General features: G+C 54.2%; 103 protein-coding genes (2 of these 103 cut by a window edge). 55 read left to right on the top strand and 48 right to left on the bottom strand.

Going from position 1 to position 115,343, the window contains the following annotated elements; all coding sequences use genetic code 11:
• The 3 genes from OGV77_RS07680 to OGV77_RS07670 form a co-directional block, all read left to right on the top strand.
• On the top strand, window positions 1-1,100 hold the 3' portion of the coding sequence (locus OGV77_RS07680; RefSeq protein WP_075145516.1) for a methyl-accepting chemotaxis protein. It extends 838 nt beyond the left edge of the window; the window shows 1,100 of its 1,938 coding nt (coding positions 839-1,938); its start codon lies beyond the left edge, outside the window; the stop codon is at window positions 1,098-1,100.
• Between the two features lie 51 nt (window positions 1,101-1,151).
• Window positions 1,152-2,000, top strand: coding sequence for an EAL domain-containing protein (locus OGV77_RS07675; RefSeq protein WP_087050778.1), 849 nt, complete (start codon window positions 1,152-1,154; stop codon window positions 1,998-2,000).
• Between the two features lie 360 nt (window positions 2,001-2,360).
• Window positions 2,361-2,963, top strand: coding sequence for a helix-turn-helix transcriptional regulator (locus tag OGV77_RS07670; protein ID WP_043018650.1), 603 nt, complete (start codon window positions 2,361-2,363; stop codon window positions 2,961-2,963).
• Between the two features lie 18 nt (window positions 2,964-2,981).
• On the opposite strand, the gene OGV77_RS07665 is transcribed toward OGV77_RS07670, so the two are convergent.
• Window positions 2,982-3,332 (bottom strand): glycoside hydrolase family protein, encoded by a 351-nt coding sequence (locus tag OGV77_RS07665; RefSeq protein WP_043018649.1) that lies wholly within the window; start codon window positions 3,330-3,332, stop codon window positions 2,982-2,984.
• 353 nt (window positions 3,333-3,685) lie between these two features.
• Between OGV77_RS07665 and OGV77_RS07660 the strand changes: the two genes are divergently transcribed.
• A complete protein-coding gene (locus OGV77_RS07660; protein ID WP_087050779.1) occupies window positions 3,686-5,275 on the top strand; it encodes an STY4199 family HEPN domain-containing protein in 1,590 nt (529 codons plus the stop codon).
• Window positions 5,276-5,302: 27 nt separating this feature from the next.
• On the opposite strand, the gene OGV77_RS07655 is transcribed toward OGV77_RS07660, so the two are convergent.
• Window positions 5,303-6,952 carry an alpha,alpha-trehalase gene (locus OGV77_RS07655; RefSeq protein ID WP_043018647.1) on the bottom strand — a complete coding sequence of 550 codons (1,650 nt, stop codon included), beginning with the start codon at window positions 6,950-6,952 and terminating at the stop codon, window positions 5,303-5,305.
• Between the two features lie 425 nt (window positions 6,953-7,377).
• Here OGV77_RS07655 and OGV77_RS07650 point away from each other — a divergent pair, with 425 nt between their 5' ends.
• Window positions 7,378-8,772, top strand: a complete 1,395-nt coding sequence (locus OGV77_RS07650) for a cytochrome-c peroxidase (RefSeq protein ID WP_087050780.1) — start codon at window positions 7,378-7,380, stop codon at window positions 8,770-8,772.
• 41 nt (window positions 8,773-8,813) lie between these two features.
• Here the strand turns inward: OGV77_RS07650 and gorA are convergent, their stop codons facing one another.
• Both gorA and OGV77_RS07640 read right to left on the bottom strand, forming a co-directional pair.
• A complete protein-coding gene (gorA, locus tag OGV77_RS07645) occupies window positions 8,814-10,166 on the bottom strand; it encodes a glutathione-disulfide reductase (protein ID WP_043018645.1) in 1,353 nt (450 codons plus the stop codon).
• Window positions 10,167-10,270: 104 nt separating this feature from the next.
• The gene (locus OGV77_RS07640) at window positions 10,271-11,113 is read right to left on the bottom strand and encodes a 23S rRNA (adenine(2030)-N(6))-methyltransferase RlmJ (RefSeq protein ID WP_286502641.1); all 843 of its coding nucleotides are present in this window, start codon (window positions 11,111-11,113) and stop codon (window positions 10,271-10,273) included.
• A gap of 214 nt (window positions 11,114-11,327) precedes the next feature.
• On the opposite strand from OGV77_RS07640, the gene prlC reads away from it, so the two are divergent.
• Both prlC and rsmJ read left to right on the top strand, forming a co-directional pair.
• Window positions 11,328-13,370: an oligopeptidase A gene (gene prlC, locus OGV77_RS07635; RefSeq protein WP_286502640.1), complete on the top strand. Its 2,043-nt coding sequence runs from the start codon at window positions 11,328-11,330 to the stop codon at window positions 13,368-13,370.
• Window positions 13,371-13,378: 8 nt separating this feature from the next.
• Window positions 13,379-14,128 carry a 16S rRNA (guanine(1516)-N(2))-methyltransferase RsmJ gene (rsmJ, locus tag OGV77_RS07630; protein WP_047408053.1) on the top strand — a complete coding sequence of 250 codons (750 nt, stop codon included), beginning with the start codon at window positions 13,379-13,381 and terminating at the stop codon, window positions 14,126-14,128.
• Between the two features lie 43 nt (window positions 14,129-14,171).
• Here rsmJ and OGV77_RS07625 read toward each other — a convergent pair whose 3' ends face one another.
• On the bottom strand, window positions 14,172-15,371 hold the full coding sequence (locus tag OGV77_RS07625; protein ID WP_087050782.1) for an NAD(P)/FAD-dependent oxidoreductase: 1,200 nt from the start codon (window positions 15,369-15,371) through the stop codon (window positions 14,172-14,174).
• Between the two features lie 231 nt (window positions 15,372-15,602).
• On the opposite strand from OGV77_RS07625, the gene OGV77_RS07620 reads away from it, so the two are divergent.
• Window positions 15,603-16,106 (top strand): RrF2 family transcriptional regulator, encoded by a 504-nt coding sequence (locus tag OGV77_RS07620; RefSeq protein WP_003023361.1) that lies wholly within the window; start codon window positions 15,603-15,605, stop codon window positions 16,104-16,106.
• A gap of 42 nt (window positions 16,107-16,148) precedes the next feature.
• Here OGV77_RS07620 and nadS read toward each other — a convergent pair whose 3' ends face one another.
• From nadS to uspA, 4 genes are all read right to left on the bottom strand, one after another.
• Window positions 16,149-16,436, bottom strand: coding sequence for a NadS family protein (nadS, locus tag OGV77_RS07615; RefSeq protein ID WP_087050783.1), 288 nt, complete (start codon window positions 16,434-16,436; stop codon window positions 16,149-16,151).
• Window positions 16,433-16,774 carry a type II toxin-antitoxin system RelE/ParE family toxin gene (locus OGV77_RS07610; RefSeq protein WP_331251211.1) on the bottom strand — a complete coding sequence of 114 codons (342 nt, stop codon included), beginning with the start codon at window positions 16,772-16,774 and terminating at the stop codon, window positions 16,433-16,435. The genes nadS and OGV77_RS07610 overlap by 4 nt, the downstream gene beginning before the upstream one ends.
• Before the next feature lie 109 nt (window positions 16,775-16,883).
• Window positions 16,884-18,356 carry a dipeptide/tripeptide permease DtpB gene (dtpB, locus tag OGV77_RS07605; protein WP_087050785.1) on the bottom strand — a complete coding sequence of 491 codons (1,473 nt, stop codon included), beginning with the start codon at window positions 18,354-18,356 and terminating at the stop codon, window positions 16,884-16,886.
• A gap of 281 nt (window positions 18,357-18,637) precedes the next feature.
• Complete coding sequence (gene uspA / locus OGV77_RS07600) at window positions 18,638-19,075, bottom strand: universal stress protein UspA (RefSeq protein ID WP_003023368.1); 438 nt, start codon at window positions 19,073-19,075, stop codon at window positions 18,638-18,640.
• Window positions 19,076-19,467: 392 nt separating this feature from the next.
• On the opposite strand from uspA, the gene uspB reads away from it, so the two are divergent.
• Entirely contained in the window at window positions 19,468-19,803 is a 336-nt protein-coding gene (gene uspB / locus OGV77_RS07595) for a universal stress protein UspB (protein ID WP_003023371.1), read from the top strand.
• Between the two features lie 64 nt (window positions 19,804-19,867).
• Here the strand turns inward: uspB and pitA are convergent, their stop codons facing one another.
• Window positions 19,868-21,367 carry an inorganic phosphate transporter PitA gene (gene pitA / locus OGV77_RS07590; RefSeq protein ID WP_043018638.1) on the bottom strand — a complete coding sequence of 500 codons (1,500 nt, stop codon included), beginning with the start codon at window positions 21,365-21,367 and terminating at the stop codon, window positions 19,868-19,870.
• A gap of 229 nt (window positions 21,368-21,596) precedes the next feature.
• Here pitA and OGV77_RS07585 point away from each other — a divergent pair, with 229 nt between their 5' ends.
• Window positions 21,597-22,802 (top strand): BaiN/RdsA family NAD(P)/FAD-dependent oxidoreductase, encoded by a 1,206-nt coding sequence (locus tag OGV77_RS07585; protein WP_043018637.1) that lies wholly within the window; start codon window positions 21,597-21,599, stop codon window positions 22,800-22,802.
• 143 nt (window positions 22,803-22,945) lie between these two features.
• Here OGV77_RS07585 and OGV77_RS07580 read toward each other — a convergent pair whose 3' ends face one another.
• The 11 genes from OGV77_RS07580 to OGV77_RS07530 form a co-directional block, all read right to left on the bottom strand.
• Window positions 22,946-23,458 (bottom strand): 4-hydroxyphenylacetate 3-monooxygenase reductase subunit, encoded by a 513-nt coding sequence (locus OGV77_RS07580; RefSeq protein WP_043018636.1) that lies wholly within the window; start codon window positions 23,456-23,458, stop codon window positions 22,946-22,948.
• Between the two features lie 19 nt (window positions 23,459-23,477).
• Window positions 23,478-25,040, bottom strand: a complete 1,563-nt coding sequence (gene hpaB, locus OGV77_RS07575) for a 4-hydroxyphenylacetate 3-monooxygenase, oxygenase component (protein WP_087050786.1) — start codon at window positions 25,038-25,040, stop codon at window positions 23,478-23,480.
• Between the two features lie 179 nt (window positions 25,041-25,219).
• Window positions 25,220-26,110 carry a 4-hydroxyphenylacetate catabolism regulatory protein HpaA gene (gene hpaA, locus OGV77_RS07570; RefSeq protein WP_043018634.1) on the bottom strand — a complete coding sequence of 297 codons (891 nt, stop codon included), beginning with the start codon at window positions 26,108-26,110 and terminating at the stop codon, window positions 25,220-25,222.
• A 9-nt stretch (window positions 26,111-26,119) separates the two neighbouring features.
• On the bottom strand, window positions 26,120-27,496 hold the full coding sequence (hpaX, locus tag OGV77_RS07565; protein ID WP_043018633.1) for a 4-hydroxyphenylacetate permease: 1,377 nt from the start codon (window positions 27,494-27,496) through the stop codon (window positions 26,120-26,122).
• A gap of 71 nt (window positions 27,497-27,567) precedes the next feature.
• Window positions 27,568-28,359 carry a 4-hydroxy-2-oxoheptanedioate aldolase gene (hpaI, locus tag OGV77_RS07560; RefSeq protein WP_087050787.1) on the bottom strand — a complete coding sequence of 264 codons (792 nt, stop codon included), beginning with the start codon at window positions 28,357-28,359 and terminating at the stop codon, window positions 27,568-27,570.
• A gap of 10 nt (window positions 28,360-28,369) precedes the next feature.
• Complete coding sequence (hpaH, locus tag OGV77_RS07555; RefSeq protein ID WP_043018631.1) at window positions 28,370-29,173, bottom strand: 2-oxo-hept-4-ene-1,7-dioate hydratase; 804 nt, start codon at window positions 29,171-29,173, stop codon at window positions 28,370-28,372.
• Between the two features lie 107 nt (window positions 29,174-29,280).
• Complete coding sequence (locus OGV77_RS07550) at window positions 29,281-29,661, bottom strand: 5-carboxymethyl-2-hydroxymuconate Delta-isomerase (protein ID WP_087050788.1); 381 nt, start codon at window positions 29,659-29,661, stop codon at window positions 29,281-29,283.
• Window positions 29,662-29,671: 10 nt separating this feature from the next.
• Entirely contained in the window at window positions 29,672-30,529 is an 858-nt protein-coding gene (gene hpaD / locus OGV77_RS07545) for a 3,4-dihydroxyphenylacetate 2,3-dioxygenase (RefSeq protein WP_087050789.1), read from the bottom strand.
• Window position 30,530: 1 nt separating this feature from the next.
• Window positions 30,531-31,997 (bottom strand): 5-carboxymethyl-2-hydroxymuconate semialdehyde dehydrogenase, encoded by a 1,467-nt coding sequence (gene hpaE, locus OGV77_RS07540; RefSeq protein ID WP_286502639.1) that lies wholly within the window; start codon window positions 31,995-31,997, stop codon window positions 30,531-30,533.
• The gene (locus OGV77_RS07535; RefSeq protein WP_087050791.1) at window positions 31,994-32,758 is read right to left on the bottom strand and encodes a fumarylacetoacetate hydrolase family protein; all 765 of its coding nucleotides are present in this window, start codon (window positions 32,756-32,758) and stop codon (window positions 31,994-31,996) included. The genes hpaE and OGV77_RS07535 overlap by 4 nt, the downstream gene beginning before the upstream one ends.
• On the bottom strand, window positions 32,755-33,387 hold the full coding sequence (locus tag OGV77_RS07530; RefSeq protein WP_043018626.1) for a fumarylacetoacetate hydrolase family protein: 633 nt from the start codon (window positions 33,385-33,387) through the stop codon (window positions 32,755-32,757). The genes OGV77_RS07535 and OGV77_RS07530 overlap by 4 nt, the downstream gene beginning before the upstream one ends.
• A 282-nt stretch (window positions 33,388-33,669) precedes the next feature.
• Here OGV77_RS07530 and hpaR point away from each other — a divergent pair, with 282 nt between their 5' ends.
• The 6 genes from hpaR (at window position 33,670) to OGV77_RS07500 (ending at window position 40,197) form a co-directional block, all read left to right on the top strand.
• Complete coding sequence (gene hpaR / locus OGV77_RS07525) at window positions 33,670-34,110, top strand: homoprotocatechuate degradation operon regulator HpaR (protein WP_043018625.1); 441 nt, start codon at window positions 33,670-33,672, stop codon at window positions 34,108-34,110.
• 442 nt (window positions 34,111-34,552) lie between these two features.
• Window positions 34,553-35,620 (top strand): HlyD family secretion protein, encoded by a 1,068-nt coding sequence (locus OGV77_RS07520; RefSeq protein WP_043018624.1) that lies wholly within the window; start codon window positions 34,553-34,555, stop codon window positions 35,618-35,620.
• Window positions 35,617-38,364: a ribosome-associated ATPase/putative transporter RbbA gene (rbbA, locus tag OGV77_RS07515; RefSeq protein ID WP_087050792.1), complete on the top strand. Its 2,748-nt coding sequence runs from the start codon at window positions 35,617-35,619 to the stop codon at window positions 38,362-38,364. The genes OGV77_RS07520 and rbbA overlap by 4 nt, the downstream gene beginning before the upstream one ends.
• Window positions 38,364-39,488 (top strand): ABC transporter permease, encoded by a 1,125-nt coding sequence (locus OGV77_RS07510; RefSeq protein WP_075145524.1) that lies wholly within the window; start codon window positions 38,364-38,366, stop codon window positions 39,486-39,488. Before rbbA ends, OGV77_RS07510 begins: the two co-directional genes overlap by 1 nt.
• A 77-nt stretch (window positions 39,489-39,565) precedes the next feature.
• Window positions 39,566-39,841 (top strand): type II toxin-antitoxin system HicA family toxin, encoded by a 276-nt coding sequence (locus tag OGV77_RS07505; protein WP_003837806.1) that lies wholly within the window; start codon window positions 39,566-39,568, stop codon window positions 39,839-39,841.
• On the top strand, window positions 39,838-40,197 hold the full coding sequence (locus OGV77_RS07500) for a type II toxin-antitoxin system HicB family antitoxin (protein WP_003837808.1): 360 nt from the start codon (window positions 39,838-39,840) through the stop codon (window positions 40,195-40,197). Before OGV77_RS07505 ends, OGV77_RS07500 begins: the two co-directional genes overlap by 4 nt.
• A gap of 113 nt (window positions 40,198-40,310) precedes the next feature.
• Here OGV77_RS07500 and nikR read toward each other — a convergent pair whose 3' ends face one another.
• The 3 genes from nikR to OGV77_RS07485 all read right to left on the bottom strand — a co-directional run bounded on the left by nikR (window position 40,311) and on the right by OGV77_RS07485 (window position 42,452).
• A complete protein-coding gene (nikR, locus tag OGV77_RS07495) occupies window positions 40,311-40,712 on the bottom strand; it encodes a nickel-responsive transcriptional regulator NikR (RefSeq protein WP_043018621.1) in 402 nt (133 codons plus the stop codon).
• A gap of 49 nt (window positions 40,713-40,761) precedes the next feature.
• On the bottom strand, window positions 40,762-41,340 hold the full coding sequence (gene acpT, locus OGV77_RS07490; RefSeq protein WP_043018620.1) for a 4'-phosphopantetheinyl transferase AcpT: 579 nt from the start codon (window positions 41,338-41,340) through the stop codon (window positions 40,762-40,764).
• A gap of 62 nt (window positions 41,341-41,402) precedes the next feature.
• A complete protein-coding gene (locus OGV77_RS07485; RefSeq protein WP_043018840.1) occupies window positions 41,403-42,452 on the bottom strand; it encodes an AI-2E family transporter in 1,050 nt (349 codons plus the stop codon).
• A 133-nt stretch (window positions 42,453-42,585) separates the two neighbouring features.
• On the opposite strand from OGV77_RS07485, the gene OGV77_RS07480 reads away from it, so the two are divergent.
• Window positions 42,586-43,803: an MFS transporter gene (locus OGV77_RS07480; RefSeq protein WP_087050793.1), complete on the top strand. Its 1,218-nt coding sequence runs from the start codon at window positions 42,586-42,588 to the stop codon at window positions 43,801-43,803.
• 3 nt (window positions 43,804-43,806) lie between these two features.
• Here the strand turns inward: OGV77_RS07480 and OGV77_RS07475 are convergent, their stop codons facing one another.
• Both OGV77_RS07475 and OGV77_RS07470 read right to left on the bottom strand, forming a co-directional pair.
• The gene (locus OGV77_RS07475; RefSeq protein ID WP_016154847.1) at window positions 43,807-44,364 is read right to left on the bottom strand and encodes a DcrB family lipoprotein; all 558 of its coding nucleotides are present in this window, start codon (window positions 44,362-44,364) and stop codon (window positions 43,807-43,809) included.
• A 72-nt stretch (window positions 44,365-44,436) separates the two neighbouring features.
• Window positions 44,437-45,102, bottom strand: a complete 666-nt coding sequence (locus OGV77_RS07470) for a 7-cyano-7-deazaguanine/7-aminomethyl-7-deazaguanine transporter (RefSeq protein WP_019078120.1) — start codon at window positions 45,100-45,102, stop codon at window positions 44,437-44,439.
• Between the two features lie 168 nt (window positions 45,103-45,270).
• Here OGV77_RS07470 and tusA point away from each other — a divergent pair, with 168 nt between their 5' ends.
• Window positions 45,271-45,516, top strand: a complete 246-nt coding sequence (gene tusA / locus OGV77_RS07465; RefSeq protein WP_003827551.1) for a sulfurtransferase TusA — start codon at window positions 45,271-45,273, stop codon at window positions 45,514-45,516.
• 94 nt (window positions 45,517-45,610) lie between these two features.
• Here the strand turns inward: tusA and zntA are convergent, their stop codons facing one another.
• Together zntA and OGV77_RS07455 are read right to left on the bottom strand one after the other, a co-directional pair.
• Window positions 45,611-47,809, bottom strand: a complete 2,199-nt coding sequence (gene zntA / locus OGV77_RS07460; RefSeq protein ID WP_087050794.1) for a Zn(II)/Cd(II)/Pb(II) translocating P-type ATPase ZntA — start codon at window positions 47,807-47,809, stop codon at window positions 45,611-45,613.
• Window positions 47,810-47,883: 74 nt separating this feature from the next.
• Complete coding sequence (locus OGV77_RS07455; protein WP_043018617.1) at window positions 47,884-48,510, bottom strand: lysoplasmalogenase; 627 nt, start codon at window positions 48,508-48,510, stop codon at window positions 47,884-47,886.
• A 141-nt stretch (window positions 48,511-48,651) separates the two neighbouring features.
• Here OGV77_RS07455 and OGV77_RS07450 point away from each other — a divergent pair, with 141 nt between their 5' ends.
• Window positions 48,652-49,011: a DUF2500 domain-containing protein gene (locus OGV77_RS07450; protein WP_286502637.1), complete on the top strand. Its 360-nt coding sequence runs from the start codon at window positions 48,652-48,654 to the stop codon at window positions 49,009-49,011.
• Window positions 49,012-49,111: 100 nt separating this feature from the next.
• On the opposite strand, the gene OGV77_RS07445 is transcribed toward OGV77_RS07450, so the two are convergent.
• Together OGV77_RS07445 and rsmD are read right to left on the bottom strand one after the other, a co-directional pair.
• Window positions 49,112-49,387: a DUF1145 family protein gene (locus OGV77_RS07445; protein WP_043018615.1), complete on the bottom strand. Its 276-nt coding sequence runs from the start codon at window positions 49,385-49,387 to the stop codon at window positions 49,112-49,114.
• A complete protein-coding gene (gene rsmD, locus OGV77_RS07440; protein WP_043018614.1) occupies window positions 49,377-49,973 on the bottom strand; it encodes a 16S rRNA (guanine(966)-N(2))-methyltransferase in 597 nt (198 codons plus the stop codon). The genes OGV77_RS07445 and rsmD overlap by 11 nt, the downstream gene beginning before the upstream one ends.
• Before the next feature lie 151 nt (window positions 49,974-50,124).
• Here rsmD and ftsY point away from each other — a divergent pair, with 151 nt between their 5' ends.
• The 5 genes from ftsY (at window position 50,125) to livJ (ending at window position 55,910) form a co-directional block, all read left to right on the top strand.
• The gene (gene ftsY / locus OGV77_RS07435; protein WP_087050795.1) at window positions 50,125-51,639 is read left to right on the top strand and encodes a signal recognition particle-docking protein FtsY; all 1,515 of its coding nucleotides are present in this window, start codon (window positions 50,125-50,127) and stop codon (window positions 51,637-51,639) included.
• A gap of 2 nt (window positions 51,640-51,641) precedes the next feature.
• Complete coding sequence (ftsE, locus tag OGV77_RS07430; RefSeq protein ID WP_003023420.1) at window positions 51,642-52,310, top strand: cell division ATP-binding protein FtsE; 669 nt, start codon at window positions 51,642-51,644, stop codon at window positions 52,308-52,310.
• A complete protein-coding gene (gene ftsX / locus OGV77_RS07425) occupies window positions 52,303-53,361 on the top strand; it encodes a permease-like cell division protein FtsX (RefSeq protein WP_087050796.1) in 1,059 nt (352 codons plus the stop codon). Before ftsE ends, ftsX begins: the two co-directional genes overlap by 8 nt.
• Window positions 53,362-53,631: 270 nt before the next feature.
• On the top strand, window positions 53,632-54,486 hold the full coding sequence (rpoH, locus tag OGV77_RS07420) for an RNA polymerase sigma factor RpoH (protein WP_003023425.1): 855 nt from the start codon (window positions 53,632-53,634) through the stop codon (window positions 54,484-54,486).
• A 320-nt stretch (window positions 54,487-54,806) separates the two neighbouring features.
• Window positions 54,807-55,910 carry a branched chain amino acid ABC transporter substrate-binding protein LivJ gene (gene livJ / locus OGV77_RS07415; protein ID WP_140389828.1) on the top strand — a complete coding sequence of 368 codons (1,104 nt, stop codon included), beginning with the start codon at window positions 54,807-54,809 and terminating at the stop codon, window positions 55,908-55,910.
• 104 nt (window positions 55,911-56,014) lie between these two features.
• Here livJ and panM read toward each other — a convergent pair whose 3' ends face one another.
• Window positions 56,015-56,398 (bottom strand): aspartate 1-decarboxylase autocleavage activator PanM, encoded by a 384-nt coding sequence (gene panM / locus OGV77_RS07410; RefSeq protein ID WP_003827573.1) that lies wholly within the window; start codon window positions 56,396-56,398, stop codon window positions 56,015-56,017.
• 422 nt (window positions 56,399-56,820) lie between these two features.
• On the opposite strand from panM, the gene livK reads away from it, so the two are divergent.
• From livK to ugpQ, 11 genes are all read left to right on the top strand, one after another.
• Entirely contained in the window at window positions 56,821-57,930 is a 1,110-nt protein-coding gene (gene livK, locus OGV77_RS07405; protein ID WP_043018611.1) for a high-affinity branched-chain amino acid ABC transporter substrate-binding protein LivK, read from the top strand.
• Window positions 57,931-57,991: 61 nt separating this feature from the next.
• A complete protein-coding gene (gene livH, locus OGV77_RS07400; RefSeq protein WP_043018610.1) occupies window positions 57,992-58,918 on the top strand; it encodes a high-affinity branched-chain amino acid ABC transporter permease LivH in 927 nt (308 codons plus the stop codon).
• On the top strand, window positions 58,915-60,192 hold the full coding sequence (livM, locus tag OGV77_RS07395; protein WP_043018609.1) for a branched chain amino acid ABC transporter permease LivM: 1,278 nt from the start codon (window positions 58,915-58,917) through the stop codon (window positions 60,190-60,192). The genes livH and livM overlap by 4 nt, the downstream gene beginning before the upstream one ends.
• Window positions 60,189-60,956: a high-affinity branched-chain amino acid ABC transporter ATP-binding protein LivG gene (gene livG / locus OGV77_RS07390; RefSeq protein ID WP_047408088.1), complete on the top strand. Its 768-nt coding sequence runs from the start codon at window positions 60,189-60,191 to the stop codon at window positions 60,954-60,956. The genes livM and livG overlap by 4 nt, the downstream gene beginning before the upstream one ends.
• Window positions 60,957-60,973: 17 nt before the next feature.
• Window positions 60,974-61,687, top strand: a complete 714-nt coding sequence (livF, locus tag OGV77_RS07385; RefSeq protein WP_087050797.1) for a high-affinity branched-chain amino acid ABC transporter ATP-binding protein LivF — start codon at window positions 60,974-60,976, stop codon at window positions 61,685-61,687.
• Between the two features lie 101 nt (window positions 61,688-61,788).
• Window positions 61,789-62,070 (top strand): hypothetical protein, encoded by a 282-nt coding sequence (locus OGV77_RS07380; RefSeq protein WP_075145532.1) that lies wholly within the window; start codon window positions 61,789-61,791, stop codon window positions 62,068-62,070.
• A 248-nt stretch (window positions 62,071-62,318) separates the two neighbouring features.
• Window positions 62,319-63,635, top strand: a complete 1,317-nt coding sequence (gene ugpB / locus OGV77_RS07375) for a sn-glycerol-3-phosphate ABC transporter substrate-binding protein UgpB (protein WP_043018605.1) — start codon at window positions 62,319-62,321, stop codon at window positions 63,633-63,635.
• A gap of 102 nt (window positions 63,636-63,737) precedes the next feature.
• Window positions 63,738-64,625, top strand: a complete 888-nt coding sequence (ugpA, locus tag OGV77_RS07370) for a sn-glycerol-3-phosphate ABC transporter permease UgpA (RefSeq protein WP_043018604.1) — start codon at window positions 63,738-63,740, stop codon at window positions 64,623-64,625.
• Window positions 64,622-65,467 (top strand): sn-glycerol-3-phosphate ABC transporter permease UgpE, encoded by an 846-nt coding sequence (gene ugpE, locus OGV77_RS07365; protein WP_003023450.1) that lies wholly within the window; start codon window positions 64,622-64,624, stop codon window positions 65,465-65,467. The genes ugpA and ugpE overlap by 4 nt, the downstream gene beginning before the upstream one ends.
• A 1-nt stretch (window position 65,468) precedes the next feature.
• Complete coding sequence (locus OGV77_RS07360; RefSeq protein ID WP_087050798.1) at window positions 65,469-66,539, top strand: sn-glycerol-3-phosphate import ATP-binding protein UgpC; 1,071 nt, start codon at window positions 65,469-65,471, stop codon at window positions 66,537-66,539.
• Window positions 66,536-67,279: a glycerophosphodiester phosphodiesterase gene (gene ugpQ / locus OGV77_RS07355; protein WP_087050799.1), complete on the top strand. Its 744-nt coding sequence runs from the start codon at window positions 66,536-66,538 to the stop codon at window positions 67,277-67,279. Before OGV77_RS07360 ends, ugpQ begins: the two co-directional genes overlap by 4 nt.
• Here the strand turns inward: ugpQ and OGV77_RS07350 are convergent.
• Window positions 67,276-67,716: a DUF2756 family protein gene (locus OGV77_RS07350; protein ID WP_043018601.1), complete on the bottom strand. Its 441-nt coding sequence runs from the start codon at window positions 67,714-67,716 to the stop codon at window positions 67,276-67,278. The genes ugpQ and OGV77_RS07350 overlap by 4 nt on opposite strands.
• 118 nt (window positions 67,717-67,834) lie before the next feature.
• Between OGV77_RS07350 and ggt the strand changes: the two genes are divergently transcribed.
• Window positions 67,835-69,580, top strand: a complete 1,746-nt coding sequence (gene ggt, locus OGV77_RS07345) for a gamma-glutamyltransferase (protein ID WP_286502636.1) — start codon at window positions 67,835-67,837, stop codon at window positions 69,578-69,580.
• A gap of 47 nt (window positions 69,581-69,627) precedes the next feature.
• Here ggt and OGV77_RS07340 read toward each other — a convergent pair whose 3' ends face one another.
• A complete protein-coding gene (locus OGV77_RS07340; protein WP_286502635.1) occupies window positions 69,628-70,512 on the bottom strand; it encodes a hypothetical protein in 885 nt (294 codons plus the stop codon).
• Between the two features lie 46 nt (window positions 70,513-70,558).
• Window positions 70,559-71,047, bottom strand: coding sequence for an N-acetyltransferase (yhhY, locus tag OGV77_RS07335; protein WP_019078130.1), 489 nt, complete (start codon window positions 71,045-71,047; stop codon window positions 70,559-70,561).
• A 416-nt stretch (window positions 71,048-71,463) separates the two neighbouring features.
• On the opposite strand from yhhY, the gene OGV77_RS07330 reads away from it, so the two are divergent.
• From OGV77_RS07330 to gntU, 5 genes are all read left to right on the top strand, one after another.
• Window positions 71,464-72,501, top strand: coding sequence for an oxidoreductase (locus OGV77_RS07330; protein ID WP_043018598.1), 1,038 nt, complete (start codon window positions 71,464-71,466; stop codon window positions 72,499-72,501).
• A 123-nt stretch (window positions 72,502-72,624) separates the two neighbouring features.
• Window positions 72,625-73,320 carry a quercetin 2,3-dioxygenase gene (gene yhhW, locus OGV77_RS07325; RefSeq protein ID WP_003023472.1) on the top strand — a complete coding sequence of 232 codons (696 nt, stop codon included), beginning with the start codon at window positions 72,625-72,627 and terminating at the stop codon, window positions 73,318-73,320.
• A 223-nt stretch (window positions 73,321-73,543) separates the two neighbouring features.
• The gene (gntR, locus tag OGV77_RS07320; RefSeq protein ID WP_016157654.1) at window positions 73,544-74,539 is read left to right on the top strand and encodes a gluconate operon transcriptional repressor GntR; all 996 of its coding nucleotides are present in this window, start codon (window positions 73,544-73,546) and stop codon (window positions 74,537-74,539) included.
• Window positions 74,540-74,680: 141 nt separating this feature from the next.
• Window positions 74,681-75,211: a gluconokinase gene (gene gntK / locus OGV77_RS07315; RefSeq protein ID WP_003023475.1), complete on the top strand. Its 531-nt coding sequence runs from the start codon at window positions 74,681-74,683 to the stop codon at window positions 75,209-75,211.
• On the top strand, window positions 75,211-76,551 hold the full coding sequence (gene gntU, locus OGV77_RS07310; RefSeq protein ID WP_047408130.1) for a gluconate transporter: 1,341 nt from the start codon (window positions 75,211-75,213) through the stop codon (window positions 76,549-76,551). Before gntK ends, gntU begins: the two co-directional genes overlap by 1 nt.
• A 94-nt stretch (window positions 76,552-76,645) precedes the next feature.
• Here gntU and OGV77_RS07305 read toward each other — a convergent pair whose 3' ends face one another.
• Together OGV77_RS07305 and yhgN are read right to left on the bottom strand one after the other, a co-directional pair.
• Complete coding sequence (locus OGV77_RS07305; RefSeq protein ID WP_087050801.1) at window positions 76,646-77,092, bottom strand: hypothetical protein; 447 nt, start codon at window positions 77,090-77,092, stop codon at window positions 76,646-76,648.
• 456 nt (window positions 77,093-77,548) lie between these two features.
• A complete protein-coding gene (gene yhgN, locus OGV77_RS07300; protein WP_003023480.1) occupies window positions 77,549-78,142 on the bottom strand; it encodes an NAAT family transporter YhgN in 594 nt (197 codons plus the stop codon).
• A gap of 190 nt (window positions 78,143-78,332) precedes the next feature.
• On the opposite strand from yhgN, the gene asd reads away from it, so the two are divergent.
• From asd to glgP, 6 genes are all read left to right on the top strand, one after another.
• Complete coding sequence (asd, locus tag OGV77_RS07295) at window positions 78,333-79,439, top strand: aspartate-semialdehyde dehydrogenase (RefSeq protein WP_043018595.1); 1,107 nt, start codon at window positions 78,333-78,335, stop codon at window positions 79,437-79,439.
• Window positions 79,440-79,712: 273 nt separating this feature from the next.
• The gene (gene glgB / locus OGV77_RS07290; protein WP_043018594.1) at window positions 79,713-81,896 is read left to right on the top strand and encodes a 1,4-alpha-glucan branching enzyme; all 2,184 of its coding nucleotides are present in this window, start codon (window positions 79,713-79,715) and stop codon (window positions 81,894-81,896) included.
• On the top strand, window positions 81,896-83,872 hold the full coding sequence (glgX, locus tag OGV77_RS07285) for a glycogen debranching protein GlgX (RefSeq protein ID WP_087050802.1): 1,977 nt from the start codon (window positions 81,896-81,898) through the stop codon (window positions 83,870-83,872). Before glgB ends, glgX begins: the two co-directional genes overlap by 1 nt.
• Before the next feature lie 13 nt (window positions 83,873-83,885).
• Window positions 83,886-85,181: a glucose-1-phosphate adenylyltransferase gene (gene glgC / locus OGV77_RS07280; RefSeq protein WP_043018592.1), complete on the top strand. Its 1,296-nt coding sequence runs from the start codon at window positions 83,886-83,888 to the stop codon at window positions 85,179-85,181.
• Window positions 85,181-86,614, top strand: a complete 1,434-nt coding sequence (gene glgA, locus OGV77_RS07275) for a glycogen synthase GlgA (protein WP_047408145.1) — start codon at window positions 85,181-85,183, stop codon at window positions 86,612-86,614. The genes glgC and glgA overlap by 1 nt, the downstream gene beginning before the upstream one ends.
• A 19-nt stretch (window positions 86,615-86,633) precedes the next feature.
• The gene (gene glgP, locus OGV77_RS07270) at window positions 86,634-89,081 is read left to right on the top strand and encodes a glycogen phosphorylase (protein ID WP_075145537.1); all 2,448 of its coding nucleotides are present in this window, start codon (window positions 86,634-86,636) and stop codon (window positions 89,079-89,081) included.
• A gap of 142 nt (window positions 89,082-89,223) precedes the next feature.
• On the opposite strand, the gene glpD is transcribed toward glgP, so the two are convergent.
• Window positions 89,224-90,732, bottom strand: a complete 1,509-nt coding sequence (gene glpD / locus OGV77_RS07265; RefSeq protein ID WP_087050803.1) for a glycerol-3-phosphate dehydrogenase — start codon at window positions 90,730-90,732, stop codon at window positions 89,224-89,226.
• 198 nt (window positions 90,733-90,930) lie between these two features.
• Here glpD and glpE point away from each other — a divergent pair, with 198 nt between their 5' ends.
• The 3 genes from glpE to OGV77_RS07250 all read left to right on the top strand — a co-directional run bounded on the left by glpE (window position 90,931) and on the right by OGV77_RS07250 (window position 93,032).
• Entirely contained in the window at window positions 90,931-91,257 is a 327-nt protein-coding gene (gene glpE / locus OGV77_RS07260) for a thiosulfate sulfurtransferase GlpE (protein WP_003827629.1), read from the top strand.
• 170 nt (window positions 91,258-91,427) lie between these two features.
• Window positions 91,428-92,258: a rhomboid family intramembrane serine protease GlpG gene (glpG, locus tag OGV77_RS07255; RefSeq protein ID WP_043018837.1), complete on the top strand. Its 831-nt coding sequence runs from the start codon at window positions 91,428-91,430 to the stop codon at window positions 92,256-92,258.
• 15 nt (window positions 92,259-92,273) lie between these two features.
• The gene (locus tag OGV77_RS07250) at window positions 92,274-93,032 is read left to right on the top strand and encodes a DeoR/GlpR family transcriptional regulator (protein WP_003023499.1); all 759 of its coding nucleotides are present in this window, start codon (window positions 92,274-92,276) and stop codon (window positions 93,030-93,032) included.
• A 37-nt stretch (window positions 93,033-93,069) separates the two neighbouring features.
• Here OGV77_RS07250 and malT read toward each other — a convergent pair whose 3' ends face one another.
• Window positions 93,070-95,775, bottom strand: coding sequence for an HTH-type transcriptional regulator MalT (gene malT, locus OGV77_RS07245; protein ID WP_043018588.1), 2,706 nt, complete (start codon window positions 95,773-95,775; stop codon window positions 93,070-93,072).
• 618 nt (window positions 95,776-96,393) lie between these two features.
• Between malT and malP the strand changes: the two genes are divergently transcribed.
• Both malP and malQ read left to right on the top strand, forming a co-directional pair.
• Window positions 96,394-98,787, top strand: coding sequence for a maltodextrin phosphorylase (gene malP, locus OGV77_RS07240; RefSeq protein ID WP_087050804.1), 2,394 nt, complete (start codon window positions 96,394-96,396; stop codon window positions 98,785-98,787).
• A 9-nt stretch (window positions 98,788-98,796) separates the two neighbouring features.
• The gene (malQ, locus tag OGV77_RS07235; RefSeq protein ID WP_047408156.1) at window positions 98,797-100,884 is read left to right on the top strand and encodes a 4-alpha-glucanotransferase; all 2,088 of its coding nucleotides are present in this window, start codon (window positions 98,797-98,799) and stop codon (window positions 100,882-100,884) included.
• Between the two features lie 89 nt (window positions 100,885-100,973).
• On the opposite strand, the gene gntT is transcribed toward malQ, so the two are convergent.
• The 3 genes from gntT to gntX form a co-directional block, all read right to left on the bottom strand.
• Window positions 100,974-102,290 carry a gluconate transporter gene (gntT, locus tag OGV77_RS07230; RefSeq protein WP_003023507.1) on the bottom strand — a complete coding sequence of 439 codons (1,317 nt, stop codon included), beginning with the start codon at window positions 102,288-102,290 and terminating at the stop codon, window positions 100,974-100,976.
• A gap of 368 nt (window positions 102,291-102,658) precedes the next feature.
• Window positions 102,659-103,234, bottom strand: coding sequence for a Fe-S biogenesis protein NfuA (nfuA, locus tag OGV77_RS07225; RefSeq protein ID WP_087050805.1), 576 nt, complete (start codon window positions 103,232-103,234; stop codon window positions 102,659-102,661).
• A 58-nt stretch (window positions 103,235-103,292) separates the two neighbouring features.
• Window positions 103,293-103,976: a DNA utilization protein GntX gene (gene gntX / locus OGV77_RS07220; RefSeq protein WP_087050806.1), complete on the bottom strand. Its 684-nt coding sequence runs from the start codon at window positions 103,974-103,976 to the stop codon at window positions 103,293-103,295.
• 37 nt (window positions 103,977-104,013) lie between these two features.
• Between gntX and bioH the strand changes: the two genes are divergently transcribed.
• Window positions 104,014-104,784: a pimeloyl-ACP methyl ester esterase BioH gene (gene bioH / locus OGV77_RS07215; protein ID WP_087050807.1), complete on the top strand. Its 771-nt coding sequence runs from the start codon at window positions 104,014-104,016 to the stop codon at window positions 104,782-104,784.
• A gap of 44 nt (window positions 104,785-104,828) precedes the next feature.
• On the opposite strand, the gene OGV77_RS07210 is transcribed toward bioH, so the two are convergent.
• From OGV77_RS07210 to greB, 6 genes are all read right to left on the bottom strand, one after another.
• Window positions 104,829-105,791, bottom strand: a complete 963-nt coding sequence (locus OGV77_RS07210) for an Rpn family recombination-promoting nuclease/putative transposase (RefSeq protein WP_087050808.1) — start codon at window positions 105,789-105,791, stop codon at window positions 104,829-104,831.
• Window positions 105,792-106,030: 239 nt separating this feature from the next.
• The gene (feoC, locus tag OGV77_RS07205) at window positions 106,031-106,267 is read right to left on the bottom strand and encodes a [Fe-S]-dependent transcriptional repressor FeoC (protein WP_043018582.1); all 237 of its coding nucleotides are present in this window, start codon (window positions 106,265-106,267) and stop codon (window positions 106,031-106,033) included.
• A gap of 11 nt (window positions 106,268-106,278) precedes the next feature.
• Window positions 106,279-108,597, bottom strand: coding sequence for a Fe(2+) transporter permease subunit FeoB (gene feoB, locus OGV77_RS07200; protein WP_043018581.1), 2,319 nt, complete (start codon window positions 108,595-108,597; stop codon window positions 106,279-106,281).
• An 18-nt stretch (window positions 108,598-108,615) separates the two neighbouring features.
• Window positions 108,616-108,843 carry a ferrous iron transporter A gene (gene feoA, locus OGV77_RS07195; RefSeq protein ID WP_003023519.1) on the bottom strand — a complete coding sequence of 76 codons (228 nt, stop codon included), beginning with the start codon at window positions 108,841-108,843 and terminating at the stop codon, window positions 108,616-108,618.
• A 432-nt stretch (window positions 108,844-109,275) separates the two neighbouring features.
• Complete coding sequence (locus OGV77_RS07190) at window positions 109,276-111,609, bottom strand: Tex family protein (protein ID WP_080626009.1); 2,334 nt, start codon at window positions 111,607-111,609, stop codon at window positions 109,276-109,278.
• Between the two features lie 98 nt (window positions 111,610-111,707).
• The gene (gene greB, locus OGV77_RS07185; protein WP_016154802.1) at window positions 111,708-112,181 is read right to left on the bottom strand and encodes a transcription elongation factor GreB; all 474 of its coding nucleotides are present in this window, start codon (window positions 112,179-112,181) and stop codon (window positions 111,708-111,710) included.
• A gap of 225 nt (window positions 112,182-112,406) precedes the next feature.
• Between greB and ompR the strand changes: the two genes are divergently transcribed.
• On the top strand, window positions 112,407-113,126 hold the full coding sequence (ompR, locus tag OGV77_RS07180) for an osmolarity response regulator transcription factor OmpR (RefSeq protein ID WP_001157751.1): 720 nt from the start codon (window positions 112,407-112,409) through the stop codon (window positions 113,124-113,126).
• Window positions 113,123-114,475 (top strand): two-component system sensor histidine kinase EnvZ, encoded by a 1,353-nt coding sequence (envZ, locus tag OGV77_RS07175; protein ID WP_043018579.1) that lies wholly within the window; start codon window positions 113,123-113,125, stop codon window positions 114,473-114,475. The genes ompR and envZ overlap by 4 nt, the downstream gene beginning before the upstream one ends.
• Before the next feature lie 74 nt (window positions 114,476-114,549).
• Here the strand turns inward: envZ and pckA are convergent, their stop codons facing one another.
• Window positions 114,550-115,343, bottom strand: partial view of a phosphoenolpyruvate carboxykinase (ATP) gene (pckA, locus tag OGV77_RS07170; protein WP_043018578.1) — the final stretch only. The gene runs 829 nt beyond the window's last position; the window shows 794 of its 1,623 coding nt (coding positions 830-1,623); the start codon falls outside the window, past its right edge; it ends in the stop codon at window positions 114,550-114,552.

Raw genomic sequence — 115,343 nt, 5'->3', positions numbered from 1 at the left:
AGAGCGTCCAACTGCAGATGGGCATAGTCGCCGTTATTGGTATCGCGCTGGGCGTCCTGCTGGCAATGGGGATTACCTTATCCGTTACTCGTCCGCTGAACGAAACCCTGCGCGTGGCGGAGCTTATCGCCAGGGGGGATTTAACCAGCACCCTGACCAGTACGCGTCGTGATGAGCCGGGCCTGCTCATGCAGGCGGTTTCCACCATGAACAGCAACCTGAAAAACATCATTAACGATGTGCGTGACGGCGTGGATAGTGTTGCCAGGTCGTCCTCAGAAATTGCGGCGGGGAATATGGATTTATCGGCCCGCACTGAGCAACAGTCTGCCGCGGTAGTGGAAACTGCCGCCAGTATGGAAGAGCTCACCTCGACCGTCGCGCTGAACGCTGAAAATGCTAACCATGCGCGACTGCTGGCGGATGAAGCCTCACAGAACGCGACGGAAGGAAGCACGATCTCACTGCAGGTGATTGAGACCATGAAGAGCGTGCGCGACAGTTCGCACCGTATTTCTGAAATCACCACCGTCATTAACAGTATTGCTTTCCAGACTAACATTCTGGCGCTCAATGCCGCGGTAGAAGCTGCCCGTGCGGGCGACCAGGGGAAAGGTTTCGCCGTGGTTGCGGCTGAAGTGCGTACGCTTGCCCAACGCAGCGCTCAGTCAGCAAAAGAGATTGAAAACCTGATTAATGAGTCCGTGGTGTATGTGGATAACGGTTTTCACCTGGTGGAGAGCGCGGGCGTTGCGATGACCAGGATTGAGACTTCCGTGTCTCAGGTGCGCGATATCATGAATGAAATTGCCGCCGCGACCGATGAACAAAGCCGCGGGATTTCGCAAATTGCGCAGGCCATGGCGGAGATGGATACCACCACCCAACAAAACGCCGCTCTGGTTGAAGAGTCTTCAGCAGCGGCCAGCTCGTTGGAGGAACAAGCCGTACAACTTGAAAAAGTGGTGTCGATCTTCCGCGTGTCGAACGATCAAAGCGCCATTGCGCGAAACCACAAGGTAAAGGGTGGGAACACCGTCAGGCAGACCTCGATGGTACGTCCTTCCTCTAACGACCAGGACGACTGGGTCAAGTTCTGATGATTGCCGTGCGGCTGTTCTGGACCGGCTGCCGCACGCTTGAGGCTCGTGATGATTACCATAACCAGGCAACTCCCGACATTATTCTCTGACGCCAGTGGCTTGCTGGCCCGTTTCCTTACCTGTGCGCCGGTAAAAGCGTTGAAGACAGCCATTGCTCATCGCCAGTTCAGACCGGTGTATCAGCCCATTTTTAACAGCCAGACGGGTAAAATAGCAGGTATTGAGGTGCTCGCCCGATGGACGCATCCCCAGTATGGCACTATTCCCCCTGATGTATTTATTCCCCTGGCGGAGGAGCAGGGCCTGATTGCCTCGCTGACGCATCAACTTATCCAGCAGGTCATTGCCGATCTGCAGCCACGACTCCCTCTTTTCCCCAATGGACTTTACCTTAACCTGAATCTGAGCCCCGAAAACTGCCTCGATCCGCGCTTTGAATCGGACGCCGTGGCGCTCATGCAAAAACTTGCCCCGGGTCAGGTTCAACTGGTTATCGAAATTACCGAAAGACGCCCTCTGCACTTTACCCCTCAGTTAAGCGAGTGGTTTGCCTCGTTGAGAAAATCCAATATCGCCGTGGCGTTAGATGACTTTGGGACGGGATACTCGAATCTGTGTTACCTCCACGCGCTGGAACCGGAGTTCATCAAGATAGACAAACTGTTTGTCGGCCAGATTGGCGAGGGAGGTGATACCAGGATTATCGATACGCTTATTGAGCTGGCGCAAAAGATGAATCTGCGCATGATTGCCGAAGGCGTTGAGACTCGGGCTCAGGCTGACTATCTGCGCGTAAAACGCTGTGATTTTTTACAAGGGTATTATTTATGCAGACCCGTTCCGCCTGAAGAGCTGATTGGAGTAATGCAATCACCCGCAATCTTTAGCGTCGATTGATACGGCAATGCTGCCCGGGTAAACCACAGGTGATGATCATTTGATGCGACATTTCGTTTTGTAACATATTTGTCTGTTATTGTGAGTTCCTTATTTTTAGCTAAGAATATAGACTCTGAAAATTAATATTAACGTTCCGATTTTGAACGTCCGGCATTAAGGATTTTCTTAAAATTGGACCCCGTTTTTGATCCTTTGTGTGATTCTTTGGTTTGAGCTGTAACTATTCATAACTTCTCCTTTTTTCTTTTCCGTCTATCGGTAAAATGGCCTCCGCCAAATGGTGACTTCTTATTTTACCCCTCGGGTAATACCCTTCCGCGTGTTAAGGCTAATATCTTATTCAGACGGAGATAAATAATGCAGGTAATAATGTTTGACAGGCAGTCAATATTTATTCATGGAATGAATGTAAGTTTGCAAGAGCATATTCCAGGAGTGGATGTTCAGGGTGTCAGTCAGGCAGATGACCTTTGGCAGATGCTGGAAGACAGCCCTGATGCGTTGGTTATGCTGGATGGCGACCTTGATGCAGAGTTCTGCCGTAGCTTGCTGCAACAGATAGCAGAACGCTTTGCGACGGTAAAAGTGCTGGTAACCGCAACGGATTGCCGTAAAAAGTGGCTGCAGGAGGTCACGCAATTAAATGTGCTGGCCATTGTTCCGCGTGATTCGGACGCGGAAACCTTCACGCTGGCTCTCAATAGCGTCGCGATGGGGATGATGTTTATCCCCAGAGATTGCATAACTGCTACCGAAAGCGGTGGGCAAAATATCAGATTGCTCAGCGCGCGTCAGCGGGAGATTCTGACGATGCTGGCCGCCGGAGAATCTAATAAACAAATTGGTCGATTGTTAAATATCAGCACCGGAACGGTAAAAGCCCATCTTGAATCGCTGTATCAGCGCCTGGAGGTAAAAAACCGTACCCAGGCGGCAATGATGTTAAACGACGCCATGTAGTGGGCACATATTTCACAGTCAGAATGTTTCTGGCTGTGAAATAGCCACCGGCCAGATTTCTTTAGCGCAAAATCGGGCAATCCCCACGCTGAATATCCATATAATTAATGCTTCCAGCTGAAACCTGTCTTTTATTTGCGGCATTTCCTTATGGATGAATGCCTCGCAGATACGCATATCCGCGAGCAGTAATGTTTCTGCCTGCATCGCTGTTATTGGGGTAGCAAAGGTTTCGTTTGCGGTGATTTCATGCCCGTGGCCAATAACCCAAATTCCCTTTTTGTCCTGATACTTTTCCAGCGACAGGCCCTGCCATTGCTTAATAAATGTGACACAGGCGGGCGTGAAAGGCGTCGAACGCAGCGGCATAATAATCTCTGTGCAAAGAGACCTATTCTAAGTAATGCTCACCGTTACGCCAGTTGCCACCCAGCCAGTTTTTACAGCAATATGCCTTATGGCGCGGGCGGCTGATATTCATGTTTTAACAGGCCAAAAATCCAGTCATCATCTTGCAGCGGTTGACTGATGAGACGCGAGGTGTGCAGTACAGGCACTGGCTTATCCCCTGAATAATTTGCAATGATTGTGCGGAAGTCACTGTAAAACACTTTTATTTACTATATGAATATGTTTTGGTCGGCGTCACAGCGCTGCGTTTATAAAAAGATAACTACATACCATTGTGAGACCGTACTTTTTGGGGCCTTTTAGGGAAGATAATGACCAATAGCGCATTACAGGCGACATGTACACCATTTGAACATTGTTTGGGGATAATCCGCCAGGCGTCGGTAGAAATATTGCTGATGCTGGGTGTGCACGTAGCAGAGGGGAAAGATCCACGCTGGTTTCTCGAGCAGCTTGACCAGGCACGACTGAATCTGGGCGGTTGGGGAGTTGTCGCCAGACGGTTGCAGATGAATGATGCGCAATTGAGCCAGTTCACTTTGCGCCTGCGTCATCTTCAGCAGAGCGTACCCCAATATGAAAATGGTCAGGACGTCAGTGAAAACCAACTGATTTCTGCGCTGCGTTTTGTCGCCTCTCTGGAACAGTTGCGCCAGCAACAGCCCATCCTGAAGTATTCAACCGATATTGAACGTGCAGAACCGGATGCACAGATGCGGGCGCAGCGTCAGCTTCGCGCAATAGAATTAACCCTCAAATCCCTGATTGCGCGGGTATGGCCGGATCAACATCCGCTCAACAGCTTCCTGAAACAGCACTTTGGCGGTGAACGCTTGCGTCGCTGGTTAAAGCTGGGGGAAAGCCGGGATGCGCTGGACGGCATGATGTTTAGCGAACTGGCGCTGATGGTCGTCGATAAGAAATTATTCGTACGCCACTTTACCCAGATTTTTAACGATACCTCAGTGCTCATGTCGTTTGTTGAGCCACGTATCACGCTGCGGATGTTCCTGGATGATTGCCGCCTCGCCCGTAACTGTGTTATCGCGCAGCAACCTCTAACCTCAGTACAACTGCTGCTGCTGGATTACCAGTACCGTCAGATTACTCACTCTGTGCAGCGAGCATTTGAAGAACGGCGTACGCGCATTAATCCTGCGTCGTATCTGGAGTCAGATGAGGCGACGGTTCGCCAGTTTTGGGAAGCCGCAAAGCAAAAAGACGAGCAGGCGGGTGGTGATAAACAAGAAATCGCAGACAGTATCGATCCGCCGGAGAAGCGGACCAAACGCACGGCGGAAGAACGTGAGCAGCTAATTTCCGGCATGTTGTGGGTCGCGGTAGGCGTGATGGTGCTGGCGATTTCGCTGGGTGCGTTCTGGTTATTCACTGCGCCAGCGCCACAGGCGCCATCCGGGCAATCCGTTGAAATTGTGCAGGAAGAACCGCGACGTGACGCCCCCAGCGCGCGGGAGGCGGTAACCCGAATGGGGATCACCTGGGATGCCTTTAACATGCGCGCGGCTATCGATCGCAATGACACCCGCGTGACGTCTCTGTTCCTGCAGGGCGGAATGGACTGGAAGCTGGCATGGACGGAGCAGGCGTTCTCGGCGGGCAATACCGAGGTGTTGAGGCTGCTGCTGCGTTACCCTTCGCAAATGGACGAAAGCAAACCATGCCGACAGTTTATGACCACGCTCAGCCATGCGATGTCGAATGGGGCGTCGCTCACTTCGCTGCACAAAAGTTATCTGCAAAGTTTTTGCTCAGTGCCTGCGGTCGTCGCACGTCAGCAGTATGATCTTGAACAGGCCGAGCTGCGCGTTCGCGCCCAGCCAAGCCCGGAAAACAAGAAATGGCAGAAAATTCACGCCGAACTGTATGATGCGATTAACTGACAGCCTGATGATTCAGACCGTCAGCCGCTAGGGCTCGCCATACAGACCGATGAGTCTGCGCACCACGCCATTGGTCCAGCCAAAGCCGTCCTGCAACGGATATTCCCCGCCGCCGCCTTCGCGCGGCGCGGCATCCGCTATGTGGTATTTTTCGATAATCTTATGGTGTTCCTGATAAAAGAGATTCACCGTTTTCAACCAGTTACGTGCGATTTCATCTCCGAGATGATCGTCTCCGTACAGTTTGAAACCCTGGATCGCCATCCACTGCAGCGGCGCCCAGCCGTTGGGCTTATCCCACTGCTCACCGGTTTCATGCTCCGTGGCTAAAATCCCGCCAGGCGTTAGCAGGCGGCTACGCACCGCATTGGCAAGTCGGTCGGCTTGTTCATGGGTTGCCATGCCGACATACAGCGGCACAATACTGGCGGCAGAGAACAGGGCCATTTGCTCGCGTCGCCAGTCGTAATCACGATAGCAGCCGTTTTCATCGTCCCAGAGATAGCGGTTCACCGCATCGCGGCGGTCACTGGCTTTCTGGCGAAACTGCGCTTCAGTTTCTTTGTCGCCTTTCAGTGCCGAAATATTGGCGATAGTGCTTTCCAGCTTGTAGAGGAATGCGTTCAGGTCAATCGGGATGAACTGAGTGGTGCGTATGCTGGCAAGGCGGCCTGCGTCGCGTAGCCAGCGCGAGGAGTAATCCCAGCCGGAGGCCGCGCCCGCGCGTAAATCCCGATACACCTCATTGGGTGGGCGACCCGAATGCTTAGCGGTCTCGACGTCTTCAAGCCACGACTCATCGCGTGGCGTGTCGCGATCGTCCCAATAGCGGTTGAGTAGAGAGCCGTCAGACATTCTGATCACGTGACGGTAGGCCTGGTTAAGCACCAGGGAGTCAGCGCCATCCATCCAGAACGCGTACTCCATTTTTAAATGATCAAGGTAACGACGCGCGCCGCGTACGCCATCCTCTTCAAACAGTTCCACCATCAGCGCAAAAACTGGCGGCTGCGAGCGACTCAGGTAATAAGTACGGTTACCGTTCGGGATGTGACCATAGTTTTCAATCATCCAGGCAAAGTTATCCGCCATACATTTCAGCAGGTCTTCGCGACCGCTCTCGGCCAGGCCCAGCATAGTGAAATAGGAGTCCCAGTAGTAGGTTTCGCTAAAACGTCCGCCGGGCACAATGTATGACTGCGGTAATGCCAGCAGGGAGGACCAGGGGATGTGATCCTGTGGCTCGCGCGTCAGTACTGGCCACAGTTGATCAATATGCTCTTTCAGCGAATTTTCCGGGTCAGAAACGTATTCACTGGAGGGCGTTTCCGGGAGCCAGAAGTGGTTCTCGACAAAGCGTCGCAGATCAAAGTCGCGGTGGCGTTTAACCTTGCGATAGCGGATTAAAATGTCCAGCGGGTCCATTTTGGGCGCGCAATCGGGAAAGGTTTTGCTATCTGCAAACAGTTTTGACGACTGAACGTGTTCGAACAGTTCGAGGTAACGATCGGCGGGGGTTAACGCATCTGAGGCGGGTAACCCTGCAATCATCTCCGGTTCAGGCTCCGCCTCAATCATTTCATCCAGCTTTAACTCGCACGGATCCATTTCATAAAGCAGATCGATGTCGATCGTCATTTCTTCAGAAGGGGCGTGGGGTAGTTTCTGGTTGAGCATAATGAGAAAGACCTCCGATGGACGTTGAAAGATTAAGGCTATTGCCCGCTCGTCAGTTAAGCGTAGACATTCGCTTCGGTGTCTGGTGAGTAAAGCGTGCGGTCGATCACGTTTTAATGCTGGGCAATATTTAAAAAATAAAACTATCCCAATGAAAATAATGAATAATTCAGAATTCTGCGCGACCTGAAGATATTCCATTTTCAGAACATTCGATTGCAACGAGGTGTGAACAAAACAGGTAACGTCTTATCTCTATAATAGGCACAGGCTATTCTATCGATAGTTCTCCCCCATGTAATTGCTTGATACTTATCAAAATAGTAATCCCCTCATTTCCTATGATGGTCAGGTCCGACAAAGACTGTGTGTTAATTAGTCTATTTTCTGGGTCACAATAACTCACAACGGTGAGGGTAAAAATAATGAAAATCATTACCCGTCTTACCGCGATTGCTATAGCTGGCATCGCGATTTGTTATTTTGGATTATCCGGTTATGTGTGGTATCACGATAATCAACGTAGCAAACAGGCTGATGTTCAGGCCTCTACGCTGGAAGAAAATAATAAAGTATTAGGGTTCTTACGCGAAAAAGGATGCGATTATTGTCACACCCCTTCAGCCGAATTACCTTTCTATTCTTCTTTTCCTGTCGCTAAACAGTTGATGAATTACGACATTCAACTGGGATACAAATCATTCAATCTTGAGGCCGTTCGTGCGGCGCTGGTCGGGGATAAACCCGTATCGCAAAGCGACCTGAATAAAATTGAATGGGTGATGCAGTACGACACCATGCCACCGACGCGTTATACCGCATTGCACTGGGCTGGCAAGGTAATCGATACGGAGCGAGACGAGATCCTGGGCTGGATTGCGAAACAGCGTGAGCAGTACTACGCCAGTAACGATACCGCCGCACAGCATCGTAACGAACCTGTGCAGCCGATACCGGAAAGTATCCCGACCGATGCCCGCAAGGTGGCGCTGGGCTTTACGCTTTACCACGACCCGCGTATTTCCGGCGATAGCACGATTTCTTGCGCCCACTGCCACGCCCTGAATGCGGGCGGCGTGGATGGCCGGAAAACATCAATCGGCGTAGGCGGCGCGGTTGGGCCTATTAATGCGCCAACGGTATTTAACTCGGTCTTTAACGTAGAACAATTCTGGGATGGCCGTGCGCCAACACTGCAGGCGCAGGCGGGTGGTCCGCCGCTCAATCCAATTGAAATGGCGTCTAAATCCTGGGATGAAATCATCCAGAAACTGGATAAAGACCCGACCCTGAAGCAAGAGTTTATCGCTGTTTATCCGCAGGGATTCAGCGGGGATAATATTACCGATGCGATTGCCGAGTTTGAGAAAACGCTGATCACGCCAAATTCGCCGTTTGATAAATGGCTGCGTGGTGATGAAGGCGCGTTAACGGCCCAGCAAAAACATGGCTATCAGTTATTCAAAGATAATAAGTGCGCGACCTGTCATGGCGGTATTATTTTAGGCGGACGTTCATTTGAACCACTGGGTTTGAAAAAGGACTTTAATTTCGGCGAGGTCACTGCCGCAGATATTGGCCGCATGAACGTCACCAATGAATTACGTGACAAGCTGCGTCAAAAAGTCCCTGGCTTGCGTAACGTTGCGCTGACCGCGCCTTATTTCCATCGCGGTGATGTGCCAACGCTCGACGGTGCGGTAAAACTGATGCTGCGTTATCAGGTGGGTAAAGAACTGCCGCAGGAAGATATCGACGATATCGTGGCGTTTCTTGAGAGTCTGAACGGTGTGTATACGCCGTATATGCAGGGTAAATAAGAGAAAACCGGATGGCAAAGCGCCATCCGGTTTTTAATTGCTTAACGCATGGTAACGAACTCTTCTGCTGCCGTTGGGTGAATCGCAACGGTGTTATCAAAGTCTTTCTTGGTTGCGCCCATTTTCAGAGCCACCGCGAAGCCTTGCAGCATTTCATCCATCCCAAAACCGATGCCGTGAATACCGACAATCTTCTCTTCCGGACCGACGCAAACCAGCTTCATGCGGCACGGCTGACGGTGCGTGGTGACAGCGGTATACATCGCGGTAAACGATGATTTATACACTTTCACCTGGTCATCGCCGTGCTGTTCGCGAGCCTGCTGCTCGGTTAAGCCCACGGTGCCAATTGGCGGGTGGCTGAAGACCACGGTCGGGATGTTGCTGTAGTCTAAATGCTCGTCCGGTTTGTTGTTAAATAGACGCTCGGACAGGCGACGGCCCGCGGCAACAGCAACCGGCGTCAGCTCAACGGCACCGGTGTTATCGCCGACGGCATAAATTCCCGGCACGCTGGTGTTCTGATATTTATCAACGACGATGTAGCCTTTTTCGTTGGTTTTCACGCCAGTCGCCGCCAGGTTGAAGTTGTCGGTAGCAGGTTCACGACCAATTGCCCAAATCAGGCAATCTACCGTTTCGCTACGGCCATCTTCCAGTTGCAGGGTCAGACTGCCGTCAGCATTTTTAACGACTGCTTTCGGAATTGCATGAGTATGCAGAGTCGGGCCTTCGGCGTTCATCACCTCAACCAGCGTGTCGACGATCATTGGATCGAAGCTGCGCAGCGGCGCGTGTTTACGTACGAACAGATGCGTTTGGGCACCCAGGCCGTTTATCACGCCCGCCAGCTCAACGGCGATATAGCCTGCGCCAACAACAGCCACGCGTTTTGGCAGCGCTGGCAGTTCAAAGAAGCCATCGGAGTCGATACCGTATTCCACACCCGGAATGCTCGGATGGCTCGGGCGACCACCGGTAGCAATCAAAATATGATCGGCAGTAATGGTTTCACCATTCACTTCAATGGTTTTGGCATCTACAAAGCGGGCAAAGCCTTTAATCACATCGACATTATTTTTGCCCAGCACGTTGTCGTACGAGGTATGAATGCGGTCGATATAAGCGGTACGCGTGGCGATCAGTTTATCCCAGTCGAACTTATTGATGGTGGTGTCGAAACCGTAATCCGGACCGTACATGTGGATCGCTTCGCGGACCTGTGCGGCATGCCACATCACTTTCTTCGGTACGCAGCCAACGTTAACGCAGGTGCCGCCTAACTCTTTGGCTTCAATCAGTGCGCATTTCTGGCCGTACATTGCTGCACGGTTAATGGAGGCAATACCGCCGCTGCCGCCGCCAATAGCGATGTAATCATAGTGCTTGGTCATGACCGCTCCTTCATGTTCATTGTAGGGCGGAGAAGCGTTACGCCATCCGCCAAAATATTCGCGATTGTATACCTGATATTAAAAGGTTCCACCGATGGCTGCGATTACTCCGGCACGATCCAGCTTACCGAGGTATGACCGGTTCCTGCCGGTACCAGTTTGCTGTGCAACCACGGCAGAACGTTGTTCATCTGCTGCTCCAGCTTCCACGGCGGGTTAATCACAATCATGCCGGACGCCGTCAAGCCGCGCTGATCGCTGTCCGGGCGTACCGCTAGCTCAATTTGCAGAATTTTGCGGATGCCGGTGTCTTCGAGATCGTGGACCATGCGCTTGATTTGCTGGCGCAAAACTACCGGATACCACAGCGCATAGGTGCCGGTCGCGAAACGCTTGTAGCCTTCGTTAATACCAGTCACCACCGCCTGGTAGTCACTTTTGATTTCATATGGTGGATCGATAAGGATCAGCCCGCGACGGGAAACTGGCGGTAATTTTGCTTTTAGCTGCTGATAACCATCGGCTTTGGCCACGCGAGCGCGCTCATCCTTCTGGAATTCGCCGCGCAGCAGAGGAAAGTCGCTCGGGTGCAGTTCAGTTAATTGCAGACTGTCCTGTTCGCGCAGCAGCTGGCGAGCAATTAACGGAGAGCCCGGGTAGTAGCGCAACTGACCGCTACGGTTGAAGTGCTGCACCACGCCAATGTAGGGTTCCAGCTCGGCAGGCAAATCGTCCTGCTGCCAGATACGTGCGATCCCTTCAAGATATTCACCGGTACGTTCGGCATGCTCACTGCTCAGCTGATAACGGCCTGCGCCAGCATGGGTGTCCAGATAGAGAAACGGTTTTTCTTTCTCTTTGAGCGATTCAATGATCAGGCTCTGAACGGTGTGTTTAAGGACGTCGGCGTGGTTGCCAGCGTGATAACTGTGGCGATAACTGAGCATGGGTAAACGTGTTCCAGGTTATAAACGTAGGCCCGAAAACAGCGCGATATCGGGCGAAAATAAAGCGTATCGCCACAGTATACAGAAAACTCGTCACTGCCGCGAAAGCGCAACGCCTGGCATTGAAATCCTCTACACTTAACCCCATTGTACAAATTAATATGCACAGCGCCGGATACGCGCTTCATTCACTCTTTTCAACAGGACCGCGCTAATGACCAATCCATTGCTGACTCCCTTCGAACTGCCGCCGTTTTCTAAAATTCAGCCTGAGCACGTTGTGCCTGCCGTCACTAAGGCGCTGAATGATTGCCGCGAAAACGTTGAGCGAGTGGTTGCGCAGGGCGCGCCGTACACCTGGGAAAATCTCTGCCAGCCGTTGGCAGAAGTTGACGATGTGCTGGGGCGTATTTTCTCTCCTGTTAGTCACCTGAACTCGGTGAAAAATAGCCCGGAACTGCGCGAAGCCTACGAGCAAACGCTGCCGCTGCTGTCTGAATACAGCACCTGGGTTGGGCAACATGAAGGTTTGTATCAGGCGTACCGCGATCTGCGTGATGGCGATCATTACGCCACTCTGAACACCGCACAGAAAAAAGCGGTCGATAACGCACTGCGCGATTTTGAACTTTCTGGTATTGGTCTGCCGAAGGAAAAACAGCAGCGCTATGGCGAGATCGCTACCCGCCTGTCTGAACTGGGTAACCTGTACAGCAACAATGTGCTGGATGCCACCATGGGCTGGACTAAGCTGGTGACTGATGAAGCGGAACTCTCCGGCATGCCGGAGAGCGCGCTGGCCGCCGCAAAAGCCCAGGCTGAAGCTAAAGAGCAGGAAGGCTATCTGTTAACGCTGGATATCCCAAGCTACCTGCCGGTCATGACCTACTGCGACAACCAGGGACTGCGTGAGGAGATGTATCGCGCTTATTCCACTCGCGCGTCTGACCAGGGACCAAACGCTGGCAAATGGGACAACAGCCCGATAATGGAAGAGATCCTCGCGCTGCGCCACGAACTGGCACAGCTGTTGGGTTTCGAAAGCTACGCTTTTAAATCGCTGTCCACCAAAATGGCGGAGAACCCGCAGCAGGTGCTCGACTTCCTGACCGATCTGGCGAAACGCGCCCGTCCGCAGGGTGAGAAAGAGTTAGCCCAGCTGCGCGCCTTCGCAAAAGCGGAATTTGGCGTTGATGAGCTGCAGCCGTGGGATATCGCTTACTACAGCGAGAAACAAAAACAGCACCTCTACAGCATCAGCGACGAGCAGTTGCGCCCATATTTCCCGGAAAACAAAGCCGTTAACGGCCTGTTTGAAGTGGTTAAACGTATTTATGGCATCACCGCCAAAGAGCGCACCGATGTTGACGTCTGGCACCCGGAAGTCCGTTTCTTCGAGCTGTATGACGAAAACAACGAACTGCGCGGCAGCTTCTATCTTGACCTGTATGCCCGTGAGCATAAACGTGGTGGGGCGTGGATGGACGACTGTGTCGGGCAGATGCGTAAAGCCGACGGTACGCTACAAAAGCCTGTTGCCTACCTGACCTGTAACTTTAACCGTCCGGTGAACGGCAAACCCGCCCTGTTTACCCACGATGAAGTGATTACCCTGTTCCACGAGTTCGGCCATGGTCTGCACCATATGCTGACTCGTATCGAAACCGCGGGGGTTTCCGGCATCAACGGCGTGCCGTGGGATGCGGTCGAACTGCCGAGCCAGTTTATGGAAAACTGGTGCTGGGAGCCAGAAGCGCTGGCATTTATCTCCGGTCACTTTGAGACCGGTGAGCCGCTGCCGAAGGAGCTGCTGGATAAAATGCTGGCGGCGAAAAACTATCAGGCGGCGCTGTTTATTCTCCGTCAACTGGAGTTCGGCCTGTTTGATTTCCGTCTGCACGCGGAGTTTAACCCGCAGCAAGGGGCGAAAATCCTCGACACACTGGCGGAAATTAAAAAGCAGGTTGCCGTGGTGCCGGGCCCAACGTGGGGCCGCTTCCCACATGCCTTCAGCCACATTTTTGCTGGTGGCTATGCGGCAGGTTACTACAGCTATCTGTGGGCCGACGTGCTGGCGGCAGACGCATTCTCCCGCTTCGAAGAAGAAGGCATCTTCAACCGCGAAACCGGTCAGTCATTCCTCGATAGCATCCTGACCCGTGGCGGTTCGGAAGAGCCGATGACGCTGTTCAAACGCTTCCGCGGCCGCGAGCCGCAGCTGGATGCAATGCTGGAGCATTACGGGATCAAGGGCTGATTGTTCGCGTGAAAATTTGTTTACTGGATGAAACGGGCGCCGGAGACGGCGCCTTATCTGTTCTGGCCGCCCGCTGGGGACTGGAACACGATGAAGATAACCTGATGGCGCTGGTGATGACGCCGGAACATCTGGAACTGCGCAAACGTGACGAACCTAAACTTGGCGGTATCTTCGTTGATTTCGTGGGCGGTGCAATGGCCCATCGGCGCAAGTTTGGCGGTGGCCGCGGTGAAGCGGTGGCGAAAGCGGTTGGCATTAAAGGCGATTACCTTCCGGATGTAGTCGATGCGACAGCCGGGCTGGGGCGCGATGCGTTTGTACTGGCCTCGGTAGGCTGCCGCGTCCGAATGCTGGAACGTAACCCGGTAGTGGCGGCGCTGCTTGATGATGGTCTGGCGCGCGGCTATGCCGACCCGGAAATCGGCCCGTGGCTGCAGGAACGTTTACAACTGATCCATGCCTCCAGCCTGACGGCGTTAACCGATATCACCCCGCGCCCGCAGGTGGTATATCTCGACCCGATGTTCCCGCATAAGCAGAAAAGCGCGCTGGTGAAAAAAGAGATGCGGGTGTTTCAGTCGTTGGTAGGACCGGATCTGGATGCGGACGGCCTGCTGGAGCCTGCGCGTCAGTTGGCCACCAAACGTGTAGTGGTGAAACGCCCGGACTACGCGCCGCCGCTGGCGGATGTCGCCACGCCGAATGCGGTAGTCACGAAAGGGCATCGGTTCGATATCTACTCAGGGACAGCATAGTTTGTAGGCCGGATAAGGCGGTAGCCGCATCCGGCATTACGGCTTAAACAAACGGTGCCAGCGGATCGGCAATCTCAAACGCTACCGCGCGGTCTGCTTTCGGTGGGTAAATCAGCTCGCTGACAATCGACACCTTCAGCTTCTTCGCTTCTGCGCGCGTCAGTTTCACCTGTTGGTCCCAACCTTCGGTATATACCGCGCCCCAGGCTCCCAGATCCAGACAAGTGACGTACATCTCCTGGCGGTACGGCAGCGGCGCCATGTCCAGCACGCTTGCTGCGGCGTTGTTTCCGGCGAACTTGCCCAATAAAATTGCGTGCTGGCAGGTCATTAACGCATGGTTGCCTTTGTCGTCGGTGGCGGCATAGGCCACATCGCCGGTGGCGTAGATATCATCGTGACCCACAACCTGCAGATGGGTATTTACATGCAGACGGCCCTGGCGATCGCGCGGAGCGTTAATCTGTGCTGTCAGGCTATTCGCTTGTACGCCGACCGTCCAGATAACCGTCTGCGAAGCAATCACCTGACCATCTTTCAGCGTGACGCCGGAGGCATCCACGCACTCTACTTCCGCATTGACCAGCCATTCGACGCCCAGTTCAGCGGAGGCTTCGATAATGACGTCACGTAATTCCTGGCTCCAGCGCCCGCCTGGCTGAGCGCCGCGTTCAACTACGACAACTCTGGTCTTAGCATCAGCGCCCAATATTTCGCGCAAACGCCCCGGCAATTCCAGCGCCATCTCAATCCCGGTAAAGCCGCCACCACAGACCACGACCGTATTGCGGGCCTCACTTTCCGGTTGTAATGCGAGATCCTTAATGTGCTGCTCCAGTACGGCGGCGCTCTCGAGCTGGTCGAGGTCAAACGCGTGCTCAGCGGCGCCGGCGACGATGTCGCGGTTTACGTGGCTGCCGCTGGCGAGCACCAGGCGGTCATAGCGGCGCAGATGAATTTCACCGTTGGCATCTTTCCAGCTTATCTCTTTAGAGTCTGGGAGGATCTGCTCGACGTGGCCTTGCAGGAAGTTGACGCCAGTAACGTCAAACAACGGCTGCAGCGGGGCGACCAGGGTTTGTACGGCGCTTTCATAAAAGCGTGGACGGACACGCAGCTCTGGTTGTGGCGCAATTACGGTAATATCAATGGCCTGCTGATGTTTATCCGCCAGTCGTGCGGCGCTTAATGCTGCCCACATACCGGCAAAGCCGGCGCCCACGATCAGAATTTGTTTACGCATTAGGGTTTTCTCACTGGTGACTACGAATTATTTACTCGGATTTTATTTGTCGTAGTTAAGAATTGCAATGCGATCAAACTCCTTTTTACCGAAAAGGGTGGGGTTATTTAATATCTATTTGATAAATATGTATTTAAAATTATATTTTAAAGTGGCTTCACTTTGCTGTCTGGAATGAATGAGACGAAAAAGCTACAATAAACTCAGATTCATTTTGGCTGAGATAAGAGAATGGCATTCTACAGTTCCGGGGTTGAGTACGGCATTCATAGCCTGATGTGTATGGTCGACAGCAAGGGCGACGCGCGGGATATGAGCGTGCGTGAAATTGCCGAGCTGCAAAGCGTGCCGTATGACTATCTGGCGAAAATTTTTACCCGTTTATCGAAAGCGGGCCTGGTACGCAGTATTGAGGGCAAGGGCGGCGGTTTCCAGTTGGCTAAACCCGCTGAACATATCACGGTGTTGGACGTGGTGAATGCCATCGATGGCGACAAGCGCATCTTCGAATGTCGCGAAATTCGCCAGCGGCTGGCGGTATTTGAGGAGCATCCGCCAGAGTGGGCCTGTGAAGGCATTTGTGGTGTGCGCTCGGTAATGGATATGGCCCAGCAGCGAATGGAAGAAGCGCTCGGCCAGCATACGATCCTCGATTTGGCGCGCAAAATGTATCGCAAAGCGCCGGACACTTTTGTCGTTGAAGTTCAGGAGTGGATTGACGCACGCAAAGGGTAGCGATTGAAAATGCCCGATGGCGCCAGGCTACCGGGCGATATCTCAGGCAATTTTGAAGAGATTGACCATCTCCGGGTTGCGTTCTATAACACGGAGAACCTTTAAATAGGTTCCTGTAGGAATACGCCTTTTTTGTTCCCAGGCCTGGATCAAAGAGGATGAAACACCTATCGCCTGTGCAAATTCATCCTGCTTCATTTTAGCTTGTTTACGAATGGCTTTGACGTCCGGAAGTTCATACCGGGTGACCTGGGCGGCAGCTTTACGGCCCTGGCTAATTTCAACGGCCTCGCTTGCCGACTCCATCAGTTCTTTAAAGAAATCATTCATAACGAGTTCTCTTTCAATTGGTGAATGATGGCCTTGAGTGCGTTTTTTTCTTCGCCGCTCAGGCTGTCTTTCCTGCTTTTAGGATAAGCCATGAAAAGCCAGATACGCCCTTCGCCATTTTGAAAATAGTAAATACTACGGATCCCACCACTTTTGCCTTTGTTGTTGCTTTCAGGTGCGAAGCGGACCTTCCTGCAACCGCCTGTACCCTGAATTAAATCTCCCTCCAATGGATTTATAATGAGCATTTCCTGAAATGCCCGGTACTCATCCTCGGTGAGCAGCGCTTTCCGTTGGCGTGAGAAGACTGAAGTCTCAATAAACTCAATATAGTTCATGGTCATGTCCGTCCATGATGACCTGGTTGTACAAACTATACTCTTACAGAGTAGGACCTAAAAGGCAAAAAAACCGCGATGTGACTCGCGGTTAATGTTAAAAATAAGCTTACTTACTGCTATCTGGCGTATTAATCATGCGGTTCAGCCATGGCACCATAATCGCCATCACGACCGTTACTGCCAGAGTGACCAGGCCAATCTTACTGAAGACGTTGGTGTAGATAGGCAGCGTTTGCAGCGGGTCGGTGATGTTCTCTGGTACGGCGGTGAAGGTGGCGACATAACCCCCCATCAGGAAGGCCGCAGCCTGGGTCAGGAACCACATCCCGAGAATAAAGCCCATCAGGTGCTGTGGCACGAGAGCGGCGACCATCGCCAGTCCCAGGGCGCTAATCAGCAGTTCACCCAGACTCTGGAACAGGTAGACCAGCACGATAAACCACGGTGACGTCAGCCCCTGCGCATCGGCAAACCACATCCCGGCAGCGGCGGCCGTCAGGAAGCCCAGCGAGCACAGGAACATACCGAGCGTAAATTTCATCGGCATGGTCAGGTCTTTGCCTTTGTTTCCCAGACGGGTATAGACAGCGGCCAGCACCGGACTTGCCAGTACCACCCAGAACGGGTTCAGCGCCTGGAAGCTCACCGGGTTGATGGCAAAACCGAGAATTTCATGGTGCACGTTATTGATAGCAAAGAAGTTCAGCGATGTCGGCATCTGCGCGTACAGAACGTAAAACACCACCGCTTCCAGCATCAGGATAAAGGCCACGAACATCTTGTTACGCCCGGTTTTATCCAGTTTGAATGCCTGACGGAAGAAGATGATCGTCACGGCAATCGACAGGACAATCAGCACCAGGTTGGCAACCTGCACGTTGTGCATCAGCCAGGCGCAGATAAATACCATCACTACCGTACCGGCCAGCACGCAGAATAGATTACGGAAACTCAGCGGCTTATGGTCTGGCTCAGAGCCGATATCCTTCACCATGCCACGACAGGCAAAGTAGACCAGCAGCGCGACGATAAGCCCGGCACCGCACAGGTTGTAGGTCACTGCGTAGCCAAACTTATCGGCGATCACTGGTGCCAGCGACAGCGACAGCAACGAACCGATGTTAATCGACATATAAAACAGGGTGAAAGCACCGTCCAGACGGGCGTCTTTCGGTGGATAGCATTTTGACAACAGGCTTGCCGGGTTGGCTTTAAACAACCCGTTACCAACGGCAATGGTACCCAAAGCAATAAAGATCAGATCGGGCTTAAGCAGCGACATCCCGGTCATGAAGTAGCCGATGGCCAGTACAATGGCACCGAGTACCAGTGTGCGCTTGGTGCCTAGCAGGTGGTCGCCGACGTAGCCGCCGATCGAAATCAGGCCGTAAACCAGCGCGGCAAAGGCACCAAAGGTGACGAATGCCTGTTCTTGTGAAAATCCGAGCTGCTTAACAAAAAATACCGCCAGGATGCCCTGAACGCCGTAATAGCCAAATCGTTCCCACAATTCTACGAAGAAGATCATGAAGAACGGACGAGGTTGCTGCAGCAAGCCCGTAGGTGCAGTTTTATTCATATTCCATCGCCTTTCAAAGCCATCCCGAAAAGTATGAACGCGTATGCTTAAACGCGCCGAAAAAGTCTTATTTTGTTATAGACTGCGGTTATTGGCCGCGAGGGTAGAGTATTATAGAGATGGTTTTCGATCCAATTAGTTGATCACACTAATTATGATTTGTTTGTTGGATTGATGTACTAATTGTGTCCGAATGATAAAAACAAAAACGCCCGCACAGGCGGGCGTTTACAGGCTAAGCGACTTGCTGCGGGCCGGGTTATGTTCCGGCGGTAAGCATTTTATGCTTCTTCGTCGTCACGCAGCGGAACAATCAACATGTCGACGTGGACAGTGTTGATCAGTTGGCGCGCGGAGGACATCAGTTTGCTCCAGAAATCCTGGTGGTGACCACAAACGACCAGATCCATGTCGTATTTTTTGATGGCATCAACCAGAACCTGACCCAGATCGCCGCTACCGCTCAGGGTTTCGGTGATAGGGTAGCCTGCATTGGTGGACAGCTCGGTTAACGCGTGGTGGGTTTCTTCAGAAATGCGTTTCTGCATGTCGCCGAGATTCACGTCGATAAGCCCGGTGTACAGGTCGGAATAGTTTACGTCAACGTGGATAAGGGAGACTTTAGCATTGTAAGGCCGCGCCATAGAGACCGCTTTTTCAACCAGAACTTTGCTTTCCGGAGAAAGATCAACCGCGATAAGAATGTGTTTATAAGCCATAGTGTTACTCCTTCCATAAGTTGTCGATGACTAGCCTGCTGGCGTTATCTGCCGCCGCGTCATCCGCGTCCTGCGAACCTTGCGCGCGGGGCTAGCCCAGTCGTAAAAACGTACCATATAAGGACTATCCTTACATTATAGCGACCAGGATAATCCGTCAATCCGCCTTGCTTGCCAAGCAGTTAAACAAATTTTTTAGTTAATTGCATTGATAGCGATTAACCTTCTGGCAAAAAAATTAACTAATCTCCTACACTATCTAGAGGGGCGTTCGGATGCGTGATACTAATACGAACGGTTTCGGCTGTACTCTTCACTGAATGGTTTGGCAGGGTATCGGGGAGCGGTAGTCCCGGAAAGGAGTTCCGTGGGCGGGTCGCCGGGGAGGAGGTATGATAAGCACCATTGCATTGTTCTGGGCTTTATGTGTCGTTTGCATTGTTAATATGGCGCGCTATTTTTCTTCGCTACGCGCACTGTTAGTGGTACTTCGTGGTTGCGATCCATTGCTTTACCAGTATGTAGATGGAGGAGGCTTTTTTACCTCGCATGGGCAACCGAATAAGCAGATGCGTCTGGTGTGGTATATCTACGCTCAGCGTTACCGCGATCATCATGATGATGAATTTATTCGCCGCTGTGAGCGGGTTCGCGGTCAGTTCATTCTCACCAGCGCGCTATGCGGCCTGGTGTTAATCAGCATGGTTGCGCTGATTATCTGGCACTGATTCCAACGACAGATACAAAAAAAGCGGGCCAGTTTCCTCACCCGCTTTTTTACCGTGCATTCGCTTAGATAAGCTTCAGGGAGAGCCAGTACAGCACCCCGGAAAGAATAATCGCAGCCGGTAGGGTGAAGACCCAGGCCATCAGAATGCTGGTCACTGTTTTACGCTGCAAACCGCCGCCATCAACAACCATCGTTCCCGCAACGGAAGAGGAAAGAACGTGAGTGGTGGAAACGGGCATACCGGTGTAACTGGCGAGACCGATAGAGACTGCGGCAGTCATCTGCGCCGACATCCCCTGGGCATAGGTCATACCTTTCTTACCGATTTTCTCGCCGATGGTGGTGGCTACGCGACGCCAGCCAATCATCGTACCAATACCCAGCGCCAGTGCGACGGCCATAATGATCCAGATAGGCGCGTACTCAATGGTGCTCAGCATGTCAGCTTTCAGTTTCTTCAGCAGACGCTGATCGTCAGCGCTTACGCCAGGCAGCTTAACCACTTTATCGGTGGTATCAGAGATGCACAGCATAATACGGCGCAGCTGACCACGCTGCTCGACGCTTAACTTGTCGTAAGTTTCCAGATTCGCCAGCATACCTTTCGCGCGTTCCAGCGCGTTGATGGTATTCGCCGGGTGGCAATGGAACTCTGTCGCCGTCGCGGGTGCCGCGTCCGTCGGTGACGGAATCAACTGGTCTACGCCTGTGGCCTGTTTAAGCAGGTCAGGGCGCTGCTGGAAGAAGACTTCGACGTTATTGATTGCATCACGGGTACGGGTAATCTCGTAACCGGAAGCATTCATATTCACCACGAAACCTGCAGGCGCTACGCCAATCAGCACCAACATCACCAGACCAATGCCTTTCTGACCATCGTTCGCACCGTGGGAGAACGCCACGCCGATTGCGGAGAGGATCAGTGCAATACGCGTCCAGAACGGCGGCTTTTTCTTACCGTCTTTCTTTTCACGTTCTGCCGGCGTCAGGTGGATACGGGCACGTTTTTTCGTACCGCTCCAGTAGCGACGCAGAATGAAAATAAGACCACCTGCAACCACCAGACCGACAATTGGCGAGATGATTAGCGAGGCAAAAATACCGATAACTTTCGGGATGTTAAGTGCGTCCACCACCGAGGTGCCGGTCATCAACGCATTGGTTAAACCAATACCGATAATGGCGCCAATCAGCGTGTGGGAGCTGGATGCAGGCAAACCAAAGTACCAGGTACCCAGGTTCCAGATAATTGCCGCCAGCAGCATGGAGAACACCATGGCGAGGCCATGTGACGATCCCATATTTAGCAGCAGATCCGTTGGCAGCATATGCACGATGGCATACGCCACGCTGAGACCGCCCAGCAAAACACCAAAGAAGTTGAACAACGCAGCCATGACCACCGCCAATTGCGAACGCATTGCGCGGGTGTAGATCACGGTTGCGACAGCATTGGCTGTGTCATGGAAGCCGTTAATTGCTTCGTAGAACAGCACGAAAGCCAGAGCAAGCAATAGTAAAAGCCCGGTATGTAAATCCAGGCCAGCAAACAAATGTAGCATAGGACGTTACGCCATTTTGAGGACATGAACGCGGCGCATTATCAGTGACTTTGGCGGCGCGGGCAAAGTGAAATATAGAGTTTTTTTGATTTGTCTCCTGCTTTGTTTTACACCACTAAAGAATTATCCTATATATTTCAGATAAATACCCTTTATCGGTAGTTTGGTGCTGGTGCGACCACTGAGGAATCTTTACAATTCACTCCCGCTTTTTAGAGAGGATCGCAACGTGGAAAGGTTTGATACCGTTATTATAGGCGCTGGCGCAGCGGGTATGTTTTGTGCCGCGCAGGCAGGACAAGCAGGTAGTCGCGTACTGCTGATCGATAATGGTAAAAAGCCAGGGCGCAAGATTCTCATGTCTGGCGGGGGCCGCTGCAACTTTACTAATCTTTATGTCGAACCGGCCGCGTATTTGAGCCAAAACCCGCATTTTTGCAAATCGGCGCTGGCGCGTTATACGCAGTGGGATTTTATCGATCTGGTGGGCAAGCACGGCATTGCCTGGCATGAAAAAACGCTAGGTCAGCTTTTCTGCGACGATTCCGCCCAACAAATTGTCGATATGCTGGTGGACGAGTGTGAAAAAGGTAACGTAACTATGCGGTTACGTAGCGAAGTCCTGAGCGTTGAGCGCGATGGTGACGATTTTATCCTGGAATTGAATGGGATGACTGTCGGCACGAAAAAGCTGGTTATCGCCTCCGGTGGCCTCTCTATGCCGGGTCTGGGCGCAACGCCGTTTGGCTATAAAATTGCCGAACAGTTCGGCCTGAACGTGTTGCCGACCCGCGCAGGTCTGGTGCCGTTCACTTTACATAAGCCGCTACTGGAGCAGCTTCAGGTGCTCTCTGGCGTATCGGTTTCCTCCGTTATCACCGCCGAGGACGGCACCGTATTTCGTGAAAACCTGCTCTTTACGCACCGCGGGCTTTCTGGTCCGGCCGTGCTGCAGATTTCCAGTTTTTGGCAGCCAGGTGAATTTGTCAGCATTAATTTGTTGCCGGATGTTGACCTCGCGGGCTTCCTCGATGACCAACGAAGCGCACACCCTAATCAAAGCTTAAAGAACACGTTAGCGATGCAGTTGCCAAAGCGTCTGGTGGAATGCTTACAGCAGTTAGGGCAAATTCCGGATGTCTCGCTGAAGCAGCTTAACGTACGCGATCAGCAAACGCTGGTTGAAACGCTGACCGAGTGGCGGGTGCAGCCGAACGGTACGGAAGGGTATCGTACCGCTGAAGTCACGTTAGGTGGCGTCGATACCAACGAGCTGTCATCGCGCACAATGGAAGCGCGCAAAGTGCCGGGGCTGTATTTTATCGGCGAAGTTATGGACGTCACCGGTTGGTTGGGCGGCTATAACTTCCAGTGGGCGTGGTCGAGCGCCTGGGCGTGCGCACAGGATTTAGCCTCTGGGGTAAAAACACAGTAGATTTTGCCAGCAAGAAGTCAGCATTTTATGAATGAAATCAATTAGCAGTGTGCTCAATCGCTATCGTTATTCAGGCCGTTAGCGGGAACAGAACCTCACCTAGGGTTTACCCGGTTTGCGGCCAGGTAAACCCCATATGATCACTACGCGACCACTTCCATTTCCATCATCACCGGATGGAAACGGCGCTTGAAGTAAATCAGCCCGTGGCCTTGCTGGCTGAGGGTAATGTTCTTGATTTCGACCAGATAGACCAAATGGCTGCCGATAGTCTGCACTTGATTAATCTCACCCTCGAGGCTTGCCAGCGATCCTTTCAGTACCGGTTGGCCTTGCGCGCCTTTCTGCCAGCATGAAAGGTTGAAGCGATCTTCCATAGCCATGCCTGTCATCCCGGCGAAATGGCGGGCCATCACTTCCTGCTCGTGGTTCAACACGTTGATACAGAGCTTGCCGTTGCCCTGAAACACCGGGTTCATCGCGCTATTGGCGTTGATACAGACCATCACCGACGGTGGCGAGTCGGTCACCGAACAGACTGCCGTAGCGGTGATCCCGCAGCGGCCCGCTTCGCCTTCGGTGGTGATGACGTTAACGGCGGCCGACAGACTGGCCATGGCATCGCGAAAACGCAGACGTTGTTCATCTAATTGCATTGTGACCTCCCGCTGCTGGTTACTTCAGCAGCTTATCCAGCATGTTGATATCGGAATTGTTGTGCAAATGTGGAACCGTCCAGCCATTTTGGTCGTACTCGGACAGGCAGCGATCGACCATCGCCATCATTTTGTCCATGTTGCCGGAGCTCTGTGCCTGGCGCAGACACTGCAGGCGGATTTCGTCCTGGCTACCGGAGTAGTTGATTTCATACAGCTCGTGGCGGCCACCAAATTCGCTGCCGATGGCGTCCCACATTAGTTTGAGGATCTTGATGCGCTCGACGTGATCCATACCGTTCGATCCGCGTACGTATTTCGCCAGATATTCGTTGATTTGCGGGTTATTGAGATCGCGTGCGCTGGACGGCAGATAGATCAGGCCGCTGGTGACGCTGCGCTCGATAATATTTTTGATTTTGGCGTAAGCCATCGGCGCCATCACGCGATAGGTTTGCAGCGCGGCGTGATCCGGTAGATATGCCCCGTTGACCCACGGCGTTGCTTCGGCGCACATTGAGTCGCTCAGCGCCCAGAACATATTGCGCCAGGCCACGACTTCGCCAAGCTCGGCCTGTACGCCGCGGAACTCCAGGGTACCGGTGCACTCCAGTGAGCGCTTCAGCAGGGCTGTGATAAAGTCGAGCTTTACCGCCAGACGCACGCAGGCCTGCAGCGGATACATACGGGCGAAGCCACCTTCCATCGTCCAGCGGCGGCAGCGGTCAAAGTCGCGGTAAATCAGCACGTTTTCCCACGGGATCAGCACGTTATCCATGACCAGGATCGCATCGTTTTCGTCGAAGCGACTGGAGAGCGGATAATCGTATGGCGATCCGGTTGCTCCGGCGACCAGTTCGTAGGAGGCGCGCGAGATAAGTTTGACCCCTTCGGCATCCATCGGCGCGACGAACATCAGCGCGAAGTCCGGGTTTTCGCCCATCACCTGCGCGGAGCCGAAGCCAATCATGTTGTAGTGGGTCAGCGCAGAGTTGGTCGCCACCACTTTTGCACCGCTGACGATAATCCCAGCATCGGTCTCTTTCTCGAGCTTGATATAGACGTCTTTCACTTCATCCGCTGGCTTATGGCGGTCGATCGGTGGATTGACGATGGCGTGGTTAAAGTACAGGCCGGTTTCCTGAATGCGGGTGTACCAGTCGCGGGCGTTCTGCTCAAACTGACCATAAAATTCTGGGTTAGCACCCAGCGCACAGCCAAACGCGGCTTTGTAGTCCGGAGTACGCCCCATCCAGCCGTAGCTCAGGCGCGACCATTCGGCGATGGCATCGCGCTGCTGGCGCAGGTCATCGGCACTTCTCGCGACGCGGAAAAACTTGTGGGTATAGCCGCCGCTGCCGGTGTCGGTACCCCAGCACAAGGTGTCCTGCAGTTCGGGTTTGTGCAGCGCATCGTACATTTGGGCGACAGAAGCGGCTGCGTTGCGAAAAGCTGGATGCGTAGTCACGTCTTTAACACGCTCACCGTAAATATAGATTTCGCGGCCGTCCTGCAAGCTCTTCAAATACTCTTCACCAGTTAACGGGCGTTTAGCGTCTGCACGGAAATTTTCAGGTTTCATAGGGGACCTCTTCAGTATTAATCGGATTGTGATGTTAAATTTATGTTTTGTTTTTGTTGTTCAATTGAAGCGGTAAAGAAGGTTTTCGTGAAGAGACTTTTAGGTCATCTGTGGGTACTTTTCAGGTGAGATAACGTTCTGTGATCCAGACGTCATTTAGAATGAAAGGGTAAGCAGAGTCACGACACGGGCACTTTCTTCAGTCTGAACGCGCTCGGTGAGCAGCCGACTAAGCGGTTAAAGAAGCGAGCGAAATAGGCTGGGTCCTTAAAACCCAATTGCCAGGCTATTTCGTTGATCGCGCTGTCGGAAAACAGCAATAGCCGCTTGGCTTCGCGCAACTGCCTGTCGAAAATTAGCCTTTTTGGTGGGCGGTTAGCGAAGCGGCGACAGATATCGGTCAGTCTGGATTCGGTCAGATGCAGCTCGTAGGCGTAGTCCGGCACCGTCCAGTGCTGGTGATAGTGGTTATCGATTAGCTGGTTAAAACGTTGAAACAGCCTTAGCTCGCCGCGTATCCCGCTGGCGGCATGATCGTCAAGCTTCGCATTCCGTAGTAGTAGGGTGAACACCGCCTGCGCCAATAGCATCAGTGTGTGTTCACGTCCCGGTAATTGCGAGGTCGACTCACGTTGAATCAGCCGCCAGTAGTGCGTTAGTGCCTCCAGTTCTTCGGGCTTATCGGCCAGCGACAGGCAGATACCCGGCAGGCCGAAGGCTTCCCGTGTGCCGGGATAAAGTACCTCCAACAGCGGCCAGACCAAATCCTCCCGCACCGTCAGTACGTGCCCATCACTATCAGACTCAGTGATAAAGGCGTGCGGCACCGACGGCGGTGTCAGAACGAACAGCGGTGCCTGTACTGAATAACGACTCTCGTCAAGCTGCAGCTCAATCTGCCCGGTATCAAGAAAGTGCATCTGAAAATATTGGTCGTGACGGTGCGCCTGCATATCGCGGCCAAAGAACTCAGCCATGCGGGCAAACGACTGATAATGCACATCTTCCGTTCCCAGACTCTCATCGTACTCTTTGTTGATATCGATATTGGCGATAGAGCTCTGACACATAGCGGCTCCTTACGGCGTCGCGCGAGGACGCGATCCTTTCATCGGAATAGCCCAGATAATCACCGCGCCAATGACCAACAGGGTGGCAACAAACCACAGACCACTGCTAAAGCTGCCAGTAATATCTTTCAGCCAGCCGATCATTAATGGGCTTACTGCTGATCCGATATTGCCGGTGGCGTTGATCACCGCGATACCGATCGCTCTGGCGCGTAGGCTGATCGACTGATCCGGGGTGGTCCAAAAGATGGCCATGGCGCTAAAGGAGCCGGTGGAGGCCATCACGATCCCCAGTAGTTGGATTAGGTTGTGATCGGTGGCTGAAGCCAGTAGCCAGCCTGCAGCGGCAAACAGAAAAGGTAGAGCGGTATGATGCTTACGCTCTCGATGTTTATCAGAGTGACGGCTCCAGTAGATCATTCCGAGAATGGTACAAATCTGCGGGATTGCCGCCAGCAGGCCGATAGTGATGTTGCTGCTGCTTTCGTTAAAGCTTTTAAGGATCTGCGGCGTCCAGATACTGATCGCACTGAGTGTATTCGTCAGGCAGAAGTAGGCCAGGGTGTACATCAGCACGATCGGCGTAAATACTTCCCGCCACAGGCTGCGTTGTTGCATGGCGTGATGGCTGATCGCCCCTTCCGGCTGTACCAGCATGAGGCGATCGTTATCCATCATCTCCTGCAGGCACTTTTTGTCTTCTGCCGTCAGCCATTTCGCCTTCGACGGTGAATCATCGAGCCAGAACCAGACCATAACGCCGAGCAGCACCGACGGGAAGCCCTCCAGCAAGAACAACCATTGCCAGCCGCGCAGGTTAAGCATGCCGTCCATAGACAGAATATATCCAGAAACGATCGACCCCAGCGCGGTGGTCACCGGCATCGCAATCATAAACAGCGCGTTGGCGCGGGCGCGGAAGAAGGCCGGGAACCAGAAGGTCAAATACAACAGGATGCCGGGCAGGAAACCGGCCTCGGTAATCCCCACCAGCATCCGCAGGATGTAGAGGCTGTTCGGCCCAGTGGCGAACATGGTGGCGGTAGAGGCGATGCCCCATAGCACCATGATGGTGGCAATCCAGCGGCGAGCGCCGACGATGCTGAGCATCACGTTGCTGGGTATGCCAAAAATCACGTAGGTAACGTAAAACAGGGTGGTGGCAAGGCCGAACATGGTGGCGTTCAGTCCCAGATCCTGCCCCATGGTCAGTCCGGCAAAGCCGATATTGATCCTGTCTAAAAACGAAAAGATAAAGAGTACGAACAAAAATACGATCAGGCGACGGAACAGTTTGTTGATAACTGACTGCTGCTGCGCCGTCAGCTGTTTATGCTGGTTAGCCGGATCGAACTTTTCCGGGATGGCAGATGATGTATCGCTCATTGTCATTTTCCTCTAATGGGAATTTTGTAGGGTACGGCTATTTTGCCCGGTAGCGCTGCGCTTACCGGGCACTAGTAGACGCCTGGTGAACCCGACGCGTTTATTTCCCCCCCAAACCGCGCCGCCAGCGCTTCTGCGCCACGGGCCAGCAGAGTGGTATCAACGCCGACGGCAACGAACAGTGCGCCTAGCGCCAGATAACGTTTCGCCAACTGTTCGTTAGCCATCAGGATCCCCGGCGCTTTATCGGCTGCACGAATTTGCGCGATGGCCTGTTCGATGGCAGCCTGCACCTCCGGGTGCTGCGGATTGCCGCCAAATCCCATATCAGCACTGAGATCGGCCGGGCCGATGAACACGCCGTCCACGCCCTCAACGTCGAGGATCTGTGGCAGATTTTTTAGCGCTTCGCGGGTTTCAATTTGCACCAGCACGCACATTGCGTCGTTGGCCTGATGGATATATTCGGGGATGCGGTTCCAGCGTGAGGCGCGGGCGAGCGCGCTACCTACGCCGCGAATACCTGCGGGCGGGTAGCGGGTGGCCTTCACTGCCAGTCGCGCTTCGTCAGCGTTTTGTACCATCGGCACCAGCAGAGTCTGCGCACCCACATCCAGCAATTGTTTAATTTGCACCGGGTCGTTCCATGATGGTCGCACCACAGGTTGGCTGGGGTAAGGGGCGATCGCCTGCAGTTGGGTCAGTATCGTTTGCACGCTGTTCGGCGCATGCTCTCCGTCAATTAACAGCCAGTCGAACCCAGCCCCGGCCAGTAGCTCTGCGCTGTAGCTGCTGGTGAGTCCAAGCCATAGGCCAATCTGTGGGCGACCGGCTTTTAAGGCATCTTTAAAGGCGTTATTCATCATGTTTCTCCTAAACAAACCGGCAGCTAATCGCGCCCATGTTGCCGTAGTCAACGTGGAAAGTGTCGCCCTTGCGCGCCGGAACCGGACGGGTAAAGGAGCCACCGAGAATAATCTGCCCGGCTTCCAGTTGGACGTCATACGGCGCAAGCTTGTTCGCCAGCCAGGCCACGCCGTTGGCTGGGTGATTGAGTACCCCTGCAGCCACGCCAGTCTCTTCGATCACGCCGTTGCGATAGAGCAGGGCGGAGATCCAGCGCAGATCCAGTTCGTCGGGTTTGATGGGGCGACCGCCGAGGATCACCCCGGCGTTGGCGGCGTTATCGGAGATGGTGTCGAAGACCTTGCGCGGGCGCTGGGTCTCCGGGTCGATGTTGTGGCAGCGGGCATCGATAAGCTCCAGCGCCGGAATCACATAGTCGGTAGCGTTGTAGACGTCGAACAGGGTGCAGTTCGGGCCGCGCAGCGGTTTGGCCAGCACGAAGGCCAGCTCCACTTCGATGCGCGGGACGATAAAGCGGTCGGTAGGAATATCGCCGCCATCGTGGAAAAACATATCGTCCAGCAGCGCGCCGTAGTCCGGTTCGCTAATCTGCGAGCTGGCCTGCATCGCTTTGGAGGTCAGACCGATTTTGTGGCCTTTAAGCACGCGGCCCTCGGCGATTTTCATTTTTACCCATTCGCGCTGAACGGCGTAGGCGTCTTCGATGGTGATCGTCGGGTGATCCAGCGAAATAGCGCGGATCTGTTCGCGCTGTTTTTCCGCCTGGTTTAGACGCTGGGCGATCAGGGTATGGGTATGTTTATCGAGCATAGTGGTTCCTGTGGCATTGCATTGCCGGATGGCGCTTCGCTTATCCGGCCTACAATTCATGGCCGGTGTAGGCCCGGTAAGCACAGCGCCACCGGGCAATTTGCACATTATTTAAATAACGTGTGCACGTTGTTCTGTTTGTAATTCAGCGTCGGGTGCAACTCCTGGATTTCGAACGACAGTGCCAGATAGCGGCTCTCCATCAGCGTGGCGAAATGGGCCTTAATCAGCGCAAACAACATCTCACCCACGTCCTGACGGCTCTCCAGGCTACGCCCGGAGCCGATTTTCAGCGTCATATGCACGAAGGCATAATCATGCTGGCCGTCGGCCATCTGCCAGGTATCCAGCCAGATGGCGCGACTGCGAATGCCGCCGATGGGAAAGATGCCGGTCGCCGCCAGCGCTTCGTTCACTTTGCCGAACAGACCCGGTAAATCGGCCTGTTCGCGGATGTTGTCGGTACACTCGGCAATAAAGTGCGGCATTCTGAACTCCTTAAACCTGCTCAGGCAGCGGGAAGACGGCGTTGACCTGGCCGGTGCCGGAACTGGCGAAAAGCTCGGTGATGAATTCAACGTTGCCGTCATATTTATCCCAGCCCAGCATGCCGAGCAGCATCACCGTGTCGTGCATGTTGCCCTCGCCGTAGCAGTAGTTGGCGTACTCCGGCAGCATGGTGCAGAACTCTTTGAACTTACCTTCACGCCACAGCTTCACGACCCGCTCGTCCATCTGATGGTCGAACTCGCGGGTGTAGCTGTTCATGCCTTCTTCCGCACGCTGATCGTCGATAAAGCGGTGCGACAGTGAGCCGCTGGCCAGGACCGCCACGGTGCCGTCGTATTTCTCGATAGCTTTAAGAATTGCTTCACCCAGCTTGCGACTGTCCGCGAAGTCATGCACGGTACAGAATGCTGAGATGGAAACGACTTTGAAGTGGTTGTCTTCGTTCATATAACGCATCGGTACCAGAGTGCCGTATTCCAGCGTCAGGCTGGGAATATTGTGTGCCTGAGCACGCACACCCAGTTTGACGGCTTCATCGGCGATTGATTGGCCCAGTTCCGGGTTCCCCTCGTAGCGGTAGGCCATGTCGCGAATAAAGTGCGGCAGTTCGTGGCTGGTGTAGTTCCCCTCAAAATGGGGGCTACAGTTGATGTGGTAGGCGCTGTTGACCAGCCAGTGGGTGTCGAACACAATGATGGTATCGACGCCCATTTCGCGGCAGCGTTTGCTTATCTCTTTATGTCCATCGATGGCTGACTGACGACAGCCGTAGTTTTTCCCCGGCAGTTCAGAGAGATACATCGACGGAACGTGTGTAATTTTTGCAGCTAAAGCTAACTTTCCCATATCAGGCTCCCCATTTTGGGATCGGATGGTCGCCCATCGAGATGCAGACGTTTTTCATTTCGGCGAACACTTCAAAGCTGTATTCGCCGCCTTCACGGCCTGTACCAGAAGCCTTCACTCCGCCAAACGGCTGACGCAGATCGCGGACGTTCTGCGTATTGACGAACACCATTCCGGCTTCGATGCCGCGTGCCAGGCGCAGCACTTTGCTGATGTCCTGGGTCCAGATATAAGAGGCGAGGCCGTACTCCACATCGTTGGCCAGGCGCAGACCTTCCGCCTCGTCTTTAAACGGCAGCAGACAGGCTACCGGGCCAAATATCTCTTCCTGCGCGACACGCATGCGGTTGTCGACATCCGCCAGCACCGTTGGGCGCAGGAAGTTGCCGCTTTTCAGATGTGCAGGCAGGTCGGCGGGTTTATCCGGGCCGCCCGCCAGCAGGGTCGCCCCTTCTTCAATGCCGAGGCGGATATAACCGGTGACTTTCTCCCAGTGCTGTTGGCTAATCAGCGCGCCTACCTGAGTGTTCAAGTCGGCTGGGTCGCCGACGCGCAGGCGGTTGGCGCGTTCAGCAAAGCGTTTGACGAATTCGGGGTAGATGCTCTGCTGGATAAAAATGCGCGAGCCAGCGGTGCAGCGTTCGCCGTTGATCGAGAAGATGGTAAACAGCGCGGCATCAAGAGCACGTTCAATATCGGCATCTTCAAAAATTAGCACCGGTGATTTACCGCCAAGTTCCATGGAGTATTTTTTCAGCCCGGCATTTTTCATGATATTGCGCCCGGTGGCGGTACCGCCGGTAAACGACACCGCGCGTACGTCGTGGTGGCGTACCAGCGCATCGCCTGCCGTTGCGCCGTAGCCCTGAACCACGTTCAATACGCCTGCCGGAATGCCTGCTTCTAACGCCAGTTCACCCAGACGATCGGCAGTCAGTGGCGAAAGCTCGGACATCTTCAGCACAGCGGTATTGCCCAGCGCCAGGCACGGCGCGACTTTCCAGGTGGCGGTCATAAACGGCACATTCCACGGCGACACCAGTGCACAAACGCCGACCGGCTGTACGAGGGTGTAGTTGAGCATCTTGTCGTCGACCGGATAGGTCTTGCCATTCATCTGCTGGCACACTTCGGCGAAAAATTCGAAGTTATGCGACGCGCGAGGGATCAGCACGTTTTTGGTCTGGTGGATCGGCAGGCCGGTGTCGGCGGTCTCCATGGCGGCAATTTCAGGGACGTTCTGGTCGATCAGGTCGCCCAGACGGCGCATCAGGCGTGCACGCTCTTTCATCGGCAGATTGGCCCATTTAGGGAACGCTTCCTTCGCTGCCGCCACCGCCTGATTCACTTCGTCGGCACCGCCGGAGGCCACTTCCGCCAGCACTTCACCGGTTGCCGGGTTGGTGGTGTGAAAATACTCCGTAGCCTCGACGTTTTTGCCGTTGATCCAATGGTTAATCTTTTTCATGACAGCTTCTCCTCATATGCCTGCTGACTGATGATGCGGTTGACCAGACGACCGACGCCTTCCACTTCGACGATCACTTCATCGCCCGGCACCACGTCTGACAGCCCTTTTGGCGTACCAGTGGCGATCATGTCGCCCGGTTGCAGGGTCATAAACTCGCTCAGATAAGCGATCAGGAACGGGATGCTGAAGATTAGATCGGCGGTGGTGCCCTGCTGGCGCAGCTCGCCGTTGACCCAGGTGCGCAGGACCAGGGTGTGCGGGTCAGGAATATCCGCTTTGTCGACGATGCAGGGGCCTATTGGCGTCAGAGTGTCGCGGCTTTTTACCCGCAGATTGGGGCGATAGTAGTTTTCCAGATAGTCGCGGACGGCGTAGTCGTTGCAGACGGTGTATCCGGCTACGTACTCCATGGCGTCGGCTTCGGCGACCTTACGCGCGGTTTTGCCGATCACCACCACCAGTTCGGCTTCGTAGTGCATGTACTCAACGTTATCCGGGCGTACCGATTCCTGCTGGTGGCCGATAAAGGTGTTTGGCGCTTTGATAAACACCAGCGGTTCGGTGGGCGGCTTAAACTCCAGCTCGCTGGCGTGATCGGCGTAGTTCAGACCCAGCGCGAACAGCGTGCCGTCGGCGGGCGGCAGCCAACGAAATTCGCCTTCTTTTAGCAGTCTGCCGTCAGCCAGGCGAACCTGCTCGCGTTCATCGATCTGGACGTTGTGTTGTTGTCCCTGCCACTCAATACGTGCTTGTTTCATGCCAGTTCTCCTTCGGTAACCACCGGGTTTTCCAGCGGCAGGAGGCCTGCGGCAAGAATACGTACGCGATCGCCTGGTCGCAGGGTTACGCGGTTGTGCGGGGTGCCGATCAGAATGGCGTCGCCAGGGTTGAGGGTCGCGAATTCACTCAGGGCGCTTAGCAACTCGGCGGCGGAGCGCTGGAGATCAACAGTGTTCCAACTGTCAGCTTCCCGACCGTTGATTTCGGTGATAATGGTCAGGTTATCGACGTCGCTGAGCGTAGAAAGTGCGCCAATCGGGCAGAAGCCATCGCGGCATTTGGCTTTGATTGCCGGGCGATAGAAGCTCTCTTCCGGCAGGCTTACGTCGTTAGCCAGCGCATATCCGGCAATGTAAGCAACCGCTTTTTCTGCAGTTACTTTACGGGCGGTTTTACCGACGATCAGGGCCACAGTCCCTCCGCTTAGCACGGTTTCACCCTGCGGGAAGGGGATGCTATCTCCGTTGCCGATAACGGTATTACGCGGTTTGATAAACCACACCGCGGTCTTTGGCGGCGTTTTGTAGGGGGCCTGTTGGAACGCTTCGCGCCAGGCATCGAGCTGGCTGCGGTGGTTAAGCGCCACGGCGAAGATGGTACCTTTCATTCACCACTCCTCTGATTCTGATTTCGGATACGATCATTTCATTAACATATTAATGATCATTTTTTATGCTTTGCAGAAAGGTTTGGCAAACAGAAGTGAATGATTTGTGATCTGATTAACAATAAATTTACAGATTTTTTTTTATTTCTTATAAATCAATATATAAGATTATCTTCTTATCTCGACCTGTACTTTTCAGAGACAGAAACCGGTTGCGTTCTGGTGTGATTAACGCTAATTATTAACTTATTAACAAATGAAGGTGTGATTTAGAGGTCAGTCATGCATGATTCATTAACTATCGCGCTACTACAGGCGCGGGAAGCGGCGATGGCCCACTTTCGCCCGATCGTTAAACGCCACAATCTTACCGAACAGCAATGGCGTATCGTGCGTATCCTTGCCGAAAACCCGTCGATGGATTTTCACGATCTGGCTTTTCGCGCCTGTATTTTACGCCCGAGTCTGACGGGCATCCTGACCCGCATGGAACGCGATGGCCTGGTTCTGCGCCTCAAGCCAGTTAACGATCAGCGCAAGCTGTACGTTTCTCTAACCCCGGCCGGTTCAAAACTTTATGAAAGTGCGCAGGTCCAGGTGGAAGAGGCCTATCGCCTGATAGAAGCCGATTTTACCGTCGAAAAAATGCAGCAACTTACCATGCTGCTGGAAGAGTTTATTTCCCTGGGCAATGGAGCACGGGCAGAGGAAGAGGGATCTTAAGGCGTTCCAGAGCCAGAAATAACGTTCTGGACGCCATACAAAAAATGGTACTTTCAGTGCGTTACATTAGTCATCCAGCAAACCTTCTAAGAAAAACGTTTGTCCGGCAAATGGATTGCCGGGCACGATTTTTTGCCTGCAACATCCGTGCTACAACCGAATAGACATATTGAATCCAGGTGTTAGTATTCAATAGACAGCAGTTATGAGTATGCGTGTTTCATTTCCGGCCAGGAACGCTGATGATGACAACATTACTACCCGATCTCACAGCACTTTCGTCATTCACTTCCTGCGCGGCGCAGGTTGCCTTAGCGCCTGTCCGCTCTCTGGCCATTGTTTCTCATTCCTTCTCATCCCGGATGGAATCTCCCGCTGAATAGCTATTTAGTGGGCTTTGTGACACGCATCGTTTGAAAACAGGGATTACGGCGGGTCGAATATGGATAAGTTGAAGCGTCATTTGATGTGGTGGGGCGCGGGCCTCCTGGTCGTGGTGGCCGCGATAGCGTGGTGGATGCTCCGCCCTGCCGGAATACCGGAAGGGTTCGCAGCCAGCAACGGCAGAATTGAGGCCACGGAAGTGGATATTGCCACCAAGATTGCCGGACGAATTGACACGATCCTCGTGTCAGAAGGGCAATTCGTTCGTCAGGGCGAAGTGCTGGCGAAAATGGATACCCGTGTGCTGCAGGAGCAGCGGCTGGAAGCGGTCGCCCAAATCAAGGAAGCTGAAAGCGCGGTGGCGGCGGCGCGGGCGCTGTTAGAACAGCGGCAAAGTGAAATGCGCGCCGCGCAGTCGGTGGTCAAACAGCGCGAGGCGGAACTGCAGTCGGTCTCTAAACGCCACGTGCGTTCTCGTTCTCTATCCCAGCGTGGGGCTGTATCGGAGCAACAACTGGATGACGATCGGGCTGCGGCAGAAAGCGCACGCGCTGCGCTGGAATCCGCAAAGGCGCAGGTCTCTGCGGCAAAAGCCGCCATTGAAGCCGCTCGCACCAGCATTATTCAGGCGCAAACCCGTGTAGAAGCCGCGCAAGCCACCGAACGTCGTATAGCGGCTGATATTGATGACAGCGAGCTGAAAGCCCCGCGCGATGGTCGCGTGCAGTACCGCGTAGCCGAACCGGGCGAGGTACTTTCTGCGGGCGGGCGCGTGCTGAATATGGTCGATCTCAGCGATGTCTACATGACGTTCTTCTTGCCTACCGAGCAGGCTGGCTTACTGAAGATTGGCGGTGAAGCGCGCCTGGTGCTGGATGCCGCACCGGATTTGCGTATTCCGGCAACCATCAGCTTTGTGGCAAGCGTGGCGCAGTTCACGCCGAAAACGGTCGAAACCAGCGATGAACGGCTGAAGCTGATGTTTCGCGTCAAAGCGCGTATCCCGCCAGAGTTGTTACAGCAGCATCTTGAGTACGTGAAAACCGGTCTGCCGGGTATGGCGTGGGTGCGTGTTGATGAAAATCGCGCCTGGCCTGACGACCTGGTGGTGAGGTTGCCGCAATGACGCATCTGGCGCTGGTTCCCGTTCCTCCCGTGGCGCTCCTTGACGGCGTGAGTCAGCATTACGGGAAAACGGTAGCGCTGAACAATATCACGCTGGATATCCCCGCCCGCTGCATGGTGGGGCTGATTGGTCCGGATGGCGTCGGAAAATCGAGCCTGCTGTCTCTCATATCCGGGGCTCGGGTTATTGAACACGGCAACGTGAGGGTACTGGGCGGCGATATGCGCGACCCGAAGCATCGCCGGGATGTCTGCCCACGAATTGCCTGGATGCCGCAGGGGCTGGGGAAAAACCTGTACCACACGCTGTCAGTGTATGAGAACGTCGATTTCTTTGCCCGGCTGTTTGGTCATGACAAAGCGGAGCGCGAAGCACGGATTACCGAGCTGCTGAACAGCACCGGACTGGCGCCGTTTCGCGATCGTCCTGCCGGGAAACTCTCGGGCGGCATGAAGCAAAAGCTGGGGCTGTGCTGCGCGTTAATCCACGACCCGGAACTGTTGATTCTTGATGAACCCACCACCGGGGTCGACCCGCTGTCCCGCGCCCAGTTCTGGGATCTGATTAACAGCATCCGCCAGCGACAGACCAACATGAGCGTGCTGGTTGCCACCGCCTACATGGAAGAAGCCGAGCGCTTTGACTGGCTGGTGGCGATGAACGCCGGGGAGGTGTTAGCCACCGGGAGCGCGCAGCAGCTCCGTGAACAAACCGCCAGCGACACGCTGGAGCAGGCATTTATCGCGCTGTTACCCGAAGCCCAGCGCCAGGCGCATAAACCGGTGGTGATCCCGCCGTATCACGCTGAGCAGGAAGAGATTGCCATCGAGGCGAAAGACCTGACCATGCGCTTCGGTAAATTTGTGGCGGTGGACCACGTTAACTTCCGTATTCCGCGCGGGGAAATCTTCGGTTTTCTCGGCTCTAACGGCTGCGGTAAATCCACTACCATGAAAATGCTCACCGGGCTGCTGCCCGCAAGCGAGGGCGAGGCGTGGCTGTTTGGGCAAGCGGTTGACCCGAAAAATATCGATACCCGCCGCCGGGTAGGCTATATGTCACAGGCGTTTTCGCTCTACAGCGAGCTGACCGTCCGGCAAAACCTCGAACTACACGCGCGGCTGTTCCATATCCCCGAAGCAGAAATTCCGGGGCGGATACAGGAGATGAGCGAGCGCTTTTCGCTGACCGATGTCGAAGACGCGTTGCCCGGCGCGCTGCCGTTGGGGATCCGTCAACGCCTGTCGCTGGCGGTGGCGGTTATCCATCGCCCGGAGATGTTGATTCTCGATGAACCGACCTCCGGGGTCGATCCGGTGGCGAGGGACATGTTCTGGCAACTGATGGTTGATCTGTCGCGCCAGGACAAAGTGACCATTTTTATCTCCACCCACTTTATGAACGAAGCGGAGCGCTGTGACAGGATGTCGCTGATGCACGCCGGAAAAGTACTGGCCAGCGGCACGCCGCAGGAACTGGTGAAACAGCGCGGCGCCGCCAGTCTGGAAGAGGCGTTTATCTCCTGGTTACAGGAAGCGGCTGGTCCGGCGCCGGAAGCTCAGTTAGCGCCAGCCAATGTTCCGGCAGTGCATGAAAACAATAACCCGCCGCGGCAGGGTTTTAGCCTGCGGCGCTTGTTCAGCTACAGCCGCCGCGAAGCGCTGGAGCTGCGGCGTGACCCGGTTCGTTCAACGCTGGCGCTGATGGGCACGGTGATCCTGATGCTTATCATGGGCTATGGCATTAGCATGGATGTGGAAAACCTGCGGTTTTCGGTGCTCGATCGTGACCAGACCGTCAGCAGCCAGGCGTGGACGCTGAATCTGGCGGGCTCGCGCTATTTTATCGAGCAGCCGCCGCTCGCCAGTTATGACGAGCTGGACAAACGGATGCGTTCGGGCGAAGTCGCGGTAGCAATTGAAATCCCGCCAAATTTTGGCCGCGATATTGCGCGCGGAACACCGGTGAAGATTGGCGTCTGGATCGATGGCGCAATGCCGAGCCGTGCCGAAACGGTCAGGGGCTATGTGCAGGCGATGCACCAGACCTGGCTGCAGGATGTGATGGCGCGTCAACCCAATGCCAGTGGGCAAAACGGATTGATGACCATTGAAACTCGCTATCGTTACAACCCGGATGTGAAAAGTCTGCCGGCGATTGTTCCGGCGGTGATCCCACTGCTATTGATGATGATCCCTTCCATGCTCAGCGCCCTCAGCGTAGTACGTGAGAAAGAGCTGGGGTCGATTATCAACCTGTACGTTACGCCCACGACCCGCAGCGAGTTTTTACTCGGCAAACAGTTGCCTTACATCGTGCTGGGCATGCTGAACTTCTTGCTGCTGTGCGCGCTGTCGGTGTTTGTGTTCGGGGTCCCGCATAAGGGGAGCTTTGTGACCCTGGCGCTGGCCGCGCTGCTGTACGTCACCATTGCCACCGGGCTGGGCTTATTAATCTCTACGTTTATGAAAAGCCAGATCGCCGCCATTTTTGGTACGGCGATTATAACGCTGATCCCGGCGACGCAGTTTTCCGGGATGATCGATCCGGTCGCCTCGCTGGAAGGGCCGGGACGGTGGATTGGTGAAATTTACCCGACCAGCCATTTTCTGACTATCGCGCGTGGGACGTTCTCTAAAGCGTTGGATCTGACCGATCTCTGGCCGCTGTTTATTCCGCTGGCGGTGGCCATTCCGGTGGTGATTGGTCTGAGCGTATTACTGCTGAAAAAACAGGAGGGGTGATGCGCCGATTACGCAATATTTACAACCTCGGCATCAAAGAGTTACGCAGTTTGCTGGGTGACAAAGCGATGCTGACGCTGATCGTCTTCGCTTTCACGATTTCGGTTTACTCTTCCGCGACCGTCCTCCCGGGTTCGCTGCATCTGGCGCCGATTGCCATTGCCGATATGGACCAGTCGCAGTTGTCGAATCGGATTGTGAACAGCTTTTATCGCCCGTGGTTTTTACCTCCGGAGATGATTACTGCCGATGAGATGGATGCCGGGCTGGATGCCGGACGCTACACCTTCGCCGTGAACATTCCGCCTGATTTTCAGCGTGATGTTCTGGCCGGACGACAACCGGATATACAGGTGAACGTCGATGCCACTCGGATGAGCCAGGCCTTTACCGGCAACAGCTATATCCAGAATATCATCAGCGGCGAGGTGAACAGCTTTGTGGCACGTTACCGTGATAACAGCGAGCCGCCGGTGGCGCTGGAAATGCGCATGCGCTTTAACCCTAATCTGGAACCTGCTCGATTTGGCGCGGTAATGGCGATTATCAACAACATCACCATGCTGGCGATCGTGCTTACCGGGTCGGCGCTGATTCGCGAGCGCGAGCACGGAACCATTGAGCATCTGCTGGTGATGCCGGTGACGCCGTTTGAGATCATGATGGCAAAAATCTGGTCGATGGGGCTGGTGGTGCTGGTGGTTTCCGGTCTGTCGCTGATGCTGATGGTAAAAGGCGTGCTCGGGGTACCGATTGAAGGCTCAATACCGCTGTTTATGCTGGGCGTGGCGCTGAGCCTGTTCGCCACCACCTCGATCGGCATTTTTATGGGCACGCTGGCACGTTCTATGCCGCAACTGGGGCTGCTGATGATTCTGGTGCTGCTGCCGTTACAGATGCTCTCCGGAGGTTCTACACCGCGTGAAAGTATGCCGCAGGCGGTGCAGGACATTATGTTGTCGATGCCGACTACCCATTTCGTCAGTCTCGCGCAGGCGATACTTTATCGCGGAGCCGGGTTTAGCATCGTCTGGCCGCAGTTTCTGACGCTGCTGGCGATTGGCAGCGCGTTTTTCCTGATAGCGCTACTACGCTTTCGAAAGACGATTGGTACGATGGCGTAATTGGTTGGCTTCATATCTTGACTGCATTGTGTGCTGTTATAATATGACTTCAAAGGATGAAGTCATAAGGACATGCGATGAAGGAAAAAGTGTTGTCTTTACGCAAAAAGCAAAAGAACACGCTGGATCAGCTTTTTAAAGCACCGACGCCGCAGGGAATCAAGTGGTCGGAAATTGAGTCACTGATCAAGGCGTTAGGTGGCGAAATCAAAGAAGGACGAGGCTCACGGTGTAAATTTCTTTTAAATAAGAGCATTGCGAGTTTTCATAGACCACATCCTTCTCCGGATACAGATAAAGGCGCGGTCGAAAACGTACGTGACTGGTTAACAAGTATAGGGGTAAAACCATGATCAAACCCAAAACGCCAAACTCAATGGAAATCGCCGGTCAACCTGCGGTGATTAATTATGTCCCTGAGCTTAATGCGTTTCGCGGTAAGTTCCTGGGATTGTCAGGCTATTGTGATTTTGTCTCTGACAGCATTCAGGGGCTGCAAAAAGAGGGAGAGATCTCCTTACGAGAGTATCTTGATGATTGCTCTGCCGCAGGGATAGAACCTTACGCAAACCCGGAAAAGCTGAAGACATTTACTCTGCGCTATCCAGAGTCTTTCGGAGAACGTTTAAGTTTTGCGGCAGCGGAAGAACAGGTATCAGTCAATACATGGATCATCGAAACGCTCAGCAAAAGTCTCAAACAGGCATAGTTGCTAGCTGGTTTGCTCATCATTGCCGGGGGCGCTTCGCTTGCCCGACCTACAGACGGTAACGGACGTAGGCCGGATAAGGCGCAGCCGCCATCCGGCAACGAAACAGGCAATTACTCTTCTTTCGGCAGGCACTGCAAATGACCGTGGCGCACGCCGCGCTGGGAAATCACGTCATCGGCAAAATGTTGCACCTCGCCCATGTCGCCTTTCAGCACGGCGATTTCCAGACAGTCGTCATGGTTGATGTGCACGTGCAGCGTGGCGACCGATAAATCGTGGTGGTGGTGTTGAGTAGAAACAATGCGGCTCGCCAGGTCACGTTTCTCATGCTCATAAACATACGAGAGCACCGCGAAGCCCTGAGTGCCATGCTCCTGAGTGGTTTCCTGCGCCAGTGCGCCGCGCAGAATATCGCGGATCGCTTCGGAACGGTTGTTGTAGCCACGGCGCTGGCTCAGGCCGTCGAGCGTTTCCAGTAAATCATCATCGAGGGTAATGGTGATACGTTGCATCCGATTTCAACCTTACGATATGGCGCGGTGGCGCACGGGAATGAGGGCGTTACAGACGCTGCACGGCGTCTGCGGTCAGGGTAAACGGCGTGGGGGTACAGACCGCCAGACTCAGGGCGTCGAGCTGGCACTGGCTGACAGAGAGTGAGGAGGTTAGTGCGGTGCTATCGACGCTGACGATTTGCCAGGCGCTGCCGCCACGCTGTTTCACAATAGCTTCTTTACGCGTCCAGATGCGCCAGAACGCAGCCAACTGTTGCTCCGGGCGTTCGGCCTCAACTTCGGCATGTTCTCCGAGACTGAACACCGTGTTTGCCAGCGTCTGCCAGTTATCGCGCGGGCGCACGACTTCAATATCGCAGCCGACTTCACCTTCGTCGCTGAGCAACAGGGCGATATCATCGCCGCTGTGGCTGAGATTGAACCACAGCAGCGTGTCGGCGGAAAAGGCCGGTTTTCCTTGTTCTCCGTAGACAATGTCCGGTAATGGCGAAAGCGCATGGGAAAGCAGCACGCGACCTGCCAGCCAGCGCGCACGGTGAGCACCTTGCGGGGCCTGATCACTCAGTGCGGCAGGCAACGCGCCAGTGCTTAAAACAGAAACTTTCCCAAGAACAATCCGGTACATATCACGGCTAACCTTTAGTAATAATGGGGTTGTGTACCATTCTTCACATGCCGTTTGCAAGTTTATCCCGGTAATCGGCTTTTGGGCCTGCCGGGCCCCAGCAAAATTGCCAGCTTACTGCCGCCTGTGGTCGTTTCCATCCAGATTTTACACACGCTGGTTAACGGCACGGAGAGCAACATACCAACCGGACCAAGCAGCCATCCCCACACTAACAAAGAGAGAAAGACGATAAGCGTCGATAATCCCAGCCGGTGCCCCATCATGCGGGGTTCGAGGATATTGCCAATCACCATATGCACCACCAGAAACAGCGCGCCAACCAGCACGCATTCATAAACGCCGTTGAACAGCAGCGCCTGGATCATGGGCGGGACGGCGGAAATGACCGAGCCAATATTGGGCACGTAGTTTAGCAGGAATGCCAGTACGCCCCACATCAGAGCAAACTGAATACCCATCAGCGCCAGCCCCAGCCAGACAATAGCGCCGGTCCATAGGCTGAGCAACGTTTTCAGCGCCAGATAGTGAGATACACCCTTTAACGCCCGATGCAGTCCTGCAATATGGATTTGTGGGTTGTTCAGCGCAAAGCGCAGTTTATAGGGGACATGACGCACTTCAAACAGCATAAAGACCACCGTCATCACCAACAGGACGACGCTGGCCATGGCGCCGGATAGACTTGTCATCAGCGTGGTTGTGAAGGTCATCAGCTTGTCGGAGTCCATGCGTTGCAGCATGCGTTCTGGGGACATATGCAGATTCAGAAAAGGCACCATCTCTTGCAAATACAGAACTTTGCGCGTCAGCTCCTTATTGTATTTTGGCAGCAGGTCCATGAATTCAGTGATTGACGACGCCAGAACGCCGACCAACGCCGTAAGAACGATCAGCATCACCACGACCACTAACGTAATGGCTACCGGGCGACGTACCCCCCGGCGAATAAACCAGGTGACCAGTGGATTCAATACGATGGCAAAAAAGAGAGCCAGTAGCAGTTGCACAATGATATCCGCCGCGGCATGGATACCTGCGAGGATCACCACCAGAGCGGCCAGTTTGAGCAAAATGTGCAAACCCGTTTTATCGGGCTGAGCGGTTGTCATGTTTTCTTCCTGTTTGCGTTTTTGCATTAAGTGTAGCGGTTGGCTTGCGTCTGTTAATCCTAAACTGGCTGCTGATTTATAGTCTGCAACATGGTAGAAATGAAACACTGTTGTGAAAATGTGGTGACCCTCCATGCCCGAACCCGTCGCTGAACCGACGCTTAGCGGTTTACGCCTGAATCTGCGTATTGTTTCTGTGGTGATGTTTAATTTCGCCAGCTACCTGACCATCGGCCTGCCGCTCGCGGTATTGCCTGGCTACGTCCATGACGTGATGGGATTTAGCGCTTTCTGGGCAGGTCTGGTCATCAGCCTGCAATATTTCGCTACGCTGCTGAGCCGTCCTCATGCAGGTCGCTATGCCGACCTGCTGGGACCAAAGAAGATTGTGGTATTCGGGCTGTGCGGCTGCTTTTTAAGTGGGCTGGGCTATTTACTGGCGGGCTCAACGAACGGCTGGCCGCTGGCCAGCCTACTGCTGCTATGCCTGGGGCGCGTGGTTCTTGGCATCGGGCAAAGCTTTGCCGGAACCGGCTCTACGCTGTGGGGCGTGGGGGTTGTTGGCTCAATGCACATCGGACGGGTGATTTCGTGGAACGGCATCGTGACTTATGGCGCGATGGCGATAGGCGCTCCGCTGGGCGTTCTGTTTTATGCCTGGGGAGGCTTACGGGGGCTGGCGCTGACCGTGATGGGCGTGGCGTTGCTGGCGATACTGCTGGCGCTCCCTCGTCCGGCGGTGAAAGCCAGTAAAGGCAAACCATTGCCGTTTCGCGCGGTACTTGGGCGCGTCTGGTTGTACGGTATGGCGCTGGCCCTGGCCTCCGCTGGATTTGGGGTAATCGCTACCTTCATTACCCTGTTTTATGATGCCAAAGACTGGGATGGCGCCGCATTCGCGCTGACGCTTTTTAGCTGCACGTTTGTGGGCACGCGTTTGCTGTTCCCAAACGGCATCAACCGCTTAGGCGGACTGAATGTGGCAATGATCTGCTTTAGCGTCGAGATTGTTGGGCTGCTGCTGGTCGGGATGGCTTCCATGCCGTGGATGGCGAAAATCGGTGTTCTGCTGGCCGGCGCTGGGTTCTCGCTAGTCTTCCCGGCGCTGGGCGTGGTGGCGGTAAAAGCCGTTCCGCAGCAAAATCAGGGCGCTGCGCTGGCGACCTACACGGTGTTTATGGATTTATCACTGGGGATTACCGGGCCGCTGGCCGGGCTGGTCATGACGTGGGCGGGCGTGCCGGTTATCTATCTGGCGGCAGCCGGGCTGGTAGCGGTGGCGTTGTTGCTGACCTGGCGGTTAAAAAAACGGCCTCAGGTGGTGTCACCGGAAGCCGCGTCATCGTCTTAACCGTTACTGGATAACCAGCGTGTTAATGATATTTTCTGCGGTCGTCTGCGCTTTTTGCTGATCGTCAGCAGGCAGCGTGATTTGCAGAGTCAGCAGTTGGTTGTCCACTTTACCCAGCACTACGGAAGAGTAAGCGGTCTGGCCTTTGGCCGAGATGATGCTGTCTAACTGCTGCAGCGTGTGGCCTTTCAGCTCAATAGATTTATTGGTGACGACCTGCAGTTGCGGGTCGCGGCTACGCTGCTGATCTTCCAGGCGCTTTGCCAGTACGGCAAGATCTTCGTTGGTATTGTCGCCAACAATCACAATCACCGCTTTCTGGCCGGTTGCGTCAGAATATACGTGCATATTGTTCGCCTGAGTGCCCAGCTTGCCGCTCTGATCGGTCATATCCGCAGGCAGGGAAAAACTGAGTTTGCCGTCCAGCAGGCTGACCGGTTGTCCGGTGGCGCTACTCTCCGCGGCAGCACCCTCTGCTGGCGCTTTTGTATCGCTATTATCACAGGCCGCAAGCCCCATAACCAGCAGGCCAATACCGACATATTTAACCAGATTGCGCATTGACTTCTTCCTTTCGATAAACGGCCATAACGGCTCATTCGTTCATCTTATCACAACTCGGAAAATGAACCTTTAACTCGTCTGCAATGCAGAGATTTCGGATTTATCTGCCAGCCTTTTCAGTAACATATTCAGCAGTACGCCATACATTGGCAGGAAGAAAATAATGCTGATCAGCACTTTGAAGCAGTAATCGACCAGCGCGATTTCCATCCAGTGCTCGGCCATAAAGGCGTCCGGGCTGCGCCAGAAGGCGATAAAGAAGAAGGCCAATGTATCGCTGATGTTGCCAAACAGCGTGGAAGCCGTCGGCGCCAACCACCAGCGCCGGTTCTGACGCAGGCGGTTGAAGACATGCACATCCAGAATTTGTCCCAGCGCGTAAGCCATAAAGCTGGCGGCGGCGATACGGGCGACAAACAGATTAAAGTGCAGCAACGCGCCGAAGCCCTGCCACGATCCCATATAGAACAGGGATGAAACGACATAAGAGATCAGCAGCGCAGGGATCATGACCGCAAAGATGATACGACGTGCCAACGGCGCGCCAAAAATACGCACGGTCAGGTCGGTCGCGAGGAATATAAACGGAAAGCTAAAAGCGCCCCAAGTGGTATGGAAACCAAAAATGGAGATCGGGAGCTGCACCAGATAGTTGCTGGAGGTGATCACCAGCAGATGAAATAGCGATAGCCAAAACAACGCTTTTACGCGCTGAGATTGTGTAAACGGAGTCATATTGTGACCTTTTTGTTGGATGGGGTGAGGGAACCCAATAAAAAACCGTCGCATGATACTGCTTTAAGAGCACATTGCAATGGTTGTTTTTCACGCAATCGTTAACCTGATTGGCTTACGCCACAACAGAGCGTAAAATAACGCCGTTTTTGAATGAACGAGACTACGATGAGCGATCTGTTTACCTCTCCCGACCATACTCTTGATGCCCAGGGGTTGCGCTGCCCGGAACCCGTAATGATGGTACGTAAAACCGTGCGCGGCATGCAGGCGGGTGAAACGCTGCTGATTGTCGCCGACGATCCGGCAACAACCCGTGACATTCCCGGCTTTTGTACCTTTATGGAACATGAACTGGTGGCCAAAGAGACTGACTCTCTTCCGTACCGCTATCTGGTGCGCAAAGGCCAGTAATCTTGTTATGCCGGATGGCGCTAACGCTTATCCGGCCTACAAAGACGGTGTAACCTCCAGGACGGATAAGGCAACGCCGCACCCGGCGCACACATTATCCTTTACGCAATAACCGCAACGCGTTAGCGGTCACCAGTACCGTCGCCCCCGTATCGGCCAGCACCGCCAGCCACAGCCCGGTTATCCCGAGCAGCGTGGTGACGAGAAAAATCCCCTTCAGGCCCAGCGCAATCGCAATGTTCTGGCGAATATTGGCGTGGGTGGCGCGCGCCAGCTGAATCATTTGCACCAGACCACGCAGACGGTTGTGGGTCAGGGCGGCATCGGCGGTCTCCAGCGCGACGTCGGTCCCGCTTCCCATCGCAATACCCATTGTGGCCGCTTTCATTGCCGGAGCGTCGTTGATGCCGTCGCCGACCATCGCCAGCGGCGACTGTTGGTTAAGATGGGTAACGGCCTGTACCTTATCTTCCGGCAAAAGACCCGCTTTGAATTCGAGGCCCAGTTCACCGGCAATGGCGGCCGCCGCACGTGGGTTATCACCGGTCAGGATCACCCCTTTCACGCCAATCTGATTAAGCTCGCTGATGGCGCTGCGAGCGTCGTCTCGCAGCGTGTCCTGTAGGGCCAGCACGCCGAGAACGGTATCGTTACGCAGCACCAGCACTACCGTTTGGCCCGCGCTTTCCAGCTCGCTTATCTGCCCGGCAAAGGCATCGGCAGGCTGCTTACCGGCCGCGCAAATCAGCACGCGTTCGCCGTTGACCAGCGCTTCAATTCCAGAGCCAACCAGCGCCCGTTGCTCTTTTGCGACAGGAATAGTCAGCTCGCGCGTTTGTGCTTCCCGAACAATCGCTTGTGCCAGCGGGTGCGTCGCGCCCTGCTCTACAGCCGCTGCCAACGCCAGCAGTTCAGCCTCACCAATACCGCTTGCCGGATGAATCGCCGTGACGCGTGGTTTACCGACGGTCAGGGTGCCGGTTTTATCAAACGCCACCTGCGTGACTCTACCCAACTGTTCCAGCGCGGCCCCGCCTTTGATTAACGCGCCACGACGCGCCGCGGCGGCAAGACCAGAAGTAATGGCTGCGGGTGTTGAAATCACCAGAGCGCAAGGACAGCCAATCAGCAGCAGCGTCAGTCCTTTGTAAATCCACTCCTGCCAGGATGCGGCAAATAGCAGCGGCGGTACGAGGGTGACCAGCAGCGCAACCGCCATAATGGCCGGGGTGTAAATCCGGCTGAAACGGTCAATAAAGCGCTCAATGGGGGCACGGCGTTCTTCCGCTTCTTCAATCAGCTTCAGAATACGATCAATGGCGCTGGCACCCGGCTCGGAGAGTACTTCCAGCGTTACAAGACGGTCCACGCTGGTGGCGCCGGCCGGGACTTTCTCGCCGGTGGCGCGTTCAACGGGGATCGATTCGCCGGTCAGGGCGCTTTCATCAAAGCTGGCAAAACCAGAGACCAGTTTGCCGTCGGCAGGTAAACGTCCACCTGCGGCAACTTCAATAACATCGCCAGGCCGGAGAGTATTGATAGCCACCTCTTCGCGCTCGCCGTTACGCAAGCGTGTGGCGGTTTCCGGTTTGAGCGCCATCAGCGCGCTGACCCCTTTGCGGGCGCGGCTGGCGGCCCATCCTTCCAGGCGTTCGCCAATTAAAAACAGCAACAGCACCATGGCGGCTTCCGCCGTAGCGCCGATAAACAGTGCGCCAATGGCGGCCACGCTCATCAACGTTTCAATGGCAAAGTAGCTGCCGGTTTTCATCAGGCGCAGAGCCTGAAGGGCAATGGGATACAGACCAACCAGCGTGGTGGCGATAAACGCTATCTGACCAAAGGGGTGATTGAACTGCTCCAGCCCCCAACTAATCGCCATCATGATAATCAGCGAAATCAGCGGCAGGTTATCTTTAAAGCGTGACTCGGGAGCGGCGTCCGACGCGTGCTCATCGCGCAGGGCATAGCCTGCCTTCTGCACCGCGTTTTCAACTTGCTGACGGATATCGGAACCGGCATCGACCACCAGTTTTTCAGTGGCGAACAGAACCTGGACCTGGTTGACGCCGCTGACCTGGCGGACCGCATTCTCTACTTTTCGGGCGCAGGCCGCACAGTCCATGCCCGCCACTTTCCAGGAATAGCGGGTACCTTGTACGGTATCGGATACGGGCGGTGGGGTAGAGCAGCTTCCTTCGCAGCAGCAGTCATCCACCTTTTGTGGCGCAGGCACTGGCTTGAAAGAAGAGAATTGTGGGACCTTTTTGCCACGGGTATCGGGTGTCGACATGGCATCCTCCGGTTGATAATCATTTCGTATTAACCGGAGGATACACTCTGGAGTCGACTCCAGAGTCAAGCGTTTTAAAGATACAACGAACGAACAATCAGGAAATGTCCGGCGAAGTAGCAGGCGGCGGCAATTGCGTTATCGGCGCGGAAGCGGCGACGATAATGGCTACCCAGCCAGACAATGTTGCCGATGAACAGGAGCGATGCGCCCATAAATGCCGACAGCGCCGGCGCGGTCGGGCGGAAGAACCACAGCTCTCCGGCCATCCAGACCATCATCAGCGTGATGCCGATAAAGGTGCAGATAGCGACACGCAGCTCTTCCAGACGCGTCCAGATCACGGCAATCAGCAACGCCCCCATTACGACCAGCACCAACGGCAGAGGCCAGAAAAACGACAGCGTCATTTGGCTGGCGAAGTAGATGGTATACAGCAGATGCGACAGGAAGAATGCTCCCACGGCGTACAGCAGGCGTTGGCGCGGTAACAGCGTAAGCGCATCACCCAGCAGTGAGGCAAGCAGGCCAGCCAGTACCAGATAGCTGATAGCGTTAAACATTGGCGCCTGCCAGGCCAGCAGCGCCAGGAGCAGCAATGTCAGGGGCTTAAAGACCCAGCGTTGCCATGCAGGCCCACGATAGGAAGCATCCACGAACAACCATGCGGAAAGACAGACAGCGATAAACGACCAAAGCATCTTAGTTCCTTGAATTCGTTATTTTTTCGTAAGCGGGGTGCTCACGGCTCTACTGTCCAGTGTAGAGGCCGACACAGCCAGATGACAACACCATAACAGGCAATGTATGCTTATTTCCGCATTTTCTGATGGGTTAATAACATGAGCAAACCACCACTTTTTTTAATTATTATCATTATCTTAATCGTTGTCGCCGCGTCGTTTCGTTTTGTCCAGCAGCGGCGTGAAAAAGCCGATAATGATGCGGCGCCGCTGGTGCAAAAGCAGGTGGTGGTGAGTAACAAACGGGAAAAACCGCTTAACGATCGGCGATCCCGTCAGCAGGAAGTGAGCCCGGCAGGAACCAGCATGCGCTATGAAGCCAGCTTTAAGCCACAAAGCGGCGGCCTCGAGCAAACCTTTCGTTTGGACGCCCGCCAGTACCATGCGTTAACGGTTGGGGATAAAGGCACGCTGAGTTACAAAGGTTCGCGTTTTATTGATTTTACGGCTGAACGCTAAGATTTCATCTGACTGATGCCGGATGGCTGCTTACGCCTTATCCGGCCTACAAATTTTGTCGCCCCGGCTCGCAACGCGCCGCTGGGCGAAAAGAGCGCAGTTACTTCTTCAACTGATCTTTAATCTTCTTCTGCCACACCAGCAGTTCAAAAACGCCGAACAGAAAAATACGGATTTTCTCTCCACCGGTCATCTGCGGGCCATCTTTGGGCATGGTGCTTTTTAGCAGCGCCAACTGCATGCCATGCATTAGCACCATAAATATCAGCGCGACGTTAACGAAGATGTTAAGAGGGCGTGGAAAGGGTTGAAAAATATTCAGTAGTAAAAATGCCCAGACGCACAGCATCAGCAGGCGTCCCAGGTTAATCAGCATCGTGTTCTCCTCGTGCTTCACGTTGGTACAGGCGATAGGCGACCTGTCCGGCGACTTTTTCACGGTATAGCGACCAGTTTACCGGAACCGGCGGCAAACCGTTTTCTACTTCGCTTTCAACGTAAATATACGCTTCATTTGCCAGCCAGCCATGAGTTTCCAGAAGAGTTAATGTTTCTTCCAGTAATCCTTTGCGGAACGGCGGGTCAACAAATACCACGTTATGCGGCGTACCCGTCTGGGCCAAAAATGTCAGCGTATTGGTATTGACGACGCGGGCATGGGGGGCTTTCAGCGTGGCGAGATTCTTTTGTAGCTGCTGAGATACCGCGCGATCCATCTCCAGAAGCGTCGCATTTGCCGCATAGCGAGAGAGAGCTTCCAGACCCAGCGCGCCGCTGCCGGCGAAGCAGTCCAGGCAGTGGGCATCGACCATTACCGGGGCCAGCCAGTTAAACAACGTTTCGCGTACACGGTCAGTGGTCGGACGCAGGCCAGGGCTGTCCGGAACCGGGAGTTTACGGCCACGCCATTGCCCGCCAATAATGCGAATCTGGCCGCTACCAGAGTGATTCGGTTTTTTCATTTCAATTATTGCTCAATCCGCTGCTGACGTGTCATTCCAGGCGGTGATGTGAGTTAAGTTAAGTGATAGACTATTTCATCATTTTTTTAGCTGCTATGTACATAGCGTTGACGCTGTGCCATGAAGCAACAGCGGGGGAGTGTAGTCGCAAATGGCGAAAGAGAAAAAACGTGGCTTTTTTTCCTGGCTGGGCTTTGGTCAAAAAGAGCAGGCACCGGAAAACGAGACAGAAGTAAAAAACGAAGAACAACAACCGGTTGCGGAAGAAGCTACCGTCGTTGACGAACCGCCGCGCGCCGAGGAAACCCGTAGCGAAGCACAAACGCAAGCCTTTGCAGCTGAAGTCGTTGAAGTGACTGAACAGGTTGCGGAAATCGAAAAACTGCAGCCGGAAGAAGAACCTGTCGCCGAACAACCACAGCCGAAAATTGAGCCGGTTGCTGAAACCGTTGTGGAAACGCCAGCAGCGGTGGTCATCGAACGCGAAGAATTGCCGCTGCCGGAAGAGGTTAAAACCGAAGATGTTTCTGCCGAAGAGTGGCAGGCCGAAGCGGAAACCGTGGAAATCGTTGAGGCGGCTGAAGAAGAAGCTGAAAACGAACCGCAACTGACCGATGAAGAGCTGGAAGCACAGGCGCTGGCCGCTGAGGCTGCTGAAGAAGCCGTCATGGTTGTGCCGGTAGAAGAACCTGCCGTTGAAGAACCGGTAAAAGAAGAGGCAGTCCAGGAGCAGGAAAAACCAACTAAAGAAGGTTTCTTTGCGCGCCTGAAACGCAGCCTGCTGAAAACAAAAGAAAACCTCGGTTCCGGATTTATCAGTCTGTTCCGTGGTAAAAAGATCGACGATGATCTGTTTGAAGAGCTGGAAGAGCAGTTGCTCATCGCCGACGTGGGCGTAGAAACGACCCGCAAGATCATTGCGAATCTGACGGAAGGCGCCAGTCGCAAGCAGCTTAAAGACGCGGAAGCGCTGTACGGTCTGCTGAAAGACGAGATGGGCGAGATTCTGGCGAAGGTTGACGAACCGCTGAATGTTGATGGCAAAACACCCTTTGTTATCTTAATGGTTGGCGTCAACGGCGTGGGCAAAACCACCACTATCGGTAAGCTGGCGCGTCAGTTTGAGCAACAGGGTAAATCGGTCATGCTGGCGGCGGGCGATACTTTCCGTGCGGCGGCGGTAGAACAGCTGCAGGTCTGGGGTCAGCGTAACAATATCCCGGTGATTGCTCAGCATACCGGTGCGGATTCTGCGTCCGTTATCTTTGATGCCATCCAGGCGGCGAAGGCGCGTAACGTAGACGTGCTGATCGCTGATACCGCAGGGCGTTTGCAGAATAAATCGCACCTGATGGAAGAATTGAAAAAAATCGTTCGCGTCATGAAGAAGCTGGACGAAGATGCGCCGCATGAAGTTATGCTGACTATCGATGCCAGCACCGGGCAGAATGCGATAAGCCAGGCCAAACTGTTCCATGAAGCGGTGGGCTTAACCGGTATCACCCTGACCAAGCTGGACGGTACGGCGAAGGGCGGGGTCATCTTCTCGGTTGCTGATCAGTTTGGCATCCCTATCCGCTATATCGGTGTGGGCGAACGTATCGAGGATTTACGTCCGTTTAAAGCGGACGATTTTATAGAGGCACTTTTTGCCCGAGAGGATTAACAATGATTCGCTTTGAACATGTCAGCAAGGCCTATCTCGGTGGGAGACAAGCGCTGCAGGGAGTGACCTTCCATATGCAGCCTGGCGAGATGGCGTTTCTGACCGGCCACTCCGGCGCGGGGAAAAGTACCCTGCTGAAGCTGATTTGTGGAATTGAACGGCCCAGCGCCGGGAAAATCTACTTCAGCGGGCATGACATCAGCCGTTTGAAAAACCGTGAAGTGCCGTTTCTGCGTCGTCAGATTGGCATGATTTTTCAGGATCACCACCTGTTGATGGACCGAACCGTGTTTGACAACGTGGCAATCCCGCTGATCATCGCGGGCGCCAGCGGGGACGATATTCGTCGTCGCGTGTCAGCGGCGCTGGATAAAGTCGGGCTACTGGACAAAGCGAAAAACTTCCCGATTCAGCTCTCCGGCGGTGAACAACAGCGCGTGGGCATCGCTCGTGCGGTGGTGAACAAACCTGCGGTACTGCTGGCGGATGAACCAACGGGGAACCTGGATGACGCGCTGTCAGAAGGGATCCTTCGCCTGTTCGAAGAGTTTAACCGCGTCGGGGTCACGGTATTAATGGCCACGCACGATATTGGCCTGATCTCCCGTCGCTCCTATCGCCAAATGGTTCTGAGCGATGGACATCTGCATGGAGGCCTGGCGCATGAATAGACGTGACGCTATTAATCAAATCAAGCAGTTCGGTGGCCGACTGGATCGCTTTCGTAAATCGGGCGGTGCGCCGGGAGACGGCGGTCGCAATGCGCCAAAGCGGGCGAAAACTGCGCCAAAGCCGAACTCGCGTAAAACCAATGTCTTTAACGAGCAGGTACGTTATGCGTTCCAGGGCGCTTTGCAGGACCTGAAAAGCAAGCCGCTGGCGACGTTTCTGACGGTGATGGTTATTGCCATCTCCCTGACGCTGCCAAGCGTGTGCTACATGGTTTATAAGAACGTAGACCATGCGGCAAGCCAGTATTATCCGTCCCCGCAGATCACCGTTTACCTGCAAAAAACGCTGGATGATGATGCGGCGGCGCGGGTGGTGGGTCAGTTGCAGGCCGAGCAGGGCGTTGAGAAAGTGAATTATCTTTCCCGTGACGACGCGCTGGGTGAATTCCGTAACTGGTCTGGTTTTGGCGGCGCGCTGGATATGCTGGAAGAGAACCCGCTGCCGGCCGTGGCGGTGGTTATCCCTAAACTGGACTTCCAGGGGACGGACTCGCTGAACACGCTGCGTGACCGCATCGCACAAATCAACGGTATTGATGAAGTGCGGATGGATGACAGCTGGTTCGCTCGCCTGGCGGCGCTGACGGGCCTTGTTGGACGCGTTTCCGCGATGATTGGCGTGCTGATGGTGGCGGCGGTCTTCCTCGTCATTGGTAACAGCGTACGTCTGAGTATTTTTGCGCGTCGCGATACCATTAACGTGCAGAAACTGATTGGCGCGACGGATGGATTTATCCTGCGTCCGTTCCTTTATGGTGGTGCACTGCTCGGTTTTTCCGGCGCATTTCTTTCACTGATTTTGTCAGAAATTTTGGTGATGCGTCTGTCGTCAGCGGTAACTGAAGTGGCGCAGGTTTTTGGAACCAAGTTTGATATCAACGGCTTATCATTCGACGAATGCCTGTTATTGCTGCTGGTGTGCTCGATGATTGGCTGGGTGGCAGCCTGGCTTGCCACGGTTCAACATTTACGCCACTTTACCCCCGATTAAAAAATCTCTGGTATAATCTTTCCCTGCACTGAGTAGTTCGCTCTGCAGGGAAAGAGTCCCTGTTGTCTCTTCCCGGCGTATTCATTGTGATGTCACATTTTGTGCGTAATCTATACACATTACGACATGGAACTTGTGGATAAAATCACTGTCTGATAAAAGATTGAATGATATTCTCGTTGCTCATAAGCTCTGGCATGGTTGTTGCTACTGGTTTTTGTTAATTAGTTTTTAGCCAATGCGCCAGATGAAAAGATTGAGAGGATTTGAATGACCAAAGAAATGCAAAATTTAGCTTTAGCCCCTGTTGGTAACCTGGAATCTTACATCCGGGCTGCGAACGCGTGGCCGATGTTGTCGGCTGACGAGGAGCGGGCACTGGCTGAAAAGCTGCATTACCAGGGCGATCTGGAAGCAGCTAAAACGCTGATCCTGTCTCACCTGCGCTTTGTTGTTCATGTTGCTCGTAATTATGCGGGCTATGGCCTGCCGCAGGCGGATCTGATTCAGGAAGGTAATATCGGCCTGATGAAAGCCGTGCGCCGTTTCAACCCGGAAGTGGGTGTGCGCCTGGTTTCTTTCGCCGTGCACTGGATCAAAGCTGAGATCCACGAATACGTCCTGCGTAACTGGCGTATCGTTAAAGTCGCGACCACCAAAGCGCAGCGTAAACTGTTCTTTAACCTGCGTAAAACCAAGCAGCGTCTGGGCTGGTTTAACCAGGATGAAGTCGAAATGGTTGCTCGCGAACTGGGTGTTTCCAGCAAAGACGTGCGCGAAATGGAATCCCGTATGGCGGCGCAGGACATGACGTTTGACATGTCTTCAGACGATGAGTCTGACAGCCAGCCGATGGCTCCGGTGCTGTATCTGCAGGATAAATCTTCTAACTTTGCCGACGGCATTGAAGAAGATAACTGGGAAGATCAGGCCGCGAACAAACTGACCCACGCAATGGAAGGCCTGGACGAGCGTAGCCAGGACATCATTCGTGCCCGTTGGCTGGACGAAGACAACAAATCGACGTTACAGGAGCTGGCCGATCGCTACGGCGTTTCCGCTGAACGTGTTCGTCAGCTTGAAAAGAACGCCATGAAAAAACTGCGTGCGGCGATCGAAGCGTAATCTTCGCGCATTGCCAATGAACCCTCGAATGTGAATTCGGGGGTTTTGTTTTTTGTAGGCCGGATAAGGCGTTTACGCTGCCATCCGGCAACACCTTTGCCCGATGGCGCTTTGCTTATCGGGCCTATGACCTTTCCTCCCCTCCACAGACACGAATTTGTTATCTGGATGTAAATTTAGCTATTCCAAAATAATAAAAATCGGGTATGTTTTAGCAGAGTATGCTGCTAAAGCACGGGTGGCTATCCAATAATCGAAATAAAGTGCTGAACAACAACATCACAACACACGTAATAACCACAATAATGGGGATTGTCAGGATGAATATGAAGGGTAAAGCGTTATTGGCAGGATGTATCGCCCTGTCTTTGAGCAATATGGCGTTTGCTAAGGATATTAAAGTGGCCGTTGTCGGCGCGATGTCCGGTCCGGTAGCGCAGTATGGCGATCAGGAATTTACTGGCGCAGAGCAGGCGATCGCAGATATCAACGCCAAGGGCGGCGTGAAGGGTGACAAACTGGTCATGGTGAAATATGACGATGCCTGTGACCCGAAACAAGCGGTAGCGGTTGCTAACAAAGTGGTCAACGACGGGATTAAATACGTTATTGGTCACCTGTGCTCTTCTTCCACTCAGCCTGCATCAGACATCTATGAAGACGAAGGTATTCTGATGATCACCCCAGCGGCAACGGCGCCAGAACTGACCGCGCGCGGCTATAATCTGGTGTTGCGTACCACCGGTCTCGATTCCGATCAGGGCCCAACTGCGGCGAAATATATCGTCGATAAAGTGAAACCGAAGCGCATTGCCATCGTTCACGACAAACAGCAGTACGGCGAAGGCCTGGCGCGCTCCGTGCAGGACAACCTCAAGAAAGCCAACGCTGATGTGGTGTTCTTCGACGGTATCACCGCCGGCGAAAAAGATTTCTCTACGCTGGTGGCGCGTCTGAAGAAAGAAAATATTGATTTCGTTTACTACGGTGGTTACCACCCGGAAATGGGGCAGATTCTGCGTCAGGCGCGCGCTGCTGGCCTGAAAACCCAGTTTATGGGACCGGAAGGGGTAGCGAACGTATCGCTGTCTAACATCGCGGGCGAGTCTGCGGAAGGTTTACTGGTGACGAAACCGAAGAACTACGATCAGGTTCCGGCGAACAAACCCATCGTAGATGCTATTAAAGCCAAGAAACAGGATCCGAGCGGCGCATTCGTCTGGACCACCTACGCCGCGCTGCAATCCTTGCAGGCCGGCCTGAACCAGTCTGACGATCCGGCTGAAATTGCCAAATACCTGAAAGCAAACTCAGTGGAAACCGTAATGGGGCCGCTTTCATGGGATGCGAAGGGCGATCTGAAAGGCTTCGAGTTCGGCGTGTTTGACTGGCACGCAAACGGGACGGCGACAGACGCCAAGTAATTGAGTGCCGGGTGGCGGCTTCGCCTTACCCGGCCTACATACTTACCAGGTCTACAACGAGCACTTCGTAGGCCGGATAAGCGTCAGCGCCATCCGGCTTTCTTTTAGCGCTTCTCCCAGCCATTCTCCTGGGCTGTAAACCCTAACGCCTGCATAAACGCGGCCATCACGCTGCGGTCTTCAACGCCGACGTCGGCCATCCACCATGAACTCACGTCAGGGTTTTCCCGGATCACTTCTTCGATCAAATACTGCCCGACGCCGCGACGGCGGGTGATATCGCGCACGCGCAATGAATCCAGCGCGCCTTGTGTGCCGCTCAGGGTTACGCGAACTGCGCCTAACAGACGCTCGTTAAAGCGCGCGGCGTAAATCCGGTGCGTTTCATCTACGCTTAACGATGAGGCGGAATATTCCGGCCAGATTTTACCCAGATCAATCTGGTCCTGGTCGCTAAAGTTATCTAAACGAACGATGGTCAGCTTCATTAACAGCATGTCCAAATCACAAAAGATGGAATCAGTGTACCGAAATAATTCGCCCGGATGCTTTCTCTTTTTTACGTGATTCACCAGGTTAATAGTTTTGTAACAACGGTAATGACAGATTGAAACAGTAGAGATTGAAAAACAGGCAGGATAATCCCCTGGAATGCAGCATTTTATTCCGCTCTTTGTGCCATTATTTTATGCTGACAAACGCGCTTTTTTTTGTTTATCTATAGTGAAAAGCAGAATATTATCTTTTCTTAATCGACTGAAAAATAGAGCTTTTAGCCGTAATTTGCTTAAAAAACTGTGCTAACCCATTAATGAGACTGGTAAAAATAGCACAGCGCAAAAAAAGCACAGTCTGCTTTTTAACCACATAAATACAAAATATTAATTACGTCACGAATGGGGATTCAGAAATGAAACGGAATGCGAAAACAATCATCGCAGGGGTGATAGCACTGGCAATGTCGCATGCGGTCATGGCGGAAGATATCAAGGTCGCTGTTGTTGGCGCGATGTCAGGTCCGGTCGCGCAGTGGGGTGATATGGAATTTAATGGCGCACGTCAGGCCATAAAAGATATCAATGCCAAAGGTGGAGTCAAAGGCGACAAACTGGTCGCTGTGGAATATGACGACGCTTGCGATCCAAAACAAGCCGTTGCGGTAGCGAACAAAATCGTCAATGACGGCATTCAGTACGTTATTGGTCATCTGTGCTCATCTTCTACGCAGCCTGCATCAGATATCTATGAAGATGAAGGCATTCTGATGATTTCTCCTGGCGCAACCAATCCAGAACTGACCCAGCGCGGTTATGCACACATTATGCGTACAGCGGGCCTGGACTCCTCTCAGGGGCCGACCGCCGCGAAATACATCCTGGAGAAAGTGAAGCCGCAGCGCATCGCCATCATTCACGATAAACAGCAATACGGTGAAGGCCTGGCGCGTTCAGTTCAGGACAGCCTGAAAGCGGGCAAAGGCAACATCGTCTTCTTCGATGGGATCACCGCCGGGGAAAAAGATTTTTCTGCGCTGATCGCCCGCCTGAAAAAAGAAAATATCGACTTTGTTTATTACGGCGGCTACTACCCGGAAATGGGGCAAATGCTGCGCCAGGCGCGTTCTGTCGGGCTGAAAACCCAGTTTATGGGACCAGAGGGCGTCGGCAATGCGTCGCTGTCTAATATCGCCGGTGATGCCGCTGAAGGCATGCTGGTGACCATGCCAAAACGCTATGACCAGGATCCGGCGAATAAAGCTATCGTCGATGCGCTCAAAGCTGACAAGAAAGATCCAACCGGTCCGTACGTGTGGATCACTTATGCAGCCGTCCAGTCATTGGCAACTGCAATGGATCGCAGCGGTAGCAAAGAGCCGTTGGACCTGGTGAAAGATCTGAAAGCACACGGGGCTGATACCGTGATTGGGCCGCTGAAATGGGACGAAAAAGGCGATTTGAAGGGATTTGAGTTTGGTGTCTTCCAGTGGCACGCGGACGGATCATCGACCGTCGCGAAGTAATCGCTGAAGACGAGTTATCCCACCGCCCGTACAAAACGGGCGGGTTAAGAAAGGTTACCTTATGTCCGAGCAGTTCCTCTATTTCTTGCAGCAGATGTTTAACGGCGTCACGCTGGGAAGCACCTACGCGCTGATCGCTATCGGTTATACGATGGTGTACGGCATTATCGGCATGATCAACTTCGCCCACGGCGAGGTGTATATGATCGGCAGCTATGTTTCCTTTATGATCATCGCTGCGCTAATGATGATGGGTATTGATTCCAGTTGGCTACTGGTCGCGGCGGGTTTCGTTGGCGCGATTGTGATTGCCAGCGCCTACGGTTGGAGTATTGAACGCGTGGCATATCGGCCCGTGCGCAGCTCCAAGCGCCTGATTGCGCTGATTTCCGCCATCGGGATGTCTATCTTCCTGCAAAACTACGTCAGCCTCACCGAGGGTTCGCGTGATGTGGCGCTGCCCAGCCTGTTCAACGGCCAGTGGACTGTTGGCAGTAGTGAAAACTTCTCTGCTTCCATCACCACCATGCAGGCGGTTATCTGGATTGTAACCTTCCTCGCGATGCTGGCGCTGACGCTGTTTATCCGCTATTCGCGTATGGGTCGCGCCTGTCGTGCCTGCGCGGAAGATCTGAAGATGGCCAGCCTGCTCGGTATTAACACCGATCGCGTGATTGCGCTGACCTTTGTGATTGGCGCGGCAATGGCGGCGGTAGCGGGCGTACTGCTCGGTCAGTTCTACGGGGTAATTAACCCGTACATCGGCTTTATGGCCGGGATGAAGGCCTTTACCGCGGCGGTACTGGGCGGCATCGGCAGCATTCCTGGGGCGATGATCGGCGGCCTGATTTTGGGCGTTGCCGAGGCGCTCTCCTCTGCTTACCTGAGTACCGAATACAAAGACGTGGTGTCGTTCGCGCTGCTGATTCTGGTGCTGCTGGTGATGCCGACCGGTATTCTGGGTCGCCCGGAGGTAGAGAAAGTATGAAACCGATGCATTTTGCAATGGCGCTGCTTTCCGCCGCTATGTTCTTCATTCTGGCGGGCGTCTTTATGGGCGTTCAACTGGAACTTGACGGCACCAAACTGGTGGTGGATACCGCTGCGGATATCCGCTGGCAGTGGGTATTTATCGGCACTGGCGTGGTCTTTCTCTTTCAACTGTTGCGTCCTGCTTTCCAGAAGGGGCTGAAGAGCGTCTCCGGACCGAAGTTTATTCTGCCGGCGATTGATGGCTCCACCGTTAAACAGAAGCTGTTCCTGGTGGCGCTGCTGGTGATTGCCGTGGCGTGGCCGTTTATGGTGTCGCGCGGAACGGTGGATATCGCCACGCTGACGATGATTTATATCATCCTCGGCCTCGGCTTAAACGTGGTAGTGGGGCTTTCCGGTCTGCTGGTGCTGGGCTACGGCGGCTTTTATGCCATCGGCGCTTACACCTTCGCACTGCTGAACCATTATTACGGACTCGGCTTCTGGACCTGTCTGCCGCTGGCAGGGCTGGTTTCCGCTGCTGCGGGCTTCCTGCTCGGCTTCCCGGTACTGCGCCTGCGCGGTGATTATCTGGCGATTGTGACGTTAGGCTTCGGCGAAATCGTCCGTATCCTGCTGCTCAACAACACCGAAGTGACCGGTGGCCCAAATGGTATCAGCCAGATCCCGAAACCCACCTTTTTCGGTCTGGAGTTCAGCCGTACCGCCCGTGAAGGCGGCTGGGATACTTTCAGCAACTTCTTTAATGTGAAGTACGATCCGTCTGACCGCGTCATTTTCCTCTATCTGGTGGCGCTGCTGCTGGTGGTCTTCTCGCTGTTTGTCATCAACCGTCTGCTGCGTATGCCGTTGGGCCGTGCGTGGGAAGCGCTGCGTGAAGATGAAATTGCCTGTCGCTCGCTGGGCTTAAACCCTACGCGCATCAAGCTGACCGCCTTTACCATCAGCGCTGCGTTCGCGGGTTTTGCCGGTACGCTGTTTGCTGCGCGCCAGGGTTTTGTCAGCCCGGAATCGTTCACTTTTGCCGAGTCGGCCTTTGTGCTGGCGATTGTGGTATTGGGCGGAATGGGCTCACAGTTTGCGGTGATCCTCGCGGCTATCCTGTTGGTGGTGTCACGCGAACTGATGCGTGATTTCAACGAATACAGCATGTTAATGCTGGGTGGTTTAATGGTACTGATGATGATCTGGCGTCCGCAGGGCTTGTTGCCGATGACCCGTCCGCAGTTGAAGCTGAAAAACGGGGAAGCGAAAGGAGAGCAGGCATGAGTCAGCCATTATTATCCGTTAACGGCCTGATGATGCGCTTCGGCGGTCTGCTGGCGGTAAACAACGTTGAACTGGAACTGCGTCCGCAGGAAATCGTCTCGTTAATCGGGCCAAACGGCGCGGGGAAAACCACGGTCTTTAACTGTCTGACCGGTTTTTATAAGCCGACCGGCGGCACGATTAAGCTGCGCGACCAGCACCTGGAAGGGCTGCCGGGTCAGCAAATCGCGCGTATGGGCGTGGTGCGTACTTTCCAGCACGTGCGTCTGTTTCGCGAAATGACGGTGATTGAAAACCTGCTGGTGGCGCAACATCAGCAGCTGAAAACCGGTGTCTTCTCCGGTCTGTTGAAAACTCCGTCGTTCAAGCGCGCGCAGAGTGAAGCACTGGATCGCGCCGCCACCTGGCTTGCGCGTATTGGTTTGCTGGAGCATGCCAACCGGCAGGCCAGTAACCTGGCCTACGGCGATCAGCGCCGTCTGGAGATTGCCCGCTGCATGGTGACCCAGCCGGAAATCCTGATGCTCGACGAACCCGCCGCAGGCCTCAACCCGAAAGAGACCAAAGAACTGGACGAGCTGATTGCTGAACTGCGTAACCATCACAACACTACCATTTTGTTGATTGAGCACGATATGAAGCTGGTGATGGGGATTTCCGACCGTATTTACGTGGTGAACCAGGGCACGCCGCTGGCGAACGGGACGCCGGAACAGATTCGTAATAACCCGGATGTTATCCGCGCCTATTTAGGAGAAGCATAATGGGGGCGAGGCATAATATGGATAACGTGATGTTATCGTTCGACAAAGTCAGCGCCCACTACGGCAAGATACAGGCGCTGCACGATGTCAGCTTGTATATCAACCAGGGTGAAATCGTTACTCTGATTGGCGCCAACGGCGCGGGAAAAACCACGCTGCTCGGTACGTTATGCGGCGATCCGCGTGCGACCAGCGGGCGAATTGTCTTTGATGGTAAAGACATTACCGACTGGCAGACGGCGAAAATCATGCGCGAAGCGGTCGCGATTGTTCCGGAAGGGCGTCGCGTGTTTTCCCGCATGACGGTCGAAGAGAACCTGGCGATGGGCGGCTTCTTTGCCGAAAAGGACCAGTTTCAGGAACGCATCAAATGGGTGTATGACCTGTTTCCTCGCCTGCATGAGCGTCGAATTCAGCGTGCGGGAACGATGTCCGGCGGTGAACAACAGATGCTGGCGATAGGTCGTGCGCTGATGAGCCAGCCGAGGCTGCTACTGCTTGATGAACCGTCGCTGGGTCTGGCACCGATTATCATCCAGCAGATTTTTAACACCATCGAGCAGTTGCGCGAGCAGGGGATGACCATCTTCCTCGTTGAACAGAACGCTAACCAGGCACTGAAGCTCGCCGATCGCGGCTACGTGCTGGAAAACGGTCATGTGGTGCTGGAAGACACCGGTGATGCGTTACTGGCTAACGAAGCGGTGCGCAGCGCGTATCTGGGCGGTTAACCATTCTCTGAATAGACAAGGGGCCCGCTGTGGCCCCTTTTTATTGCTCTATGTTATTATTGAGAATAGTTATCAATAATAAAAATGAACATGGAGAAAGGATGATTCGTTCAGGTACCTGCATGATGATTGGTAGTTTGTTTTTGACGCTTTCATTAAATACCCTGGCCTCAGCGCCGCCAGCGTTCGACCCGCGCGACCCATCAATCTGGGAAGAGAAACCGGACAACCCGTTAGCGCAGTCCAACTCGCCCTGCGAAGTCTTCACCAGCTCAGTATGTCCGGGCTGGGAAGATGAGAAATCGGATATCCAGCGCGAACGCGAGCGGCGTGAACAGCAGCGTTTACAGAATGAATATGAACGACGCTGGCGTAAAGATTAATGTTCCTTGCTGGCAGTAACAGATAACATCATCCTGGTCGGGTAAGACATAGCGCTATCCGGCTTTGTTGTGCACCACCCCGCATTTTCCTGTCACTACGATTTCACCGCCTTGCCATCTGTTTGTCGCCTTACTATCTTTTTTTTGTAATAAAAAAGTTATTTTTCTGTCATTCGAGCATGTCATGTTACCCCCGCGAGCATAAAACGCGTGATATCGCGCATCCGGCACAACAAGAGAGATAACCGATGATATCGTTACGACATACAGCTTTAGGACTGGCACTTAGCCTGGCATTTGCAGGTCAGGCACTGGCGGTCACCACTATCCCGTTCTGGCACTCAATGGAAGGCGAACTGGGTAAAGAAGTTGACTCACTGGCGCAACGTTTTAATGCCGCCAATCCCGACTACAAAATTGTTCCGCAGTACAAAGGCAACTACGAGCAAAGCCTGAGCGCAGGTATTGCCGCCTTCCGTACCGGAAACGCGCCTGCGCTGTTGCAGGTTTATGAAGTGGGTACGGCAACAATGATGGCCTCGAAAGCCATTAAACCGGTCTATGAAGTCTTCAAAGAGGCCGGCATTAACTTCGATGAGTCTCAGTTCGTACCGACCGTTTCCGGTTACTACACCGACTCTAAAAGTGGGCACTTGCTCTCCCAGCCGTTTAACAGCTCCACTCCGGTGCTGTACTACAACAAAGATGCCTTCAAAAAAGCCGGTTTAGACCCGGAGCAGCCGCCGAAAACCTGGCAGGATCTGGCGGAATACACCGCGAAGCTGAAAGCCGCAGGCATGAAGTGCGGTTACGCCAGCGGCTGGCAGGGATGGATTCAGATTGAAAACTTCAGCGCCTGGAACGGTCTGCCGGTAGCAACCAAAAACAACGGTTTTGACGGTACTGACGCGGTGCTGGAGTTCAATAAACCGGAACAGGTGAAACATATCGCCCTGCTGGAAGAGCTGAACAAAAAAGGGGATTTCAGCTACTTTGGGCGTAAAGATGAGTCCACCGAGAAGTTCTATAACGGGGATTGTGCCATTACCACCGCCTCTTCTGGTTCTCTGGCTGACATCCGTCACTACGCTAAATTCAACTATGGCGTCGGAATGATGCCGTACGATGCCGACGTGAAGGGCGCACCGCAGAATGCGATTATCGGTGGGGCCAGCCTGTGGGTTATGCAGGGTAAAGACAAAGCAACTTACGAAGGCGTGGCGCAGTTCCTCAACTTCCTGGCGAAGCCTGAAATTGCTGCCGAATGGCACCAGAAGACCGGCTATCTGCCCATCACCACTGCTGCCTACGACCTGACCCGCGAGCAGGGCTTCTATGATAAGAACCCAGGGGCTGATATCGCCACTCGCCAGATGCTGAACAAGCCGCCGTTGCCGTTCACCAAAGGGCTGCGTCTGGGCAACATGCCGCAGATCCGCACTATCGTGGATGAAGAGCTGGAAAGCGTCTGGACCGGGAAGAAAACCCCGCAGCAGGCGTTGGATACCGCCGTTGAACGTGGCAATCAGTTACTGCGTCGTTTTGAGCAATCGACCAAGTCTTAAGTGTATAAGTGCCTGATGGCGCTGCGCTTATCAGGCCTACAGCGTTTGTAGGCCGGATAAGGTGCCTGCACCGCCATCCGGCACCTTCCAGGAAAAGTCTACATGTCTTCATCCCGTCCGGTATTCCGCTCGCGTTGGCTTCCCTATTTGCTGGTGGCTCCGCAGCTGGTTATCACCGTTATTTTCTTTATCTGGCCCGCCGGTGAAGCGCTGTGGTATTCGTTGCAATCCGTTGATCCGTTTGGTCTTTCCAGCCAGTTTGTCGGACTGGAGAACTTTGTCGCGCTGTTTCATGACCCGTACTACCTTGATTCGTTCTGGACCACCATTAAGTTCAGTACGTTCGTCACGGTAAGCGGTCTGCTGGTGTCGTTGTTTTTTGCGGCGCTGGTGAATTACGTGGTGCGTGGCAGTCGTTTTTACCAGACGCTGATGCTGTTGCCTTATGCCGTCGCGCCCGCCGTCGCCGCCGTATTGTGGATCTTCCTGTTTAACCCAGGACGCGGACTGATTACCCATTTTCTCGGTGAGTTTGGCTATGACTGGAACCATGCGCAAAACAGCGGTCAGGCGATGTTCCTGGTGGTGTTTGCGTCGGTCTGGAAGCAGATTAGTTACAACTTCCTGTTCTTCTTTGCCGCACTGCAGTCTATTCCGCGGTCGCTGATTGAGGCCGCCGCGATTGATGGCGCAGGGCCGGTTCGCCGCTTCTTTAAGCTGGCGTTGCCGCTGATAGCCCCGGTCAGCTTCTTTCTGCTGGTGGTGAATCTGGTTTATGCCTTCTTTGATACTTTCCCGGTGATCGATGCCGCCACGGCGGGTGGCCCGGTACAGGCGACCACTACGTTGATTTATAAGATCTATCGCGAAGGGTTTGTTGGGCTGGATCTCTCCGCTTCGGCCGCGCAATCGGTGGTGCTGATGTTCCTGGTCATTATTTTGACGGTGGTGCAGTTCCGCTATGTGGAAAGTAAGGTGCGTTACCAATGATTGAGAACCGTCGTGGGCTAACAATATTCAGCCATGCCATGTTGATTATGGGGATCATGGTGATCCTGTTTCCGCTGTACGTTGCGTTTGTCGCGGCGACGCTGGACAACAAAGCGGTGTTTGAAACGCCGATGACGCTGGTGCCCGGCACACAGCTACTGGAAAACATGAAATACATCTGGGTCAACGGCGTGGGCGTCAATAGCGCGCCGTTCTGGCTGATGATGCTCAACAGTTTCATTATGGCGTTCAGTATTACGGTAGGCAAAATCACCGTTTCTATGCTCTCCGCATTCGCCATCGTCTGGTTCCGTTTTCCGCTGCGCAACCTGTTCTTCTGGATGATTTTTATCACCCTGATGCTGCCGGTTGAGGTGCGTATTTTCCCGACGGTGGAGGTTATCGCCAACCTGAAAATGCTCGACAGCTATGCGGGTCTGACGCTGCCGTTGATGGCATCGGCTACTGCGACCTTCTTGTTTCGGCAGTTCTTTATGACCCTGCCGGATGAACTGGTTGAGGCGGCGCGTATTGACGGTGCGTCACCGATGCGTTTTTTCCGCGATATCGTACTACCGCTGTCAAAAACCAACCTGGCGGCGCTGTTCGTTATCACCTTTATCTACGGCTGGAACCAGTATCTGTGGCCGTTGTTAATTATTACCGACGTCAATTTGGGCACTGCGGTGGCGGGTATCAAAGGCATGATTGCCACCGGTGAAGGTACCACCCAATGGAATCAGGTAATGGCAGCCATGCTGCTAACGCTTATCCCTCCGGTAATCATCGTGTTAGCCATGCAGCGCGCGTTTGTACGTGGTTTAGTGGACAGTGAGAAATAAAATGGCAGGACTCAAACTACAGGCAGTAACCAAAAGCTGGGACGGCAAAACCCAGGTGATTAAACCGCTGACGCTGGACGTCGCGGACGGGGAATTTATCGTGATGGTTGGGCCATCCGGCTGCGGCAAGTCTACGCTGCTGCGGATGGTGGCCGGGCTTGAGCGGGTGAGCGGCGGCGATATCTGGATTGATAATAAGCGGGTTACCGAGATGGAGCCGAAGGATCGCGGCATTGCGATGGTCTTTCAGAACTACGCGCTCTACCCGCATATGAGCGTGGAAGAAAACATGGCCTGGGGGCTGAAAATCCGCGGGATGGGTAAGGAGCATATTGCCGAACGGGTGAAAGAGGCGGCGCGTATTCTTGAGCTGGGTGAACTGCTCAAGCGTCGTCCGCGCGAGCTTTCCGGCGGACAGCGCCAGCGCGTGGCGATGGGGCGGGCGATTGTCCGCGACCCGGCGGTATTCCTGTTTGATGAACCGCTTTCCAATCTCGATGCCAAGCTGCGCGTACAGATGCGTCTCGAGTTACAACATCTGCATCGCCGCCTGAAAACCACTTCGCTGTACGTGACGCACGATCAGGTTGAAGCGATGACGCTCGCCCAGCGGGTGATGGTGATGAACAAAGGCATTGCCGAGCAGGTAGGTACGCCGGTTGAGGTGTATGAAAAGCCAGCCAGCCGCTTTGTGGCGAGTTTTATCGGCAGCCCGGCGATGAACCTGCTGGACGGGCACATCAGCGCCGCGGGTACCCATTTTGAGCTTGACGACGGTATGACGTTGCCGATCGGCAGAAGCGCCAGAGTGTCTGGTGGGCGTAATATGACGCTGGGTATCCGCCCGGAGCATATTGCGCTAAGCTCGCAGGCCGAAGGCGGCGTGCCGCTGGTCGTCGACACGCTGGAAATGCTGGGAGCGGATAACCTGGCACATGGACGTTGGGGTGAGCAAAAGCTGGTGGTGCGACTGGCGCATCAGCATCGCCCGACGGCAGGCAGCACGCTGTGGCTGCATCTGCCAGAAAATCATCTGCATCTTTTTGATGGCGAAACAGGACAACGCGTATGAGTTACTGGCCTTACCCCCATATTGTCGCCCATCGTGGCGGCGGTAAGCTGGCACCGGAAAACACCCTGGCGGCGATCGACGTGGGGGCGCGATACGGGCATACCATGATCGAGTTTGACGCTAAATTGTCGAAAGACGGTGAGATCTTCTTGCTGCATGACGACAACCTGGAGCGAACCAGTAACGGCTGGGGCGTGGCAGGCGAGCTGAACTGGCAAGATTTATTGCGCGTGGACGCCGGCGGCTGGTTTAGCGGTGAGTTTAAAGGTGAACCGCTGCCTCTGCTCTCGCAAGTGGCCGAGCGCTGCCGTCAGCACGGTATGATGGCGAATATTGAAATTAAACCCACAACCGGCACCGGAACCTTAACCGGCAAAGTCGTGGCGCTGGCCGCGCGGGAACTGTGGGCGGAAATGACGCCACCACTGTTGTCATCCTTTGAAATTGATGCGCTTGAAGCGGCGCAGCAGGCGGTGCCTGAACTGCCGAGAGGTTTGCTGCTGGATGAATGGCGCGAAGACTGGCGTGAGCTGACAACGCGGCTTGGCTGCGTCTCTATTCATCTTAATCACAAACTGCTGGATGAAGCTCGCGTGGATGCGCTGCGCGATGCGGGGCTACGTATTCTGGTATATACCGTCAACCGACCCCAGCGCGCGGCGGAACTGCTGCGCTGGGGCGTGGACTGTATCTGTACCGATGCTATTGATACGATTGGTCCGGATTTCCAGCCCTGTTAAGGTCCAATCGTTTTTAACGGAACGTTAGGCTGCGGCGTGCTGGAGGGCTTCAGCATGTCGCCGTTCTTTTTCTCTGACAGCATATGTTGCTTATTCAGAGAGCTGTCCGGGTTACGGGTTCCACTCAACATCCCACCGTTGCTGTTGGACAGCATCTGTTGCTGACCGGAATTCAGCTCGCCAGGCTGAGACTGAAGGACTCGCTGGGAGTTGGTGTTGATTTGGTTTTCCATATGCTGTTGCTGCATACGCGTCTGCGTTTGCAACTGCTGGTTGAGCATCCCTTTCTGTTGAATCTGCTGCGATTGCATTTGCGTCTGCATACGCTGCTGACTCGGGATCTGATAACCGGGTTGGTTCGGGTTATTCATGGTGTTGATAGGCTGTGCAAAGCCTGCAAACGGCAACAGCATGGCTAAAAGTAAGAGTCGTTTCATCGCTTTTCTCCTCTCGGGGATCGTTTAAGTTTACTCCTTTCTCGCCGTTACGATGATTATTTCAGAGTTATGCACCAGGCTTATTGGGGGCCGACCCCCATACATCTGGAGAATAACGATGATAAGACCGACGTTTTTACGCCGGGTAGCCATTGCTGCTCTGCTCTCAGGAAGTTGTTTTAGCGTTGCTGCCGCGCCGGCTGCGCCACCGCCGGTATCCTACGGTGTTGAGGAAGATGTGTTCCATCCTGTGCGCGCGCAACAGGGGATGGTGGCCTCCGTGGATGCGCTGGCCACCCAGGTTGGGGTGGACATTCTGAAACAGGGGGGGAATGCCATCGATGCCGGCGTGGCCGTTGGCTACGCGCTGGCGGTAACGCATCCTCAGGCGGGCAATCTGGGCGGTGGTGGTTTTATGCTGCTGCGTACTAAAGACGGTAACACCACCGCGATCGATTTTCGTGAAATGGCGCCTGCTGGCGCGACCCGTGACATGTTCCTCGATGAGCAGGGCAACGCCGATGCGAAAAAGTCGCTGACGTCGCATCTGGCATCCGGTACGCCGGGTACCGTGGCGGGTTTCTCGCTGGCGCTGGAGAAATACGGCACGATGCCGCTGAACAAAGTGGTGCGCCCGGCAATGAAGCTGGCGGAAGAAGGCTTTGTGGTTAACGATGCGCTGGCCGACGATCTGAAAACCTATGGCAGCGAAGTGCTCCCTAATCACGAGAACAGCAAAGCCATTTTCTGGAAAGACGGCGAGCCGCTGAAAAAGGGCGACAAGCTGGTGCAAAAGAATCTGGCGAAAAGCCTCGAGATGATTGCCGAGAACGGTCCGGACGCGTTTTATAAAGGGGCGATTGCCGATCAGATTACCGGGGAAATGCAGAAGAACGGCGGGCTGATGACCAAAGAGGATTTAGCCAGCTATAAAGCCGTGGAGCGTACGCCGATTAGCGGTGACTATCGCGGGTATCAGGTCTTCTCCATGCCGCCGCCGTCCTCTGGCGGTATTCACATCGTGCAGATCCTCAATATTCTCGAAAACTTCGACATGAAGAAGTACGGGTTTGGCAGCGCCGACGCCATGCAGGTCATGGCTGAAGCGGAGAAATATGCTTACGCCGACCGTTCAGAGTATCTGGGCGACCCGGATTTTGTGAAAGTGCCGTGGCAGGCACTGACCAACAAAGCCTATGCTAAAACGCTTGCGGATCAAATTGATATCAACAAGGCTAAGCCTTCCAGCCAGATCAAACCAGGCAAGCTCGCCCCGTATGAAAGCAACCAGACCACTCACTTCTCGGTGGTGGATAAAGACGGCAATGCCGTGGCGGTGACCTATACCCTGAATACCACCTTCGGGACCGGCATCGTGGCGGGTAACACCGGTATCCTGCTCAATAATGAAATGGATGATTTCTCCGCTAAGCCGGGCGTGCCAAACGTTTATGGACTGGTGGGCGGCGATGCTAACGCGGTTGGGCCGAAGAAGCGCCCGCTGTCGTCGATGTCACCGACTATCGTGGTAAAAGACGGGAAAACCTGGCTGGTTACCGGCAGCCCTGGCGGGAGTCGAATTATCACAACCGTGCTGCAAATGGTTGTCAACAGCATTGATTTTGGGATGAACGTCGCCGAAGCGACCAACGCGCCGCGCTTCCATCATCAGTGGTTACCGGATGAACTGCGCATCGAGAAGGGCTTTAGCCCGGATACAATCAAGCTGCTGGAGCAAAAAGGTCAGAAAGTCGCGCTGAAAGAGGCGATGGGCAGCACGCAGAGCATTATGGTTGGACCGGATGGCGCACTGTATGGCGCGTCTGACCCGCGTTCCGTGGATGATTTAACGGCGGGATACTAAGAATAATGGCCTACAGCGTTCTAAGTGGTGTAGGCCTGACTGGTTGGTTATGGCGCATATCCCTGCAGTGACTCAGACCAGCGGAATATTTGGCTGCTTTTATCCTGCAGGTTAACGCGTTCTAAATCATAAAATCCGTGCGTCTTTGCCGAGCGCATTTTGAGAATGTACTTACTTTCGCTGATGTCGTGCTGCCTTGTGCCGTCTTTATTCCAGTCTCCGGCGATGTCCGTATATTGATAAACAAGGTCGGAATACACGTTGATTATCCTGTTGTCTTTGATCGCATAGAGCTCCAGCACTTCGTAAAATGCGACGCCGCCGGAATACGCATCAGAGTATCCACCACGCACCCCGAACGCCAGGGTTTCGGGGGCGATCCGGTACGGTGCCAGATCCAGTTTTGTATAATAAGCCAGCGGTCTGATGGACTCATCATCGCTCTCTTTTTCGGCGGCTTTATTCCACTCCGAGAGTTGGTTTAACGGTTTTTCCGAACGTGCAATCGGCGTTAGCCGTTGGTTCTGCCAGGAAAAAACGCCGAGATATAATTTATTAGCGCGCCCGTTGCTGTAGTTTTCAGGACAGGTGTTATCCGCGTATTTCTTTGCCTGCCCGGCATCCGCCTGATTGTCAGCGAAACAAGCGACGCCAATATATTTGCCGTCTTTGCCCCAGGCTTTGGCACCCGTGAGGATCAGGTTGTCAGGATCCTCATTCGGCGCAACCCAGGCAATCCACTGGTCCTCGGATAATCCCTGCGGAAGCTCGCCAAATCCTTTCGCGGGTGTTGCTCCCGCCATTTGCTCAGCGAAAATCTGTTTGCCTTCCGGGTGTTGAATGGCGCTGGGTACGGAATCGAGATTTTGTACGGTAGTGGCAAAAGCAGGGGAGAGCGTTGCCAGCAACACCAGGGGAAGGTACTTTTTCACTATTGCGTCCTTTCAATAAGCAGGGCGATACGACTCGCCCTTAAATTTATTTCACGCGTGCCATAAAGTAGGCATCAACATACTCACCGTTGCGCAGGCCGTATTTCTTACCGGTGCCTTCGATTTCAAAGCCGTATTTCTTATACACCGCCACGGCAGGCTCATTATCAACAAATACCGTTAGCTCAATACGCTCGACGCGCAGCCAGTTGTCGCACATGTCGATCATCGTGCGGATCAGCGCGCTGGCAACGCCGCGATTGTGCCACCGGGCATCCACGCAGATACCAAAATCGGCCACGTGGCTGCGGCGTGGGCGCTGCGCAACCTCAATACAGAGATGCCCCACGACGATATCGTCAATGCAGGCAACCAGTTGTTTAACCCCGGCTTGCTCGGTTAGCCGCGCCTGCCACATCTCGAGGGAAGGATGAGGAACCTGTAGCGTGTTGTGGTACACCTCCGGCTGAGCGTGGATCTGACGAATTGCGTCGTAATCTTTTGGTTCAGCGTGGCGTATCACTATTTCACTCATTCCTTATCTCCTGCAGGGTTAATTGTGTATTTACACTCGCTGAGAAAGAAAATCCCGTCAACTGCATTTTTTTGCAAAAAGAAGTAGACAAGTGCGAATGAGAATGATTATTATTACTCTGCGTTCAGGGGAACCCCTACGGAGAACCTGAAAGCACGACATTGCTCACATTGCTTCCAGTATTACTTTAGCCAGCCTTGCGCTGGCTTTTTTTTTGGTTTTGTTTCTGCCTGGCTTACTTGTCATTTTGTCCCCGGGATGATGCCGGATGGCGCTTGCGCTTATCCGGCCTACAGCTGAGACCTGGGTTTTGTAGGCCGGATAAGGCTCCGCCGCCATCCGGCAAAGAATCCAACATTCAGTCTCCAGCCGCTTTGCGCTATGGTGTAGACAATCACTTTCAAAAGGATCGTCTCATGACCTTACACTGCGCATTTATTGGTTTTGGTAAAAGCACCACTCGCTACCATTTGCCGTACGTCCTCAATCGCAAAAATAGCTGGCACGTTGCGCACATTTTCCGCCGCAACGCCAAGCCGGAAGAGCAGGCGCCGCAGTATTCCCATATTCACTTCACCAGTGACCTCGACGAGATCTTAAACGATCCGCAGGTGAAGCTGGTGATCGTCTGTACCCATGCTGACAGCCATTTTGAATACGCCAAACGCGCGCTGGAAGCGGGTAAAAATGTGCTGGTTGAGAAACCCTTCACCCCGACGCTTGCGCAAGCAAAAGAGTTGTTTGAGCTAGCGCAAAGCAAAGGACTGACCGTTACGCCGTATCAGAATCGTCGTTTTGACTCCTGTTTCCTCACCGCTAAAAAAGCGATTGAGAGCGGCAAGCTCGGCAAGATTGTTGAAGTTGAAAGCCATTTCGATTACTACCGTCCCGAAGCAGAAACCAAGCCGGGGCTGCCGCAGGACGGCGCGTTTTATGGTCTGGGCGTACACACCATGGATCAGATTATCTCGCTGTTCGGACGCCCCGATCATGTGGCCTATGACATCCGCAGCCTACGCAACAAAGCGAACCCGGACGATACCTTTGAAGCGCAGCTGTTTTACGGCGACCTGAAAGCCATTGTTAAAACCAGTCATCTGGTGAAAATCGACTATCCGAAGTTTATCGTCCATGGCACCAAAGGCTCGTTTGTGAAGTACGGCATCGACCAGCAGGAAACCAGCCTGAAGGCCAATATCATGCCAGGTGAGCCAGGTTTCGCTGCCGATGATTCCATTGGAATGCTGGAATATGTCAACGATGACGGCATCACGGTGAAAGAAGAGGTGAAGCCGGAAGTGGGAGACTACGGTCGCGTCTATGATGCGCTGTACCAGACGCTGACGGCCGGTACGCCTAATTACGTCAAGGAATCTGAAGTTCTTACCAACCTGGAAATCCTCGAACGCGCCTTTGAACAGGCAACGCCTGCCACGATAACCCTCGCCAAATAGCCTGCACAGACTCCTCTGGGCTTGTTCATATTTTTTGAACAGAGGAGTCAATTTTCACCCTCTATGATCCCAGACGGATTGAGTCCACACTTACTCCATCGAAAACATCTGGGGGTGAACACAATGATCTATTTACGCAAAGCTAATGACCGTGGCCACGCTAATCATGGCTGGCTCGATTCCTGGCATACCTTCTCTTTTGCCAACTACTATGACCCGAACTTTATGGGGTTCTCGGCACTGCGCGTGATTAACGATGATGTAATCGACGCAGGCCAGGGCTTTGGCACTCACCCCCATAAAGACATGGAAATCCTGACCTATGTGCTGGAAGGTGCAGTGGAGCATCAGGACAGCATGGGCAACAAAGAGCAGGTTCCGGCCGGTGAGTTTCAGATTATGAGCGCCGGGACGGGGATCCGTCACTCGGAGTATAACCCGAGCAATACTGAGAAACTGCATCTGTATCAGATCTGGATCATGCCGCAGGAAAACGGTATTACGCCGCGCTATGAACAGCGCCGTTTCGATGCCGCCCAGGGTAAACAACTGGTGCTGTCGCCGGATGCCCGTGATGGTTCGCTGAAAGTTTACCAGGATATGGAGTTGTACCGTTGGGCGCTGGTCAAAGATGAGCAGTCGGTGCATCAAATTGCCGCTGAACGCCGCGTCTGGATCCAGGTGGTAAAAGGCAATGTCACCATTAACGGCACCAAAGCGACCACCAGCGACGGTCTGGCCATCTGGGATGAACAGGCAATTTCGATTCATGCCGACAGCGACAGCGAAGTGTTACTGTTTGACCTGCCGCCAGTCTAAAAATACACGGCATCCTTCAAGCTGCATCTGTGTTGGCTTTCCTCGCTCACCCCGGTCGCGTACTTAATGTACGCTCCCGGGGATTTACTGCGTCGCCGCCTTGATGCAACTCGAATGATTTTGTGTATTTCTCACAATAAAAAACTCCTTTTTTTCTCTGCGAAGGTTCACGCACGTCCGTGGTAAACTGGGGGAATCTATCCCTTTTTAACGCTTCAGGACGATGAAAAAGAAAAGACCCGTACTTCAGGATGTAGCCGACCGCGTGGGCGTGACCAAAATGACGGTCAGTCGCTTTTTGCGTAACCCGGAGCAGGTCTCCGTGGCGCTGCGGGGCAAAATTGCCGCTGCACTTGATGAGCTGGGTTATATTCCCAATCGCGCTCCTGATATCCTTTCTAACGCCACCAGCCGCGCGATCGGCGTGCTGTTACCCTCTCTTACTAACCAGGTTTTTGCTGAAGTGCTACGCGGCATTGAGGCCGTCACCGACGCCCATGGTTATCAAACTATGCTCGCGCACTACGGCTATAAGCCTGAGATGGAACAAGAGCGCCTGGAGTCGATGCTGTCGTGGAATATTGATGGCCTGATCCTCACCGAACGTAGCCATACGCCCCGTACGCTGAAAATGATTGAGGTTGCGGGTATCCCGGTGGTTGAACTGATGGACAGCCAGTCACCGTGTCTGGATATTGCCGTCGGCTTCGACAACTTCGAGGCCGCGCGCCAGATGACCGCCGCTATTATCGCGCGTGGGCACCGTCATGTTGCCTATCTTGGCGCACGTCTTGATGAACGTACTATCATCAAACAGAGAGGCTACGAGCAGGCAATGCGCGATGCTGACCTGGTGCCGTATAGCGTGATGGTGGAGCAGTCTTCTTCCTACTCATCCGGTATTGAACTCATTCGTCAGGCGCGACGTGAATACCCGCAGCTTGATGGCGTCTTCTGTACCAACGATGACCTGGCGGTAGGGGCGGCTTTCGAATGTCAGCGTTTAGGGCTGAAAATCCCTGATGATATGGCGATTGCCGGATTCCACGGTCACGACATCGGACAGGTGATGGAGCCGCGTCTGGCGAGCGTGCTCACGCCGCGTGAGCGAATGGGCAGCATTGGCGCAGAGCGCCTGCTGGCGCGCATTCGTGGTGAAGCAGTCACACCTAAAATGTTAGATTTAGGTTTCACCTTGTCACCGGGCGGATCTATTTAAGCCAACAACTTTGAAGTAGCTCACACTTATACACTTCGAGCACGAATGGATATTGCTTCTCTATTTATCCGGCTGGACAATGTTACCGATAACAGTTACCCGTAACAATTTCCTGATTCTTGTACCAGTGGGGGCAACGCTTTGAGCACGACTAATCATGATCACCACGTTTACGTTCTGATGGGCGTATCGGGCAGCGGTAAATCTGCTGTCGCCAGCGAAGTGGCGCATCAACTGCAGGCCGCGTTTCTTGATGGCGATTTTCTCCATCCGCGCAGCAACATCATGAAAATGGCTTCCGGTGAGCCACTTAACGATGACGACCGTAAACCGTGGTTACAGGCGCTGAATGACGCCGCCTTCGCGATGCAGCGGACCAATAAAGTTTCGCTGATCGTCTGTTCCGCCCTGAAAAAAGTCTACCGCGACCAGCTGCGCGACGGTAATCCAAACCTCTCTTTCATCTATCTGAAAGGGGATTTTGACGTTATCGAAAGCCGCCTGAAGGCGCGTAAAGGCCACTTCTTCAAAACGCAGATGCTGGTGACCCAGTTTGAAGCGCTGGAAGAACCGGGTGCCAATGAAAACGATGTACTGGTGGTCGATATCGATCAACCACTGGACGGTGTGGTCGCCAGCACCATTGAGGTTATTAACCAGGGCAGTAAGTAGTGAGTACATTAACGCTTGTTTTAACAGCAGTAGGGTCCGTTTTATTACTGCTGTTTTTAGTGATGAAGGCGCGTATGCACGCTTTCGTTGCTTTGATGGTGGTATCCATTGGTGCAGGTCTCTTTTCCGGTATGCCGCTCGATAAAATCGCTGCGACCATGGAAAAAGGGATGGGAGGCACGCTCGGTTTTCTGGCGATTGTTGTGGCGCTGGGGGCGATGTTCGGCAAGATTTTGCATGAGACGGGCGCGGTCGATCAGATTGCCGTCAAAATGCTGAAATCTTTCGGTCACAGCCGCGCGCATTACGCGATTGGCCTGGCCGGTCTGATTTGCGCGCTGCCGCTGTTCTTTGAGGTGGCAATTGTGCTGCTGATTAGCGTGGCGTTCTCAATGGCGCGCCACACCGGTACTAACCTTGTAAAGCTGGTCATTCCGCTGTTTGCGGGCGTGGCGGCTGCCGCAGCGTTCCTGCTGCCGGGGCCTGCGCCAATGCTGCTGGCCTCTCAGATGCACGCCGACTTTGGCTGGATGATCCTTATTGGTCTGTGCGCCGCGATTCCGGGCATGATTATCGCCGGGCCGCTGTGGGGTAACTTCATCAGCCGTTATGTTGAGCTGCACGTACCGGAAGACATTACCGAGCCGCATCTGGGTGAAGGCAAAATGCCATCCTTTGGCTTCAGTTTATCGCTTATCCTGCTGCCGCTGGTGCTGGTTGGCCTGAAAACTATCGCCGCACGCTTTGTGCCGGTCGGTTCTTCAACCTACGAATGGTTCGAGTTTATCGGTCACCCGTTTACCGCGATTCTGGTGGCGTGTCTGGTGGCGATTTACGGTCTGGCGATTCGCCAGGGCATGCCAAAAGACCGCGTGATGGAGATCTGCGGGCATGCGCTGCAGCCGGCGGGAATTATTCTGCTGGTGATTGGTGCGGGCGGTGTGTTCAAACAGGTACTGGTGGATTCCGGCGTGGGTCCGGCACTGGGTGAAGCATTAACCGGCATGGGCCTGCCGATTGCCATCACCTGCTTCGTGCTGGCGGCGGCGGTGCGTATCATTCAGGGTTCCGCGACCGTGGCCTGCTTAACGGCGGTCGGTCTGGTGATGCCGGTGATTGAGCAACTGAACTACTCCGGGGCCCAGATGGCAGCGCTGTCTATCTGTATCGCGGGTGGCTCTATCGTCGTCAGTCACGTTAACGACGCGGGCTTCTGGTTGTTCGGTAAATTTACCGGCGCGACCGAAGCGCAAACCCTGAAGACCTGGACGATGATGGAAACCATCCTCGGCACGGTCGGTGCGATTGTCGGTATGATTGCCTTCCAGCTGTTGAGCTGATGGTATTGCCCGGTGGCGCTTGCGCTTACCGGGCCTGGAATTGAGCACATATCCACACCGTAGGCCGGGTAAGCGCAAGCGCTACCCGGCTTTTTTACAGCACCATCACACCATCCTCGGTTTTCAACAAACGCGGCGCTTTTAGCGTATCGGCGAAATAGCCCACTAAATCCTGCAGTAAATCACCCGCCACGCGTTCCATCTCGTCAGACAGCGTTTTACTCATCAGTAAATGCGTCAAAAGTTGGCAGTAACGCCCCATCTGATCTGGTTCGGGTTCAAAGAGGGGAGAGCGGGTCGGTAAGGTTTCTACCGTCAGGCTGGCCTGTAGATGCTGCGGTACAGGTTCCGTTAAGGTTGGTTGCAGTAGTGCCAGACAGGCCGACAGGCGCGCACAAATCGCCAGTTTTTCAACAGGGTCATGACATTCAACAAGCCCTTCGACAAAACGCTCACAGTTATCCGCCAGCTCGGTGAAGTCCGTGGCATGGCTAAAGGGCAGGGTAAATAAAGAGTGTGAAAAGAGAGGGGTCGTTGCCATAGGGCAGCCTCCAATGAGTCAAATTTTACCGCCACCTTAAGGGACCAACCTTTTGGTGGCGGGCTGAACGGAGTTGGTCCTACCGGCCTCATTGGATACCGGCGCGTCTTACGACGCCACCGTCCAGCCCACCATAGAGGTGTAACTGGTCGCACGACAAAAGTGATTTTATCGCGAATGAGGTAATCAGGGGACCAATCCCGGCACCTGATTTTGCAGGTGCAGCGAGAAGATAATGCTTATCCGTGATGCTGACAAGAGGGCATTCCGGAAGGCGCTTCGCAGAAATGAAAATACGCTTTTTCAGAGACTTAAATGATTGAGGTGTTTCTCATAAACACATTCACGGCGCTGATTGCCCGGTGGCGCTAGCGCTTACCGGGCCTACAAACGAGCAACATATCAACACCCTAGGCCGGGTAAGGCGAAGCCGCCACCCGGCGTAAAGTGAGTGCGTTACCCCTTCATCCACATCCGTACGCCATCGAGGAACATCTGGGTTGCCATCATCACCAGAATCAATCCCATCAGGCGTTCCAGCGCGTTAACCCCTTTCTCGCCCAGCAGGCGTAAAAACAGCGAAGACTGCAGCAAAATCACGAACGTCCCGCCCCAGGCGATCAGCAGCGCAATCACCAGATGCCCCATCTGATTTGGGTACTGATGTGACAACAGCATTAATGACGCCAGGATTGTCGGACCGGCGACCAGCGGAATCGCCAGCGGCACGATAAACGGCTCTTCGCCTGCCGGAAGTCCGGTGCTATTCCCGGTGGCGCTGGGGAAAATCATCTTGATGGCGATCAGGAATAAAATAATGCCCCCGGAGATCGACACGGTCTCCGCGCGCAGGTTCAGAAATGCCAGAATTTTCTCGCCCGCAAACAGGAATATCAGCATCACCAACAGCGCAATGAACAGCTCGCGAATCATAATCGCGCGACGGCGTTTTGGTTCGGTATGTTTCAATACGGACATGAAAATGGGCAGATTTCCGAGCGGATCCATAATCAGGATCAATAAAACTGCCGCTGAAATGATTTCATTCATAACTCAAATTCCCTGATAATTACCGCGGACTTTCTGCTTGCTTGCGCAGCGGGATAAGTCGCATTACTGATGGCTTCGCTATCATTGATTAATTTCACTTGCGACTTTGGCTGCTTTTTGTATGGTGAAGGATAGGCCAGTAGGATACTGGTTAGCATACACAGCACACATCTCTGCAGGAAAAAACGCTATGAAAAATGTTGGTTTTATCGGCTGGCGCGGTATGGTCGGCTCTGTACTCATGCAACGCATGGTTGAGGAGCGTGACTTCGACGCCATTCGCCCTGTTTTCTTTTCTACTTCCCAGCTCGGGCAGGCGGCACCGACATTCGGTGGAACCGCGACCGGCACGCTTCAGGACGCTTTTGATCTGGACGCGCTGAAGGCGCTCGATATCATCGTGACCTGTCAGGGCGGCGATTATACCAACGAAATCTATCCAAAGCTTCGTGAAAGCGGTTGGCAGGGTTACTGGATTGACGCGGCCTCTTCGCTGCGTATGAAAGACGATGCCATCATCATTCTCGATCCGGTTAACCAGGATGTCATTACTGACGGCCTGAATAAAGGAATTAAGACCTTTGTCGGCGGAAACTGTACCGTTAGCCTGATGCTGATGTCCCTTGGTGGCCTGTTTGCCAATGACCTGGTTGACTGGGTTTCCGTGGCGACCTATCAGGCGGCTTCCGGCGGCGGCGCGCGTCATATGCGCGAACTGTTGTCCCAGATGGGTCATCTGTATGGCCATGTGGCCGATGAACTGGCGACCCCTTCCTCTGCTATTCTCGATATCGAACGCAAAGTGACGGCCCTGTCCCGCAGCGGTGAACTGCCGGTTGATAACTTTGGCGTACCGCTGGCCGGTAGCCTGATTCCGTGGATCGACAAACAGCTTGATAACGGTCAGAGCCGTGAAGAGTGGAAGGGACAGGCCGAAACCAACAAAATTCTTGATACGTCTTCTGTGATCCCGGTCGATGGTCTGTGCGTGCGCGTCGGCGCGCTGCGCTGCCACAGCCAGGCGTTCACCATTAAACTGAAAAAAGATGTGTCTATTCCGACCGTGGAAGAACTGCTGGCGGCGCACAATCCGTGGGCCAAAGTCGTGCCAAACGATCGGGATATCACTATGCGTGAGTTAACCCCGGCGGCCGTTACCGGCACGCTGACCACGCCAGTAGGCCGTCTGCGTAAGCTGAATATGGGACCGGAGTTCCTGTCAGCCTTTACCGTAGGCGACCAGTTGCTGTGGGGGGCTGCGGAGCCATTGCGCCGTATGCTGCGCCAATTGGCGTAATAGTTTGTTAACGATCAAGGGGTGAGGAATCACCCCTTTTTTTGCGTAATACAGGAGTAAGCGCAGATGTTTCATTTTTTACCAGGAGTAAGATAAAGCATTGGCTATTCTTTAAGGGTGACTTAGTACCGGAGGTATTAAGTTGTTGCCTGAAGGTGGGACGACGCAGAGAGGATGCACAATTGTGCTGCGCCGTTCAGGTCAAAAAAAGTGTCACTACCTGATGTTGAAAATCAGTTGGAAGGGGTGACACCATAAAACAGGATGACAACCATGTCCGTTCGTATCGATAGAGACGTGATTAATGCGCTAATTGCAGGCCATTTTGCGGATCCTTTTTCCGTACTCGGTATGCACCAAACTGATGCTGGACTTGAAGTCCGCGCCCTATTACCTGACGCCACCGAAGTGTGGGTGATCGAACCCAAAACCGGACGTAAAGTCGGCAAGCTGGATTGCCTCGACTCTCGCGGTTTTTTCTGTGCTGTACTTCCCCGCCGTAAAAATTTCTTTCGCTATCAGTTGGCCGTTGTCTGGCATGGACAACAGAATCTGATTGATGACCCTTATCGTTTTGGCCCGCTGATCCAGGATATGGATGCCTGGCTGTTATCTGAAGGTACGCACCTGCGACCTTACGAAACGCTGGGCGCGCATGCGGATACCATGGATGGCGTAACAGGTACGCGCTTCTCCGTCTGGGCGCCTAACGCTCAACGTGTGTCAGTGGTTGGGCAGTTCAACTACTGGGATGGCCGTCGCCACCCGATGCGCCTGCGCAAAGAAAGCGGTATCTGGGAGCTGTTTATCCCCGGTGCGCAACAGGGGCAGCTGTATAAATACGAGATGATCGATGCGAACGGTAAGCTGCGAATCAAAGCGGATCCTTACGCCTTCGAAGCGCAAATGCGCCCGGAAACCGCGTCGCTTATCTGCGGCCTGCCGGAAAAAGTGGTGCAAAGCGAGGAGCGCAAAAAAGCCAACCAGTTTGATGCGCCGATCTCTATCTATGAAGTGCACCTGGGTTCATGGCGTCGTCATACCGATAACAACTTCTGGCTGAGCTACCGTGAACTGGCGGATCAACTGGTTCCTTACGCCAAGTGGATGGGCTTTACTCATCTCGAACTGTTGCCGATTAACGAGCATCCGTTCGACGGTAGCTGGGGCTACCAGCCTACCGGCATGTATGCACCGACCCGTCGCTTTGGGACGCGTGATGATTTCCGCTATTTTGTGAATGCCGCGCATCAGGCCGGACTGAACGTCATTCTCGACTGGGTGCCGGGCCATTTCCCGTCGGACGACTTTGGTCTGGCAGAGTTTGATGGCACCAACCTGTATGAGCACAGCGACCCGCGAGAAGGGTATCACCAGGACTGGAACACGCTGATCTACAACTACGGTCGCCGTGAAGTCAGCAACTACCTGGTGGGCAACGCCCTGTACTGGATTGAACGCTTTGGTATCGATGCGCTACGCGTGGATGCCGTGGCGTCGATGATTTATCGCGACTACAGTCGTAAAGAAGGGGAATGGGTCCCGAACGAATTTGGCGGTCGTGAAAACCTCGAAGCTATTGAGTTTTTACGCAATACCAACCGAATTCTTGGCGAGCAGGTGCCAGGTGCGGTGAGCATGGCGGAAGAGTCCACCGACTTTGCCGGCGTCTCAAGGCCGCAGGATATGGGCGGTTTAGGGTTCTGGTATAAGTGGAACCTCGGCTGGATGCACGACACGCTGGACTACATGAAGCTGGATCCGATTCATCGTCAGTACCATCACGACAAGCTGACCTTCGGCATGCTGTACAACTACACCGAAAACTTCGTCCTGCCGCTGTCGCACGATGAAGTGGTACACGGTAAAAAATCCATTCTCGACCGCATGCCGGGAGACGCATGGCAGAAGTTCGCCAACCTGCGCGCCTATTACGGCTGGATGTGGGCCTTCCCGGGCAAGAAACTGCTGTTTATGGGCAATGAGTTCGCTCAGGGGCGTGAGTGGAACCATGACGCCAGCCTCGACTGGCATCTGCTGGAGGGCGGTGATAACTGGCACCATGGCGTACAGCGTCTGGTACGCGATCTGAACCTTACCTATCGCCACCACAAAGCGCTGCACGAGCTCGACTTTGATGCCTATGGCTTTGAATGGCTGGTGGTGGATGACAAAGAACGTTCGGTGCTGGCTTTCGTTCGTCGTGACAAAGTTGGTAATGAAATCATCGTTATCAGCAACTTTACGCCAGTGCCTCGCCACGGCTATCGCTTCGGTATCAACCAGCCGGGCAAATGGCGCGAGATCCTCAATACCGACTCGACGCATTACCACGGCAGTAATACCGGCAACGGCGGCGCGGTGCACAGCGATGAAATCGCCAGTCATGGTCGTCAGCACTCACTGAGCCTCACGTTGCCGCCGCTGGCAACGGTCTGGCTGGTTCGGGAGGGGTAATGACGCAACTGGCAACCGGCAACGCCACCCCCCATGGTGCAACGTATGACGGCCATGGCGTCAATTTCACACTCTTCTCGGCCCACGCTGAACGCGTTGAATTATGCGTATTCGATGAGCAAGGCTGCGAACTCCGCTATGACCTGCCGGGGCGTAGCGGCGATGTCTGGCACGGCTATCTGGCCAACGCCCGTCCAGGTCTGCGCTATGGTTATCGTGTACATGGTCCATGGCAACCGCAGCAGGGCCACCGGTTTAATCCGGCGAAGCTGCTGCTTGACCCTTGCGCGCGTCGGGTGGATGGCGAGTTAAAAGATAACCCGCTGCTGCACGGCGGGTTAAATGAACCGGATAATCATGATAATGCCGCCATTGCGCTGAAGGGCGTGGTGGTGTCTGACCATTATGACTGGGAAGACGATGCCGCGCCGCGCACGCCGTGGGGCAATACCGTGATTTACGAAGCGCATGTGAAAGGACTGACGTATTTGCATCCTGACCTGCCGGAAGAGATTCGCGGAACCTACAAGGCGCTGGGCCACCCGGTGATGATCGACTATTTCAAGCGCCTCGGCATTACCGCCCTGGAGCTGCTACCGGTGGCGCATTTTGCCAGCGAACCGCGGCTTCAGCGGCTGGGCCTGTCGAACTACTGGGGCTACAACCCGGTGGCGATGTTCGCGTTGCATCCGGCTTATGCCTGCTCACCGGAGAGTGCGCTTGATGAGTTTCGCGATGCGGTAAAAGCGCTGCACAAAGCGGGGATTGAGGTCATTCTCGACATCGTTTTGAACCACAGCGCCGAGCTGGATCTCGAAGGGCCCGTCTTCTCGCTGCGCGGAATTGATAACCGTAGCTATTATTGGATCAGGGACGATGGTGATTACTACAACTGGACCGGTTGTGGGAACACCCTCAACCTGAGCCATCCAGGCGTTGTGGAATACGCATGCGAATGCCTGCGCTACTGGGTTGAAACCTGTCATGTGGATGGTTTTCGTTTTGATTTGGCTTCCGTCATGGGGCGTACACCTACGTTTCGTCAGGATGCGCCGCTGTTTACCGCGATCCAAAACTGTCCGCTGCTCTCACGCGTTAAGCTGATTGCGGAACCGTGGGATATTGGTGAAGGCGGGTATCAGGTGGGGAATTTCCCCCCGCCGTTTGCCGAGTGGAATGATCATTTCCGTGATGCGACGCGACGCTTCTGGCTCCAGCGTAACCTCTCGTTGGGCGAGTTTGCCGGCCGTTTTGCCGCATCCAGCGACGTGTTTAAACGCCAGGGCCGCAAACCCAGCGCTACGGTCAATCTGGTGACCGCGCACGACGGTTTTACGCTACGCGACTGTGTTTGCTTCACAAATAAGCACAATGAAGCGAATGGTGAGGAAAATCGCGACGGCACTAGCAATAACTACAGCGACAATCATGGTAAAGAAGGATTAGGCGGCACGCTGGACCTGATTGAGCGGCGGCGCGACAGCATTCATGCGCTGTTAACCACGCTGTTGCTCTCACAGGGGACGCCGATGTTGTTGGCGGGCGATGAGCATGGTCATAGCCAGCACGGCAACAATAACGCTTACTGCCAGGATAACGCCTTAACCTGGCTGGACTGGCAGCAGGCAAACAGTGGGCTAACCACATTTACCGCCGCGCTGATTCATCTGCGCCGACAAATACCTGCATTAACAGGTGATTGCTGGTGGGAAGAGGGCGACGGCAATGTGCGTTGGCTGAATAAGTACGCACAACCCTTAAGTGCGGATGAGTGGCAAAACGGCCCGAGGCAGATGCAAATTCTGCTTTCAGACCGTTTCCTGATTGCAATAAACGCCACGCTTGAGGTGACAGATATCGTTTTACCTGAAGGGGAATGGCACGCTATTCCCCCATTTGCCGGAGAGGATAATCCGGTGCTTACGGCTGTCTGGCAGGGACCTGCGCACGGACTGTGTGTGTTCCAGAGAAGATAAAAAGGAGTTAGTCATGGTGAGTTTAGAGAAGAACGATCGTGTAATGTTGGCGCGCCAGCTGCCATTAAAATCTGTTGCCCTGATCCTGGCCGGTGGCCGCGGCACCCGCCTGAAAGATTTAACCAACAAACGTGCCAAACCCGCCGTGCACTTTGGCGGAAAGTTCCGCATTATCGATTTTGCTTTATCCAACTGTATTAACTCCGGGATCCGTCGCATTGGCGTGATCACCCAGTACCAGTCTCACACGCTGGTGCAGCACATTCAGCGCGGCTGGTCGTTCTTTAGCGAAGAGATGAATGAGTTTGTCGATTTGCTACCTGCCCAGCAGAGAATGCAGGGTGAAAACTGGTATCGCGGCACGGCGGATGCGGTGACCCAAAACCTGGACATCATTCGACGCTATAAAGCGGAATATGTGGTGATTCTCGCGGGCGATCATATCTACAAGCAGGACTACTCACGCATGCTGATCGACCACGTCGAGAAAGGCGCGCGTTGCACCGTGGCCTGTATGCCAGTGCCTATTGAAGAGGCCAGCGCGTTTGGCGTGATGGACGTGGACGACACCGATAAAATTATCGAGTTCGTTGAAAAACCTGCCAACCCGCCAGCTATGCCAGGCGATCCGACCAAATCCCTTGCCAGTATGGGGATCTACATTTTTAACGCCGATTACCTGTATGAATTGCTGGCGGAAGATGACCTCGATGAAAACTCCAGCCACGATTTCGGCAAAGACATTATCCCGAAAATCACTGAAGCTGGCATGGCGTATGCACATCCATTCCCGCTGTCCTGCGTGCAGTCTGACCCGGAATCCGAGCCGTACTGGCGCGATGTGGGAACGCTGGAAGCCTACTGGAAAGCGAACCTCGATCTGGCTTCGGTGACGCCTGAACTGGATATGTACGACCAGGACTGGCCAATCCGTACGCATATGGAGTCTCTGCCACCGGCGAAATTTGTGCAGGACCGTTCCGGTAGCCACGGTATGACGCTGAACTCGCTGGTTTCCGGCGGCTGTATTATTTCTGGTTCGGTGGTGGTGCAGTCCGTTTTGTTCCCGCGAGTGCGGGTGAATTCATTCTGTAACATTGATTCGGCAGTGTTGTTACCTGAAGTGTGGGTGGGACGTTCGTGCCGCTTACGTCGTTGCATTATCGACCGTGCCTGCGTTATTCCTGAAGGCATGATCATTGGTGAAAACGCGGAAGAAGATGCACGTCGTTTCTACCGTTCAGAGGAAGGTATTGTGCTGGTCACGCGTGAAATGCTGCGCAAACTGCAGATCAAACAGGAGCGATAATGCAGGTTTTACACGTTTGTTCAGAGATGTTCCCCCTGTTAAAAACCGGGGGACTGGCGGATGTTATTGGGGCGTTACCCGCAGCGCAAATAGCGGACGGCGTGGATGCCCGCGTGTTGCTCCCGGCGTTTCCTGATATTCGTCGCGGCATTCCCGATGCGCAGGTCGTGACGCGTCGGGATACCTTCGCCGGACGTATCACGCTGCTTTTCGGGCATTTCAACGGCGTGGGTATTTACCTGATTGACGCGCCACATCTCTATGACCGTCCCGGTAGCCCGTATCACGACACTAACTTGTTTGCCTATACGGATAACGTACTGCGTTTTGCGCTGTTGGGTTGGGTCGGCTGTGAAATGGCCTGCGGCTTTGACCCATTCTGGCGCCCGGATGTGGTGCATGCGCACGACTGGCATGCTGGACTGGCCCCGGCGTATCTGGCGGCGCGCGGCCATCCGGCGAAATCGGTGTTTACCGTACACAACCTGGCGTATCAAGGCATGTTTTATGCAAAGCATATGGATGACATCCAATTGCCATGGTCGTTCTTTAATGTGCACGGACTGGAGTTTAACGGTCAGATTTCGTTCCTGAAGGCCGGATTGTACTACGCCGACCACATTACGGCAGTCAGCCCGACCTACGCGCGGGAAATTACCGAGCCGCAATTCGCCTACGGCATGGAAGGTCTGTTGCAGCAACGTCATCGTGAAGGACGTCTTTCCGGCGTGCTGAACGGCGTTGATGAAAAAATCTGGAGCCCGGAAACCGATCTGCTGTTGGCATCGAGATATACGCGCGACACGCTGGAGGAGAAGGCGGAGAACAAACGTCAGCTACAGATAGCGATGGGACTTAAGGTTAACGATAAAGTGCCGCTGTTTGCAGTCGTCAGCCGCCTGACCAGTCAGAAAGGGCTGGATCTGGTGCTGGAAGCGCTGCCGGGGTTGTTAGAGCAGGGTGGGCAACTGGCATTGCTTGGCGCGGGCGATCCGGTTTTACAGGAAGGTTTCCTCGCCGCGGCGGCGGAACATCCAGGGCAAGTGGGCGTGCAGATTGGCTATCACGAAGCCTTCTCGCACCGCATTATGGGTGGTGCCGATGTCATATTGGTTCCCAGCCGTTTCGAGCCGTGTGGCTTAACGCAGTTGTATGGACTGAAGTACGGTACGCTGCCGCTGGTGCGGCGCACCGGTGGGCTGGCTGATACGGTCTCTGACAGTTCGCTGGAAAACCTGGCGGACGGTATCGCCAGTGGGTTTGTATTTGAAGATAGTAATGCCTGGTCGCTGCTACGCGCGATCCGGCGTGCTTTCGTATTGTGGTCCCGGCCTTCGCTGTGGCGGTTTGTACAACGTCAGGCCATGACCATGGATTTTAGCTGGCAAGTCGCGGCGAAGTCATACCGTGAGCTTTACTATCGCTTGAAATAGATATCCAGGAATCACCTATATGAATGCTCCATTTACTTATGCATCGCCCACACTCAGCGTAGAGGCACTTAAGCATTCTATCGCCTATAAGCTGATGTTTACGATTGGTAAGGACCCGGTCATTGCCAATAAACATGAGTGGCTGAACGCCACGTTGTTCGCGGTGCGCGATCGTCTCGTGGAGCGCTGGCTGCGTTCTAACCGTGCGCAATTGTCACAGGAAACTCGCCAGGTCTATTACCTGTCCATGGAGTTTTTGATTGGCCGCACGCTTTCCAATGCACTGTTATCGTTGGGTATTTATGACGATGTCAAAAATGCGCTGGAAGGTATGGGGTTGGATCTTGAAGATCTGATCGACGAAGAAAACGACCCGGGTCTTGGCAACGGCGGTCTCGGGCGCCTGGCGGCCTGTTTCCTGGACTCACTGGCAACGCTGGGCCTGCCGGGACGCGGCTACGGTATTCGTTATGACTACGGCATGTTCAAGCAGAACATTGTTGATGGCCGACAGAAAGAGTCGCCGGACTACTGGCTGGAATACGGCAACCCGTGGGAGTTCAAACGCCACAATACGCGCTACAAAGTGCGTTTTGGCGGGCGTATTCAGCAGGAAGGTAAGAAAACGCGCTGGATAGAAACCGAAGAGATCCTCGCGGTTGCTTACGACCAGATTATCCCTGGTTACGACACCGACGCCACCAACACGCTGCGCCTGTGGAATGCCCAGGCCAGTAGCGAGATTAATCTCGGTAAATTTAACCAGGGCGACTACTTTGCGGCGGTGGAAGATAAAAACCACTCCGAGAACGTCTCCCGCGTACTGTACCCGGACGACTCCACCTATTCGGGACGCGAACTGCGTTTGCGCCAGGAGTATTTCCTGGTCTCCTCCACGGTGCAGGACATCCTGAGCCGTCATTACCAGTTGCACAAAACCTACGACAACCTGGCGGATAAAATCGCCATTCACCTCAATGACACCCATCCGGTGCTGTCGATCCCTGAGCTGATGCGCCTGCTGATCGATGAGCACAAGTTCAGTTGGGACGATGCGTTTGAGGTCTGTTGCCAGGTCTTCTCGTACACCAACCACACCTTGATGAGCGAAGCGCTGGAGACCTGGCCCGTCGATATGCTGGGCAAAATTCTGCCGCGCCATCTGCAAATTATCTTCGAGATCAACGACTACTTCCTTAAGACCTTGCAGGAACAGTACCCGAACGATACCAGCCTGCTGGGGCGGACGTCGATTATCGATGAATCTAACGGTCGCCGCGTGCGGATGGCATGGCTGGCGGTGGTAGTGAGCCACAAGGTTAACGGTGTTTCCGAGCTGCACTCCAACCTGATGGTGCAGTCGCTGTTTGCTGATTTTGCGAAGATTTTCCCGACTCGTTTTTGCAACGTCACCAACGGCGTGACGCCGCGCCGCTGGCTGGCGCTGGCTAACCCGTCGCTCTCTGAAGTGCTGGATGAGAATATTGGCCGCACCTGGCGAACCGATCTCAGCCAGCTCAGCGAGCTTGAGCAGCATTGCGATTATCCGCTGGTAAATCAGGCGGTGCGCCGTGCGAAGCTGGAGAATAAAAAGCGTCTGGCCACGCTCATTGCCCAGCAGCTTAACGTGGTGGTGAACCCGAAATCGCTGTTTGATGTGCAGATCAAGCGTATTCACGAATACAAACGCCAGTTGATGAACGTGCTGCATGTAATCACCCGCTACAACCGCATTAAGGCCGATCCTGACGCTGAGTGGGTGCCGCGTGTGAATATCTTCGCCGGTAAAGCGGCTTCGGCCTATTACATGGCGAAGCACATCATTCACCTGATCAACGACGTCGCGAAGGTGATCAACAACGATCCGCAAATTGGCGACAAGCTGAAAGTGGTGTTTATCCCCAACTACAGCGTCAGCCTGGCGCAGGTGATTATTCCTGCTGCCGACCTGTCTGAGCAGATTTCTCTGGCCGGGACCGAAGCCTCTGGTACCAGTAATATGAAATTTGCCCTCAACGGCGCGCTGACCATCGGGACGCTGGACGGCGCCAACGTCGAGATGCTGGAGCACGTGGGCGCAGAGAATATCTTTATCTTTGGTAATACGGCGGAAGAGGTCGAGGCTTTACGCAGCCAGGGCTACAAGCCGCGTGAGTATTACGAGAAAGATGAAGAGCTACACCAGGTGCTGACGCAGATCGGCAGCGGTGTATTCAGCCCTGAGGAGCCGGGACGCTATCGTGACCTGGTGGACTCGCTGATCAACTTTGGCGACCACTATCAGGTTCTGGCGGATTATCGCAGCTACGTTGACTGCCAGGATAAGGTTGATGAACTGTATCGTCACCCGGAAGAGTGGACCACTAGGTCGATGATTAATATCGCCAACATGGGCTACTTCTCGTCGGACAGGACGATTAAAGAGTATGCCGAAAACATCTGGCATATTGATTCGGTGCGGTTGTAACAAGGGATAGGGTTAACTGTAGGCCGGATAAGGCGCTAGCCGCCATCCGGCAAAAAGCCCGGTGGCGCTGACGCTTACCGGGCCTACAGGGCGCTCGTTGCCGGGGGCGCTTCGCTTGCCCGGCCTACGTTCGTGTACTTGCTTACGACGCCAGCGACAGCTGGTGCTTCTCAATGTACTCCGACAACCACTGGGACATGCGCGACTGCTGCTCAGCGTTCAGCCACATACCCTCTTTCGTGCGACGCCACAGCGCATCTTCCGCACGACGAACCCATTCGTGATCGACCAGATATTTCAGCTCGGCCTCATAGAACTCATGGCCGAAGTCTTCACCTAACTCGGCAAGCGAGGTGGCTTCGCCGATAATCCATTCGGTGTTGCTGCCGTAGGTGCGGGAATAATGGCGTGCCAGCGACTCGGTCAGGAACGGGTAGCGACGGCGCAGTTTGGCCGCGTAATCTTCGCGATCGCCGCCAATGTCACCACCTGGCAGAATGCACTCTTTCGTCCACGCCGGACCAATGCCCTGATAGTACGACGCCAGTTTTTCCATCGCGTGTTCAGCCAGCTTACGGTAGGTCGTCAGCTTACCGCCAAAGACCGACAGCAGCGGCGCTTTGCCATTTTCGTCGTGGATATCCAGCGTGTAATCACGGGTGATAGCCTGCGGCGAGTCGGACTCGTCATCGCACAGCGGACGTACGCCCGAGTATGTCCAGACGATATCGTCACGGCCAAGCTGTTTCTTAAAGTGCGCGTTGTAGACCTTCAGCAGGTAATTGATTTCGCTCTCATCAATTTTCACCGCTTTCGGGTCGCCTTTGTATTCAACGTCGGTCGTCCCGATGATCGAGAATTCGTCCATCCATGGGATAACAAACACAATGCGTTTATCTTCGTTTTGCAGAATATAAGCCTGCTTCTGGGTATGTACGCGCGGAACCACAATGTGGCTGCCTTTAATCAGGCGAATGCCATACGGCGATGGCAGATGCATGCCGTCGTCGAAGAACTCTTTCACCCACGGGCCGGTGGCGTTGACCAGCCCACGTGCCTGCCAGGTGTGCTTTTTGCCAGTATCGATATCTTCAGCTTCAACAATCCACAAACCGTTTTCACGGCGAGCAGAGGTGGCACGCGTGCGGGTTAATACTTCTCCGCCTTTGCGTACGACCATTTGGGCGTTTGCCAAAACCAGTCGCGCATCGTCTACCCAGCAGTCAGAATATTCGAAACCGCGCACAATCTCAGGTTTCAGTACGGAGTCTGCGCCAAAACGCAAACCGGTAGAACTCGGCAAACTGGTGCGTTTGCCCAGATGATCGTACATAAACAGACCAATGCGGATCATCCAGGCCGGGCGCAGGTGCGGGCGATGGGGCAGACGAAAGCGCATAGGAAAGGCGATATGCGGTGCCATTTTCAACAGCACTTCACGTTCGGCCAGCGCTTCGCTCACCAGGCGAAATTCGTAATGTTCCAGGTAGCGCAGGCCACCGTGGATGAGTTTGGAGCTAGCGGAGGAGGTTGCGCAGGCTAAATCCTGCGCTTCCAGCATCAGCACGGATAAACCGCGTCCAGCGGCATCTGCCGCGATACCGGCACCGTTGATGCCTCCACCTATCACAATCAGATCTTTGGTTTCCATGCTGGCCTCTCGCACTTTCGTTATAGCTCATTAATGTTCGTTATCGAGCATAATAGCAAAGATTCGCGCCATTGGTAACATCGGATAAACAATTTACAGTGATACATATAACATTATGGCGTTTAACTGCCGTCGGGACGTACACTAAGAAGTAACATGTCCGAAAAGCGTCACCTGCCATATAAAGAAGAGAGAGCAATGGATCAGTTTGAATGTATTAATGTCGAAGAAGCGCATCAGAAGCTGCATCAGGGGAGCGCGGTGTTGGTGGATATCCGCGATCCGCAAAGCTATGCGATGGGTCATGCCCCGCAGGCGTTTCATCTGACGAACGACACGCTGGGGTCGTTTATGCGTGAGCATGATTTCGACACCGCCGTATTGGTGATGTGTTATCACGGCAACAGCAGTAAAGGTGCGGCGCAATATCTTCTTCAGCAAGGTTATGACGCGGTTTACAGCGTTGATGGCGGCTTCGACGCCTGGCATCGACATTTTCCGGCAGAAGTGGCATACGGTTCGTAAGGCTATACCCAAATTAATTCGAGTTGCATCGCGACGGCGACGCAGCGAATCTCCGGGAGCGTACGAACAGTACGTGACCGGAGTGAGCGAGGAAAGCCAACAAAGATGCAGCTCGAAGTAAGAAGGGTATATATACTGTCCTCTTTTGTGTGGATGAAGCGACAGCAACCATGTTGATGATTACCTCTTTTGCTAACCCCCGCGTGGCGCAGGCATTTGTTGATTATATGGCGACACAGGGCGTTATCCTGACGATTCAACAACATCAGCAAACGGATGTCTGGCTGGCGGATGAGTCCCAGGCCGAGCGCGTGCGTGCTGAACTGGCGCGATTTCTGGAGAATCCGGGCGACCCGCGTTACCTCGCGGCAAGCTGGCAGTCAGGCCAGACCGATAGCGGTCTGCGCTACCAACGTTATCCGTTCCTGGCCACATTGCGCGAACGCGCAGGCCCGGTAACGTGGGCGGTGATGGCCGCATGTGTGGTGGTGTTTATCGCCATGAACGTGCTGGGCGACCAGGCGGTGATGCTCTGGCTGGCATGGCCGTTTGACCCTACGCTGAAATTTGAATTCTGGCGTTATTTTACCCACGCTTTTATGCACTTCTCGCTGATGCATATTCTGTTCAACCTGCTGTGGTGGTGGTATCTCGGCGGTGCGGTTGAAAAGCGTTTGGGTAGCGGAAAACTGATAGTCATTACCGTGATCAGCGCCCTGCTGAGCGGTTATGTTCAGCAGAAATTTAGCGGTCCGTGGTTTGGTGGACTGTCTGGCGTGGTATATGCGCTGATGGGCTATGTGTGGTTGCGCGGTGAGCGCGATCCGCAGAGCGGTATTTTCCTGCAGCGTGGTTTGATTATTTTTGCTTTGATCTGGATTGTTGCCGGCTGGTTTGATCTGTTTGGCATGTCGATGGCGAATGGCGCACATATCGCCGGGCTGGCCGTGGGTCTGGCAATGGCGTTTGCCGATACTATTCATGTGCGAAAACGAACGTAATTTCAGGGAACCATAATGAAGCAAACACAACGACATGACGCGATCATTGAACTGGTAAAAAAACAGGGATACGTCAGTACTGAGGAGCTGGTGGAGCATTTCTCCGTTAGCCCGCAGACGATTCGCCGCGATCTTAACGATCTGGCCGATCAGAACATGATTTTGCGCCATCACGGCGGGGCGGCGCTGCCATCCAGCTCGGTCAACACCCCGTGGCATGACCGTAAAGCGACGCAGACGGCGGAAAAAGAGCGCATTGCACGCAAAGTTGCCACGCAGATCCCGAACGGCTCTACGCTGTTTATTGATATCGGCACTACGCCGGAAGCGGTGGCTCACGCGCTGCTCAATCACAGCAATTTACGTATCGTGACCAACAACCTCAATGTGGCGAATACGCTGATGGCGAAAGAGGATTTCCGCATAATCCTCGCCGGTGGCGAACTGCGTAGCCGCGACGGCGGTATTATGGGCGAAGCGACCCTCGACTTCATTTCTCAGTTCCGACTGGACTTCGGCATCTTAGGGATCAGCGGCATCGACAGCGATGGTTCTCTGCTGGAGTTTGATTATCACGAAGTTCGCACCAAACGCGCGATTATTGAGAATTCACGGCATGTGATGCTGGTGGTGGATCACTCGAAATTTGGGCGTAACGCGATGGTGAATATGGGCAGTATCAGCATGGTGGATGCGGTGTATACCGACACGCTGCCGCCCGCTGGCGTGATGCAGGTTATCGCGGACCATCATATTCAGTTAGAGCTGTGCTGAGATAATTGCCTGATAAGCGTAGCGCATCAGGCATTAACTAAACCCCATATCCCATCATCTTCAGCAGCTTCTGCGCATGTTGCACCGCATCCTGACGATGTGCGACGCCAAGTTTTTGGTACAAATTGCGGATGTGCGTCTTGATGGTCGTTGCCGCGACGGCCAGCTCTCCGGCGATCTGCTCGTTGCTGTAGCCCGAATAAATCAGTCCCAGAACCTGCCATTCGCGCTGGGTCAGCGGACTGGTGCGGATAAGCTCCGGCACTTCCGGATGAGTAAGCAGACGCTCAACGAATCCTTCATCGAAGTGGGCGAATTTATGGCGGTGGTGCTGGTTAATCTCGCGCAAAATGCGCTGGGCGCGGTGCTGATCGAGCTCCGGTAAGGTATTGAGCTGAATCAGCTGACGCAGTTGTTGCGCCATGGCCTCGCCTTCAATAACAAAGTGACTGATAAACCCGGTGCGGTTCGCCAGCTGCAGCGCATCGAGTAATACGCGCTGGGCGTCATTTTTGCGCCCTGCCTGCCAGTACAGCTGATTAAGCAGCAGCAGGTTACGGTTCAGATCGCTCATCAGACGCAGATTACGCGCATTTTCATTCAACTCTTCCAGCACAATTTCAGCCGGTTCAAACTCGCCGAGCAGGATCTGCGCGCGGGCGATGTTGCGCCACTGGCTTTGCAGGAAGTGGTTATTGGCGAATTCCGGTTTCGGCGTGTGGCGCAGCCAGTTGGCGGCCGAGTTTTTGTCGCCCACCATTTGCCAGTAAATCACCCGCACCTTATCGGCGTTTGAGATCCAGTCGCTGTGATAGTGGCCGTTGCCCAGCAGGTTCTCCAGACGGTTAAGCAGGCTACGCGCATTGTCCAGATCGCCCCGCGCCAGCGAACACTGAATCAGCAATGCCAGGCACTGTAGCTGTTGCTGCGGCTGGAAAGTGGAAAGCAGTTCAATACCCGAGCGGGCAGACGCTTCGGATTCGTCCAGACGCGCCCATGCCCACAGTAGCTGCGCGCGAATGCGTACCAGGAACTCGTGCATCGGCAGTTGTTCCAGATGCTGCTCTTTGATCAGTTGAAACGCTTTTTCCTGAGTCTCCCAGGCGGCCTGTAAAAAGCCCTGGGCAAACAAAATCTCGCTTTGCTGGATAAGGCTCCACAGCGCGTAATGCCAGACGTCATGATGGCGGGCCATTTGCTCGGTTTGTTGCATCAACGCCAGAGAGCGCGTGAGATCGCCCTTACAGTGCAGGACTTCGCCGTGCACCGAGGTGGCGACGATACGGCTATAGAACCAGGCGATGGGTAACTCATCCAGCGCCAGTTTCGCCAGACGCTCGGCTTCGTCAGGGTTTCCGTCGTTAATCGCTACCTGCGCCCGCAGGGCGTTGAATTCGGCGTGCAGCGTTGGCTCCATGTCGCCTTTTATTTCCTGCTCAGCGCGCGCTAGCAGAGTGTTAACCTCTCCGTAGCGGTGCTGGCTTTGCATCAGCCAGGCCTGGAGCAGAACCAGACGCGGATTTTCCAGCAGGCTTTCCCATGGCAGAGCTTTCAGCGACTCTTCCAGCAGCGTCAGCTCGCTGTGGTTAAACAGTCCCCACGCATGATTAAGCAGGATATCGCGGAGCATATGGGCGTCGCCTGCCGCCAGCGCGTGGTGGATAGCTTCGCTGGGGAAACCTTGCGCCATCCAGCTTTCCGCGGCAGCGCGGTGTATTTCGGGCAGTTCGCTCGCCAGCTCCCACTGACAGCGCTGGCGTAAAAAGCTGCCAAACAGCGGGTGATAACTGAACCACTCGCCAACGTCATCCATCCGCTGCAGGAATAAGCCCTGGCGCTCAATCTCCTCCAGCCGCATCTGGCCGTTTTCTTCCCCGGTAACGCGGACGATCAGCGCATCGTTCATGGAGCGCAGAATGGCGCTTTTCAGCAGGAAGTGACGGGTGCCGAGGTCGACGCTGTCCAGCACTTCATCAACCAGGTAATCAGATAAATGGCTGGCGTTGATCCCGGCGAGGCGACGTGCCGACTGGTGAGCAGAGTTATTGTTCTGGCGGGCGGAAAGGGCAATCAGTTGTAACGCTGTGGCCCAGCCAGCAACGTCATCACACATCCGGCTGCTTTCAGCCGCTTCAATGGGGGAGGACAAACGTCGGTCGAAAAATTGTTTGGCTTCCTGATGGTTAAAGGCTAACTGTTGGCTGCCTATCTCCAGTAGTTGATCGCGTACCCGCAGGTTAGCAATGCCCAACTGCGGCAGGTTGCGCGACAGCACGACCAGCGTAAGGTTCTCAGGCTGGTGACGCAGGAAAAAACGCATCGCTTCGTGAATAGCCGGATTAGAGATCAGATGATAATCATCCACCACCAGGTAGAGCGGGCGGTGCCACTCGGCCAGTTCGATAAATAGCTGGGCAAACAGTGACGTCAGGCTGGCGTATTGGCGCTTTTGCACCATCGCTTCGCTGGTGGTGCAATGTCCACCGGTTGCCTGCTGGATGGCGGCGATCAGATAGCTCGCAAAACGTTCTTGCTGATTATCGCCTTCATCCAGAGAGTACCAGCCTAAGTCGTTCTTCCCCGCCGCCCATTGTGAAACCAGCGTCGTTTTTCCATACCCAGCAGGACTTGTTATCAGGGCGAGCCTGAAATTGTTCGCGCCGGAAAGTTTAGCCAACAGGCGCTCACGAACCACCGTATGGTCGAGTCGAACCGGACGACTTAATTTAGACGGAATCAACATAAGTTAGTCACTTCACTGTGTGAAAATGGGGAAGAGTGATTTTTTTTGCGCTTCGTAATTAATGGATATAAGGTCGGCCAGATTAGAGTTTTATGCAAGCTAAGCGGACTTTTTGTGTGTCTGATTTTGCACTATGTCACAAATCTATACATCTATTACATTAATTGGTTTAAAGAGTCGCAACAGGCGTGGCGACTGGATCCGTCGTTATTTTGACTGCGCCGAAAAATGCCTCATTTTTTATAAGGCTACTCAGTGAGTTAATGTAAAGCACCGAATCTTGTGGCCGACTTAAAAGTTTCATGTGAATTATCTTATCTGGCCCAGGTATTTCAGGTTAGAAACTATTTCTCTGTTTACACATTGTTTCCCCACCGTCACCCCACTATTTGATATTGTCGATTTATTCCTTGCTATTAATGCGTCGTCCGTTGGGTGTTATGCGGGATTACGCGAATTTACGGGCGATTACGCTACCTTTAAGTGGCGGTGATCACACTTTTATGCTCATCCCCGCTCCTCCTCCCTGCCTAATCCGTGCCAGGATGAGGAATGTCAACAACGAGCCAGGCAAACTAGCGATAACGTTGTTTTATTACCTAAGGATCTGGAACCCCTATGTCACAGCCTACTTTCAACAAAGATCAATTTCAGGCTGCCCTGACACGTCAGTGGCAGCGCTTCGGTTTACTGTCGGCTCAAGAAATGACGTCGCGCCAGTGGTGGCAAGCAGTGAGTGGGGCGTTGGCTGAGTTACTCAGCGCCCAGCCTGCGGCAAAACCGGCAAAAAATCAGCGTCACGTTAACTACATCTCGATGGAGTTTTTGATTGGTCGTCTGACCGGTAACAACTTACTTAATCTCGGTTGGTTTCAGGCGGTGAGCGATGAGCTGAAAGCGCATGGCGTCAACCTGACCGACCTGCTGGAAGAAGAGATCGATCCGGCGTTAGGTAACGGTGGGTTGGGGCGTCTGGCGGCCTGCTTCCTTGATTCAATGGCGACGGTCGGCCAGTCGGCGACGGGCTACGGTCTCAACTACCAGTACGGCCTGTTCCGTCAGTCGTTTGCCGATGGGCAACAGATGGAAGCCCCGGACGACTGGCATCGCGGCAGCTATCCGTGGTTCCGCCACAACGAGGCGCTGGATGTGCAGGTTGGAATTGGCGGCAAAGTCACCAAAGAAGGGCACTGGGAACCAGGATTTATCATCACTGGTCAGGCCTGGGATCTGCCGGTTCTTGGCTATCGCAACAGCGTGGCCCAGCCGCTGCGTCTGTGGCAGGCCAGCCACGCGCATCCGTTTAACCTGACCAAATTTAATGACGGCGATTTCCTGCGGGCAGAACAGCAGGGCATTGACGCCGAAAAACTGACCAAAGTGCTGTACCCGAACGACAACCACACCGCGGGTAAAAAGCTGCGCCTGATGCAGCAGTATTTCCAGTGCGCCTGCTCCGTAGCCGACATTCTGCGTCGTCATCATCTGGCAGGGCGTAAACTGCATGAGCTGGCTGATTACGAAGTGATTCAGCTTAATGATACCCACCCGACCATCGCGATCCCAGAGCTGCTGCGCGTGCTGATTGATGAGCACCAAATGAGCTGGGACGATGCGTGGGCGATTACCAGTAAAACCTTTGCTTACACCAACCATACCCTGATGCCGGAAGCGTTAGAGTGCTGGGACGAGAAGCTGGTGAAAGCGCTTCTGCCGCGCCATATGCAAATCATCAAAGAGATTAACGACCGCTTTAAGACGTTGGTCGATAAAACCTGGCCGGGTGATGCTGAAGTCTGGGCGAAACTGGCGGTGGTGCACAACAAACAGGTGCGCATGGCTAACATGTGTGTGGTCAGCGGTTTTGCGGTTAACGGCGTGGCGGCGCTGCACTCCGATCTGGTGGTGAAAGATTTGTTCCCGGAATATCACCAGCTCTGGCCGAATAAATTCCATAACGTCACCAACGGGATTACCCCACGTCGCTGGATTAAGCAGTGCAACCCGGCGCTTGCCGCTCTGCTGGATAAATCGCTGAAAAAAGAGTGGGCCAACGACCTCGACCAGTTGATTAACCTGGAAAAATACGCCGACGATGCGAAGTTCCGTCAGCAGTATCGTGACATCAAGCTGGCGAACAAAGAGCGACTGGTGAAGTTTATTAAAGCGCGTACCGGTATTGAGATAACGACCAACGCGATTTTTGATATTCAGATTAAACGTCTGCATGAGTACAAGCGTCAGCACCTCAACCTGCTGCACATTCTGGCGTTGTACAAAGAAATTCGTGAGAACCCGCAGGCCGATCGCGTGCCGCGTGTATTCCTGTTTGGCGCAAAAGCCGCGCCGGGTTACTACCTGGCGAAAAATATCATCTTCGCCATCAACAAGGTTGCGCAAACCATCAATAACGACCCGCAAGTGGGTGACAAACTGAAGGTTGTCTTCCTGCCGGATTATTGTGTCTCTGCGGCGGAAATGCTGATCCCGGCGGCGGATATCTCTGAGCAGATCTCAACCGCAGGGAAAGAGGCTTCCGGCACCGGTAACATGAAGCTGGCGCTGAACGGTGCGTTAACCGTCGGTACGCTGGATGGCGCAAACGTCGAAATCGCCGAGAAGGTGGGTGACGAAAATATCTTCATCTTTGGTCATACCGTGGAAGAGGTGAAGGCGCTCAAAGCCAAAGGCTACGATCCGGTGAAATGGCGTAAGAAAGACAAAGTGCTGGATGCTGTCCTGAAAGAGCTGGAAAGCGGGAAATACAGCGATGGCGATAAACATGCCTTCGACCAGATGTTGCACAGTATTGGCAAGCAGGGCGGTGACCCGTATCTGGTGATGGCGGACTTCGCGGCCTACGTTGAAGCTCAGAAGCAGGTTGACGTGTTGTATCGTGACCAGGAAGCCTGGACCCGGGCGGCGATTCTGAATACTGCGCGTTGCGGCATGTTCAGTTCGGATCGCTCCATCCGCGATTATCAGGCTCGTATCTGGCAGGCGAAACGTTAAGGGATCGCGATGGAAAGCAAACGTCTGGATAATGCCGCGCTGGCGGCGGGGATCAGCCCCAATTACATTAATGCCCACGGTAAACCGCAGTCTATTGGCGCCGAAACCAAGCGGCGTTTGCTTGATGCCATGCATCGCACCTCCGCCGCCGTTCAGGTGGCGGTGACGCCGGTGCCGAATGTCATGGTTTATACCGCTGGTAAGAAAATGCCGCTGGCGGTTGAGGGAAGCGGGGAGTTTAACTGGCTGCTGACCACCGAAGAGGGCGTGCAGCACAAAGGGCATGCCGTCGGCGGTAAATCTTTTAACCTTCCAGCCAGGCTGCCGGAGGGGTATCACACGCTGACTCTGACCCAGGGCGAGCTGCGCACCCATTGCCGCATCATCGTCGCGCCGAAACGCTGCTATGAGCCACAGGCGCTGCTTGCCGGGCAGAAGCTGTGGGGCGCATGCGTTCAGCTCTACACCCTGCGCTCGGAAAAAAACTGGGGGATCGGCGATTTTGGCGATCTCCGCACCATGCTGGTGGATGTGGCGCAACGCGGGGGCGCGTTTATCGGGCTTAATCCGATTCACGCACTGTATCCGGCGAACCCGGAGAGCGCCAGCCCGTATAGTCCGTCGTCACGTCGTTGGCTGAACGTTATTTATATTGATGTTAACGCAGTCGATGATTTCCACCTGAGTAAAGAGGCACAGGCCTGGTGGCAGAAACCTGCGACGCAGCAAGCTTTGCAACGCGCGCGCGATGCCGAGTGGGTTGATTATTCTGCCGTTACCGCACTGAAGATGACGGCGCTACGTATGGCGTGGAAAAGCTTCTCTGCGCGCGATGATGAGCAGATGGCGGCATTCCGCCAGTTTGTGACTCAGGAAGGGGATAGCCTCTACTGGCAGGCGGCCTTTGACGCGCTGCATGCCAATCAGGTGAAAGAGGACGCATTGCGCTGGGGCTGGCCGGTGTGGCCGCAGGCATTCCAGTCGGTGGACTCGCCAGAGGTAAAACGCTTCTGCGAAACACATCGTGATGATGTGGATTTCTACCTGTGGTTGCAGTGGCTGGCGTATAGCCAGTTTGCTGACTGCTGGAAAACCAGCCAGGGCTTTGCGATGCCGATTGGACTGTATCGCGACCTGGCGGTTGGCGTGGCCGAAGGTGGGGCGGAAACCTGGTGCGACCGCGAGCTGTACTGCCTGAAAGCCTCGGTGGGCGCACCGCCGGACATTCTCGGTCCGCTCGGACAAAACTGGGGACTGCCGCCGATGGATCCGCACATCATCACGGCACGCGCTTACGAACCGTTTATCGAATTGCTGCGCGCCAATATGCAGAACTGTGGCGCGCTGCGCATCGACCATGTTATGTCGATGCTGCGTCTGTGGTGGATCCCTTACGGAGAAACCGCCGATCACGGTGCCTACGTGCATTATCCGGTAGATGATCTGCTTTCCATTCTGGCGCTGGAAAGTAAACGTCATCACTGCATGGTGATTGGTGAAGATCTGGGTACCGTGCCGGTGGAGATCGTCAGCAAGCTGCGTGACAGTGGTGTCTATTCCTACAAAGTACTTTATTTTGAGAATGACCATGAGAAGAACTTCCGTGCACCGAAAGCGTACCCGGAACAATCAATGGCAGTCGCGGCGACGCATGACCTTCCTACGCTTAAAGGTTATTGGGATAGCGGCGATCTGACGCTCGGTAAGGCGCTGGGCCTGTACCCGGATGAAGTCGTGCTGCGTGGGTTGTATCAGGACAGAGAACTGGCGAAACAGGGGCTGCTGGACGCGCTGCACAAATACGGTTGCCTGCCAAAACGTGCTGGTCACAAGGCGTCCCTGATGTCGATGACGCCGATTCTTAATCGCGGTATGCAACGCTACATCGCTGACAGCAACAGTGCGTTGCTGGGCCTGCAACCGGAAGACTGGCTGGATATGGCTGAGCCGGTCAACATTCCGGGGACCAGCGACCAGTACAAAAACTGGCGGCGTAAGCTCACCGCCACGCTGGAACAGATGTTTGCCGATGAGGGCGTGAATAAGCTGATTAAGGATTTGGATAAGCGCCGCAAAGCGGCCGCGAAGAAGAAGTAAAAAAGCCGGGGATTTCCCCAGCTTATTTATGGTGCTAGATCGTAGGCCGGATGGCAGCTTTGCCTTATTCGGCCTACGAGCCGTCTCGTTTAAACCACCATACCCAGCAGCAGACACCCTACCAGACCGCAGACGGAGATAATGGTTTCCAGCATTGACCATGACTTGATGGTCTCACCGATGGTCAGGTTGAAGTACTCCTTGAACAGCCAGAAGCCTGGATCGTTCACGTGGGAGAAAATGACGGAACCGGAACCAACCGCAATAACCATCAGCTCTGGGCTTACGCCGGTCGTTGCAATCAGCGGCGCCACAATCCCACCTGCTGTAATCGCAGCAACGGTCGCGGAACCCAGTGCGATACGCAGTACCGCCGCGATAGACCATGCCATCAGCAGTGGAGACACGTTAGAGCCGTGCATCATTGAAGCGATGTATTTGTCCACGCCGCTATCAACCAGGACCTGTTTGAAGGCACCGCCACCACCGATGATCAACAGCATCATTGCGATGATTTTGATTGAGGACACCAGCGTGTCGTTAATCTGATCCATCGAACGTCCACGGTTCAGACCAAAAGTGAACATCGCAATCAGCACTGCGATAAGCGTTGCCATGACCGGGTCGCCGAGGAACTCTGCAACCGTCAGGAAAGCATGACCTTTTGGCAGAATCATCTCCGCCACGGCGCGCATTGCCATCAGGATAACCGGTACCAGAGAGGTCCAGACGCTGACACCAAAGCCAGGCATCTCTTCTTCAGTAAAGGTTTTCGCGCTGTACAAACCTTCCGGGATTGGCTTATCGATGCCTTTCAGGAAACGAGCGTACACCGGACCGGCGAGAATAACGGTTGGGATTGCCAGAATCGTACCAAACAGCAGGGTTTTACCCATATCTGCGTGGAAAATGGTGGCAATAGCGGTTGGACCCGGGTGTGGCGGCAGGAAGCCATGTGTTACGGACAGCGCAGCAGCCATCGGTACGCCAACGTACAGCAGCGGGATATTGGCAGCAGCGGCGATGGTGAACACCAGCGGCAGCATCAGCACGAAGCCGACTTCGTAGAACAGGGCAAAACCGACGGTGAAGCCAGTTAATACCACCGCCCACTGGATATGTTTTTTGCCGAATTTAGCAATCAGGGTGGTTGCGATGCGCTGTGCGCCGCCGCAGTCCGCCAGCATTTTGCCCAGCATGGCGCCAAAACCCATAATCAGGGCGAGGCTGCCAAGGGTTCCGCCGACGCCGGCTTTAATCGAACCGATGACTTTATCCAGTGGCATCCCTTGCATCAATCCGACAGCAAGCGCCACCAGGACGAGAGCGATGAAACCGTTCATTTTGAAACGGATCATCAGGAGGAGTAACAAGATTACACCGATAGCAACGATGACTAATGGCATGATTTACCTGGCCTTTACTTTGTTATGGGTAACGTCAGTGTTTAGATGACAAATTCCGATTGTCCCGACCGGGAACAGAGTATTCTCAGCACCAATGCTGGTTGCCTTCAAAACTAATCAGTTTAGCTGGCTATTATGTGTGTATTAGGTGCTGATACGAATGATACGGGTAACATGTGGCGCTTGAAAATCACCTGGGCAGGCAAAATTTAAATTATGAGAGGCTGGTCAAATTATGAGGGGGATTGTTGCAGGATAGATGCGAAGAAATGCAGGGTAGTAGGCCGTTACGCTGCCATTCGGCAGCAATGCCCGATAGCGACGCGGATGCGTCTTATCGGGCCTACGGCAACTCTACAGCTTAGGACTTAGTAGTAAGAGTGCTCGCCGCGCTGGTGTTCGGTTAAATCGCGAACGCCTTTCAGTTCAGGGAATTCAGCCAGCAGCTGTTTCTCGATACCTTCTTTCAGCGTGACATCTACCATTGAACAGCCGTTACAGCCGCCGCCAAACTGCAGAATGGCGTAGCCTTCATCGGTGATTTCCATCAGAGAGACGCGACCGCCGTGGCCAGCCAACTGAGGGTTGATCTGCGATTGCAGCATGTACTCCACGCGTTCCATCAGCGGCGCATCCTCGGCAACTTTACGCATTTTGGCGTTTGGCGCTTTCAGAGTCAGTTGAGAGCCTAACTGGTCGGTCACGAAATCGATTTCTGCATCTTCCAGATACGGTGCGCTCAGTTCATCAACATATGCGGTCAGCAGGTCAAATTTAATGGCGGTGTCGGTTGCTTCCACGGCGTCCGGCGGACAATAAGAAACGCCGCATTCAGCGTTAGGCGTGCCGGGATTAATCACAAATACGCGGATTTGTGTCCCTTCTTCCTGATTTGCCAGCAGTTTGGCAAAGTGCGCTTGTGCAGCATCGGAAATATGGATCATAGTAATGGCCTAATAGTTGACTATTTTACTTGGTTATAATACGCCCATCATCGAGGCTCTACAAGGTTCGACACAGGCACCATACCTGGACAGTCGCTGCGCCGTTGCGTAAAAGCAGCTGCGCGATTTCCGCGACGGTACTTCCGGTAGTGACGACATCATCCACAATAACCATATGGAGTCCCCGCACCGGCAATTCAAGGCGAAAGGCGTTTTTCAGGTTACGTTTACGTAATTGGGCGCTGAGATGGTGCTGCGTCGCCGTCGCCCGAACCCGCGTGATAGCCTGGCTGTTCCAGTCGCAGCCCAGCCAGCGCGCCAGAGGGCGGCACAATAAATCGCTCTGATTAAATCCTCTGCGCCAGTGTCGGCGTTGCCAGAGCGGGACGCTGACCAGCCTGTCCGGCAGAGGAAGGCCGCTGGCGCGCCGGGCCTGTAATACCTCCAGCAACAGTAAACGTGACAGGGCGCAGGCCATTTCGCTGCGTCGCGAAAACTTGAGCTGGTGGATAAGCCCGCTCAACGGTGGAATGTAGTCGCTGACCGTGACCAGTCGCTGCCACGGTGGTGGTTTTTGCAGGCATCGCCCGCAGGGAATGACGGTATGAGCGGCAGGGAGGCCACATTGAGGGCACAGGCTGCCGCGCTGACGCGTTGCCCGCGTGCAAACAGAGCAAATCCCCCAATGCCCCAACGTCAGGGGCATTCGGCATAGCCAGCACAATCCCGGTACTGTTAGCATAGAAGCATCCTTTCAGGCTAAAAGAGAACAATAACTGATGAATGACATCTGGTGGCAGACCCAGGGTTCGGGAAATTGCCATCTTGTGCTGTTGCACGGATGGGGACTGAATGCGCAAGTCTGGAATTGCATAAGTGAGGAACTGAGCTCGCATTTCACGCTGCATCTTGTCGATTTACCGGGATTTGGCCGCAGCCAGGGTTTTGGTGCAATGTCGCTGGAAGAGATGGCTGAGCGGGTATTAAAACAGGCGCCGGAGAACGCTATCTGGCTCGGCTGGAGTCTGGGCGGGCTGGTTGCAAGCCAGGTGGCGTTGACGCATCCTGGCCGTGTTCAGGCGCTGGTGACCGTGGCGTCTTCCCCTTGCTTTAGCGCGCGAGAGGAGTGGCCGGGTATCAAGCCAGAAGTGCTGGCAGGCTTCCAGCAGCAGTTGAGCGAAGATTTTCAGCGTACGGTGGAGCGTTTTCTGGCACTGCAAACGATGGGTACGGAAACCGCGCGTCAGGATGCGCGAGCGTTGAAGAAAACGGTGCTGGCTTTACCCATGCCGGAAGTCGAGGTGCTTAATGGCGGGCTGGAGATCCTGAAAACAGTCGATCTGCGTGAGCCGCTGTGCTCGGTGGTTATGCCTTTCCTGCGGATGTATGGTTATCTTGACGGGCTGGTTCCGCGCAAAGTTATCCCGATGCTGGATGCCCTGTGGCCGCAGAGCGAGTCGTTGGTGTTTGCTAAGGCGGCGCATGCGCCATTTATCTCGCATCCTGCTGAGTTCTGCGCAGCGCTGGTGGCGTTGAAGCAGCGGCTATAAATTCGTTGCGTTGCCCGGCACAGCCACGCTTGCCGGGCTTGAGATTAATGACTGCGCGCAGCCAGATCCTCAGCGGTCAGACCGGTAATTCTGAAGATGGTCAGCGGGTCTATACCATCAGCCTGCATGGTTGATGCAATTCGTAAAGCTTCCTCTCGTTTGCCTTGTTGCAAACCCGTTTGTAACCCTTCCTCTAACCCCTCTTGCAACCCTTTCCTATGACCTTCCTGAAGACCATTAAAGTGCCCTTCTTGTCGTAATCTTTCGGCGATAGTCATCAGCTTCTCCTTATGTTGGGGTAAACGTTCGGCGACTTCATAAAGGAACTCGCCAAAATGTGCGGTGTCCCCGGCCTGCAGTAAATAATTAAACAGGGCTTTCAACTGGTTGTCATTAGCGTGTCCTTTAACAAGCAGGATGGCCAGCTTTTCTACCAGCCCCATCAAATCGCGTTTACGAATATGTTTTTGGATGAGTTCCAGCAGCGCCATCCGACGATGCTGCATGATCTCGTCATCGGGCACGACGGTGATATCGATCAGTGGAAACGCGGTACTATAAAGTTGTCTGGCGGATTCAGGGTCATCAAACTCGTCCAGCCAACAAAGTGAGTAGGGGTATGGGCTTGCTGAGCCATGATAAAAAAGCATGGGGATCACCAGCGGGAGTTTCTTATGGCCTGCCGCTAAATGGCGGTGCATTACCGCAATGGCATAACGCATCAGCCGAAATGCCATATGGCTATCGGCGGTGCTCTGATGCTCAATAATGGTGTAAATATAGCCATCGCCTTCGCGCGTTTTTAACGACCACAGCACATCGGAATAGTAGGCGCGCAAATCGTCCTCAATAAAACTGCCGGATTCCAGTTGCAGCGTTTTAAGATCGCAAAGTTTTCGCAAAGAGGCTGGAAGATGAAGCTGAATAAAGTCGCGTGCGGTCGCAGGGTTGTTTAAGAACGTTTTGAAAATCGCGTCATGCGGTGTAGCTGTCGTGTCAGTATTCATGGCGATCCGTCACCTGAGAAACAAGATGACGGGACTCTACTTCTCTGGTCGGCAGTAATCATCCACGAGTTGATAACGATGCGCGGCAGGCTGGAGGATAGATCTGTTTTGCTGAAAACAGAGAGGTCTTTGTGGAATCCATTACGCAAAAAGCCGGATATCAGCTTAAACGCTATATCCGGCCTGAACGTTTGCAGTTATTTGTAGGCCGGATAAGCGTAGCGCCATCCGGCATCGCACTAGCGTAAAGCCCACCACTCGCGCAGGCAGGCTTTACCTTGCGGACAACTTTTGCAGCTTCCGGAGAGACACCCGTCGGCATCTTCCTGAATCCGCATCGCTTTGCCCATCTTTTCTAACTGATTCAGCATGGCGTCAATCATGGGCTGCGGGGTATGCAGCGTGTGGCTAATTTGTGTCGCCTCCATGCGCCCCCGCAAAGCCAATAAATCACGAACCTGAATAAGCGATGCCATCGTCGATAACCTTAGTGGCAATCGCCAGTGGTGCTTGAACAGCAGGAACTTGCCGTCCTGTTGGTTGCCAGCAGCGCGAGGTCCACGCGGCTGCGAGCTCGACGCAGCAGGCCCAGCAACACGATGTTAAACAGGATGACGGCTAAAATGCACACCAGACTGTAGGTCGGGTGTTCTTTGTAGCTGACCGTCTGATAAAACAGCGTCGACAGAGAGTAGGCGATGTTCAGACCCCACAGAATCGAGAAGCTCATCCAGCCACGGCTGGATTCACGTGCGATTGCGCCCATCACTGAAATGCACGGTACATACAGTAGAACAAAGATCAGGTAGCTGTACGCGGCGGCGGCGCTGCCAAATTTCTCGCCCATCACGCCCATTGCGCCAGTCGCCATTTCACCGTCGCCCTTGCTGGCTTCGATAGGGTTAGCCAGCACGCTCAGGCTGAAGGTGTCTTTCAGGCTTTGCCAGGTTTCATCCACCGCGCCGAGCAGTTCGTCACCGAGGTGGAAATCTGCCGGATTGAACTCTTCTTCCTGAATGTTTTCTGCGGTATAGAGCGTGTTCAGCGTACCGACAACCACTTCTTTCGCCATCGCGCCGGTAAACAGACCTACGGTTGCCTGCCAGTTATCTTCGTGAACGCCAATCGGCTTAAAGACAGGGGTAATAACGCGGCTAACGGAGGCCAGAGCAGAGTCGTTGATGTTGTCGACGATTTTTCCGCTCAGCGAGAAGCTGTTAAACGCGCTGAGGAAAATGCTGACGATGATGATGACTTTACCCGCGCGCAGAACGAAGCCTTTCAGGCGTTGCCAGGTCTGAATGATCAGACTCTTAATGTGCGGCACGTGGTACACCGGCAGCTCCATCACGAACGGCGTTGCTTCACCACGCATGATGGTGTGTTTGAGCATCAGACCGGTCAACACCGCCATAACGATACCCAGCACGTACAGTGAGAAGACCGCCAGCGCGCCATTCTGACCAAAGAACGCTGCGGCGAAGACGGCGAAAATCGCCAGACGTGCGCCACAGGACATAAACGGCGCCATCATGATGGTCATCAAACGCTCACGCGGGGCATCCAGCGTACGTGCGCCCATTACAGACGGTACGTTACAGCCAAAGCCGACGATCAGTGGGACAAACGATTTGCCCGGCAGTCCCAGCGCCTGCATCAGTCGGTCCATCACAAACGCGGCGCGCGCCATGTAGCCGGAGTCTTCAAGGAAGGAGAGGAACAGGTACATCATGCCGATTTGCGGTACCAGCGGCAGCACGGTGTTAATCCCGCCGCCAAGGCCCTGGGCCAGGAAGATGGTAAGCCAGTCCGGGAAGTGCAGCGTGTAGCCAATCCACTGAATACCATGGATAAAGAGCGCCACGGAGCCGACGTCAAACAAGGGCTGCAGCGCGCCGCCAATGTTGATGGCGAGCAGGAACATCAGGTACATCACGAACAGGAAAATCGGCAGACCAAGGAAGCGGTTAAGGACGATTTTATCTACAGCGGTGGTGAAACGGCTTGGCTCTGCCGTCAGGGTGTTACTGACGGTATCACAGATAGCGGCAATGCACTGATAACGCGCATCGGCGATATGCAGCGCCGGATCGTCCATTGTCTCGCTCAGGCGCGCAATGGCGGCATCAAGGTTTTGCGCGGCATCACCGGCGTAAGCACGGCTGTAGATATCGCCTTCCAGCATCTGCAGGCCCAGCCAGCGACGCTGTTTAAGCGGCATATCTTTGGTCATCGCGTCGGCCAGGGAATCCGCTTCTTGCAGCAGCGGCTGGGCATAATGGACCAGCTCGACGGTGTCGTTTTCTTTATAGCGATCGATCGCCAGCTTCAGCGCTTCAATGCCGCGAGCGCGGGTGGAAACCAGCGGAACCACCGGGCAGCCAAGACGAGCGGAGAGGGCGTCGATATCGATACGGATTTGCTGCTTCTCAGCGATATCCAGCATGTTCAGTGCGACGATGCAGGGGATGCCCAACTCAAGCAGTTGCAACGTCAGGTAGAGGTTGCGCTCAAGGTTTGAAGCATCGACCACGTTGATCAAGAGATCCGCGTCGCCGCTTAAAATATAGTGGCAGGCAATCTGCTCATCGAGAGAAGTTTGCGATGAGATTGTCGTCAGGGAATAGGTGCCGGGTAAATCGACCAGCGTGACCTGATGGTCCGTTGTGGCGAAATGACCTTCTTTACGCTCAACGGTAACGCCAGCCCAGTTGCCTACACGCTGGCGCGCGCCGGTGAGCTGGTTGAATAAAGTTGTCTTGCCGGAATTAGGATTACCAATTAAACCAATGGTTAGTTTTTTCATTTTTATAGACTCACTGTATTAACAGGAAACCGCTTCCACTTCTAATAACGCCAAATCCTTTTTACGCAATACCAGACTTACGCGACGCGTTTCGATATGGATAGGATCGCCGAGCGGGGCGACGCGTACCACGTTGAAGGATGAGCCGGGTAGCATGCCAAGTGACAACAGTTTCTGACGATAAGCTGGGCTGATTTCACGGGCAAAACCGGTAATTTTCCACGCACTGTCAGGAGTGAATTGCATAGGGACCTACTTATATCTCGCTAACTGGATGATTACCTCATGGGGCGAAAGGGCGGCATGAGACCAGATGATTAGCCAACGTAAGGAAAGAGTAAATAATCAACAAATCAATGATAATGAGAATGGTTTCTATCATCAATAGAATAAATGTGACGGAATGTACAATTGGATAATAATTTGAGCCAATTTTGATATTCCTCAATATTTATTCTGGTTGGGCATGAAGGATTCACGGAAGTAATTAGTGAGGATCTTAATGTTTAATTAAGGTTTCATCTGTTAATGAAGTGATAAATATATTGTGGAGCAAAGCGGGAAATAGATTAAATATGCCGGATGGCGACGCTCATGTGTCTTATCCGGCCTACAAATTAATGGCGACAACCAGGCCGGAGAGGGTGTTTACTCCACCATCCGGCACACGGTTTAAACTTAGCGCTTTTTACCCATTGCCGCCGCCAGCGCATCCATCATGGCGCTGTTGCCCGCAGGCTGGGCGTCACGACCACGCGGTTTCGCGGCTTTCGGCGCCGGGCGATTGCTCTGAGTGCGATCGTTATTCCCGCCGCCGCGACGCGCATTGGTTTCACCCGGCTGCTCGTCCAGACGCATGGTCAGCGCGATACGCTTACGCTGCAGGTCCACTTCCAGCACTTTCACCTTCACAATGTCGCCCGCTTTCACCACGGTGTGTGGATCTTCGACGAACTTATTCGACAGCGAAGAGATATGCACCAGACCATCCTGATGCACGCCAATATCAACAAACGCGCCGAAATTGGTGACGTTGGTGACAGCCCCTTCCAGAATCATTCCCGGCAGCAGATCGTTCATGGTTTCGACGCCATCAGCAAACTGCGCGGTTTTAAATTCAGGACGTGGGTCACGGCCCGGTTTTTCCAGCTCTTTGATGATGTCGGTGACGGTCGGCACCCCGAAGCGTTCGTCGGTAAAATCGGCGGCTTTCAGATTGCGCAGTTCGCTGCTGTTGCCCATCAGATCGCGCAGCGATTGCTCGGTGGCGGCCAGAATGCGTTCCACAATCGGATAAGCTTCCGGGTGAACGGTAGAGGCATCCAGCGGGTTATCGCCGTGGTTGATACGCAGGAAGCCCGCGCACTGTTCAAAGGCTTTAGGCCCCAGACGGCTGACTTTTAGCAGTTGCTGACGGTTCTGGAACTGACCGTTCTCATCGCGCCAGGCGACGATGTTTTGCGCCATCATGCGCGTCAGGCCGGCAACGCGGGTCAGCAGTGGTACGGAGGCTGTATTCAGATCGACGCCGACGGCGTTCACACAGTCTTCCACTACCGCATCCAGCTTACGCGCCAGCTGCGTCTGGCTAACGTCGTGCTGATACTGGCCCACACCGATAGATTTCGGATCGATTTTCACCAGCTCAGCTAGCGGATCCTGCAGACGACGGGCGATAGACACCGCACCGCGTAGCGAAACGTCGAGGTCCGGGAACTCCAACGCCGCCAGCTCGGAAGCAGAGTAAACCGATGCCCCAGCTTCACTGACGATCACTTTCTGTGCCGTCACTTGCGGGAATTGCTTCTGTACGTCGAGGAAGAAACGCTCGGTTTCGCGCGACGCCGTACCGTTACCAATCGCCACCAGCTCAACGTTATATTTTTCGCATAACGCCGCAACGGCAACGGCGGCTTTGGCGGCCTGGCCGGTATGCGGATAAATGGTATCGGTCGCGACCAGCTTGCCGGTACCGTCAACTACCGCCACTTTTACACCGGTACGCAGACCAGGATCGAGCCCCATGGTGGCGCGCAGTCCGGCCGGGGCGGCCATCAGCAGGTCATGCAGGTTACGGGCAAAGACGTTGATCGCTTCATCTTCCGCACGTTCGCGCACGGTACCCATCAGCTCGGTTTCAAGGTGCATCAGCACTTTGATGCGCCACGTCCAGCTAACCACGCCTTTACGCCAGCTGTCGGCAGGTGCATTGTTCAGGCGCAGTCCCAGGTGATCCTGGATAATCTGCTCGCCGTGGCTCTCTTTTGGCGGCTCATCGAATTGCGGATCGGCGTTCAGTGAAAGCTGCAACACACCTTCATTACGACCACGGAACATGGCCAGGGCACGGTGGGATGGCACGGTGGAGATAGGCTCGTGGTGATCGAAGTAGTCGCGGAACTTAGCGCCTTCCTCTTCTTTACCGCTGACCACAGTGGCGACCAGGTGGGCGTTTTTCCACAGATAATCACGCACTTTGGCTAGCAGCGCGGCGTCTTCGGCGAAGCGCTCCATCAGAATGTAGCGGGCGCCGTCGAGGGCGGCTTTGGTATCCGCCACGCCGTTTTCGGCATTGAGATATTTTGCGGCTTCCGTTTCCGGGTCGTGGGAGGGTTCGTTCCACAACAGGTCTGCCAGTGGCTCCAGTCCGGCCTCAATAGCGATCTGCCCACGGGTGCGGCGCTTAGGTTTGTACGGCAGATAGAGATCTTCGAGTTCGGTCTTACTTAACGTGCCGTTGATCGCGTTCGCCAGATCCTCGGTCAGTTTGCCTTGCTCGCCGATAGATTTCAGGATTGCCTGACGGCGGTCTTCCAGTTCACGCAGATATCCCAGACGGGTCTCCAGATTACGCAGTTGCGTATCGTCCAGACCGCCGGTGATTTCCTTACGATAACGTGCGATAAACGGCACGGTGTTCCCTTCATCAAGCAGGCGAACGGCAGCTTCTACCTGTTCAGCACGAGCCTGAATTTCACCTGCGATAATGCGGCAGAAAGAATCATTCTTCATGGATAGCTTCGTCTATAGGATAAAAAATCAGGGGATAGTTATACGGATTGACTGGCAAAAATGCCAGTCATCTACGGGGGCTTCGGATTGTTCCGGTCTCACTTCACGTATTCAATCTCGTTCACGTACCAGCTGGCTTCACCGCCGGGAGTGTTTACTATCGCGAGATCGCCGACCTCTTTTTTCAGCAGCGCCCGCGCCATCGGCGAGTCGATAGAGATGTAATCTTTACGACCGAAGATCTCATCGTAGCCGACAATGCGGAATTTGCGGATGTCGCCATCGTCATTTTCAATCTCAACCCATGCGCCAAAGAAGACTTTGCCCTCCTGCTGGGGGGAGTAATCGACGATTTTCAGATTCTCCATGCACTTGGTCAAATAACGGACGCGGCGGTCGATCTCACGCAGGCGCTTTTTATTATACTGGTAGTCGGCATTTTCGCTGCGGTCACCCAGACTTGCGGCCCAGGTAACTTTTTTGGTGACTTCCGGGCGCTCTTCACGCCAGAGATAATTCAGCTCTTGTTTAAGTTTTTCATACCCTTCACGGGTTATCAGGGGCGTTTTCATCTTATTGTTTTACCTTCGACTCTGTGATGATGCGCACAATTGGTATTACGTGAGCATATCAACAGAATAAATAATGTATTGCGAGAAACATTGTATACTTAAGCTGCTGTTTAATATGCTTTGTAACAATTTAGCCTGGAATTCATACCAGAATTCGCTGGTGACTCACGTTAGCTTTCTTAAGAATATACACTTAATTGTTGCGAACCTTTGGGAGTAATAACAATGCAAGAGAACTATAAGATTCTGGTGGTCGATGACGACATGCGCTTGCGTGCGCTTCTGGAGCGTTATCTGACCGAGCAGGGCTTCCAGGTTCGAAGCGTCGCAAACGCTGAGCAGATGGATCGTCTGCTGACCCGTGAGTCCTTCCACCTGATGGTGCTGGATCTAATGCTGCCGGGAGAAGATGGCCTGTCTATTTGCCGTCGCCTGCGCAGCCAGAGCAACCCGATGCCGATCATTATGGTCACCGCGAAGGGTGAAGAAGTTGACCGTATCGTAGGGCTGGAAATCGGCGCTGACGATTACATCCCGAAACCGTTTAACCCGCGTGAACTGCTGGCGCGTATTCGCGCTGTACTGCGTCGTCAGGCGAACGAACTGCCGGGCGCGCCTTCTCAGGAAGAAGCGGTCATTGCGTTTGGTAAGTTCAAACTGAACCTCGGTACGCGTGAAATGTTCCGCGAAGATGAGCCAATGCCGCTCACCAGCGGGGAATTTGCGGTACTGAAAGCGCTGGTAAGTCACCCGCGTGAACCGTTGTCCCGCGACAAGCTGATGAACCTGGCCCGTGGCCGTGAATACTCGGCGATGGAGCGTTCTATCGACGTCCAAATCTCCCGTCTGCGTCGTATGGTGGAAGAAGATCCGGCGCATCCGCGCTACATTCAGACCGTATGGGGTCTGGGCTACGTCTTTGTTCCGGACGGTTCTAAAGCATGAGGCGAATGCGCTTCTCGCCACGAAGTTCGTTTGCCCGCACGTTATTGCTCATCGTCACCTTGCTGTTTGCCAGCCTGGTGACGACTTACCTGGTAGTGCTGAACTTCGCGATTCTGCCGAGCCTCCAGCAGTTTAATAAGGTCCTGGCCTACGAAGTTCGTATGCTGATGACCGATAAACTGCAGCTGGAGGACGGTACGCAACTGGTGGTGCCGCCCGCATTCCGCCGGGAAATTTACCGTGAGCTGGGCATTTCCCTCTACTCCAACGAGGCCGCGGAAGAAGCCGGGCTGCGTTGGGCGCAACACTATGAATTCTTAAGCCATCAGATGGCGCAGCAGCTGGGGGGCCCAACGGAAGTCCGCGTTGAGGTGAACAAAAGCTCGCCGGTCGTCTGGCTGAAAACCTGGCTGTCGCCCAATATCTGGGTACGCGTACCGCTGACCGAAATCCACCAGGGCGATTTCTCACCGCTGTTCCGCTATACGCTGGCGATTATGCTGCTGGCTATCGGTGGGGCATGGCTGTTTATTCGTATCCAGAACCGACCGTTGGTGGATCTGGAGCATGCGGCGCTGCAGGTGGGGAAAGGCATCATTCCGCCGCCGTTGCGTGAGTATGGCGCTTCAGAGGTGCGCTCCGTAACCCGAGCCTTTAACCATATGGCCGCAGGTGTGAAGCAACTGGCCGATGACCGTACGCTGTTAATGGCGGGCGTGAGCCACGATTTACGTACTCCGCTGACGCGTATTCGTCTGGCGACCGAAATGATGGGCGAAGAGGACGGTTATCTCGCGGAATCCATCAATAAGGACATCGAAGAATGTAACGCCATTATCGAGCAGTTTATCGATTACCTGCGTACCGGTCAGGAGATGCCGATGGAGATGGCGGATCTGAATTCGGTGTTAGGCGAAGTGGTCGCGGCGGAAAGCGGCTATGAACGTGAAATCGAAACCGCGCTGCTGCCTGGCAGCATTCAGGTGAAGATGCATCCACTGTCGATCAAGCGTGCGGTTGCCAATATGGTGGTTAACGCCGCCCGCTACGGCAACGGCTGGATTAAGGTCAGCAGCGGTACGGAGACGCATCGCGCCTGGTTCCAGGTAGAGGATGATGGTCCGGGCATCAAGCCTGAGCAGCGTAAGCATCTGTTCCAGCCGTTTGTCCGCGGCGACAGCGCGCGTAGTACCAGCGGCACAGGGCTGGGTCTGGCGATTGTGCAGCGTATTATCGATAACCATAACGGTATGCTGGAAATTGGTACCAGCGAGCGAGGAGGGTTGTCGATTCGCGCCTGGCTTCCGGTGCCCTTCACTCGCGCGCCGGGTAACACGAAAGACGCATAACAAAGGGAGGCGAAATGCCTCCCTTTTTGTTGCTGTAGGCCGGATAAGGCGAAACCGCCATCCGGCACTTTTCGTTACAGCTTCGGTCCGGCGCTAACCAGCGCTTCACCCGCAGGGGTGTCGGTGTATTTCTCGAAGTTCTCGATAAACAGTTTCGCCAGTGCATTGGCTTTTTCCTGCCACTGCTCCGGAGACGCGTAGGTATTACGCGGATCGAGAATGCGAGTGTCTACGCCCGGCAGCTCGGTAGGGATAGCGAGGTCAAACATCGGCAGACGGAACGTTTCCGCGTCATCCAGCGAACCGTTCAGGATGGCGTCGATAATCGCGCGGGTATCTTTGATAGAGATACGCTTGCCGGTACCGTTCCAGCCAGTGTTAACCAGATATGCCTGCGCACCTGCCGCCTGCATGCGTTTCACCAGCACTTCTGCGTACTGCGTTGGGTGCAGCGACAGGAATGCTGCGCCGAAGCAGGCAGAGAAGGTTGGGGTTGGTTCGGTGACGCCACGTTCGGTACCGGCCAGTTTGGCGGTGAAGCCAGACAGGAAGTGGTACTGGGTTTGGTCTGCCGTCAGGCGAGAAACCGGCGGCAGCACGCCAAACGCGTCGGCGGTCAGGAAGATAACTTTGGTCGCGTGGCCCGCTTTCGACACCGGCTTAACGATGTTTTCGATGTGATAAATCGGGTAGGACACACGGGTGTTTTCAGTTTTGGAACCGTCATCGAAATCGATGGAACCATCTTCGCGCACGGTGACGTTTTCCAGCAGCGCATCACGACGGATCGCGTTGTAGATTTCCGGCTCGGCGTCTTTAGACAGTTTGATGGTCTTCGCGTAGCAACCGCCCTCGAAGTTAAACACGC

It is taken from the genome of Citrobacter sp. Ce129 (assembly GCF_030334545.1).
GTDB lineage: Bacteria > Pseudomonadota > Gammaproteobacteria > Enterobacterales > Enterobacteriaceae > Citrobacter > Citrobacter europaeus.
The sequence above is the reverse complement of the archived record's forward strand: the minus strand, read 5'-3'. Positions and strand labels throughout refer to the sequence as shown.

Bases quoted from the DNA above. Each gene is read 5' to 3' on its own strand.
- uspB (WP_003023371.1), top strand. From the start codon at position 19,468: ATGATAAGCACCATTGCATTGTTCTGGGCTTTATGTGTCGTTTGCATT.
- OGV77_RS07675 (WP_087050778.1), top strand. From the start codon at position 1,152: ATGATTACCATAACCAGGCAACTCCCGACATTATTCTCTGACGCCAGT.
- OGV77_RS07470 (WP_019078120.1), bottom strand. From the start codon at position 45,102: ATGACTCCGTTTACACAATCTCAGCGCGTAAAAGCGTTGTTTTGGCTA.
- asd (WP_043018595.1), top strand. From the start codon at position 78,333: ATGAAAAATGTTGGTTTTATCGGCTGGCGCGGTATGGTCGGCTCTGTA.
- OGV77_RS07210 (WP_087050808.1), bottom strand. From the start codon at position 105,791: ATGAATACTGACACGACAGCTACACCGCATGACGCGATTTTCAAAACG.
- OGV77_RS07450 (WP_286502637.1), top strand. From the start codon at position 48,652: ATGAGCAAACCACCACTTTTTTTAATTATTATCATTATCTTAATCGTT.
- yhhW (WP_003023472.1), top strand. From the start codon at position 72,625: ATGATCTATTTACGCAAAGCTAATGACCGTGGCCACGCTAATCATGGC.
- OGV77_RS07520 (WP_043018624.1), top strand. From the start codon at position 34,553: ATGGATAAGTTGAAGCGTCATTTGATGTGGTGGGGCGCGGGCCTCCTG.
- bioH (WP_087050807.1), top strand. From the start codon at position 104,014: ATGAATGACATCTGGTGGCAGACCCAGGGTTCGGGAAATTGCCATCTT.
- rpoH (WP_003023425.1), top strand. From the start codon at position 53,632: ATGACCAAAGAAATGCAAAATTTAGCTTTAGCCCCTGTTGGTAACCTG.
- hpaA (WP_043018634.1), bottom strand. From the start codon at position 26,110: ATGTGTCAGAGCTCTATCGCCAATATCGATATCAACAAAGAGTACGAT.
- malT (WP_043018588.1), bottom strand. From the start codon at position 95,775: ATGTTGATTCCGTCTAAATTAAGTCGTCCGGTTCGACTCGACCATACG.
- ugpB (WP_043018605.1), top strand. From the start codon at position 62,319: ATGATATCGTTACGACATACAGCTTTAGGACTGGCACTTAGCCTGGCA.
- OGV77_RS07665 (WP_043018649.1), bottom strand. From the start codon at position 3,332: ATGCCGCTGCGTTCGACGCCTTTCACGCCCGCCTGTGTCACATTTATT.
- ftsY (WP_087050795.1), top strand. From the start codon at position 50,125: ATGGCGAAAGAGAAAAAACGTGGCTTTTTTTCCTGGCTGGGCTTTGGT.
- hpaI (WP_087050787.1), bottom strand. From the start codon at position 28,359: ATGAATAACGCCTTTAAAGATGCCTTAAAAGCCGGTCGCCCACAGATT.
- ftsE (WP_003023420.1), top strand. From the start codon at position 51,642: ATGATTCGCTTTGAACATGTCAGCAAGGCCTATCTCGGTGGGAGACAA.
- nadS (WP_087050783.1), bottom strand. From the start codon at position 16,436: ATGAATGATTTCTTTAAAGAACTGATGGAGTCGGCAAGCGAGGCCGTT.
- OGV77_RS07480 (WP_087050793.1), top strand. From the start codon at position 42,586: ATGCCCGAACCCGTCGCTGAACCGACGCTTAGCGGTTTACGCCTGAAT.
- hpaD (WP_087050789.1), bottom strand. From the start codon at position 30,529: ATGGGAAAGTTAGCTTTAGCTGCAAAAATTACACACGTTCCGTCGATG.
- pitA (WP_043018638.1), bottom strand. From the start codon at position 21,367: ATGCTACATTTGTTTGCTGGCCTGGATTTACATACCGGGCTTTTACTA.
- hpaH (WP_043018631.1), bottom strand. From the start codon at position 29,173: ATGCTCGATAAACATACCCATACCCTGATCGCCCAGCGTCTAAACCAG.
- OGV77_RS07670 (WP_043018650.1), top strand. From the start codon at position 2,361: ATGCAGGTAATAATGTTTGACAGGCAGTCAATATTTATTCATGGAATG.
- hpaE (WP_286502639.1), bottom strand. From the start codon at position 31,997: ATGAAAAAGATTAACCATTGGATCAACGGCAAAAACGTCGAGGCTACG.
- malP (WP_087050804.1), top strand. From the start codon at position 96,394: ATGTCACAGCCTACTTTCAACAAAGATCAATTTCAGGCTGCCCTGACA.
- zntA (WP_087050794.1), bottom strand. From the start codon at position 47,809: ATGTCGACACCCGATACCCGTGGCAAAAAGGTCCCACAATTCTCTTCT.
- OGV77_RS07485 (WP_043018840.1), bottom strand. From the start codon at position 42,452: ATGACAACCGCTCAGCCCGATAAAACGGGTTTGCACATTTTGCTCAAA.
- glpD (WP_087050803.1), bottom strand. From the start codon at position 90,732: ATGGAAACCAAAGATCTGATTGTGATAGGTGGAGGCATCAACGGTGCC.
- ugpE (WP_003023450.1), top strand. From the start codon at position 64,622: ATGATTGAGAACCGTCGTGGGCTAACAATATTCAGCCATGCCATGTTG.
- OGV77_RS07475 (WP_016154847.1), bottom strand. From the start codon at position 44,364: ATGCGCAATCTGGTTAAATATGTCGGTATTGGCCTGCTGGTTATGGGG.
- OGV77_RS07330 (WP_043018598.1), top strand. From the start codon at position 71,464: ATGACCTTACACTGCGCATTTATTGGTTTTGGTAAAAGCACCACTCGC.
- greB (WP_016154802.1), bottom strand. From the start codon at position 112,181: ATGAAAACGCCCCTGATAACCCGTGAAGGGTATGAAAAACTTAAACAA.
- livK (WP_043018611.1), top strand. From the start codon at position 56,821: ATGAAACGGAATGCGAAAACAATCATCGCAGGGGTGATAGCACTGGCA.
- hpaR (WP_043018625.1), top strand. From the start codon at position 33,670: ATGCATGATTCATTAACTATCGCGCTACTACAGGCGCGGGAAGCGGCG.
- gntR (WP_016157654.1), top strand. From the start codon at position 73,544: ATGAAAAAGAAAAGACCCGTACTTCAGGATGTAGCCGACCGCGTGGGC.
- OGV77_RS07455 (WP_043018617.1), bottom strand. From the start codon at position 48,510: ATGCTTTGGTCGTTTATCGCTGTCTGTCTTTCCGCATGGTTGTTCGTG.
- glgP (WP_075145537.1), top strand. From the start codon at position 86,634: ATGAATGCTCCATTTACTTATGCATCGCCCACACTCAGCGTAGAGGCA.
- OGV77_RS07550 (WP_087050788.1), bottom strand. From the start codon at position 29,661: ATGCCGCACTTTATTGCCGAGTGTACCGACAACATCCGCGAACAGGCC.
- rsmD (WP_043018614.1), bottom strand. From the start codon at position 49,973: ATGAAAAAACCGAATCACTCTGGTAGCGGCCAGATTCGCATTATTGGC.
- envZ (WP_043018579.1), top strand. From the start codon at position 113,123: ATGAGGCGAATGCGCTTCTCGCCACGAAGTTCGTTTGCCCGCACGTTA.
- OGV77_RS07190 (WP_080626009.1), bottom strand. From the start codon at position 111,609: ATGAAGAATGATTCTTTCTGCCGCATTATCGCAGGTGAAATTCAGGCT.
- OGV77_RS07380 (WP_075145532.1), top strand. From the start codon at position 61,789: ATGATTCGTTCAGGTACCTGCATGATGATTGGTAGTTTGTTTTTGACG.
- panM (WP_003827573.1), bottom strand. From the start codon at position 56,398: ATGAAGCTGACCATCGTTCGTTTAGATAACTTTAGCGACCAGGACCAG.
- uspA (WP_003023368.1), bottom strand. From the start codon at position 19,075: ATGGCTTATAAACACATTCTTATCGCGGTTGATCTTTCTCCGGAAAGC.
- ompR (WP_001157751.1), top strand. From the start codon at position 112,407: ATGCAAGAGAACTATAAGATTCTGGTGGTCGATGACGACATGCGCTTG.
- livM (WP_043018609.1), top strand. From the start codon at position 58,915: ATGAAACCGATGCATTTTGCAATGGCGCTGCTTTCCGCCGCTATGTTC.
- nfuA (WP_087050805.1), bottom strand. From the start codon at position 103,234: ATGATCCATATTTCCGATGCTGCACAAGCGCACTTTGCCAAACTGCTG.
- tusA (WP_003827551.1), top strand. From the start codon at position 45,271: ATGAGCGATCTGTTTACCTCTCCCGACCATACTCTTGATGCCCAGGGG.
- gntT (WP_003023507.1), bottom strand. From the start codon at position 102,290: ATGCCATTAGTCATCGTTGCTATCGGTGTAATCTTGTTACTCCTCCTG.
- OGV77_RS07445 (WP_043018615.1), bottom strand. From the start codon at position 49,387: ATGCTGATTAACCTGGGACGCCTGCTGATGCTGTGCGTCTGGGCATTT.
- OGV77_RS07250 (WP_003023499.1), top strand. From the start codon at position 92,274: ATGAAGCAAACACAACGACATGACGCGATCATTGAACTGGTAAAAAAA.
- livG (WP_047408088.1), top strand. From the start codon at position 60,189: ATGAGTCAGCCATTATTATCCGTTAACGGCCTGATGATGCGCTTCGGC.
- livJ (WP_140389828.1), top strand. From the start codon at position 54,807: ATGAATATGAAGGGTAAAGCGTTATTGGCAGGATGTATCGCCCTGTCT.
- OGV77_RS07305 (WP_087050801.1), bottom strand. From the start codon at position 77,092: ATGGCAACGACCCCTCTCTTTTCACACTCTTTATTTACCCTGCCCTTT.
- OGV77_RS07660 (WP_087050779.1), top strand. From the start codon at position 3,686: ATGACCAATAGCGCATTACAGGCGACATGTACACCATTTGAACATTGT.
- livF (WP_087050797.1), top strand. From the start codon at position 60,974: ATGGATAACGTGATGTTATCGTTCGACAAAGTCAGCGCCCACTACGGC.
- OGV77_RS07350 (WP_043018601.1), bottom strand. From the start codon at position 67,716: ATGAAACGACTCTTACTTTTAGCCATGCTGTTGCCGTTTGCAGGCTTT.
- OGV77_RS07655 (WP_043018647.1), bottom strand. From the start codon at position 6,952: ATGCTCAACCAGAAACTACCCCACGCCCCTTCTGAAGAAATGACGATC.
- glpE (WP_003827629.1), top strand. From the start codon at position 90,931: ATGGATCAGTTTGAATGTATTAATGTCGAAGAAGCGCATCAGAAGCTG.
- feoC (WP_043018582.1), bottom strand. From the start codon at position 106,267: ATGGCATCGCTTATTCAGGTTCGTGATTTATTGGCTTTGCGGGGGCGC.
- OGV77_RS07535 (WP_087050791.1), bottom strand. From the start codon at position 32,758: ATGAAACAAGCACGTATTGAGTGGCAGGGACAACAACACAACGTCCAG.
- OGV77_RS07505 (WP_003837806.1), top strand. From the start codon at position 39,566: ATGAAGGAAAAAGTGTTGTCTTTACGCAAAAAGCAAAAGAACACGCTG.
- dtpB (WP_087050785.1), bottom strand. From the start codon at position 18,356: ATGAATAAAACTGCACCTACGGGCTTGCTGCAGCAACCTCGTCCGTTC.
- rbbA (WP_087050792.1), top strand. From the start codon at position 35,617: ATGACGCATCTGGCGCTGGTTCCCGTTCCTCCCGTGGCGCTCCTTGAC.
- ftsX (WP_087050796.1), top strand. From the start codon at position 52,303: ATGAATAGACGTGACGCTATTAATCAAATCAAGCAGTTCGGTGGCCGA.
- gntX (WP_087050806.1), bottom strand. From the start codon at position 103,976: ATGCTAACAGTACCGGGATTGTGCTGGCTATGCCGAATGCCCCTGACG.
- gorA (WP_043018645.1), bottom strand. From the start codon at position 10,166: ATGACCAAGCACTATGATTACATCGCTATTGGCGGCGGCAGCGGCGGT.
- OGV77_RS07620 (WP_003023361.1), top strand. From the start codon at position 15,603: ATGGCATTCTACAGTTCCGGGGTTGAGTACGGCATTCATAGCCTGATG.
- glpG (WP_043018837.1), top strand. From the start codon at position 91,428: ATGTTGATGATTACCTCTTTTGCTAACCCCCGCGTGGCGCAGGCATTT.
- ugpQ (WP_087050799.1), top strand. From the start codon at position 66,536: ATGAGTTACTGGCCTTACCCCCATATTGTCGCCCATCGTGGCGGCGGT.
- acpT (WP_043018620.1), bottom strand. From the start codon at position 41,340: ATGTACCGGATTGTTCTTGGGAAAGTTTCTGTTTTAAGCACTGGCGCG.
- glgC (WP_043018592.1), top strand. From the start codon at position 83,886: ATGGTGAGTTTAGAGAAGAACGATCGTGTAATGTTGGCGCGCCAGCTG.
- feoA (WP_003023519.1), bottom strand. From the start codon at position 108,843: ATGCAATTCACTCCTGACAGTGCGTGGAAAATTACCGGTTTTGCCCGT.
- prlC (WP_286502640.1), top strand. From the start codon at position 11,328: ATGACCAATCCATTGCTGACTCCCTTCGAACTGCCGCCGTTTTCTAAA.
- nikR (WP_043018621.1), bottom strand. From the start codon at position 40,712: ATGCAACGTATCACCATTACCCTCGATGATGATTTACTGGAAACGCTC.
- ggt (WP_286502636.1), top strand. From the start codon at position 67,835: ATGATAAGACCGACGTTTTTACGCCGGGTAGCCATTGCTGCTCTGCTC.
- OGV77_RS07640 (WP_286502641.1), bottom strand. From the start codon at position 11,113: ATGCTCAGTTATCGCCACAGTTATCACGCTGGCAACCACGCCGACGTC.
- glgX (WP_087050802.1), top strand. From the start codon at position 81,896: ATGACGCAACTGGCAACCGGCAACGCCACCCCCCATGGTGCAACGTAT.
- OGV77_RS07610 (WP_331251211.1), bottom strand. From the start codon at position 16,774: ATGAACTATATTGAGTTTATTGAGACTTCAGTCTTCTCACGCCAACGG.
- yhgN (WP_003023480.1), bottom strand. From the start codon at position 78,142: ATGAATGAAATCATTTCAGCGGCAGTTTTATTGATCCTGATTATGGAT.
- feoB (WP_043018581.1), bottom strand. From the start codon at position 108,597: ATGAAAAAACTAACCATTGGTTTAATTGGTAATCCTAATTCCGGCAAG.
- ugpA (WP_043018604.1), top strand. From the start codon at position 63,738: ATGTCTTCATCCCGTCCGGTATTCCGCTCGCGTTGGCTTCCCTATTTG.
- OGV77_RS07530 (WP_043018626.1), bottom strand. From the start codon at position 33,387: ATGAAAGGTACCATCTTCGCCGTGGCGCTTAACCACCGCAGCCAGCTC.
- OGV77_RS07500 (WP_003837808.1), top strand. From the start codon at position 39,838: ATGATCAAACCCAAAACGCCAAACTCAATGGAAATCGCCGGTCAACCT.
- OGV77_RS07625 (WP_087050782.1), bottom strand. From the start codon at position 15,371: ATGCGTAAACAAATTCTGATCGTGGGCGCCGGCTTTGCCGGTATGTGG.
- OGV77_RS07360 (WP_087050798.1), top strand. From the start codon at position 65,469: ATGGCAGGACTCAAACTACAGGCAGTAACCAAAAGCTGGGACGGCAAA.
- malQ (WP_047408156.1), top strand. From the start codon at position 98,797: ATGGAAAGCAAACGTCTGGATAATGCCGCGCTGGCGGCGGGGATCAGC.
- hpaX (WP_043018633.1), bottom strand. From the start codon at position 27,496: ATGAGCGATACATCATCTGCCATCCCGGAAAAGTTCGATCCGGCTAAC.
- OGV77_RS07650 (WP_087050780.1), top strand. From the start codon at position 7,378: ATGAAAATCATTACCCGTCTTACCGCGATTGCTATAGCTGGCATCGCG.
- glgA (WP_047408145.1), top strand. From the start codon at position 85,181: ATGCAGGTTTTACACGTTTGTTCAGAGATGTTCCCCCTGTTAAAAACC.
- hpaB (WP_087050786.1), bottom strand. From the start codon at position 25,040: ATGAAACCTGAAAATTTCCGTGCAGACGCTAAACGCCCGTTAACTGGT.
- yhhY (WP_019078130.1), bottom strand. From the start codon at position 71,047: ATGAGTGAAATAGTGATACGCCACGCTGAACCAAAAGATTACGACGCA.
- glgB (WP_043018594.1), top strand. From the start codon at position 79,713: ATGTCCGTTCGTATCGATAGAGACGTGATTAATGCGCTAATTGCAGGC.
- OGV77_RS07580 (WP_043018636.1), bottom strand. From the start codon at position 23,458: ATGCAATTAGATGAACAACGTCTGCGTTTTCGCGATGCCATGGCCAGT.
- OGV77_RS07510 (WP_075145524.1), top strand. From the start codon at position 38,364: ATGCGCCGATTACGCAATATTTACAACCTCGGCATCAAAGAGTTACGC.
- livH (WP_043018610.1), top strand. From the start codon at position 57,992: ATGTCCGAGCAGTTCCTCTATTTCTTGCAGCAGATGTTTAACGGCGTC.